This window comes from Sphingopyxis witflariensis (assembly GCF_002205635.1).
Lineage (GTDB): Bacteria > Pseudomonadota > Alphaproteobacteria > Sphingomonadales > Sphingomonadaceae > Sphingopyxis > Sphingopyxis witflariensis.
Genome location: NZ_NISJ01000002.1, coordinates 228075 through 342030, shown reverse-complemented (window position 1 = coordinate 342030; position 113956 = coordinate 228075). Strand labels below are relative to the sequence as shown.

Annotated in this window: 104 protein-coding genes, 3 tRNA genes and 2 pseudogenes (2 of these 109 only partly in view); 60 read left to right on the top strand and 49 right to left on the bottom strand. The window is 62.5% G+C overall.

What is annotated here, in order from left to right:
* The 3 genes from CDQ91_RS05610 to CDQ91_RS05600 all read left to right on the top strand — a co-directional run.
* Positions 1-466: the end of a M16 family metallopeptidase gene (locus tag CDQ91_RS05610; RefSeq protein ID WP_088471724.1), read on the top strand. The gene continues 2414 nt to the left of window position 1, outside the view; the window shows 466 of its 2880 coding nt (coding positions 2415-2880); its start codon lies beyond the left edge, outside the window; it ends in the stop codon at positions 464-466.
* 25 nt (positions 467-491) lie between these two features.
* Positions 492-794, top strand: a complete 303-nt coding sequence (locus tag CDQ91_RS05605; protein ID WP_088471723.1) for a hypothetical protein — start codon at positions 492-494, stop codon at positions 792-794.
* 197 nt (positions 795-991) lie between these two features.
* Positions 992-2185 (top strand): multidrug effflux MFS transporter, encoded by a 1194-nt coding sequence (locus CDQ91_RS05600; RefSeq protein WP_237245832.1) that lies wholly within the window; start codon positions 992-994, stop codon positions 2183-2185.
* A gap of 39 nt (positions 2186-2224) precedes the next feature.
* Here CDQ91_RS05600 and CDQ91_RS05595 read toward each other — a convergent pair whose 3' ends face one another.
* From CDQ91_RS05595 to CDQ91_RS05575, 5 genes are all read right to left on the bottom strand, one after another.
* Entirely contained in the window at positions 2225-3760 is a 1536-nt protein-coding gene (locus CDQ91_RS05595; protein WP_088471721.1) for an amino acid permease, read from the bottom strand.
* Positions 3761-3866: 106 nt separating this feature from the next.
* A complete protein-coding gene (pbpC, locus tag CDQ91_RS05590) occupies positions 3867-6002 on the bottom strand; it encodes a penicillin-binding protein 1C (RefSeq protein ID WP_088471720.1) in 2136 nt (711 codons plus the stop codon).
* 176 nt (positions 6003-6178) lie between these two features.
* Entirely contained in the window at positions 6179-12019 is a 5841-nt protein-coding gene (locus CDQ91_RS05585; RefSeq protein WP_419722544.1) for an alpha-2-macroglobulin family protein, read from the bottom strand.
* Positions 12020-12196: 177 nt separating this feature from the next.
* Positions 12197-12574, bottom strand: coding sequence for a histidine triad nucleotide-binding protein (locus CDQ91_RS05580; RefSeq protein WP_088471719.1), 378 nt, complete (start codon positions 12572-12574; stop codon positions 12197-12199).
* Between the two features lie 26 nt (positions 12575-12600).
* On the bottom strand, positions 12601-12918 hold the full coding sequence (locus tag CDQ91_RS05575; protein WP_473825197.1) for a phosphoribosyl-ATP diphosphatase: 318 nt from the start codon (positions 12916-12918) through the stop codon (positions 12601-12603).
* A 105-nt stretch (positions 12919-13023) separates the two neighbouring features.
* On the opposite strand from CDQ91_RS05575, the gene ung reads away from it, so the two are divergent.
* The 7 genes and pseudogenes from ung (at position 13024) to CDQ91_RS05540 (ending at position 19150) form a co-directional block, all read left to right on the top strand.
* Complete coding sequence (gene ung / locus CDQ91_RS05570; RefSeq protein ID WP_088471718.1) at positions 13024-13740, top strand: uracil-DNA glycosylase; 717 nt, start codon at positions 13024-13026, stop codon at positions 13738-13740.
* The gene (locus CDQ91_RS05565; RefSeq protein WP_088471717.1) at positions 13737-14495 is read left to right on the top strand and encodes a sulfite exporter TauE/SafE family protein; all 759 of its coding nucleotides are present in this window, start codon (positions 13737-13739) and stop codon (positions 14493-14495) included. Before ung ends, CDQ91_RS05565 begins: the two co-directional genes overlap by 4 nt.
* 87 nt (positions 14496-14582) lie before the next feature.
* Positions 14583-14714, top strand: coding sequence for a hypothetical protein (locus CDQ91_RS21855; RefSeq protein ID WP_272897606.1), 132 nt, complete (start codon positions 14583-14585; stop codon positions 14712-14714).
* 16 nt (positions 14715-14730) lie between these two features.
* Positions 14731-15186: a YaiI/YqxD family protein gene (locus tag CDQ91_RS05560; protein ID WP_088471716.1), complete on the top strand. Its 456-nt coding sequence runs from the start codon at positions 14731-14733 to the stop codon at positions 15184-15186.
* A 762-nt stretch (positions 15187-15948) separates the two neighbouring features.
* Positions 15949-16854 (top strand): tyrosine-type recombinase/integrase, encoded by a 906-nt coding sequence (locus tag CDQ91_RS05555; protein WP_088471715.1) that lies wholly within the window; start codon positions 15949-15951, stop codon positions 16852-16854.
* 4 nt (positions 16855-16858) lie between these two features.
* Positions 16859-18033 (top strand): annotated as a pseudogene (locus tag CDQ91_RS05550) (IS91 family transposase).
* Between the two features lie 778 nt (positions 18034-18811).
* Entirely contained in the window at positions 18812-19150 is a 339-nt protein-coding gene (locus CDQ91_RS05540; protein ID WP_144036697.1) for an MFS transporter, read from the top strand.
* 162 nt (positions 19151-19312) lie between these two features.
* Here the strand turns inward: CDQ91_RS05540 and CDQ91_RS05535 are convergent, their stop codons facing one another.
* Positions 19313-20203 carry a LysR family transcriptional regulator gene (locus CDQ91_RS05535; protein ID WP_088471712.1) on the bottom strand — a complete coding sequence of 297 codons (891 nt, stop codon included), beginning with the start codon at positions 20201-20203 and terminating at the stop codon, positions 19313-19315.
* A 187-nt stretch (positions 20204-20390) separates the two neighbouring features.
* On the opposite strand from CDQ91_RS05535, the gene CDQ91_RS05530 reads away from it, so the two are divergent.
* Positions 20391-22016: an AMP-binding protein gene (locus tag CDQ91_RS05530; protein ID WP_088471711.1), complete on the top strand. Its 1626-nt coding sequence runs from the start codon at positions 20391-20393 to the stop codon at positions 22014-22016.
* Positions 22017-22412: 396 nt separating this feature from the next.
* Here CDQ91_RS05530 and CDQ91_RS05525 read toward each other — a convergent pair.
* Positions 22413-23173 (bottom strand): IS5 family transposase gene (locus CDQ91_RS05525; protein WP_088471710.1). Its coding sequence is split into 2 segments (ribosomal slippage): positions 22413-22849 and positions 22849-23173, totalling 762 coding nucleotides; the frame shifts between segments, so codons are not numbered across the junction.
* A 104-nt stretch (positions 23174-23277) separates the two neighbouring features.
* On the opposite strand from CDQ91_RS05525, the gene CDQ91_RS05520 reads away from it, so the two are divergent.
* The 5 genes and pseudogenes from CDQ91_RS05520 (at position 23278) to CDQ91_RS05505 (ending at position 28875) form a co-directional block, all read left to right on the top strand.
* The gene (locus CDQ91_RS05520) at positions 23278-25620 is read left to right on the top strand and encodes a TonB-dependent receptor plug domain-containing protein (protein WP_158213622.1); all 2343 of its coding nucleotides are present in this window, start codon (positions 23278-23280) and stop codon (positions 25618-25620) included.
* 223 nt (positions 25621-25843) lie between these two features.
* On the top strand, positions 25844-25993 hold the full coding sequence (locus CDQ91_RS21390) for a hypothetical protein (protein WP_162290832.1): 150 nt from the start codon (positions 25844-25846) through the stop codon (positions 25991-25993).
* Positions 25977-26111 (top strand): annotated as a pseudogene (locus tag CDQ91_RS22120) (IS66 family transposase); the annotation flags it as partial. The gene CDQ91_RS21390 and the pseudogene CDQ91_RS22120, both read left to right, overlap by 17 nt.
* 145 nt (positions 26112-26256) lie before the next feature.
* On the top strand, positions 26257-26949 hold the full coding sequence (locus CDQ91_RS05510; RefSeq protein WP_088471708.1) for a TetR/AcrR family transcriptional regulator: 693 nt from the start codon (positions 26257-26259) through the stop codon (positions 26947-26949).
* Between the two features lie 246 nt (positions 26950-27195).
* A complete protein-coding gene (locus CDQ91_RS05505) occupies positions 27196-28875 on the top strand; it encodes an AMP-binding protein (protein WP_088471707.1) in 1680 nt (559 codons plus the stop codon).
* Positions 28876-29102: 227 nt separating this feature from the next.
* Here CDQ91_RS05505 and CDQ91_RS05500 read toward each other — a convergent pair whose 3' ends face one another.
* On the bottom strand, positions 29103-29801 hold the full coding sequence (locus tag CDQ91_RS05500; protein ID WP_088471706.1) for a DUF6118 family protein: 699 nt from the start codon (positions 29799-29801) through the stop codon (positions 29103-29105).
* A 10-nt stretch (positions 29802-29811) separates the two neighbouring features.
* Positions 29812-32727, bottom strand: coding sequence for a Ti-type conjugative transfer relaxase TraA (traA, locus tag CDQ91_RS05495; protein WP_088471705.1), 2916 nt, complete (start codon positions 32725-32727; stop codon positions 29812-29814).
* A 172-nt stretch (positions 32728-32899) separates the two neighbouring features.
* Here traA and CDQ91_RS05490 point away from each other — a divergent pair, with 172 nt between their 5' ends.
* Both CDQ91_RS05490 and CDQ91_RS05485 read left to right on the top strand, forming a co-directional pair.
* Positions 32900-33205, top strand: coding sequence for a conjugal transfer protein TraD (locus CDQ91_RS05490; RefSeq protein WP_088471704.1), 306 nt, complete (start codon positions 32900-32902; stop codon positions 33203-33205).
* Positions 33206-33227: 22 nt separating this feature from the next.
* Complete coding sequence (locus CDQ91_RS05485) at positions 33228-33485, top strand: conjugal transfer protein TraD (RefSeq protein WP_088471924.1); 258 nt, start codon at positions 33228-33230, stop codon at positions 33483-33485.
* Positions 33486-33651: 166 nt separating this feature from the next.
* Here the strand turns inward: CDQ91_RS05485 and CDQ91_RS05480 are convergent, their stop codons facing one another.
* The 6 genes from CDQ91_RS05480 to CDQ91_RS05455 all read right to left on the bottom strand — a co-directional run bounded on the left by CDQ91_RS05480 (position 33652) and on the right by CDQ91_RS05455 (position 38213).
* The gene (locus CDQ91_RS05480) at positions 33652-34092 is read right to left on the bottom strand and encodes a Ros/MucR family transcriptional regulator (RefSeq protein WP_164499230.1); all 441 of its coding nucleotides are present in this window, start codon (positions 34090-34092) and stop codon (positions 33652-33654) included.
* A 75-nt stretch (positions 34093-34167) separates the two neighbouring features.
* Positions 34168-34740 carry an RNA polymerase sigma factor gene (locus tag CDQ91_RS05475; RefSeq protein WP_088471702.1) on the bottom strand — a complete coding sequence of 191 codons (573 nt, stop codon included), beginning with the start codon at positions 34738-34740 and terminating at the stop codon, positions 34168-34170.
* Entirely contained in the window at positions 34734-35246 is a 513-nt protein-coding gene (locus CDQ91_RS05470; protein ID WP_158213621.1) for a sigma-70 family RNA polymerase sigma factor, read from the bottom strand. The genes CDQ91_RS05475 and CDQ91_RS05470 overlap by 7 nt, the downstream gene beginning before the upstream one ends.
* Positions 35243-35602, bottom strand: coding sequence for a hypothetical protein (locus tag CDQ91_RS05465; RefSeq protein WP_088471700.1), 360 nt, complete (start codon positions 35600-35602; stop codon positions 35243-35245). Before CDQ91_RS05465 ends, CDQ91_RS05470 begins: the two co-directional genes overlap by 4 nt.
* 379 nt (positions 35603-35981) lie before the next feature.
* On the bottom strand, positions 35982-37256 hold the full coding sequence (locus tag CDQ91_RS21530; RefSeq protein ID WP_174688468.1) for a hypothetical protein: 1275 nt from the start codon (positions 37254-37256) through the stop codon (positions 35982-35984).
* Between the two features lie 36 nt (positions 37257-37292).
* Positions 37293-38213 carry a nucleotidyltransferase and HEPN domain-containing protein gene (locus tag CDQ91_RS05455; protein ID WP_088471699.1) on the bottom strand — a complete coding sequence of 307 codons (921 nt, stop codon included), beginning with the start codon at positions 38211-38213 and terminating at the stop codon, positions 37293-37295.
* Between the two features lie 410 nt (positions 38214-38623).
* Between CDQ91_RS05455 and CDQ91_RS05450 the strand changes: the two genes are divergently transcribed.
* Positions 38624-38827 carry a helix-turn-helix transcriptional regulator gene (locus tag CDQ91_RS05450; protein WP_088471698.1) on the top strand — a complete coding sequence of 68 codons (204 nt, stop codon included), beginning with the start codon at positions 38624-38626 and terminating at the stop codon, positions 38825-38827.
* Positions 38828-38839: 12 nt separating this feature from the next.
* Here CDQ91_RS05450 and CDQ91_RS05445 read toward each other — a convergent pair whose 3' ends face one another.
* The 5 genes from CDQ91_RS05445 to CDQ91_RS05425 all read right to left on the bottom strand — a co-directional run bounded on the left by CDQ91_RS05445 (position 38840) and on the right by CDQ91_RS05425 (position 43314).
* Entirely contained in the window at positions 38840-40072 is a 1233-nt protein-coding gene (locus CDQ91_RS05445) for a tyrosine-type recombinase/integrase (protein ID WP_088471697.1), read from the bottom strand.
* 163 nt (positions 40073-40235) lie between these two features.
* Positions 40236-40310: transfer RNA gene (locus CDQ91_RS05440), tRNA-Glu, on the bottom strand.
* A 193-nt stretch (positions 40311-40503) separates the two neighbouring features.
* The gene (locus CDQ91_RS05435) at positions 40504-41145 is read right to left on the bottom strand and encodes a type II CBASS E2 protein (protein ID WP_144036696.1); all 642 of its coding nucleotides are present in this window, start codon (positions 41143-41145) and stop codon (positions 40504-40506) included.
* Between the two features lie 2 nt (positions 41146-41147).
* On the bottom strand, positions 41148-42281 hold the full coding sequence (locus CDQ91_RS05430; RefSeq protein WP_088471695.1) for a nucleotidyltransferase domain-containing protein: 1134 nt from the start codon (positions 42279-42281) through the stop codon (positions 41148-41150).
* Between the two features lies 1 nt (position 42282).
* Positions 42283-43314 (bottom strand): CBASS cGAMP-activated phospholipase, encoded by a 1032-nt coding sequence (locus CDQ91_RS05425; protein WP_088471694.1) that lies wholly within the window; start codon positions 43312-43314, stop codon positions 42283-42285.
* Between the two features lie 119 nt (positions 43315-43433).
* On the opposite strand from CDQ91_RS05425, the gene CDQ91_RS05420 reads away from it, so the two are divergent.
* Together CDQ91_RS05420 and CDQ91_RS05415 are read left to right on the top strand one after the other, a co-directional pair.
* Positions 43434-43748 (top strand): helix-turn-helix domain-containing protein, encoded by a 315-nt coding sequence (locus CDQ91_RS05420; RefSeq protein WP_088471693.1) that lies wholly within the window; start codon positions 43434-43436, stop codon positions 43746-43748.
* The gene (locus tag CDQ91_RS05415) at positions 43745-44587 is read left to right on the top strand and encodes an ImmA/IrrE family metallo-endopeptidase (protein ID WP_088471692.1); all 843 of its coding nucleotides are present in this window, start codon (positions 43745-43747) and stop codon (positions 44585-44587) included. The genes CDQ91_RS05420 and CDQ91_RS05415 overlap by 4 nt, the downstream gene beginning before the upstream one ends.
* Positions 44588-44610: 23 nt before the next feature.
* Here CDQ91_RS05415 and CDQ91_RS05410 read toward each other — a convergent pair whose 3' ends face one another.
* On the bottom strand, positions 44611-47199 hold the full coding sequence (locus CDQ91_RS05410) for a DEAD/DEAH box helicase (protein WP_088471691.1): 2589 nt from the start codon (positions 47197-47199) through the stop codon (positions 44611-44613).
* On the bottom strand, positions 47199-48734 hold the full coding sequence (locus tag CDQ91_RS05405) for a site-specific DNA-methyltransferase (RefSeq protein ID WP_088471690.1): 1536 nt from the start codon (positions 48732-48734) through the stop codon (positions 47199-47201). The genes CDQ91_RS05410 and CDQ91_RS05405 overlap by 1 nt, the downstream gene beginning before the upstream one ends.
* A gap of 170 nt (positions 48735-48904) precedes the next feature.
* On the opposite strand from CDQ91_RS05405, the gene CDQ91_RS05400 reads away from it, so the two are divergent.
* The 3 genes from CDQ91_RS05400 to CDQ91_RS05390 all read left to right on the top strand — a co-directional run bounded on the left by CDQ91_RS05400 (position 48905) and on the right by CDQ91_RS05390 (position 51343).
* Positions 48905-49786 carry a 3'-5' exonuclease gene (locus CDQ91_RS05400; RefSeq protein WP_088471689.1) on the top strand — a complete coding sequence of 294 codons (882 nt, stop codon included), beginning with the start codon at positions 48905-48907 and terminating at the stop codon, positions 49784-49786.
* Between the two features lie 114 nt (positions 49787-49900).
* Positions 49901-50437 carry a hypothetical protein gene (locus tag CDQ91_RS05395; RefSeq protein ID WP_088471688.1) on the top strand — a complete coding sequence of 179 codons (537 nt, stop codon included), beginning with the start codon at positions 49901-49903 and terminating at the stop codon, positions 50435-50437.
* A gap of 30 nt (positions 50438-50467) precedes the next feature.
* Complete coding sequence (locus CDQ91_RS05390; protein WP_088471687.1) at positions 50468-51343, top strand: hypothetical protein; 876 nt, start codon at positions 50468-50470, stop codon at positions 51341-51343.
* A 47-nt stretch (positions 51344-51390) separates the two neighbouring features.
* Here CDQ91_RS05390 and CDQ91_RS05385 read toward each other — a convergent pair whose 3' ends face one another.
* On the bottom strand, positions 51391-53265 hold the full coding sequence (locus CDQ91_RS05385; protein ID WP_088471686.1) for a hypothetical protein: 1875 nt from the start codon (positions 53263-53265) through the stop codon (positions 51391-51393).
* A 231-nt stretch (positions 53266-53496) separates the two neighbouring features.
* Positions 53497-54414: a hypothetical protein gene (locus CDQ91_RS05380; protein ID WP_088471685.1), complete on the bottom strand. Its 918-nt coding sequence runs from the start codon at positions 54412-54414 to the stop codon at positions 53497-53499.
* Between the two features lie 536 nt (positions 54415-54950).
* Between CDQ91_RS05380 and CDQ91_RS05375 the strand changes: the two genes are divergently transcribed.
* The gene (locus CDQ91_RS05375; protein WP_088471684.1) at positions 54951-55481 is read left to right on the top strand and encodes a hypothetical protein; all 531 of its coding nucleotides are present in this window, start codon (positions 54951-54953) and stop codon (positions 55479-55481) included.
* Positions 55482-55571: 90 nt separating this feature from the next.
* Here CDQ91_RS05375 and CDQ91_RS05370 read toward each other — a convergent pair whose 3' ends face one another.
* From CDQ91_RS05370 to CDQ91_RS05340, 7 genes are all read right to left on the bottom strand, one after another.
* Positions 55572-55976, bottom strand: a complete 405-nt coding sequence (locus CDQ91_RS05370) for a site-specific integrase (RefSeq protein WP_144036695.1) — start codon at positions 55974-55976, stop codon at positions 55572-55574.
* A 5-nt stretch (positions 55977-55981) separates the two neighbouring features.
* Positions 55982-57928: a DUF6538 domain-containing protein gene (locus CDQ91_RS05365; protein ID WP_144036694.1), complete on the bottom strand. Its 1947-nt coding sequence runs from the start codon at positions 57926-57928 to the stop codon at positions 55982-55984.
* Between the two features lie 87 nt (positions 57929-58015).
* A tRNA-Glu gene (locus CDQ91_RS05360) sits at positions 58016-58091 on the bottom strand.
* Positions 58092-58239: 148 nt separating this feature from the next.
* Positions 58240-60009, bottom strand: coding sequence for a single-stranded-DNA-specific exonuclease RecJ (recJ, locus tag CDQ91_RS05355; protein WP_088471681.1), 1770 nt, complete (start codon positions 60007-60009; stop codon positions 58240-58242).
* Complete coding sequence (locus CDQ91_RS05350; RefSeq protein ID WP_088471680.1) at positions 60006-61511, bottom strand: PH domain-containing protein; 1506 nt, start codon at positions 61509-61511, stop codon at positions 60006-60008. The genes recJ and CDQ91_RS05350 overlap by 4 nt, the downstream gene beginning before the upstream one ends.
* Positions 61508-62035 carry a PH domain-containing protein gene (locus CDQ91_RS05345; RefSeq protein WP_088471679.1) on the bottom strand — a complete coding sequence of 176 codons (528 nt, stop codon included), beginning with the start codon at positions 62033-62035 and terminating at the stop codon, positions 61508-61510. Before CDQ91_RS05345 ends, CDQ91_RS05350 begins: the two co-directional genes overlap by 4 nt.
* 25 nt (positions 62036-62060) lie before the next feature.
* Complete coding sequence (locus CDQ91_RS05340) at positions 62061-64034, bottom strand: alkyl/aryl-sulfatase (protein ID WP_088471678.1); 1974 nt, start codon at positions 64032-64034, stop codon at positions 62061-62063.
* Positions 64035-64097: 63 nt separating this feature from the next.
* Between CDQ91_RS05340 and CDQ91_RS05335 the strand changes: the two genes are divergently transcribed.
* On the top strand, positions 64098-64589 hold the full coding sequence (locus CDQ91_RS05335) for a flavodoxin family protein (protein WP_088471677.1): 492 nt from the start codon (positions 64098-64100) through the stop codon (positions 64587-64589).
* 416 nt (positions 64590-65005) lie between these two features.
* On the opposite strand, the gene glpX is transcribed toward CDQ91_RS05335, so the two are convergent.
* Positions 65006-65974: a class II fructose-bisphosphatase gene (gene glpX, locus CDQ91_RS05330; RefSeq protein WP_088471676.1), complete on the bottom strand. Its 969-nt coding sequence runs from the start codon at positions 65972-65974 to the stop codon at positions 65006-65008.
* A gap of 128 nt (positions 65975-66102) precedes the next feature.
* Here glpX and CDQ91_RS05325 point away from each other — a divergent pair, with 128 nt between their 5' ends.
* A complete protein-coding gene (locus tag CDQ91_RS05325; RefSeq protein WP_237245831.1) occupies positions 66103-66501 on the top strand; it encodes a hypothetical protein in 399 nt (132 codons plus the stop codon).
* Here the strand turns inward: CDQ91_RS05325 and CDQ91_RS05320 are convergent.
* Complete coding sequence (locus tag CDQ91_RS05320) at positions 66498-67817, bottom strand: homoserine dehydrogenase (protein ID WP_088471674.1); 1320 nt, start codon at positions 67815-67817, stop codon at positions 66498-66500. The genes CDQ91_RS05325 and CDQ91_RS05320 overlap by 4 nt on opposite strands.
* Positions 67818-67926: 109 nt before the next feature.
* The gene (locus tag CDQ91_RS05315) at positions 67927-68811 is read right to left on the bottom strand and encodes a hypothetical protein (RefSeq protein ID WP_088471923.1); all 885 of its coding nucleotides are present in this window, start codon (positions 68809-68811) and stop codon (positions 67927-67929) included.
* 268 nt (positions 68812-69079) lie between these two features.
* On the opposite strand from CDQ91_RS05315, the gene CDQ91_RS05310 reads away from it, so the two are divergent.
* From CDQ91_RS05310 to CDQ91_RS05290, 5 genes are all read left to right on the top strand, one after another.
* Positions 69080-69736, top strand: coding sequence for an energy transducer TonB (locus CDQ91_RS05310; protein WP_088471673.1), 657 nt, complete (start codon positions 69080-69082; stop codon positions 69734-69736).
* Positions 69737-69810: 74 nt separating this feature from the next.
* Positions 69811-70626: a MotA/TolQ/ExbB proton channel family protein gene (locus CDQ91_RS05305; RefSeq protein WP_237245830.1), complete on the top strand. Its 816-nt coding sequence runs from the start codon at positions 69811-69813 to the stop codon at positions 70624-70626.
* 105 nt (positions 70627-70731) lie between these two features.
* Positions 70732-71250: an ExbD/TolR family protein gene (locus tag CDQ91_RS05300; protein ID WP_174688467.1), complete on the top strand. Its 519-nt coding sequence runs from the start codon at positions 70732-70734 to the stop codon at positions 71248-71250.
* A 35-nt stretch (positions 71251-71285) separates the two neighbouring features.
* Complete coding sequence (locus CDQ91_RS05295; RefSeq protein ID WP_088471672.1) at positions 71286-71711, top strand: ExbD/TolR family protein; 426 nt, start codon at positions 71286-71288, stop codon at positions 71709-71711.
* 362 nt (positions 71712-72073) lie between these two features.
* A complete protein-coding gene (locus tag CDQ91_RS05290) occupies positions 72074-72649 on the top strand; it encodes a superoxide dismutase family protein (protein ID WP_237245829.1) in 576 nt (191 codons plus the stop codon).
* Positions 72650-72756: 107 nt separating this feature from the next.
* On the opposite strand, the gene CDQ91_RS05285 is transcribed toward CDQ91_RS05290, so the two are convergent.
* Positions 72757-74349, bottom strand: coding sequence for a spinster family MFS transporter (locus tag CDQ91_RS05285; protein ID WP_088471671.1), 1593 nt, complete (start codon positions 74347-74349; stop codon positions 72757-72759).
* Positions 74350-74452: 103 nt separating this feature from the next.
* Between CDQ91_RS05285 and CDQ91_RS05280 the strand changes: the two genes are divergently transcribed.
* Positions 74453-74953: a low molecular weight protein-tyrosine-phosphatase gene (locus CDQ91_RS05280; protein WP_237245828.1), complete on the top strand. Its 501-nt coding sequence runs from the start codon at positions 74453-74455 to the stop codon at positions 74951-74953.
* On the opposite strand, the gene thpR is transcribed toward CDQ91_RS05280, so the two are convergent.
* Positions 74860-75477 carry an RNA 2',3'-cyclic phosphodiesterase gene (thpR, locus tag CDQ91_RS05275; protein ID WP_088471670.1) on the bottom strand — a complete coding sequence of 206 codons (618 nt, stop codon included), beginning with the start codon at positions 75475-75477 and terminating at the stop codon, positions 74860-74862. The two genes, CDQ91_RS05280 and thpR, sit on opposite strands and share 94 nt — an antisense overlap.
* A 142-nt stretch (positions 75478-75619) precedes the next feature.
* On the opposite strand from thpR, the gene CDQ91_RS05270 reads away from it, so the two are divergent.
* Positions 75620-76348 carry a Bax inhibitor-1/YccA family protein gene (locus CDQ91_RS05270; protein ID WP_088471669.1) on the top strand — a complete coding sequence of 243 codons (729 nt, stop codon included), beginning with the start codon at positions 75620-75622 and terminating at the stop codon, positions 76346-76348.
* A 151-nt stretch (positions 76349-76499) separates the two neighbouring features.
* Here the strand turns inward: CDQ91_RS05270 and CDQ91_RS05265 are convergent, their stop codons facing one another.
* Entirely contained in the window at positions 76500-77135 is a 636-nt protein-coding gene (locus CDQ91_RS05265) for a glutathione S-transferase family protein (RefSeq protein ID WP_088471668.1), read from the bottom strand.
* Between the two features lie 107 nt (positions 77136-77242).
* Here CDQ91_RS05265 and CDQ91_RS05260 point away from each other — a divergent pair, with 107 nt between their 5' ends.
* Positions 77243-78004: a competence/damage-inducible protein A gene (locus CDQ91_RS05260; RefSeq protein WP_088471667.1), complete on the top strand. Its 762-nt coding sequence runs from the start codon at positions 77243-77245 to the stop codon at positions 78002-78004.
* On the opposite strand, the gene CDQ91_RS05255 is transcribed toward CDQ91_RS05260, so the two are convergent.
* Positions 77977-79224 carry an MFS transporter gene (locus CDQ91_RS05255; protein ID WP_237245827.1) on the bottom strand — a complete coding sequence of 416 codons (1248 nt, stop codon included), beginning with the start codon at positions 79222-79224 and terminating at the stop codon, positions 77977-77979. The two genes, CDQ91_RS05260 and CDQ91_RS05255, sit on opposite strands and share 28 nt — an antisense overlap.
* Before the next feature lie 120 nt (positions 79225-79344).
* Here CDQ91_RS05255 and CDQ91_RS05250 point away from each other — a divergent pair, with 120 nt between their 5' ends.
* A complete protein-coding gene (locus CDQ91_RS05250) occupies positions 79345-80118 on the top strand; it encodes a transglutaminase-like domain-containing protein (RefSeq protein ID WP_088471666.1) in 774 nt (257 codons plus the stop codon).
* Here the strand turns inward: CDQ91_RS05250 and CDQ91_RS21210 are convergent.
* Positions 80108-80263, bottom strand: a tRNA-Ser gene (locus CDQ91_RS21210). The two genes, CDQ91_RS05250 and CDQ91_RS21210, sit on opposite strands and share 11 nt — an antisense overlap.
* Positions 80264-80455: 192 nt before the next feature.
* Between CDQ91_RS21210 and CDQ91_RS05245 the strand changes: the two genes are divergently transcribed.
* The 7 genes from CDQ91_RS05245 (at position 80456) to CDQ91_RS05215 (ending at position 84005) form a co-directional block, all read left to right on the top strand.
* Entirely contained in the window at positions 80456-80725 is a 270-nt protein-coding gene (locus CDQ91_RS05245; RefSeq protein ID WP_237245826.1) for a type II toxin-antitoxin system Phd/YefM family antitoxin, read from the top strand.
* Positions 80715-80999, top strand: a complete 285-nt coding sequence (locus CDQ91_RS05240) for a type II toxin-antitoxin system RelE family toxin (protein WP_088471664.1) — start codon at positions 80715-80717, stop codon at positions 80997-80999. Before CDQ91_RS05245 ends, CDQ91_RS05240 begins: the two co-directional genes overlap by 11 nt.
* 503 nt (positions 81000-81502) lie before the next feature.
* Positions 81503-82048: a hypothetical protein gene (locus tag CDQ91_RS05235; protein WP_088471663.1), complete on the top strand. Its 546-nt coding sequence runs from the start codon at positions 81503-81505 to the stop codon at positions 82046-82048.
* On the top strand, positions 82039-82629 hold the full coding sequence (locus CDQ91_RS05230) for a hypothetical protein (RefSeq protein WP_088471662.1): 591 nt from the start codon (positions 82039-82041) through the stop codon (positions 82627-82629). Before CDQ91_RS05235 ends, CDQ91_RS05230 begins: the two co-directional genes overlap by 10 nt.
* A gap of 161 nt (positions 82630-82790) precedes the next feature.
* On the top strand, positions 82791-83258 hold the full coding sequence (locus tag CDQ91_RS05225) for a hypothetical protein (RefSeq protein ID WP_088471661.1): 468 nt from the start codon (positions 82791-82793) through the stop codon (positions 83256-83258).
* Positions 83248-83625 (top strand): MbcA/ParS/Xre antitoxin family protein, encoded by a 378-nt coding sequence (locus CDQ91_RS05220; RefSeq protein ID WP_201791862.1) that lies wholly within the window; start codon positions 83248-83250, stop codon positions 83623-83625. Before CDQ91_RS05225 ends, CDQ91_RS05220 begins: the two co-directional genes overlap by 11 nt.
* Before the next feature lie 92 nt (positions 83626-83717).
* A complete protein-coding gene (locus CDQ91_RS05215; RefSeq protein WP_088471660.1) occupies positions 83718-84005 on the top strand; it encodes a hypothetical protein in 288 nt (95 codons plus the stop codon).
* Positions 84006-84642: 637 nt separating this feature from the next.
* Here CDQ91_RS05215 and CDQ91_RS05210 read toward each other — a convergent pair.
* On the bottom strand, positions 84643-85545 hold the full coding sequence (locus CDQ91_RS05210; RefSeq protein WP_088471659.1) for a hypothetical protein: 903 nt from the start codon (positions 85543-85545) through the stop codon (positions 84643-84645).
* Positions 85546-85548: 3 nt separating this feature from the next.
* Positions 85549-86301 (bottom strand): hypothetical protein, encoded by a 753-nt coding sequence (locus tag CDQ91_RS05205; RefSeq protein ID WP_088471658.1) that lies wholly within the window; start codon positions 86299-86301, stop codon positions 85549-85551.
* A 551-nt stretch (positions 86302-86852) separates the two neighbouring features.
* Here CDQ91_RS05205 and CDQ91_RS05200 point away from each other — a divergent pair.
* The 3 genes from CDQ91_RS05200 to CDQ91_RS05190 all read left to right on the top strand — a co-directional run bounded on the left by CDQ91_RS05200 (position 86853) and on the right by CDQ91_RS05190 (position 90390).
* A complete protein-coding gene (locus CDQ91_RS05200; RefSeq protein ID WP_237245825.1) occupies positions 86853-87443 on the top strand; it encodes an RNA polymerase sigma factor in 591 nt (196 codons plus the stop codon).
* Entirely contained in the window at positions 87440-88384 is a 945-nt protein-coding gene (locus tag CDQ91_RS05195) for a FecR family protein (protein ID WP_088471657.1), read from the top strand. The genes CDQ91_RS05200 and CDQ91_RS05195 overlap by 4 nt, the downstream gene beginning before the upstream one ends.
* Before the next feature lie 92 nt (positions 88385-88476).
* Positions 88477-90390, top strand: coding sequence for a TonB-dependent receptor (locus CDQ91_RS05190; protein WP_088471656.1), 1914 nt, complete (start codon positions 88477-88479; stop codon positions 90388-90390).
* 31 nt (positions 90391-90421) lie between these two features.
* Here the strand turns inward: CDQ91_RS05190 and CDQ91_RS05185 are convergent.
* Positions 90422-91593 (bottom strand): IS3 family transposase gene (locus CDQ91_RS05185; protein WP_088471655.1). Its coding sequence is split into 2 segments (ribosomal slippage): positions 90422-91329 and positions 91329-91593, totalling 1173 coding nucleotides; the frame shifts between segments, so codons are not numbered across the junction.
* Between CDQ91_RS05185 and CDQ91_RS05180 the strand changes: the two genes are divergently transcribed.
* The 13 genes from CDQ91_RS05180 to CDQ91_RS05120 all read left to right on the top strand — a co-directional run bounded on the left by CDQ91_RS05180 (position 91583) and on the right by CDQ91_RS05120 (position 106149).
* Positions 91583-92167 carry a porin family protein gene (locus CDQ91_RS05180; RefSeq protein ID WP_158213620.1) on the top strand — a complete coding sequence of 195 codons (585 nt, stop codon included), beginning with the start codon at positions 91583-91585 and terminating at the stop codon, positions 92165-92167. The two genes, CDQ91_RS05185 and CDQ91_RS05180, sit on opposite strands and share 11 nt — an antisense overlap.
* A 168-nt stretch (positions 92168-92335) precedes the next feature.
* Complete coding sequence (locus CDQ91_RS05175; RefSeq protein ID WP_158213619.1) at positions 92336-94753, top strand: S9 family peptidase; 2418 nt, start codon at positions 92336-92338, stop codon at positions 94751-94753.
* A 62-nt stretch (positions 94754-94815) separates the two neighbouring features.
* Positions 94816-95400, top strand: a complete 585-nt coding sequence (locus tag CDQ91_RS05170; protein WP_088471915.1) for a peptidylprolyl isomerase — start codon at positions 94816-94818, stop codon at positions 95398-95400.
* A 101-nt stretch (positions 95401-95501) separates the two neighbouring features.
* The gene (locus CDQ91_RS05165; RefSeq protein ID WP_088471652.1) at positions 95502-96251 is read left to right on the top strand and encodes a DUF885 family protein; all 750 of its coding nucleotides are present in this window, start codon (positions 95502-95504) and stop codon (positions 96249-96251) included.
* A gap of 80 nt (positions 96252-96331) precedes the next feature.
* Positions 96332-97846 carry an IS21 family transposase gene (istA, locus tag CDQ91_RS05160; protein WP_088471093.1) on the top strand — a complete coding sequence of 505 codons (1515 nt, stop codon included), beginning with the start codon at positions 96332-96334 and terminating at the stop codon, positions 97844-97846.
* Complete coding sequence (istB, locus tag CDQ91_RS05155) at positions 97833-98561, top strand: IS21-like element helper ATPase IstB (protein WP_088471092.1); 729 nt, start codon at positions 97833-97835, stop codon at positions 98559-98561. Before istA ends, istB begins: the two co-directional genes overlap by 14 nt.
* 225 nt (positions 98562-98786) lie before the next feature.
* Entirely contained in the window at positions 98787-99296 is a 510-nt protein-coding gene (locus tag CDQ91_RS05150; protein ID WP_088471651.1) for a DUF3617 domain-containing protein, read from the top strand.
* A gap of 151 nt (positions 99297-99447) precedes the next feature.
* The gene (locus CDQ91_RS05145) at positions 99448-99858 is read left to right on the top strand and encodes a hypothetical protein (RefSeq protein WP_144036690.1); all 411 of its coding nucleotides are present in this window, start codon (positions 99448-99450) and stop codon (positions 99856-99858) included.
* A 39-nt stretch (positions 99859-99897) separates the two neighbouring features.
* Positions 99898-101526: an alkaline phosphatase D family protein gene (locus CDQ91_RS05140; RefSeq protein WP_088471649.1), complete on the top strand. Its 1629-nt coding sequence runs from the start codon at positions 99898-99900 to the stop codon at positions 101524-101526.
* Positions 101523-103064 (top strand): amidase family protein, encoded by a 1542-nt coding sequence (locus CDQ91_RS05135; protein ID WP_158213618.1) that lies wholly within the window; start codon positions 101523-101525, stop codon positions 103062-103064. The genes CDQ91_RS05140 and CDQ91_RS05135 overlap by 4 nt, the downstream gene beginning before the upstream one ends.
* 54 nt (positions 103065-103118) lie before the next feature.
* Positions 103119-103796 carry an amidase family protein gene (locus CDQ91_RS05130; RefSeq protein WP_088471647.1) on the top strand — a complete coding sequence of 226 codons (678 nt, stop codon included), beginning with the start codon at positions 103119-103121 and terminating at the stop codon, positions 103794-103796.
* A complete protein-coding gene (locus CDQ91_RS05125; RefSeq protein WP_158213617.1) occupies positions 103727-104671 on the top strand; it encodes an amidase family protein in 945 nt (314 codons plus the stop codon). The genes CDQ91_RS05130 and CDQ91_RS05125 overlap by 70 nt, the downstream gene beginning before the upstream one ends.
* A 122-nt stretch (positions 104672-104793) precedes the next feature.
* The gene (locus tag CDQ91_RS05120; RefSeq protein ID WP_088471645.1) at positions 104794-106149 is read left to right on the top strand and encodes a serine hydrolase domain-containing protein; all 1356 of its coding nucleotides are present in this window, start codon (positions 104794-104796) and stop codon (positions 106147-106149) included.
* Between the two features lie 12 nt (positions 106150-106161).
* Here the strand turns inward: CDQ91_RS05120 and CDQ91_RS05115 are convergent, their stop codons facing one another.
* From CDQ91_RS05115 to CDQ91_RS05105, 3 genes are all read right to left on the bottom strand, one after another.
* Positions 106162-107358, bottom strand: coding sequence for a diaminopimelate decarboxylase (locus CDQ91_RS05115; RefSeq protein ID WP_088471644.1), 1197 nt, complete (start codon positions 107356-107358; stop codon positions 106162-106164).
* A 10-nt stretch (positions 107359-107368) separates the two neighbouring features.
* Positions 107369-107845, bottom strand: a complete 477-nt coding sequence (locus CDQ91_RS05110; protein WP_237245848.1) for an SET domain-containing protein-lysine N-methyltransferase — start codon at positions 107843-107845, stop codon at positions 107369-107371.
* Between the two features lie 67 nt (positions 107846-107912).
* Complete coding sequence (locus CDQ91_RS05105) at positions 107913-108329, bottom strand: ATP-binding protein (RefSeq protein WP_144036689.1); 417 nt, start codon at positions 108327-108329, stop codon at positions 107913-107915.
* A 133-nt stretch (positions 108330-108462) separates the two neighbouring features.
* Here CDQ91_RS05105 and CDQ91_RS05100 point away from each other — a divergent pair, with 133 nt between their 5' ends.
* On the top strand, positions 108463-108795 hold the full coding sequence (locus tag CDQ91_RS05100; RefSeq protein WP_088471641.1) for an STAS domain-containing protein: 333 nt from the start codon (positions 108463-108465) through the stop codon (positions 108793-108795).
* Positions 108796-108799: 4 nt separating this feature from the next.
* On the opposite strand, the gene CDQ91_RS05095 is transcribed toward CDQ91_RS05100, so the two are convergent.
* The 4 genes in view from CDQ91_RS05095 to CDQ91_RS05080 are tightly spaced (each overlapping or abutting the next) and all read right to left on the bottom strand, a layout consistent with a single transcriptional unit that may run on beyond the window.
* Positions 108800-110029, bottom strand: a complete 1230-nt coding sequence (locus CDQ91_RS05095; RefSeq protein WP_088471640.1) for a hypothetical protein — start codon at positions 110027-110029, stop codon at positions 108800-108802.
* Positions 110026-110412 carry a cyclic nucleotide-binding domain-containing protein gene (locus CDQ91_RS05090; RefSeq protein WP_088471639.1) on the bottom strand — a complete coding sequence of 129 codons (387 nt, stop codon included), beginning with the start codon at positions 110410-110412 and terminating at the stop codon, positions 110026-110028. Before CDQ91_RS05090 ends, CDQ91_RS05095 begins: the two co-directional genes overlap by 4 nt.
* The gene (locus CDQ91_RS05085) at positions 110409-111683 is read right to left on the bottom strand and encodes a HAMP domain-containing protein (protein WP_088471638.1); all 1275 of its coding nucleotides are present in this window, start codon (positions 111681-111683) and stop codon (positions 110409-110411) included. Before CDQ91_RS05085 ends, CDQ91_RS05090 begins: the two co-directional genes overlap by 4 nt.
* Positions 111673-113956, bottom strand: the 3' portion of a protein-coding gene (locus CDQ91_RS05080) for an MFS transporter (protein ID WP_088471637.1). 296 nt of this gene lie beyond the right edge of the window; only the last 2284 of its 2580 coding nucleotides appear in the window; its start codon lies beyond the right edge, outside the window — the gene reads right to left on this strand; it ends in the stop codon at positions 111673-111675. The genes CDQ91_RS05085 and CDQ91_RS05080 overlap by 11 nt, the downstream gene beginning before the upstream one ends.

The window sequence follows — 113956 nt, the reverse complement described above, 5'->3', positions numbered from 1 at the left end:
GCGTGAGACCAAGGGCTGGTCCTATGGTGTGCGTGCGCGCATTTCGAGCGAGAAAGACCGGCTGAGCTGGGTCATCGCGGCGCCGGTTCAGGCCGACCGCACCGGCGATTCGATCAGGGAATTGCAAAGCGACCTCAAGGCTTTCCTCGGCGACAAGGGCGTGACGGCCGACGAATTGCAGCGCACGGTCAACGGCAGCGTGCGCGAATTGCCGGGCAGCTTCGAAACCTCGGGCGACGTGCTCGGAGGGCTGCGCTCGATTGTTAAATTCGGCCGCCCTGACAATTATTATGAAACGCTCGCCGCGACTTATGAAGCGATGACCGCGCCTGAAATCGATGCGGCAGCACGCAAAGCCTTTAGCGCCGACGATCTTGTCTATGTCATTGTCGGCGACGCTGCGGTGGTAAAACCGCAGCTTGACGGATTGGGATTGGCAGTGGAAACAGCGTCACCCGCTAACTAACATCAGTTTCAGTAGGAGAGTTTATATGTCTCAAGTCGATGGTAGCTATGATTGCATCACCAAGTCGCCGATGGGCGACCAGAAGTCGGTTTTCACCGTCAGCAGCGACGGCGGCAGCTTCACCGGCCAGAATGCCGGCGGCATGGGATCGCTCGACGTTGAAAATGGCAAGGTCGACGGCAACAAGCTGACCTGGACCATGAACATGAAGGTCCCGATGCCAATGACGCTCGAATGCGAAGCGACGGTCGACGGCGACGTTCTGACCGGTACCATCAAGGCCGGCGCTTTCGGTTCGATGGCGATGAACGGCACGCGTCAGGCTTAATCGCCCGCACCAGCCGCGCAATAGGTAGGGCCGTCCCGCACCCGCGGGGCGGCCCTTTTGCTTGGATTGCATAGCATTGCACCGCCGCTTTTGGCCCTTGGGGGCTATCCAAAACGGCGCTGGCGGCGCATAGTCTCGCTGCAATGCACAAATTATCCAAAGCTTCACAGCGGTCGGGCCTTCCGGGCGATCGCGAAATGGTGTTCATGATGGCGATGGTGATGGCGCTCAACGCGCTCGCCATCGACTCGATGCTGCCCGCGCTGCCGGCGATTGCGAAGGGCTTGGGCGTGGTTGTCGCCAACCAGCGCCAGCATGTCATCTCGGTCTATCTGCTCGGCGTCGCCTTTGGCTCGCTCGTCTATGGCCCGCTCGCGGATCGCTTCGGGCGCAAGCGCGTGCTCGTCGCGGCGCTATGGGCCTATGCCGTGTTCGCGATCGGCTGCGCGCTCGCCACGAGTTTCCCGATGCTGCTCGCGCTGCGTTTCGGCCACGGCCTCGTCAGCGCGGCGCTGGGTGTTATCGTCGTCGCGGTGATCCGCGACCTGTTCGTCGGCGACGCCATGGCGAAACGCATGTCGCTGATCTTCCTCGTCTTCATGATCGTGCCGATCATCGCCCCGGCGATCGGCGCCGGGGTTGCTGCGGTGGCCGGCTGGCGCGCAATTTTCATGCTGTTCGCGGTGATGAGCCTGCTCATGCTCATCTGGCTGCGCCGCCTGCCCGAAACGCTCGATCCGGCCGACGCGCGGCCGCTGGACCTCGGAACGGTGGTGTCGGGCTGGTTGACGGTGACGCGGCACCGCCGCGCTGCGGGTTATATGATCGCATCGGGCCTGATGCAGGGCGCGCTGTTCGGCTATCTCAACAGCAGCGAACAGATCATCGCCGAAATTTTCGATGCGCAGCCGCTGTTTCCGCTCGTCTTCGCCTGCGTGGCCGTCGGCATCGCGATCGCCAATTTCTCCAACGCACATATCGTCGAGCGCTTCGGCGCGCGGCGCGTGTCGCAGACCGCGGTCTTCGCGTTCATGGCGACCTCGATCGCGCAGATTGCGGCGGCGTCGAGCGGCACCGAAACGCTGACGATGTTCACCCTGTTGATGATGGTCAATGTCGGGCTGATCGGCTTCATCAGCAGCAATTTCGGGTCGATCGCGATGGAGGATTTCGGGCATATGGCCGGGGTCGCATCGTCGTACCAAGGCTTTGCCAAGATGCTGCTCGCGGCGTCGGCGGGGGCGTTTATCGGCCAGCAATATGACGGCACGACCTTGCCGCTGGCCTATGCCTTCCTCGGCTGTGCGGTTGCGGGCCTGCTGCTCGTGCTATGGGCCGAGCGCGGCAAGCTGTTCACCCGGCCGCGCACCGCGCCCAAAAGCCCATATTAATCGACGGCAAAAGAAAGGGGGCCGAAGCCCCCTTTCCATTTAGCTCTTGAACGACGGCACCGGGGGTACCGGCGGCGGCGGTGCATCGCTGTCATCCTCATGCACTTCGATATGGCCCAGGCCGACATGACTGCGGCGGCGGCTGTAACCGAAGTAGACGATAAGGCCGACCACGGCCCAGCCGACGAACATCAGCTTGGTATCGACCGACAGGCTCCAGAACAGATAGGCGCAACCTGCGACCGAGACCGGTGCGATCACATTGACCAGCGGCGTACGGAAGGGACGCACGCGGTTGGGATCGGTGCGGCGAAGCACCAGCACGGCGATCGACACCATCAGGAAGGCGAAAAGCGTCCCCGAGTTGGAGATGTCGGCCAGCTTGCCGACCGGGAAGAAAGCGGCGAACAGCGCGACGAACACGCCCGTGATCATCGTGATCACATGCGGCGTGTGGTAGCGCGCGTGGGTGCGCGAGAAGATCGCCGGAAGCAGGCCGTCGCGGCTCATCACGAAGAAAATGCGGGTCTGACCGAACATCATCATCAGGATGACCGAAGGAAGGGCGATAGTGGCGGCAAGACCGACAAGGTTGCCAACTTGCGTCCAGCCGATGTTGCGGAGCGTCCAGGCCAAAGCTTCTTTGGAGCAAACCACCGCATTGTCGCCCATCGCGGCGCAGGCCTGGCTCAGTTCGAGGCTGCCCGCTGCAAAGGCGTTGCCCGCCGCGTCGGTGATGGGCTGCGCGCCGACGCTGCCGATGACGCCCGCCGCGACGAGGATGTAGAAGATCGTGCAGATGGCGAGCGAGCCGATCAGGCCGATCGGCATGTTGCGTTGCGGATTCTTGGTTTCCTCGGCCGCAGTGGAGACCGCATCGAAGCCGACATAGGCAAAGAAAATCGATGCCGCTGCTGCTGAGATGCCGGCCATGCCGAGCGGTGCGAAAGGTTCGAAATTCTGCATCTGCATGACGGGCAGTGCGAGCACGACGAACAAGGTGAGCGCGGCAATTTTGATCATCACGAGGATGGCGTTGATCATCGCGCTTTCTTTGGTCCCGATAACGAGCAGCCAGGTAACCAGACCGGCGATGACCATCGCGGGCAGGTTGATGATCCCGCCGTCATAGGGCCCAAGCACCAGCGCATCGGGTATGTTTATGTGCAGGGCATTTTCCAGAATACCGATCATATAGCCGGACCATCCGACCGAAACGGCGCCCGCAGCGACGGCATATTCGAGGATTAGCGCCCAGCCGACCATCCAGGCCAGCAGTTCGCCCATCACAGCATAGCTATAGGTATAGGCGGAACCCGAAACAGGTACCATCGACGCCATTTCGGCATAACAGAGCGCGGCAACGGCGCAGACGAAGCCCGCGATGATAAAGCTGATCATCATGCCGGGCCCGGCTTTCTGCGCGGCCTCTGCCGTCAGGACGAAGATGCCGGTCCCGATGACCGCACCAACGCCGAGCATCGTCAGCTGGAAAGCGCCGAGCGTTCGCGTCAGTGGTTTTTTTTCTGCTGTCGCCAAAATGGCATCTAACGGTTTTACCCGGTCAAATATCATAGAGAAATTTCCCCTTGTGGGGCGACCGTCGACGGCGCCCTCTCCTGGCAGCGCAGACTAGCTTCTCCATCCGTCAGCGCAACTTAATTTCGTGGGGCGGCTATGCTTACCGTACCGTAAAGCGGACCCGGTCGATCATCCGCCCGCCGGGATCGACGAGCGTCAGCATATGGATTCCCGGGCGCGGCAGGATTTGCTGGCCCGTATCGGCATCGCCGAGCGCAGTCTTGTCGAGGATCAGGCGGTGACCGGCGACCGATCCGCTGACGCTCACCGCCAGCCGCTGGCGATCGATCGGGATATCGGGATCGAGTGCATAAACGCTGCCGCTGACCGGGCTGGTGATGCGCGGGCGGCGTGAGACGGCGGGGGCGGTCGCCATTTCGCTCTGCGCGGTGCCGCGCAGGAAATATTCGCGGCGCGGTGGTTCGCGCGTGCCGGGAAGCGCGATCTGGCGCGCCTCGACGCCTTCGGGCCTCGCGGGCGGCTTGCCAGGGCTCCCGGCGTGGAGCGCGAGCATCACGTCGCGCCACACCGGCGCCGCGCCCGAGGTGCCCGAGACCGCCCGCATCGAATCGCCCTCGAGATTGCCGACCCACACCGCGACGGTGAAGCGGTCGGACCAGCCGATGCACCAATTGTCGCGCATCCCCTTCGACGTGCCGGTCTTGGCGGCGGCCCAGAAGGGGAGGCGCAGCGCGCTGTCGGACCCGAAGGCATCGGCGCGGGCGGAGGCGTCGGCGAGGATGTCGCCGACGATGAAGGCGGCGGCGGGCGCCACGATCTGGCGCGTTTCGCCCGCAGGTTCGTTCAGTCCGAAATGCACCGGTGACCAGCGGCCGTGGTTGGCGAAGCTGCGAAAGGCGTTGGCCTGTTCGACCAGCGACACTTCGGCCGAACCGAGTGCAAGGCTAAAGCCGTAAAAATCGCCATCCTCGACAAGGCCGTGATAGCCGAGTGCCCAGAGGCGATCGCGAAACGCCTGAACATCGTCGATGATGAGCGCGCGGACGGCGGGGACGTTCAGCGAGCTTGCCAGCGCGTTGCGGACGCTGACCGGACCCTTGAAGCTGTGGTCGTAGTTTTTGGGGACATAGAGGCCCGAGGCGGTGTCAAGCTGGACCGGGCTGTCGTCGAGGATCGACGCGGCGGTCAGCCAGCCGCGTTCGATCACCTGCGCGTAAAGATGCGGCTTGAGCGTCGAGCCCGCCTGCCGCCGCGCATTGGCGCCGTCGACCGCGGCGGCGGTCGATTTCAGGCCGACCCCGCCGACATAGGCGAGCACCTCGCCGGTGGCATTATCGAGGACGACGACCGCGCCGTCGCGGACACGGTCCGATCCGAGTCCGGCGAGCTGGCGGCGCAGCGCGACGATCGCGGCGGCCTGAACGCGGCGATCGATCGTCGTCGTCACGCGCTTTCCCGGCTTGTCGAGCAGGCGCACGGCAAGGTGAGGGGCAAGCGCTGGATCGAGTTCGGCGATGCGCTCGCCCGATACGAGCGTCGCGGCGGCGGCACGGATCGTGCCGCAATCCTTCGCCTGCGCGACCCGGCACGCGCGGCGGCCGAGCGCTTCGGCGCCCGCGGTCGGATTGGGGAGGAGGCCCGCGAACAACGCCGCGTCGGTGCGGGTCATTTCGGCGGGGCGTTTCCCGAACAGCGCGCGCGATCCTGCGCCGATCCCCTGCGCTTCGCCGCGCAGGGGCACGAGATTGAAATAGGCCTCGAGTATCTCTTCGTGCGACCAGCTTGACGCGAGCGCCTGTCCGGCGCGCATCTGGCGGATCTTGTTCAACCAGTCGCGCTTGCCCGGTTGCGCGAGTTCCGGCGCGAGGAAGCCCGCAAGCTGCATCGGGAGGGTCGAGGCGCCGCGCGAGCGCCCGCCGGTCCTACCCCACGTCAGGCGGGTGCGTGCGGCGCTGGCGATTGCCAGCCAGTCAACCCCGCCATGCGACCAGAAACGCCGGTCCTCGGCCTGCACCACCATATCGCGGACCGCGGGGCTGATGTCGCCGAGCGGGACCCATGCGAGGCGGCGACGCTCGAAATTGACGCGCTCGCTATCGAGCAGGCGGCCGTTGCGGTCATAGAGCCAGGCTTCGCTGGGCTTCCAGTCGGCGCGGACGGCGGCGTAATCGGGCATCGCAGGCGGGCGCGTGAGGAGGTGCGCGATGGTGGTGAGGATGAGCAGCGCGAGCGCTGCCCATGCGAGCCAGCGTTGCCAACGGGGTCGGGCGGTCATTGATCGCGAGGCCTAAATGATCCTCCCCGTGCCGAAGGCATGGGGAGGGGCACCGCCGCCGCAGGCGGTGGTGGAGGGGCTGCGACGCCGCGTCATGGCCCCTCCGTCAGCGCTTCGCGCTGCCACCTCCCCATCGCTTCGCGACAGGGAGGATCTTATGCTGCCGTAGCCAAGCATCACTGCCCGACGCTCACCACCGTCAGCGGGGCGTTCGGCCATTGGCCGCGGATCGCGGGCGAATACATCGCCTCGACCCGCGTCGGCGGCAGGGTGAAGCGGCCCGAGCCGTTCAAGCGCACGACATATTCGACCGCGTGGGTGCCCGCGGGCATCCAGCCGAAATAGCCACGCCAGCTGTCCTTGCCGCGCTCGACATAGCTTGGCTGCGCGCCCGATCCGCTCGCCTGTTGGCCAAGCATTTCGGACTGGCCGCCCAGATTTCCGACGATCGTTGCGCCCGGCGCGACGGGATCGTTGATCACGACCCACGTCCGGCCCGCAGCCGCGACGACCTCGATCCGCACCTTGATCACATCGCCGCGCGTCAGCCGGTCCTTGTCGGTCGCCTTGACGATGCTCACCGACCGCTTGATCCGGTAGCCCGCGTTGAGCGGTTCCTTGAGCGGCACGGCGGCCTTGACGCTGACCGTCGCCCATGGCGCGCCGGTGCCATCATGCTTCAGGCTCATCGTTACCGCAGCCAGCGCGACGCGCAGCGGGGAGATCGGTTCGGCGGGTAGCGGCCAGCTTTGCGAGGCGGTGCCGCCGGCGAGGCCGATATTGGTGACGCCGGTGATCGCACTCGCCGGATAGAGCTCGGCGAAGCGACGGACGGTGGTCGCCCCCCACGCATTGGCGGGGGTGGTGTCCCAATGCCCCTTGCGCTGGCGCTGCGCGACGCCGACCATCAGCTTGCCTGCGTCATCTTCCCAGCCTTTGCGGCCCAGCACGGCTTCCAGTGCCTTGATCGCCATTTCGTCGCCGCTGGTCATCATCCACCAGGGCGCCTTGGCATCGTCGACAAGGTCGAGACGCGTGCCTTCGTAGACGAGCCGCTTGCGCAGTTCGGCCTCGGCTGCGGTGCGCAGCGCGACGGCGTTGCGCACGCCGGGCGTGCGTTCGATCGCGACCAGCCAGTCGGCGAGGGTGCCGGTGGCCATGTCGACCGGCGCGACGTCGATCGCTGCGACAAGGCTCGCGCTCGACGCATTGTTGCGCGCGAGCGCCGCCAGCGCCGCGATGCGGACCGGGCGGATGTCATAGGGGCCGTAACCCTTGCGGCTGAGGCGTCCTTCGACGACCGCCTGCAACGCCTTGACCATCTTGGCCTTCGACGTTTCGGGGATCGCAAAGCCATTGGCGGCGGTGATCGCGAGGACATAGGCGGTGAGTTCGGGCGAGCCCGTCATCTGGTTGTTCGGCCAGTAACGCAGCAGGCCGTCGTCATCGAGATAGGTCGGCATCGCCTCCGCCAGCGCCTGCCAGCGCCCGACGTCGCCGAGCGCGATCGCGCGCGAAGTCGACTGTTCGAAGCAATTATACGGATAGATCGCCATATAATCGCGCACCCCGGCGAGCGGCGGCGCGAGCGTTCCTGCGAGCGCGACATCGACATAGCCGCCGGGCAGGGCACCCTTAGGGATGGCGATCGGCAGGGTCGTGCCGGGGCCGACGCGGAACAGGCTGGCGGCCCAGGTTTCGACCGGCACCGCGGGCTCGACCATCTGTTCGAAGACCAGCCGGTCACGCTGCTTGCCGCCCTTGGCGACCGCCTCGACCGTCCACTGGATCGGCCCGGTCGCATCGGGGGCGACCATCGACCAGCTGACCGGCACTGCGCCGCCCGCCGGAATGGTGACGGTCAGCGGCGGCGCGGTCGCGACCGCGGGCGCCAGCGTCGGCGTAGCGGTGACCGTCATCGCCTGATCGGTGCCGTTGCGCAGCGTGAAGCGCGCATCATAAGTGTCGCCGGTACGGACGAGTTCGGGGAGCCCGGCAAAAACCGCGAGATCCTGTATGGTGCGGACGCTGGTTTCGCCGGTGCCGAAATATTGCGCGCCGTCGCTCGCGATCGCGACGAGGCGGAAGCTCGACAAATTATCGGACAAGGGCACTTCGACGATCGCGCGGCCCTTGCTGTCGAGCGGTACATTTCCCTTCCACAGCAGGACGGGGCGGAAATCTTCGCGGGTCAGCCCCGACAGGTCGCCACCGCCACCGCCGCCGGGTTCGAGCGCTTTGCGGCCATAATGCCTCTTCCCGACGACCTGCATCTGCGCGGTCGAGGTCAGCACGTCGAGGGTGCGCTCGCCCATCATCGCGTCGATCAGCTGCCAGCTCTCGTTCGGAGCGAGCTGAAGCAGTGCTTCGTCCACTGCGGCAAAGGCGACATCGGCGCTTTTGGGCGCCTTGCCATCGGGGGTCTTGACCTCGATCGCGACCTTCGCGGTTTCGCGAACAGCATATTTTTCCTTATCGGCCTTCACCTTGACGCCGAGCTGATGGCCTTCCCAGCCAACCTTGATCCGCGCAATGCCCATGCGGTAGCTCGGCTTGGCGAGGTCGACCAAGGCGGTCGGCGGCGCGCCCTCGCTATTCTCGATCTGGAAACCGACCGCGCGCTTCATCTGGCGGAACCAGCTTTCCTGGCCCGTGACGCGCCCGCGTACCGCCATCACCGAGACATAGACGTCGGGAGCGTAAGTCGCGGGAAGCTTGACCTGAACGACAGGGTTGGTGCCCTTGAGCGGCACGACGAAGCTCGAAAGCACGCCTTCGCGTTCGACGGTGACGAGCGCGGTCGCTTCGCGGAAGGGCATGCGAACCTGGAAGCGTGCGGTGTCGCCGGCAGCATAGCGCGGCTTTTCGGCGATCACGTCCATGCGGTCGCCATTGTCGCCGCCGAACCACCAGTCGTCGTCGCCGGCGAGCCAGACCGAGCGTACCGCGCGCGCCTCATTGCCGTCGGCGTCGGTGGTCGTCGCGACGACGGTGATTTCGCCCGAGACGCCCGGCGCCATCGCGCAGCTCGCGCGGCCGAGCTTGTCGGTCGTGGCCGAACAAGTGGTCGCAAGCCGGGTGGTGCGCATCTGGTTGTCATAGGCATAGAAGCCGCCGATCAGGCGGCGGCGTGCGGTGATGATCTCGCGATTATAGAGCGCGACCGAAACGCGCTGCCCCGACAGCGGTTTGCCGTCGAGATCGAGCGCGACAAATTTCAGGCGCAGATCATTGTCGCGCATCATCCAGCCGTCGGTCTTGAGCCCGAGGCGGACCGCCGACGGATAGAGCGTGATCCGGCGGCTGCTGGTCAGCGTTTCGCCATTGGCGTCGGCATAATCCATTTCGACCGCCATCAGCGTCGGCTCGGTGATCGGCTGGTCGACCGTCACGCTGGTCGCCGCGGTGCCGTCGGCGCCCAATGTCAGCGGCATCGACCGCGCGAGCGGCATTTCGGCGGCGGGCTCGTCGCCGCTGTCGTCGAGCTGGACGACGCCTTCCTTGACCGGCTGGCCGTCGAAGTCCCAGTCGCGATAATCTTCGGGCGGCGACCAGCTCGGGCGGAAGTTGGTGCGGAGTTCCACCGGCAGGTTCGGCGCGGGGCCGCCCGAGAGGTATCCGACGAACAGCGACAGCGGCACTGCGGTCGGCCGCACCGGCGATATTTTGGGCCCGGTAACGGTCGCCTTCATCGTCGGCAGGCGATACTCGTCGACACGAACCGACTGCCCCGACCAGATGGTTTTATCTTCGCCATCCTTATCCTTGGTGACGAAGACGAGTTCATAATCGCCCATCGGCGCCGACGCGGGGACGTTCCAGACGGTTTCGCCGCTGCCATTCGCGGTGACGGCAAAGGGCATTTCAAATTCGGTGTCCGAGCCGCGGTGGACGAGGCGCAGCTTGCCCGCCATTGCCTTGGGAATCTGGAAGCCAAGGCCGATCGGACGGCGCAGGAGATGCTTCATATTGACCGTCTCGCCCGCCTTGACGAGCGCGCGGTCGAAGATGGTGTGGAGGATGTCGCTGCGCTCCGACCAGCCATAGGGAAGGTCGAAGTCATAGGGGCGGATGCCGTTGCCCCAGTCGGTGAGGGTGAAGCTGAAATCATCGCCGGCACGCGCGCTGACCATCAGCGCATGGCCTTCGCTGTTCGCGAGATCAGGCTTCTCCTCGCAGCTTGCATATGTTTCGGGCTGGGGCAGTCCCGACGGAAAGGCGAGGCGACCCGCCTTGTCGGCAACCCCGCGCGCGATCAGGCGGCCGGTGCAGCTGTCGGTGACGCGGATTTCGGCGCCCGCGACGGGCAGGCCCTTGTCGAGCGAGGTCACCCACGCGAGCGAGCCTTCGCGGCCCCATTTGAAATGGACCGCCATATTGGTGACAAGCGCGGCGGTCGCGACATAGCGCGTCGTCTTGCGGCCGAGCAATGTCGCGCCGAGTTCGGGGCTGGCGATCTCGACGACATGGAATCCCTTTTCGGTGAGCGGGATGCCGATGACTTCAAATTCCTTGCCGCCGCCGGGAGGCGTCAGTTGCAGGTCGCGGCGTTCGCCGCTCGCAGGCGCGCCCGCAAACACCGATTTGGTGCCGGTGTAATTGACCGTGACCTCTTTGCCGGTGCGGTCCTTTTCTTCGCGATAGTCGGTGTCGTCGGCGTCATCGACGCGCTTCAGCCAGCGCGCGATCGCGGCATCATCGTCGCCGACCTTGAGTGCGGTCGCGGGCATTTTGAGGTTCGACTGGACCATCGTCCCTTCGACCCCGCGCACGGTGACGGGCAGGATGCCGCCCTCGCTTGCCTCGAGGATGCCGAATTCGGCGGCGAACTTGACCAGCGGCGGGGCGCGGTCGATGTGGAATTTCAGCGGAAAGTTCGACTGGTTGGCGAGCCTGCGGCCGCTCTGGTCGGTGACGTCGGCGGGCAGAACCAGCGTCGCGTCGACATTTTGCGGCAGCGGGCCGGTGAAGCGGACCTGGGTCAGAAACGCGTCATTCTTGTCGCCGTCGGAAACCTTGGGCGTCAGCTTTTTGCCGTCAGTGGTGTTGAGCGTCGCGGCAAGCGCGGCGTCGCGTGCGATCGGCGCGGCGAAGGTCAGGATGACATCCTTGATCGGGTTGCACCCCGCCTGCGGATTGACGCGGTTGCACGACATTTTCGCAGTGAAGGCGGCGCGCACGTCATAGTCGAAACGCTGGTCGCGTCCGGCGGTGCGGGTGGGAACGCCGGCCTGCGAAATGCGCGCGTCCCAGACGAGCGCCATGTCGCGGCCGGGGGGCAGCGGGCGGCGGCATTTGACGGGGACGATACGGTCGAGCGCGGCTTCGCGGTCGGCGCCCGCCGCGGGGAGGCGCTGCGGTAGCCCTGCGTCTTCGGTGAAGGATTGGCGCGACCAATTGTCATTGCCGAGCCCGGTGAGGATCTGCGTCGCGGTCTCGCGCGGCAGGACGTCGAGCGGAATCTTCTCGCCGATGCCGTCGACGGCGCAATAGCCATAGCGACCAACCGAAGCGCGGTCGGCGGCGACATTGGTGGCGACGAGGAAAATCTGGTCCTCCTCGATTCCGTCGTGGGTGCCGCCGGCAAGAATAGCGCGTGCCGAGGGGCCGCCGGTGTCGAGCGCGAAGCGGCTGTTGCCGACGACATTGACCCCGCGTGCGGTGGTCAGCCCATCGCGCAGTTCGACATGGCAGCGCAGGCCGCCGGGGAGCGGCTTTTCAAATTCGAGCACCCAGGTCCGGGTGTCGACCCAACGACCGTCGGCGGGGAGTTTGCAGTCGTTGGTCGCAGGGGCTTTGGCGCGGGGGTCGCCGAGCGGCACCATGTCTTCGGAAAAGCGCAGGGTGAAGCGACTGATCGTGCCTTCACCGGTGCCGGTGCTGCCCGGGGTGGCGAGCGTGACCTGCGGCACCGTGTCGCCGCCCGCGGCGGCAAGCGCCATGGCGAGTGGGACGAGCAAAGCCAGCCTTACCTTGTTGGTCAGCTGACCACCGAGTCCGCGCCACATCGATGCCATTAATCGTCTCCCCGCTTTTTGAGCGTTGGGTTATCCTGCTGGAAACAGGGGTGTGAGTCCACCGCGCATCGTGCACGACTAGCCGCAATGGGCCGACAGGCTGTGATTGCGATTACAGACATAGGTAAAATCCGGACCGTCGCCCCCGCTGAGGCGACGCGGAGCTTCGACGTATTTTCAGCGCGTCAGCATCGGTCCGAGCGGCCCACCGGCGAACAGATGGACATGGAGGTGCGGGACTTCCTGGTGGCTGTCGGGGCCGACATTGGCTAGCAGGCGATAGCCGGGAACGACAAGGCCGTTGTCGCGCGCGACCTGCCCGACCGCGCGGACGAAACCCGCAATTTCGGTATCGCTTCCGCGCTCCGAAAAATCGTCCCAGCTGACATAGGCGCCCTTGGGGATCACCAAAATGTGCAGCGGTGCCTGCGGGTTGATGTCGTGGAAGGCGAGGGCGTGGTCGTCCTCATAAACCTTCTTGCACGGCAGTTCGCCGCGCAGGATGCGCGCGAAGATATTGCTGTCGTCATAGGGGAGGGTCGCGTCGATCGCCATGATGGCTCCTGTGGCTGACGGCTGGATTAAGAACGGCTGGCTTTTTCGGCATGGCCCGAGGTGCCGTGGCGCCGGTCGATTTCGGCGGCGACGTCGGCCCAGGCGATGCCGCGTTCGGCGAGCAGTACGGTGAGGTGGAAGATCAGGTCGCTGGCTTCGCCGATCAGCGCGGGATCGTCTTCGCTCATTGCGGCGATGAGGGTTTCGACCGCTTCTTCGCCGAATTTCTGTGCGATCTTGCCGCGGCCCTTGGCGGCGAGGCTCGCGACATAGGACGCCTCGACCGTGCCCGCCGCGAGCCGGTCGTGGACGACGGCCTCGAGCCGTCCCAATGCTTCGCCGATCGCCATGCTCATTCCGCCTGTCCCTTCGCCCGCGTGCCTAGCGTCGGTAAGCGGCGGCGACAAGAGCACTGGACAAGCGCAGGATGCTCTGGTCGAAGGACGCGCATGCCCGACGTCAAACTCCATCCCGACTGGCTCGCACGCATTGGCGGCGAGTTTGAACAGCCCTATATGGCGGCATTGAAGCAGTTTCTCGGCGACGAGCGCGCGAAGGGCAAGGCGATTTATCCGCGTCCGCGCGACTGGTTCTCCGCGCTCGATGCGACGCCGCCGCAGGGCGTGCGCGTCGTCATTTTGGGGCAGGATCCCTATCATGGGCCGGGGCAGGCGCATGGCCTGTGCTTTTCGGTACAGCCAGGGATCCGCGTGCCGCCGAGCCTCGTCAACATCTACAAGGAAATGCAGAGCGACCTTGGCATATCGCGGGCGTCGCACGGCTATCTCGCGCACTGGGCCGAACAGGGCGTGTTGCTGCTCAACAATGTGCTGACCGTCGAGGCGGGGCAGGCGGCATCGCATAAGGGCAAGGGGTGGGAGACGTTCACCGACGCAGTGGTGGCGTCGGTTGCCGCCGATCCGGCGCCCAAGGTGTTCATTCTGTGGGGCAGCCACGCCCAGAAGAAGGCGGCGCGCGTTGCGGCCTTGGGGGCGGGCAGCCCGCACCTGATCCTGCGCGCGCCGCACCCGTCGCCCCTGTCGGCGCACAACGGCTTTTTCGGGTCGCGGCCGTTCAGCCAGGCCAATGATTTCCTCGAGGCGCATGGCCGCGGCGCCATCGACTGGCGATTGCCCGACGCGCCCGGCCCGCTTTCAGCCGAATGAGTCTGCTCGCCGACCCGGTGACGCTCGCCGTCGTTGCGCTCGCGGTCGTCCTGCTCGGGCTGGCGAAGGGCGGATTGTCGGGGGTGGGCGCGCTCGCAACCCCGCTCGTCGCGCTGGTATTGCCGCCGACGATCGCCGCGGCGCTGCTGCTGCCGATATTGATCGTGCAGGATGTCGTCAGCGTCTGGTCGTTCCGCAAGACATGGGATGGCTGGGTCGTCGCATGGATGCTTCCCGGCGCTGCGGTCGGTATCGCCGCGGGCTATTTTTACGCCGAGCAGGTCGACGAGGCGAAGCTTATGGCGGCCTTGGGCGCGATCACGCTGGCGTTCGGCGTCTACCGGCTGTGGGTCGAACGCGGCGGACGCATCGTGGCGGCGTCGACATCGCCCGGCTGGATCGGCACCTTGTTTGGCGCGCTCACCGGCTTTACCAGCCAGATTGCCCACGCCGGCGGCCCACCGTTCCAGATGTGGGTGACGCCGCGCCGCTTGCCGCATCTGGTGTTCGTCGGCACCAGCTCGATCCTGTTCGCGATGATCAACTGGATGAAGGTGCCTGCCTATCTCGCGCTCGGCGCCTTTCCGCACGAGGTGATCGTCGCCGCGCTGTTGCTGATGCCGCTCGCGATTGGTTCGACCTTGCTGACGGTGCGCCTGCTCAAGCGGATGGATGGCGCGCGTTTCTATGTCGTGATCTATATCCTGATGGTGCTGCTCGGCGCCAAGCTGCTTTGGGACGGGCTCGCTGGATGAGCGCGGGAAGTGGGCGACGCGGGCGGGTAAAGCGCCTAGGCTGGCCCGTGACGGGCACAGGCGTCCGTCGCTTCCAAGGTATTGATCATGGCCAAGGGCCAAAAGAAAACCAGTCGCGAAATCCGAAAACCCAAGGCGGAAAAGCCCAAAAAGCCCAACGCCAGCAACCCGTCGACCAAGGCGGGCGTGGTCTCTGGCCTCGACAATATGAAGAAATAATCCGGCCGGTGCTGCGATGACCGCGCCCACCATATTGGTCGACGCCGACGCCTGCCCCGTAAAGGACGAGATTTATCGCGTCGCATGGCGGCACGAAGTCACGGTGAAGGTGGTCAGCAACAGCCGGCTGCGCGTCCCCGACCACCCGCTGATCGAGCGGGTGGTCGTGTCGGACGGCTTTGACGCTGCCGACGACTGGATCGCGGAAGCCGCCGACGCGCGCAGCATCGTCATTACCTCTGACATATTGCTTGCCGACCGCGCGTTGAAGGCGGGAGCGACGGTGCTGGGTCCCAATGGCAAGCCCTTCACCATGGCATCGATCGGCCCGGCGATCGCGACGCGCGCGATCATGGCCGACCTGCGCGCCGGAGGCGACCAGATCGGCGGGCCGCCGCCTTTTGCAAAGGCCGATCGCTCGCAATTTTTGCAGGCGCTCGACGGCGCACTGGTCCGAATCAAGCGCGGATAGCGATTTTCTCTCTTCTTCTTTTAAATATTTGTGCGTTTTTTCCGGCCGAGTGATCATGATCACCGCCGCGTTCGGCTGTGCCCGGCATAGGCAGTGCAGCGGACATGGCCGGAATGGTGAAAAACAAATCCGGTGCAGGTCCTGATCGGCCTGTTGGCAATCGCGGTGCAGAAGGCCCGCGAAGCCGCTGTGCGCTTCTGATCGGCGCAAGGCGATTTTGAAACCCGGACCGGCCCACGAAACCGGTTCGGAGCCAGCCCTTCCGCCCCGGCGACCCTGGCGGGAGGGCTGGTTTTTTTTTGAAGCTGCGGCCGCTCTTTCGGCGCAACGCTGGATGATCGCCCACGCGATGTCTGTCAAACGCCACGATGGGATTGTCCGAAGCGGGCGCGGCGCCATGTCAGAAAATCTAATAGCGGGTCTTGGTGTGAGGCGATGTTCGACCGCTGAAATCTGCTTGGCGCGGATTTTGGTGACCCCTACGGGCACCCGACCTCTGTAGCAAGGTATTGATTATAGCTTGGTATTTTTACCAAGCCGGAATGGCATACCATCAGAAATGCCATTCGTCCACCGGGATGACTTGGGCTGAAATGACATCGGGAGTGGGCGGAGAAGTGGCAGCTTTGCGCCTCATGCACGAACTTGCTCCGCGTCCGCGGGACTGGCGCCTCGACTGAGACGACGGATGATTACACGGCCGTTGAGTAAGGCCGCGCAGTAGGCCGATCATGGAGCTCCTTCAACGAAGAGGAGCATGTCATGTCTACCGTTACGACCGACGTCTCGATCACCCCGCTTCGCCAGCGTATGCAGCACGATATGATGATGCGCGGTCTGGGTCAGCACACCCAGCAGGACTATATCCGCCACGCCCGACGCTTCGCCGCATTCCTTGAACGCCCGCCCGATACGGCAACGGCGGAGGATATTCGGCGCTTTCAGTTGTACCAGCACGAGCGCGGCGTGAGCGCAACGACCATCAACGGTGCCGTATCGGCATTGCGTTTCCTGTTCGCCGCGACGCTCGGGCGGCGGGATCTGGCGCGATCGCTGGTGATCATCCGCTATCGACGCAAGCTGCCCGACGTGCTCAGCGTCGAGGAAGCGGCACGGCTTCTCGAAGCGGCGGCGGGGATCAAGTACAAAGCCGCACTCGGCGTTGCCTATGGCGCGGGCCTGCGCGTGTCGGAGGTCGCTCACCTCAAGGTCGACGATATCGACAGCACCCGCATGCTGATCCGCGTCGAACAGGGCAAGGGACGCAAGGATCGCAATGCCATGCTCTCGCCGCAGCTTCTGGAGCTGCTTCGGATGTGGTGGCGCGAAGGCAAGCGGCGTAGCGTCATGCTACCCCATGGCTGGCTGTTCCCTGGGCGCAGCTATACCGACCCGATCTCGACACGGCAGTTGCATCGCGCGGTCCAGGAGGCCGCCGAGGTCGCCGGCATCCGCAAGCGCGTCAGCCCGCACACTTTGCGCCACAGCTTCGCGACGCACCTGCTCGAGCAGGACGTCGATATCTGCGTGATCCAGGTCCTGCTCGGCCACAGCAAGCTCGATACGACTGCGCTCTACACCAAGGTGTCGACCCGCACGATCCACGCGGTTACAGGCCCGCTCGACAGACTGATGGCCTTGATGGCGGCCAAGGCGCCGCCCAGCTGAGCCGGTGCGCACCTCGCTCGAGGTCGCCGATATCTTCCGCAGCGCTGGTCCCGCCTATCGACGGGATCATGCCGGGCACCTCCGCCTCCAGCAGCTCAAGGTCATGTCGGCGATCGAGCATTGCCGCACGGCGGCGCTCGGCGGTCACGTCGAGGCCTGCGGACATGGCGCATCGCCTATAACAGTTGCCGCAACCGACATTGCCCCAAGTGCCAGGGTGCGGCCGCACGGACCTGGCTCGAAGCGCGCGAGGCCGACCTTCTCCCGGTTGGCTATTTCCATGTCGTGTTCACGCTGCCCGCCGAGGTCGCGTTCCACAACGAGGCCGCGGTCTATGATCTCCTGTTCCGGGCGGCATCGGCGACGATGCTGACCATAGCCGCTGACCCCAGGCATCTCGGCGCCCGGATCGGTATCACCGCCGTGCTGCACACATGGGGATCCGCGATGATGCATCATCCGCATGTGCATATGATCGTGCCCGGCGGCGGCATCGGCCCCGGTGGGAAGCGCTGGATATCTTCACGACCCGCGTTCTTGCTGCCGGTGCGCGTACTGGGACGGCTGTTCCGTCGCCTGTTCCTGACCCGGTTGCTGGCGCTATACGATGCCCGGCGTCTCAGCTTTTTTGGGACGATGGCTCCGCTCGCCGAACGACGGACATTCCTTCGCCACCTGTCGCCGGCCCGGAAGAAGAACTGGGTCGTCTATGCCAAGCCCCCGTTCGCAGGGCCCGAGGCCGTACTCGCCTATCTGTCGCGCTACACCCACCGGGTCGCCATCTCGAACCGGCGGCTGCTCGCGTTCGACGATGCCGGCGTGACTTTGCGCTACAAGGATTACCGCCGTGACGGCGCCGACCGCCAACGCGTCATGACGCTTAGCGCCGACGAGTTTATCCGCCGCTTCCTGCTCCACGTCCTGCCGTGCGGGTTCCACCGCATACGCCATTAAGGCCTGCTCGCCGGCTCCGCCCGCAAGGCCAGTCTCGCACTCGCCCGCGAGCTACTCGATGTCGCGCCAGATCCCGAGGATGCGCCGATCGATGAGCCGACCGATCCGGCTACACCATGCCCGTGCTGCGGCGGCAACATGATCGTTATCGAGGTGTTCGCACGATGGCGCCAGTCTCGCGCTCCACCGAGCGCCGCCGCTCCGATCCGGAAGATCGCGCCATGATCCGGCATGGCTCATCCGCAAGAATGACCGCGCGACGCCAGCGCTGGCCAACGGGCCGTCCTGCGCCAGTCACATCAGCGGGATGCGGCTCGCGCGTTAGAACCGGCAAAATCATCGTTTCACATCCCAAAGAATATGCCCGAACCTGCCAGTGTTATCATCGCTGCGCCGGTCTCGGAAACGCGGGCAGCAGGTTCCCGACCACACCAAAGTACAAATCCCCATAGCTTGGTTCTGAAGCCCACGCGGGTTCCTGCATGAGAGGCTTTCGTACGCTCACGCGCCCGAAACCCTTCACCATACTGGCCATCCATGGGGGCTCGTGATGCACCGAAAAGCAGACCTTCGATGATCAGCACGGGTTTGCGAATTTTTGCGGCATTCCGGGATAGCTATGGACGAGGATGGAATCAGGACCGAACTTAGCGATGGGCTTAGGACGACTTCTAACCAGGCACCCTGGGTTTATCCGCACTTACGTCTCCCCGCCTCCATAACCAGCGATCGCGGAATCCGGTGCCCTCCTGCTCGTAATAAGCGCAGATGGCGTCGAGGTTCTTGTTCGTTTCCGGGTTTCCTTTCTGGCCGCGCCTCTTGGCTTCCCACTCCGCTCGCGCTGAGGTGAGGAGCTTCAGGAGTCGCAGCGGAACGGCTTCCTGTGTCGCCCGGAGCTTCTGCGCGTAGACGCCGGTTACAACGTAGGGGCGCCGTCGTTCTTGCCGTAAACTGTGCACTGTGAATTCCACAGCGCGTGCGGGAGCCACTTTCCGAACTCCTTGTGATGGTGGTCTATGCCGGGCCCACATACGCCGGAATCCAGGCGGTGGTCGACGACCGTATGCGGGCCTTTGCGTCCGCGATAACGCTCTTTTGCCTCGCGAGCGTTGGGATAGCGACCGGCACCTTCCTCGCTGGCCTGCTGTCGGACCAACTTGCTGCCACGCATGGCGCCAATTCGCTTCGTATTGCGCTGATAATCCTTACACCCTATCATCCGCATGGTTGGCCGTTCACTATTTCATCGCTGCGCATCATCTGGGTAAGCAGGATGATGGGTCGGGGCACACGCCAATTCTCTGAAGCGCCGGTCCTCTGCGAAAGCTTCGTCTTGCTCTGAGGTCGAACGATTCGTTTCAGCTGCGTTCAAACTGCCCCGGCCGCACAAAAGATGTAAATCAGCTGAGGGCTACGTCGCATCGCCGCTTGCGAGATGCGGCTGTCTGGCGCATTCGCCACCGCGGCCAGACCCAGTCGCGACAGACATGGAGTCCGCTGATCCCTATCCGGGCTGCATCGAGCCTTCCACCATGTCCCAGAATGCCCGCCCTTCACGGCTCAGGTCGCTACGTCGCCGCAAGAGGGAAAACGGGACGGCCTGCGGCGCAGCAAACGGAATCCGGACGATCTGATCCGACGATTTGCTCTCATTGCCGAAATCGAAGAAGGCTGCGACGGTAGCATCGCACGCCATCTCGTCGGGCGGCCCCTCCGCCATTTCCGGCATCTCCGCGAAGCGCTCAGCATGTGCGACGATGGGACGGTACAAATCATCCCAAAGACGCGGGTTGAGACGCCTCGTGAAGACCTGAATCGTAAGTGTGCCGAGATCCGCCGCATTGAGCGTACGGCGCTGCGCCAGAGGATTTTCGGCGGACATCGTTAGCGCCAGCCCAAAGCGGCGCAGTTCCAGTGCTTCAAAGATGTTTTCGTCAAAGCGACCCATCATGAAACTGAGATCGATATCGCGCTCCCTTAGCCTGTCGATCAGCGCCAGACTCCAGCCCGTTTCAAGTTCCACGCTTGTCCCAGGATGATGCGCGGTGAACCGCTCGATCGTCTCCCGGCGCTCGGCGATCATTTTCGTATAGGGTGCTGCGCCTAGGCGCAGCACGTCGCCGCCTTCCCGCCGAAGCCGAACCGCGAGGGAATTGGCCGCCGATGTTGCCGCGGCGACCGATTGCGCCGCCGCGAACAACGCACTGCCGCGGGGAGTAAGCGCCACGCTTCGCGTTGTTCGGTCAAAAACTGCAAAGCCGAGCAGCGCCTCCAGCCGACGGATGCGCGTCGAAAGCCACGGTTGCGCTATCCGCAGGCGCTGTGCGGCACGCGCGAAGGACTCCTCCTCCGCAACAGCGGCAAATTCTATGATGAGGCGGGGGTCGATGGGCATGATGCTCTCTGATAAAGACGATTTTCGGCATAGTCTCGTTCTAATTCGGATTGGATTTTTCTCTCGATCAGGCCGAAGCTGATTACGCTAGAAGCTACAGTAGCGAGCCAAAAATCAAAGCTTGGGAGACTTCAATGGATGCGTCAAAGCCCTGCAATTTCCACGAACCTCACGAAGCCGTAAACGGATGAGTGATATCGCCGCCCGCGTCGCCGCATTCGACCTTGATCGCGAACTCGCCATACTCGGCGATGTTTTCGGGCCGCTCAATGCAGCAGTGATCTGCTGCGATCGTCATTCGCAGGATGGCGAGCGCTTGGCGCTCAGGTACCGCGATGCCCGCGGCGGAACGGCTTATTGGACCTTTGCTGCGCTCAGGGATGAATCCGTCCGCCTGGCAAGCTTGCTTCAGTCAATTGGTGTGAGAAAGGGAGACCGCGTTGCTGGCCTGCTTCCCCGAACACCGGCATTGCTAATCACTGTGCTCGCCGTCTGGCGACTTGGTGCGGTGTACCAGCCGCTGTTCACCGCGTTCGGGCCAAAGGCAATCGAATATCGACTCGTCGAGGCGAATACCAAGGTCGTGGTCACGAACGGAGCGAACCGGTCAAAGATCGAGGGTCCGACCGGCATTGCGATAGTCAATACCGAACCGTCACCGGGCGACTTTGATTTCTGGAGCGCGTCTGGGTCGGCTGTGGCGGTGGAACCAGCCCAGTGCGGGCTGGACGATCCTTTTCTGATCATGTTCACATCGGGTACAACCGGCGCGCCCAAGCCCTTGCTTGTACCGATTAAGGCAATTGCCGCGTTCGTCGGCTACATGCGCGACGGCATTGGCTTGGAAGCGTCGGACCGCTTTTGGAACGTAGCCGATCCAGGCTGGGCCTATGGCCTCTACTATGCCATTGTCGGCCCTCTGGCGCTCGGAATCGCGACGACATTTTATGACGGGCCATTCACCGCCGCCAGCACCTACGAGACTGTCGAGGCGTTCGATATCAACAATTTGGCAGGAGCTCCGACAGCGTATCGTCTTCTGATGGGGGAGGGCGCCGCTGCTGCGTCCGCAGTCAAGGGACGGTTGCGCGCTGTGAGCAGCGCCGGCGAACCTCTTAACCCGGAGATCATCCGATGGTTCGACGCCCACCTAGCCGCGCCTATATTCGATCATTATGGGCAGACGGAGCTCGGCATGGTGTTATGCAACCATCACGGGATCGGCCATCCCGTGCATGTCGGTGCGGCCGGATTCGCGTCACCCGGTCACCGGCTCGCCATTCTCTCGGACGAGCAGGTTGAGTTGGGTGTTGGTGTCCCCGGGATGCTTGCGTTGGATCGATCGCAGTCCCCGCTCGCCTGGTTTGCCGGTTATCACGGACGCGAGACCTCGGCTTTCGTCGGCAAATGGTACCTCACGGGCGACACATGTGAGATCAATGAGGACGGCAGCATTTCATTCGTGGGCCGGTCCGACGACGTCATCACTACTTCGGGATATCGAGTTGGGCCCTTCGATGTTGAAAGCGCTCTGATTGAGCATGAAGCCGTGCTGGAGTCCGCTGTTATCGGCAAGCCAGACCCGAACCGTACAGAGATTATTAAGGCATTTGTCGTGCTTGGCGAAGGTCATGCGTCCAGCGACGCGCTGGCAGCGGAACTGCAGGCTCACGTGAAGGCGCGGCTGTCAGCGCATGCCTTTCCGCGCGAGATCGAATTCGTTGCCGCACTGCCCAAGACGCCAAGCGGCAAGGTTCAGCGCTTCCTTCTCCGCAATCAGGAGATGGCGGCCCAAGCTGAGCGGGCTGGTTGAGCTGGCTGTCGGGGGGATCGGAGCCGTTCACCGGGTTTGTCGATCCTCGGTTGGCGGCTGTCAGCACCCACGCGCTCCCTATTCGGTTGACTTCTCTTATATTCGTTGCGCAGGTGCCGCTTTTAGAGCGTCCCCGTGGCGTGGCGACGGCGCGTCCTTGTCGAGGTCGACAATGCTGCCTGCATCAAGCGGCAGCATGCGTATCGCCTCGCGGGCAGCCGCTTCAGTGCGAGGCGTGCGGCCCATACTCGACGGTGGGGCCGCGGACAGCAATGCTCGTTCGATGCCGCTAGTCCAGCGGAACGTCGGATTGCGCTTATCGCTAGCGTTCCGCTGTTTATATCAACCTTCCGTATTGTTCCGCCTCATGTGGTCGCTAGGGTCAGGACTCATTGATCAGAGCCAGAAGATGATGGTGGCGGCGAGGGCGACGGCGGAGAAGAAGGCCTTCGGGCACCGATCGTAGCGTGTGGCGACGCGCCGCCAGTCTTTGAGGCGACCGAACATGATCTCGATGCGGTTGCGGCGTTTGTAGCGGCGCTTGTCGTATTTGACGGTTTTGTTCCGTATTTTCCGGCCCGGGATGCAGGGGGTGATGCCCTTTTCCTGCAAGGCGTCGCGGAACCAGTCGGCGTCATAGCCCCGGTCGGCGAGCATCCATTGCGCTTTGGGCAGACTGTCGAGCAAAGCGGCCGCGCCCGTGTAATCGCTGACCTGCCCGGCGGTCATGAAGAAGCTGATCGGGCGGCCATTTGCATCGGTTACGGCATGAAGCTTGGTGTTCATACCGCCCTTCGTGCGGCCGATCAGGCGTCCCGGACCCCCTTTTTTACCCCAAGGCTGGACGCCGTGCGGTGAGCCTTGAGATAGGTCGCGTCAATCATGATCGTCTTGCGATCGGCAGCCTGAGGTGTCGCCAGGCCTTCCATCATGCGGACAAAGATGCCCTTGTCGCTCCACCGCTTCCAGCGATTGTAGAGCGTCTTTGCCGGGCCATACTCTCTCGGCGCATCGCGCCACCTCAGCCCATTGCGGTTGACGAAGATGATGCCGCTCAAAACCCGCCGGTCATCAACCCGCTTGCGGCCGTGGCTCTTCGGAAAATAGGGCTGAAGCCGAGCCATCTGCTCGTCCGTCAGCCAATACAAATCACTCATCCTTCAGGCTCCTCAACGCGAGCCTGAATCACAGCCGTCACATCAAATCAATGGGTCCTGACCCTAGCCTATTAAACGGCGCTCTGGCCCTTCGCGCCACGAGATTGCCGATTCCGGCAATTGAGTCAAAATCCATCGTCGCCGAGAAACCGCCCAACGAATTGGAGGATGCGATGGGTTTTTGGGGAGGGGGTTGCGGCACGGGGCTCGTCGGCGCAATGTTGTGCGCGGTGGGGTCCGGGGACGCGGCGGCGCAAGAGACGCTCCCCGCTCAGGACGGAGTCGCGCAAACTACACCAATAACCAAGGGAGGTTCTTCCGACCTCGGCAGCGGTGGTGGCACGCTTGAAGCAGCCGCGCCGACTGCAACCGGCGGCGAAGGGCAAGTGCAGATATATCCGCGCAGCTTCTTCGATCCTTACAAGCCGCAGAATGCGGAGGATATGTTGCGCCGCGTCCCGGGTGTGGCCGCGATTCTTGATACCGCGACGGCAGGGGCGACAACCCAGGCGCGAGGTCTGGGGTCGGGCGGCGATCAGATATTGATCGGCGGCCGGCGGCTCGCGGCCAAGAACCAGATCGTTCAGATGCTGCGGCGCCTATCTGCTGCCAGCGTCGAACGGGTCGAACTCATACGAGGGACTTCGGAAGGGATCGAGGTGCTCAGCGAGGGCCTGATCGTCAACATCGTGATGGTGCCCGGAAAGTCAAATTCGGGCGGGTCGGGTAATCTTGAGGCTAATTTTCGGTTCGGCGATCAGGGATATGCGGCACTCGATGGACTATTGTCTTATTCGGGGTCATTTGGACAATTTAGCTACACATTTGGTGCCGAGCGGAACGCGTGGACGCCTATTGGGCTGACCCCCACGGGCGGGACGAATGATTGGTCGCGACGTTTTCGTGACGAGATCTATTATTATCCGGACGGAAGCGTGCAGGAAAAGCGACCACAGCGTTGGTCTCGTTCGCATAACAAGGCCATCTATACCACCAATCTGGGCTATGACTGGGGAGGGGGAGACCAGATAAAGTTTAACGCGCTGTACCAACCTCTTCGCGTGCTGGAGATCGACGAGACTCCGTTCATTCGCTACGCGAGCAACGGATCGACGGGCGCGATGGGTGATGAACTCCATCAAAGGGACAACCGCGCTAAGCTGCTCGACCTCGGGGCGGATTTTCAGAAGCGCCTTCTCGGGGGTTCGCTCAACGTCATCCTGATCCGGACGCGCACGGAGCAAGACCTGACCGATGTCCGGAATCGTCAAATCGGGGCGCGCTATGTTGAGGTAGGCAAGAGCGTCAGTAGCCAGAACAAGGGCGAGGACATCATTCGCGCTAGCTATAGCCGTGCACTTAACTCTGGCATGGATTTGACGGTCGGCGTCGAGGGCGCCAAAAATTTCCTCGACCAGCAACTCGACACTTTTTTCGATACTGACGGTGACGACCGGCTGGAGTTAATCCCGTTTCCTGAAAGTTTTGCCGACATCCGCGAGAAGCGCGGGGAAATCTTCGCCATCCATAGCTGGAAATTAACATCAGAGCTGTCGATGGAAACATCGCTGAATTACGAAGTGTCCTCGATATCGACGAACTTCAGCTTCGTTCCGCAGCATACTTATCGATTCTTCAAGCCCCGTCTGGACGTAAGATACAACCTTACTCCCCAGGATTTGTTCCGGTTCAAGGTTGAAAGGACGATCAGCCAGCTGGATTTCCAGAACTTCATCCCGATCTACAATCCGGTCGACAACCGGGTCGATGCCGGCAACGCCGAGATTCAGCCTGAGAAGACCTGGATATTCGAAGCGGCTTATGAACGGCGGCTGTTGGGCGACAACGGCTCGATTGAGGTCAGGCTTTTTTATCGCGATATCAGCGATCATATCAGCCGCGGGCCATTCGCCATATCGTCCGGCGGGCGCATCACCTCGGCCCCTATCAACATCGACAAGGCACGGCATTACGGAGGTGAGATCAAAGGCGCCATTCGCCTTGATATGATTGGGCTACGGGATGCGCAGATCAACGCGCGATATGTTCGTCAGTTTTCGAACGTGATCGACCCCTTCACAAGCCTCAACCGGAAAATGAAAGATCCGTACGATTCGGAATTCAACATCGGCTACCGTCAGGACCTGACACGCCTGGGTATGGCTTTCGGTGCGAACTATATCGACACGTCTGGCGATCAGATTACGAGCGATGTCCGCAACGTCGAATATTTCTCGCGCGGCCCTCGGGTCGATGCCTTTGTCGAAAAAAGTTTGCCGGCAGGCTTCACCGTGCGGTTCGAGGCCCACAATATAAATCGGTCGCCAGAATATAAGAGCCGCGATCTCTTCGTCGATTCTCAATCAGAGGGGACCCTGCTGCGCCGCGAATATTATCGTGAACGTCGGGAAAGGCGCTATGCTCTGAAACTGCGCAAGTCGTTTTGATGGTCTTTGCGCCGACGACCTTCAGCGATGTCTGAGCTTTTGCGCGGGACAGTGTCCTGCAGGCAGTCGCGATGTTGCGGCTGGCATGTCGGAGTATTTGTCGGAAACCATGCATAATGGGCGCCTTTTGCCATAAAGTTGCGACAAAGTCGTGATGATCAGCTGCATTGGGAATCGCGTTTGCGACAGCAAACACCGGTGTTTCAAGCACAGGGGACATTTCATGCGCTACGTCTCCACATTGCTCGTGATGCTGCTCCTTGCCATCGCCGGGGCAAGCCCGAGTTCGGCCCAAACGATGTATTCGGAAAATGTCGAGGTTGCGCTCGTCCCGATGCACCAATGGGCCGCCCCCGGGCCTCCTCCAGGCTGACGGCTATGCTGGATATGAGAAGCTCTATCAGGGCAGCCACATCCCCGAGGTCGCCTGCTGGGCCCACTTCCGCCGCAAGATTTTCGAGAACCACCAAACGATCCCGACGATGCTCACACCGACCTGCTGGATCGACCGAGCGCTCCGGCAAGCTTCGGTGGAGGGTCACAAATGTACTCCGCGGTTCGTTGGGTGTCCCTGCGACGGTTCAGGCAAAAGGCGCAGCGGCAAGGCGTACCCCAGGCAAGTGGAAACCGGCTCCGATGGAAAAAGCGAAAATTAGGGCAGGCGTCACGACGAAGGTTCGTATCTTGGACGCCGCCGAGAGCCTTTTTTCGCAATTTGGCTATGCTGCGGTCACTACGCGTCAGATAGCACAAAAAGCCAAAGTTGTTCTCAGCGCGCTCCCGTATTACTTCGGCTCGAAACGTGAAATATTGAGGCAGATTCTTGATCGGTACATGCGGCCGATGCAGATCGAGCGCGCTCGTCTTTACGAGGTCGTCACTGCAGAACGTCTCGAAGGTCAGGCGCTCGTGCGCCGCATTTTGGAAGCGTTGCTGGTCCCCGCTTTCGGGGCAACACAACAGCATCGCGTCTATTTCTGTCTAATGGGGATCATGTCAACAGACCCTAACCCCGAAGTACGAGAACTTCTCAATGAAGTGATGGGGATGTACCCTACCGGGATTCCGGCCGGGTTCAGAGAAGCTGTGCCCGGCCTCACGGATGTTGAATTCTACCGGCGCTTTTACTGCGTTATCGGCGCGATGATCTACGTGCAGCTCGATACCGGACGCATGGCATATGTAACTGGCAACGCGTTGGATTTTTCAGCACCACAGGAGAATTTAGATCTCATGGTCAATTTTTTCCTTGCTGGCTTGTGTGCGCCAGCTTCGAAGCAGGTAATCTTTTTTGTTTGCGTCGATTGCGACCCTGCCGCGCAACGTTAGCTTAAATATTGATCCTGATGTGCCCATGGGCCGACTGTAGCGCGGCAAGATCTCCGGGGCGATTGTCTTGCTAGCGATAGGAGATGAGGCTCCCGACGAGTTGGCGAAGCCGCTGTCGGGTCGTTTGAAGAGGGCAGCCGATCTCGCCAATCTCCGCGCCGATTTCGTCGACAGACTGCCCAAATTTTCGAGCGGAATGATCGGGCGCACGGAGTTGCGCGGCAATGTGTAAAGGAACGCAATCTTATGACTGACAGTATTGTGTGTGGTGATAAGGACACTGCGCTGATTGAAATGACGATCGGCGGTTTCTTCGATCAGACCGTCGCACGCGATCCCGAGGGTGAGGCGCTCGTAGTTCAGCACCAGTCAGTGCGTTGGACATGGAGCGAGCTCAAGGCACGCGTCGATGCGGTCGCAGCAGGTCTGCTGGAGCGCGGACTCGAGCCCGGCGACCGGGTCGGCATCTGGGCTCCCAATTGTGCCGAATGGGTAATTGTCCAATTCGCAACGGCCAAGGCGGGGCTGATCCTCGTCAACATCAATCCCGCATATCGCATCACCGAACTCGATTATGCGCTGAACAAGGTTGGCTGCTCGGCGCTGATCCTCGCTCCGGCGCACAAGGGCAGCGATTATGTCGCGATGGTCGGCGAGCTGGCGCCCGAGCTTGCAGCGTCAACGCCGGGTAGACTCAATTCAGCGCGCTTGCCCGATCTCCGCCTCGTCGTAGTGCTAGGCGAGGCGGAGCATGCAGGCTGCCTGCCCTTTGCGGCGCTTGCCAGCGACGACATATCGACACTTTTGAGCATTGAGATCGATCCCCACATGGCGGCGAATATCCAGTTCACTAGTGGAACGACGGGCTTTCCAAAAGGCGCGACACTGTCGCATCGAAGCATCCTCAACAACGGCACGTTAGTCGGCGCAGGGATCGGACTTTCGAATGTCGACCGCGTGTGCATTCCGGTGCCCCTGTATCATTGCTTTGGGATGGTGATGGGCAATTTGGCGTGCATGGTTCACGGCGCGACGATGGTGTATCCGGCCGCAGCCTTTGAGCCGCTGGCTGTGCTTGAGGCGGTCGAAGCCGAGCACTGTACTGCGCTCTACGGCGTGCCCACTATGTTCATCGCGATCCTCCAGTACCCCGAGTTCGACCGTTTTAACCTGTCATCGTTGCGAACTGGTATTATGGCGGGGTCACCTTGCCCGATGGCAGTGATGCGCGAGGTGATTGAGCGAATGCACATGGAGGCGGTCACTATCGCCTATGGGATGACCGAAACCAGCCCGGTCAGTTTCCAAAGCGCGACCGATGACCCGCTCGACCTGCGTGTTTCTACGGTCGGCCGCGTCCAGCCGCATCTGGAAGTCAAGTTGATCGACGGTGCCGGCAATACCGTTCCGCGCGGAGAGACAGGCGAGCTTTGCACGCGCGGCTATTCTGTAATGCTGGGTTATTGGGACGATGCCGAACGAACCGCCGAGGCGATCGACGCCGAAGGCTGGATGCACACCGGCGATCTGGCTACGATTGATGCGGACGGCTACTGCCGTATTGTCGGCCGCATAAAGGATATGATTATTCGTGGCGGAGAGAATATTTACCCGCGCGAGATCGAGGAATTTCTACTGACTCATCCGGGTATTGCTGATGTTCAGGGGGTGGGCATTCCTGACGCGAAATACGGGGAGGAATTATGTGTATGGATCATCCCGCGGTCCGATGTGGAGCTTAGCGAAGACGAGATCCGCACGCATTGTCGTGGCCGCATCTCCCATTACAAAATTCCGAGGCATATTCTGTTCGTTGACGGCTTTCCGATGACCGTGACGGGAAAGGTCCAAAAGTTTGCGATGCGCGAGCGTATGTTGGAACTTTTGGGATCGGCGTCGGCCGTTGAACAAGCGATTGGCGGATGATGCCACAGATGGAGCTTCGACGAGGAATGGGGGCACCCATGGCCTAAACTATAATGCGCTCGGCCGCTGACCGCTCATTGTGCAATATATTCGTCGCGTCGGCCCCGTAATAACATGGGTTATCGAATTTTCATTTCCGGAGCTGACGCCCGACGGAGCAGCGCGCGCTGTTATCGGCCGAGACGGTGCCATTGGGCAGCTCGGGGAAGGCTAAGCGACCGGGGGATTCACTGATCCGTGACGGATGCGCTATGCTCGATCTCGATCGTGCACCGCACTGCCTTTTTCCTCCTCGCCGCGCTCTTTTCGCAGGCGGCGATTACATCACGATTTTGATGTCGCATTTCGGCGGCAGCGGCGATGGCCCGATACGCTTCGGGGCTGCCCGCACGCATTATCCGGACGCCCGCCTCCCAGACTGTGGGTCCGCCAGCGACATGGGCCGCCATTCTCTCCGGGACATGCCAACTCTCGGGCAGCGCCCGTGCGAAGGCGCCAGGCAGAATGGCCCACAGTAGGCATCCGGCGAGCAGCCCACCGCCTCCCGCCCAAATGATGTAGCCGCGCTGCTTAGCGATGGTGGTGGCTGTTCCGAGCAAGACCTCCAACCGATATGCCGCCTGATCGTGTTTCTGCTGAGCATCGGTTAGCGTTGTCCGGTCCGTCCGCCGTGCCTCCGTTGCCGCGGCTGCCATACGTGTCGCCATATCCTCCGGCGTGATCAGCATCGCGGGCTTCTCCTCAATCGCGCCAAGTCGCTTACTCATTTCCCCAAGCGTGAGGGTGTAATCGGGAGCATCGTTCTTCACTTTCCCGGTGGTAAGCTGCCCGACTGCGCGCCGCATCAGCGCGATTTCGCCTTCGAGGCGTGAGAACGCTGCGGCTGCGGGATCCTGATCGTCGCTGGTCCGGACATCTTTACCCATGATTTCTCTCCTACATGCCGATACCGATGCCGCGCGACCGGTCGAGGCCGAGCTTTGCGATGTCGGCGAGGTCCTGCCGGATCGATCGAACAGAACGGGCGTCGATGCCGAGCGCGGACTTGCGAGCGCTGAGGATCGATTCCACCTGCGCATCGCGTTCGAGGCTCTTCGCCATCGCCCCCATCTGACCGCCGATCCGCCGTGCGGCGTCATGGTCGCCTTTCCGGTTGAGCGCTGCGCGCTGCTCATGAAGCTGCTGCCAGTCCCCGGTGAACCGGTCGGCGCGGCGCGCTGGATCGATGCGGATCTCCGCTTCGAGCTGCATCGCGCGAACTGCGGTCTGCGTGTTTCCTTGCGCAGCTGGACGGACAAGCTCGGGCTGGCGCTCGAACGCCGCCGCCAGATCGGTTCGCCCATGCGGCCGACACGCGTCGAGCGCGGCTCCGGCCTTGTCCAACGCCTCGCGTTGGTGGGGGAGCACGGGTAACTGCTTCTCCCGCATGCCGTCGATCTCGGCCTGGGCGCGCGCATAGCGCTCGACCGCGCGCTGCGTGTTGTCTGTTCGCGGCGTGTCCCGTGGTTCGATGCTGGATCTGTTCACGGTCGGCTTGAACCCCGCGAAGATGCTGCGCGCCTTCTCGGGCGTCTTGCGCACGATCTCGGCGACACGCTCGCGGACGCTGATACCCCTCCGCTCGGCGAACGCCCGCGCGGGATCGGTCTTTCCATAATCCTGCGCCATGTCCTTTGCCCGCTCGCGCGATAGCGTCTGGACAAGCTTGTTCTGGTCACGGAACTCGTCGCGGCCATAATGAAGTGTCACACCATCGCGGTGTCGCGACATCGCGACATAGGCGGAGTGACTGTCCATGCCGGGGGTCGCGAGCACATGCGTGCGATCGACCGTCATGCCCTGCGCCTTGTGGATCGTCGCCGCATAGCCATGATCGAGGTCGCGATAATCTTTGACGTCGAACGCGACGCTGCGACCGTCATCGGTGCGCACGGCCATATGCTGTCCGCTGACGCGTTCGATGGTGCCAAGCGTGCCGTTCTTCACACCAAGGCTGCGCTCGTTGCGCAGGAACATGATACGATCGCCTGATGCAAAACTCCGATCGCCGCGCTCGGTCTTGATCGCGACATCTTCGCCAAGATCGCCCGCCGCGCCCATGCGTTCGCGCGCCGCCTCGTTGAGCATGCGCACCTCGTCATTGGTGTGGGTCAGGATGATACGGCTGGCATCGGGAGCGGCCTGCCGGTCGCGGTCCCAGCGCTCGATCAGCTCGTCGCGTGCACCCGCGCGCGTATCGGCGCCATGCACCATGCCTGCCTCGTCATAGGCGCGGATCGCACCGCCGGTGCGGCCCGTGGCGAGATCGCGCGTCGCCTCGCGCTGCCAGCCCTCATGCTGCCGCCGTACCTCGCCGATTTCGACGCCGCCGTGCCGTTCATGAAGCGAGCGGAACGCCGCGCCAGCTTCGATCGATTGGAGCTGCTGCGGGTCGCCAACGAGCACGACCTTGGCGCCGGCCTCGGCCGCATGGCTCAACACGCGCTCCATCTGCCGCGTCCCGACCATGCCGGCTTCGTCGATGACAAGCACGTCGCGCGCGGTGAGCAGGTCGCGGCCCTGCGCCCAGCCATGTTCGAGACTAGCGATCGTGCGTGACGCGATGCCTGAGCCGTGCTCCAGGCCTTCGGCGGCAATTCCAGAGAGCGCGGCGCCGCGGACGTTCAACCCGCCGCTCTCCCAGGCCTCGCGCGCGGCACCGAGCATCGCGCTCTTGCCAGTCCCGGCATAGCCGACAACGACGCCGAGATCGCGGCCATCGGTGACACGATCGAACGCTGCGCGCTGCTCGCCCGACAAGACCAACCCGCGCTCCGCCGCGCGCGCCAGCGCGCCCTTCCGGTCGGCATTCGCCACGCGATGGCGCTCACGCTGTTCCATGACTTCGGCTGCGCGGTGTAGCCGCTGTTCGGTCTCGATCATATCGCGCGATGTGAAGCGGTCCTCGCCGCGACCGTCTTTGCCAAGTTCGACGAGGTCGGGCGAAGACCGCACTGCGCCCATGACGGCATCAAACTGTTCGCGCCCGTCACTGTGGCGGTGAGCGAACAAGGCAAGGTCGCGGTTCGTGAACGTCGCTTGATGGTGGGTGATCGCGTCGAGCGCGATGCGAGGCTCCGCAATGATGCGCTCACCATTGCGCAGCGCGATCTCGCGATGTTCTGCAATGCGCTCTGCCTCGAGGCCGCGGTCGTCCATGCGCGATGCGGCTGGGCCGATCTTGTCTTGAGGCTGGAGTGCGATGCCCTGCGCTGCAAGGCTGCGATGATCGACGCGTGCATCGATGTCGAGTACGGCCAGGCGTTCGTTCACATGCTCGGCCCAGCGTTCGCGCCATTGCTCGACAAGTTCGGTGCGATTCCACTCGCGGACCTTTGCGCCGAAGCCTGCTTTGCCGTCCGCGTCGATGACGATCTCGCGCATCGTCAGCATGACATGCGCGTGCGGCTTGGCGAGCCCATCGGCACCGATGTCCCAATGGACATTGAGGTCGGCGATCATGCCGGCTTCGACAAACTCGCGCTGCACGAAGTCGCGAACGAGTTCGACGCCCTGTTGCTGATTCATCTCACGCGGGATCGCGAACTCGGCCTCGCGCGATAGCTGCGCGTCCTTGCGCTTCTCGAACGCCTCGACATCGTTCCAAAGCCGTTCTCGATTGTGCCACGCATCGGGCGCGTTGTCGGGGAGCAGGACTTCGCTGTGGACGACGCCCGACTTGTTCGTGAAATCGTGCGCCCGGTCGAGGCGCTCGTCATGCAGGCGATCGGCAGACCGATAGGCGGCGGCGGCCACGGCGCTGCGTCCGGCAGCGCGGCTGATGACTTTGACCGAGAGATGGAAGATTGCCATGTCGGCAATCCATCTACACTTCAAAAGCCACGTCGGCACGACGTATAAGCGCGCCCTCACACGGAAAAATCCGCGGAGGGACTAGGCTGTGCCAGACTGTCCCGACGACCTTGCTGCGCATCGGGAGGCGCGTCTTTATGATGGGGGCGTCATACCATCATGGAGATGCGACATGCGCAAACCTCGCGATATCGATTCGGAACTGAAGGCGCTCGAAGTGAAAGCGAAGACCCTCAAGGAACGCCGCGTTCGTCAGCTTGGCGAACTCGTCATTGCCGCTGGTGCCGACGCGCTCGACGCCGAGATGCTCGCGGGGGCATTGCTTGGCGCCGTGACAACGAAGGACGCAAACGCGAAGGAGGGCTGGCGCAAGGCGGGAGCGGGCTTCTTTCAGCGCGGCGCACGCAAAGCTGCGACGGGACCTGATCGCGGCGCAGCGAATGACGCGGCGCCTAACGGCAATGCGGCATCGGCTTGAGGCGGTGCAGGCGAGGACCGGCATGCGCGATTGGCAGATCAAGCGCCGCGCACGCACGCGTCTGCTGATCGAACTCGGCGGCCTCGTCGTGAAGGCGGGGCTCGTCGATCTCACCGACGATGATCGGGCGATGCTCTACGGCGCGTTCCTATGGATGGCCGACAAGCTGCGGAGCGAGGATGGCCCGCATGCATCGGCTCTCTGGAAGCGCAAGGGGCGACGGGCGTTTGATGCTGACGCGTTGCCCGATACCGAAGCGCCTGCGATAGGCGCGGGATGACACAAGAACTGACCGATGCCATTCTTCGCGTGGTGGAACGCGCGCCGCAATGGATACGGCGAGACCTTGATGCGAAAATCCGCCAGCGCGAATTCGCGCCGAGGAGGTACTCGCGGCGATGATCGCTGACGCACTCGGCCAGCAGGCCGACGGCGAGGCCTGAGAGCTATTTCGCGGTCGGGCGGCGCGTGACAGTCTTCTTACGACCGCCGCCGCGCCCCTTGGTGCCGAGCCCGATCTGCAATGCAAGTGCGCGGCGCTTCTCGGCATAGTTCGGCGACACCATCGGATAATCCTTCGGCAAATTCCACTTGGCGCGATAATCGTCGGGCGTCATGCCGTAGTGTGTCATCAGGTGACGGCGCAGCATCTTGAGCTTCTTGCCGTCTTCGAGACAGACGATGTAATCGGGCTTCACCGACGAGCGGACCGACACGGCGGGCTGCTGAGGTTCGGGCACCGGCTCGGCCGTCGTGCTAAGCCCGGAAAGCGCCTCGTGCACCGATCGGATGACGAGCGGAATATCCGATATGGCGACGCTGTTGTTGCTCAAATGCGCGGCGACGATGTCAGCCGTCAGCGTGACAAGCGTTTCCTGATCTTCCATTTTCATCTCCGTCGATGCTGTTTCAGCGCGGAAGGCAATTATCGGTCCGCGACATGCACCGATGTCGCGAGCGCATCAAGCAAATCGCGCGGCAACTTTACGGCATCGCTTCAACGCGCGCCCGATATGTTTTTCGACAGCCTTGATGCTGAGCCCGAGTTGCTCCGCGATTTGTGCATAGGTGAGACCGCGCAGCCGGTGCATCAGGAAGATGCGCCGGGTCCGGCGTGGCATGGCGAGCAGCGCCGTGCGAAACGCCCGCCGCAGTTCCATCGCTTCAAACTGGCGTTCCTGGTCTGGCACCACGGCAGCATCGCGCGCTTCATCGAGCGGAAATAGCATGCGTTCTTTCCGGTGCCATCTCCGCGCCCGTTCGATGAGCAGATTATGGGCGGTCCGCATCAGATAGGCTTGGGGATGCTCGACTCTCCCATAGGCTCCGCTGCGGAACATTCGCGTGAACGCTTCCTGCACAAGATCGGGCGCGGCCTCGCGGCCGACCTTCCTCCGAAAATAATGGAACAACCGTCCCTGCTCGGCGCGATAGAAGGCCGCGAAGGCGGTGATCGAACCGCGCGAGACCGGACCGCTCTCAAATTCGCTGGCGCCGGTGTCGGGCTCGTGCCCGGCGCATGTCCCCGTCACCATTGTGCTGCAACTGCAGCACGGCACAGTGCGAGCGCCTGCACCATATGGTAATCGACGGTCGCGACACTGACGCCGAGCGACGCGGCGATCTCTTTGTAGCTCATGCGCCTCACGCGGCGCATCAGGAACACGCGCCGGGTTTTGGGTGGCATGGCGCGCACCGTTCGCCGGTAGAGGTGGGACAGGTCCGCCGCTTCGATGCGCCATGTCTGATCGGCGCACGACACTGCGTCGCGCTCCTCGTCGAAAGAGTAGAACGCCGTCGGCCTTGATCTCTTGCACCGCGCGTTGTCGATCAGCAGATTACGCGCGATCCGGGTCAGATAGGCCTCGGGACATTCGGCGCGTTCGAGGGCACCGCTGCGCAGCAGCCGCGCGAAGACCTCCTGTGCGAGATCGGGAGCGGCGTCGCGCCCGGCCTTGCGCCGAAAATAGCCCAGCACCCGCGCGTGCTGGGCGCGGTAGAAGGCGTCGAAGGAGACCCTGGTCGAACCGGGCGCGGTCACGATCGTATTCCCCGGCTGTCGTGATCACCCAAAGGGGCATCGCGCGACGACCGATAGAGGGTGATGCCTGCTTCGATCCGGTCGAGGATGAAGGTGTCACGCTCGGCCTTGGCGACACGGATGTCGGACTTGGCGTAGATGCCGAGATCGACTGCGCAGCGTTTGCCAAGCTCGCTGCGGATGACGTCGCGGGCGCGCAGCCAGCACCGTTCGTCGGTGAACAGTGGATGATTGACGACGATCCAAAACTCGTAATCGGAAAAGTCGATCGTGTACTTGTCTTCGTACCAATTCCTCCGCGCATAGGGGCCGATCAGAATGATGCGTTTGATCTGACCCGGCTCGGGTGCTTGCAAGGGAGATGGATCGAAGAAGCCGCAGGATACGCGTGATCCGTTCGATCTCGCGCTGCTTGCGACGGATGAGATGGCCGACGCGCGCCATCACGACTTCGCGCGCGTAAACGTCGTTCAAATTTGGGGTAATCATTTGCAGCTCGCACAGCGGCGGTCCGCGCGTTGGCGCGCGGATGTGCAAGCGATGTCTGCTGGGCCGCTATTGTGGCGATCAGCAACTGCCCGACCGTGATGGCCGAACCTGGATGATGCCTGGCAGGGTTATCCTCGGGATGACCGCCAGTTACTCCATCCCGTAGGCGGAATCATGCCAGAATCGGGGAATTCTGCAAGGTAAGTTGTGAGCGCAAATCTGCTGCTCTATGCCGTCCAACGGGCGTCAGCTCTCTCGCTGGCGCCTGTTCAGGTTGAGGCGCCGATTTATGATCTTCCTCATCGCCTTCAAGGCATTGTCGTCCCGAGGCAAATCGACATAGGCCAACAGAGCTTCATGTTTGTCGAAGTCGCGACCATGAAAAATCCAATGCAGGAGATGTCGGGTGAGGAGAGCGCGAAGCATCTGGGCCTGTTGCATGAATGCATCTTCGTGTCCGCGCGCATGAACATGCTCATTTCGTAGACGCGCAACGTGGCTTAGCTGCCATCTCGTGAGCAGGTGCTCGTCGTCCGCGAATGTTGCTCGATCAATCACCTTCTGATTTGAACGGTCAGGAGCCCAGTCTTCGACGTATAGCTTCTCGAGCGCGGTCCAAAATCGTAGCAATCGGTGATTGCCATCGCGTGCCTCAAAAGCGTCCTGTACAAGCTGAAGAGCGGACACCAGCACTCTTTTGAGCGGATGATTTGTTAGAGCAGCAAGCGCCTGCCTTGTGAAGGGAGCGACCTCAAGATATTTGCTAAAATCCGGCAGATGTTCGTTCCATGCTCTTTCACTGTAATTTGGATCATACCAAATTCGATTCTTGCCAAGAGATTTTCGCTCTTGGAATACGAACTGAAAAGGCCCCATGCGGAGCTGCCCCGCCGTCCAATTGTTGCCCGACATAATTGTCCAATTTCCTCGGGTTTCATAGATATTCATCAGCGCCATCAATAATTGAAATGCATCTAACATCCTATCTACCGCATCCTCTTCTAATCGTTCCCGACAGCTTAGAATGGCATATCCAGAAAGGGCGGGTTCGCTTGGGTCAACTGGGCCGATGCTGGCATGTTGGAATGGATCAAGTCGAAGCCATTTTGGCAACTGCGCCGTAATACGGATTGAGACATCGCCCCACTTGAACTTGAGATTCTGAGCGTCATCCATCCCCGTGACTCTGATCTTCGTCCAGAGGGTAAAGTTTTTCAGGCGGACTGCTCGGTCACTGCGGTGAATTTCATCTGCTCGTTTGCGAATGGATTCCGCTGTCAGCGGCCCGTCCCGACGGGATTGGTAAAGAGCCCTGCGGAAAAGCCTAATGGCGGCGGAACGTCGTAGTGCTGGCTTGACGATAAAGGCATCCGGGAGAATTTCGTTCCAATAACCGTTTGCTTGAAGGCTTGGAAAACTGAGGCCGCCACCCTCTAAAACAGTTGAACTGCTTTCAAAGTCATCGAAGAATGCCTGTAGCTGTTCGTTCGATACGACCTTATCATTACGATTTATCGGCATCGCCTACCCATAGCAGCGTGCCGCAGAAAAAGTCACCTATCCACGCGCTGCTTTTTCAAGTTCATCGATCTTGTCGATGCAGACCTGATGGATAACGCGACCGAGCTCCTCGACGCGTGCGCCGAGCCAAGTCAGCTCGTCCTCGCTGATCTTGTAATGCTTTGAGTAGCGGGCTTTGGTGTAGGCTTCCTTCAACTTCTGGAACATCGCGCGCTCGCTACGATTTGACTCAGGCCAGATGCCATGGAGACGTCGATCTAGCCCCTCTGCGAGCGAGCGCAAAAATGCGATATTGTGATTGTAGGGCGTGTAGTAGGTCAAAGTGAGCAGGAGGCCGGCGTACAGGCGCTCTGTGGCCTGATGGAGCAGGAAAGCCGCCTCTTTGGGACGCTTCTGCCTCGCCAAATCCCGAGATGTATTGAGCCAAACAACCGCGCCCGGATAGTGATCCTCGAAATATTCTCGCGCTGTAGCAAGTGCCTGCGCGGCAGTTTTCGGCTTCGGCGTTGCCAATTCCCGGCTGTCTGCCTCATAGAGCGCTATGCCATCCTTGGCGACTTCCATGAAAAAGACGCGGCCATGCGCGAGCCCATCGTTCACCTCGTGCAGTGAATGCACGATGAAGTTGACCGGAGTGCGGAGCGTCTTTTCGATCGTATAGGCGCGGATCAGTCGCTCTTCGGCTTTCGCCCAATAGGCGGCGCGGTCGGTCAGCTCCTTCTGGCTGACGATGACGAGAATGTCATAGTCGGATTTATACTGGTTCGCCGAGAGCGGCGAATCGACCCAATCGCCGCGCGCATGCGATCCGAAAAGGACGATCTTCAAGATCCGGGCGCCCTTGCGGCGCCCGGTCGCATTTTCGGTGGCCTGGCCGAACTCGTCGAACAATATCTCGACGATGCGCTCAAGCTCGCGCTGCTTCGCGGCTGGAAGATGATCGATGTCGGTGCGCATGTGTCCGAGAATCTTCGGGAAGTTCGCCCACTTTGGCAAGGACAGAATTCCCGGCAATTTCGCGCTGGCGTGACCCGGCGAGGCGTCGCGCAGCGGCGGCTCGGTGGAGCGCAGCGGAATAGAGCGCGGCCGCCGCAGGCGGGAGGCCCTCCGAATCACCTTACGCACCGATTTGCGCGATCCGAGCGCTCACAACCTCATCATTGGACGTCATTCGCCTAGATTGGGACGGCATGGGAAAAAAAGATCAGCCACGCCACGGGACGCCAGCAAACGACAGGGGACGACAGGACCCGACAGAGTCCGCCGCGGTAGCGAAGAGACAGTGAAGCGACAGTTGTGCCGCGCATAAAGATCGCCAAATCTGCACCTCGGGGCATCGTTCAACGCTAGTTTTTGAAAGGATCCCGATGTCCAATCCCGAACGGATTATTCGCCTTAAAACCGTCCTCGACCGCACCGGGCTTTCTCGTTCGACGATGTATCGAAAGATCGCGGAAGGCACCTTTCCAGGGCAGGTTCCGATCAGCCTCCACGGCGCCGGCTGGTATGAGTCTGCCATCAACCGATGGATCGCCGATCCGAGGCGTTACCGCGAAGATCGCGCCGAATGACGCAAGGCCGGGCTACTCCTCGGCCTTCGCATTGCGGAACGTGCCCTCGATGACCTTCGCGCCGTCGCGCAGGAAATCGAGATGATCGGACCAGTACTGCATCATACGGACGCGCTCATCCCAATATTCGCCGCGCGCGTAGGCACGGCGCACGGCGTTGTTGTCCTGGTGGGCAAGCTGCCGCTCGATCGCGTCCGGATGCCACAAGCGCATTTCGTTGAGTAGCGTTGCCGCCATCGCGCGGAAGCCATGGCCGGTCATCTCATCCTGGGCAAAGCCCATGCGGCGTAATGCCGCATTGATGGTGTTCTCCGACATGGGTCGATCGACCGACCTTAGCGATGGGAACAGATAGCTGCTGTAGTCCGCGTCATGTTCGATTGTTTCGAGGATCGCCAGCGCCTGTCGCGAGAGGGGAATGCTGTGGATGCGGCGCATCTTGGTTTTATGCTTAGGGATGACCCAGAGCGCTTTGCCAAAATCGAAGTCGGCCCATTCGGCAAAGCGCAGCTCGCCGGGACGGACAAACACATGAGGTAGGAGCCGCAGCGCCGCCTTGGTGTTGGAATGACCCTCGAACGCCTCGATGGCGCGGAGCAGTCCGCCCGCGCCATTGGCGCTGGTGATCGCCGCGCGGTGGACGGGCTGGGGGGCGATGAGCGCACCACGCAGATCGCTGGCGACGTCGCGCTCTGCGCGGGCCGTGGCGATGGCATAGCGGAATATCTGGCTGCATGTGCTGCGAAGCCGCTTCGCCGTCTCGTAGCGGCCTTTGCTCTCCATTTTGCGGAGCATGACCAATAGCTCCTGCGCGGAGATCGAAGCGATGGGGCGCTTGCCGATCGACTCGTTGATGAAGTCCAGCAGCCACCGCAGTTTCTTCATGGTGACGGCAGAGCGACCTTCGCGCTCGACCTTCACCAGCCATTCGTCGGCCACCGCCTTGAAGCTGTTGGACGCAGCGACGGTCGCTGCGACCTTTTCGAGCTTGATCTGCTCCGCCGGATCGTGGCCGCGCGCCAGAATCTTCCGCGCCGCGTCGCGCTGCTCGCGCGCTTCGGCCAGGCCGGTATCCGGATAGACGCCGAACGCCAGCGTCTTCTGCTTGCTCAGGTGGCGGTAGTTCATGCGCCAGTAGCGCCCACCATTTGGTGTCACATAGAGGAACAGCCCCTCCGAATCGGTAATTTTGTAGGGTTTTTCGCGGCCCTTTGCGTTTTTTATAGCAACAGCGGTAAGCGCCATGATGGTATCTCCGGCAAGGGGAGGACCGCGCTACCATCAAATATACCATCAAGATGGTGGTATCCGGTGGCACGAAGCCGCTCCATATGGGATACCTATACCACAAAAAACCGCAGAAATCAGCCAGTTATGGCACATTCTGGAACCCTCTGGGAAAGAGAGTTGGTGACCCCTACGGGAATCGAACCCGTGTTTCAGCCGTGAGAGGGCCGCGTCCTAACCGCTAGACGAAGGGGCCTTGAAGGTCGGAGTTTTGCGGGATGGGCAGGCCGACCGCCTGCTCCACCGATGGTGACCCCTACGGGAGGGGACTAAATCCGCGCAACGCGCGCTCTTTCAATACCTTAGCATGCCACCAATTTGGCCCTTTGTGCCACCTCTGTATCAAGTTTGAAGTGGCCCTGCAATGATGCTCTAGCGCCGAATTATGGTCATTTGGCAACTTGGGCAAGCAGATAGCCCATGCTCCCCATCAGCGGCGCGTGGATCGGTCTCAACACGCTAGCGGGCCGGGTTTCACCGCCGGTTCCATTGGTTACTGGCGGCTCACCTACCTTGTGCGGCGCCTCAGGACCGGACCAAACCCCTGTCACCAGCCAAATCTCGTAGTAGTGCAACCATTCAAAGGCCCAGGGCAGAAGCTGCTGGGCGACCTGCTGCCCGAGGAGCATAGTCTCGTCTGGCGGATAGTATAGACAGAGTTCCGCGCCACGCGGATCGTCCCATGCGCCGTAGAGATGGGGCACCGGAAACCCGTCGGAGGTCGGCCTGACTGCGCCGTCCAGCACACGCACCGATGCTGCGCGCCATGGATAGGATAGCTTCGAATCAGCGCATCTCGCGGCCATGTCCACGCGGATGTCGTATGTTTTCGCAATCGGCCGGAGTTGGCCCAGCCACACCCCGCAGCCGTGCAGCGCCGGCAGACGCCTGAAGCTAGGGAAGTCGCGACGGATGCCCTCATCCTCCATGGCGACCACCGTGTCCGCAAAGCCGGTGCGGTAGGTGCGGCCATCCATTCCGGCGGCATGGATCGGTCGCGACCATTCACGCAGGCCGGGATCAGCGATCACTGCTAGTCGCCATAGAACCGGTGCGTGGGAGCGACCACCTGTTTGGCAGACGCTGAGGTGCCTGCGACACCCCCACCGGCGGCAATCGCGAAGGTGCCCTCTCGGCTCTTGGCGGAGGCCCGCTCACCGGCGCGCCTGTAGCCTTCGGCGGCGGCGTTTTCGCCGAACAGGCTCCGGATGATCTGCTTCTTCTCGACCTGCGTCCCTTCCTGGAGCAGCTCGTCTAACTTCGAGACGAGGTCGTTCAGATCCTCGTAGAGCATTAGCTGCGAACTAACCTTCTTCGGCCAACGATCGGACAGCAGATCCTCGGGGCAGGCCGGGTTCGGAACGTCGAGTGAACGGGCGACGATTGGCGCCATGTAGCTGGCCGCCGCCCGCAGATCGGCTAGCAATCCATGCCCCTGCGGCGCCTCGGCCGCGATCTTTGAAAGCAGAACCGACGGCATCCGATCATAGTCACGTGCATCGCATCGGATGTCGCGGAACCGCTTGAGTAGCTGCACGGTCAGCAACCGGGTGGTCTTAAGTTCGGCTGGCTTCTGCTGCGGAACGGGGACCGTTGAAGCCTGCACCTCGCGCGTGTCCATGACGACCTGCGGCCGGACCATCTTATCAAACCACTGTGCGAAGCCCTCCGGGTTAGCCAGCGCGTGATCGGGGCGATCGGGATGGGTGTCGAAAATGCCGATCACGCGCGCCTGCCGACCCGGAATAAGCACGGCCGGGGTCACGTCCAGGTGCATGTTCGCATACCAAAGCGTAACGCAGCGCTTCTTGACCTCGAGGCTCTGGAACTGCAGCCGCCCCTGACCCTTCCTCAGGGCCTTGGCGACTGTCTCGAGAACCGCCTCGGGAGATGCGAACTGGTTTATGTGCAGCTCGAGCAACAGATCGATGTCGTAGTCCTCACGATCGTCATACGCCGAGATCGTCGACGCCATGCGGAAGGAGCCCTGCGGGTAGATCACAGGATCTAGATGGGCGAGGCCACTCAGCTCCTCATGAATGTAGGCGGCGACGACGTCGAAGTGTCGGACCGCCTCCTTGTAAGCGGTCGGGCTGATCTGGATCTTCCGGGCGACGTCGCTCAGAAGGTCATCGTAGAACCGGCGCAGGACATCGCCGTGGATCATGTTACTTCTCCTTGTCGGGGGCGGGATGGCACGGCACGAATGGTTCCCGCCCGCCGAGCAGAAAGCATTCCTTGATTTTTGGCATGGCGGCCCGCGCGTTCGAGCGGCCCATACGAACGAGGTCGTCCATCCGGCGCGCATCGTCCATGGCATAGTGGCCCGCCGGCACCTCAGGGCAGATGCGCATGAGGTGATGATTTGTGTGAGGGTGCCCCAGCAGCAGCTTGGCCGTTGCGTGGCTCAGTCTGTCCTGCCCGTCGAAGAGCGTTTGGATAAGCCACTTCACGTTCTTGAACCCGACCACACGGCGTGCAGGGTTGATGGACGAGGTGCAGCCGAGCGACAGGAGGCGCGCTTGGCGCATGTCCCAGCCCAGCACCGTCGCACCCTCGAGCGCTGCGACGCCCATTGGGTTGTTGGCCCAAACGCCCCCGTCCAGCAGATGGGCGGCTCCGTCAAAGCTGTGTGCGGGCAAGTAGGTCGGTGCCGCCGCAGTCGCGAGCGCCGCGTCAACCATCGAGACCCGCCAATCTGCGGCGAACCGTTCGTGATGGGCAGTCTTAAAAACGTATAGGCCGCCGTTCGCCGAATCGTAGGCAGGAATGACGATCCTCGTTAAGGAATCACCTATCCGGCGTTCGCCGAACACGGCCGCGAGTTCCGAGCGAAGGGCCGACGCCTCGTATTTGGCGGTGCGCAACTGCCGGGTAGACCGGACGAAGCGGCGCATCGCCGCTTTCGTTGTCGCTAAGAAACCGTCGCCCGGCTCTTGGTCGAAGATCCGTGGCCCGCGCGTAAGATAGAAGTCGAGGATTTCCGTGGCGCTCAGACCCGCGGCCAGGCCGAGCGCGATGATGCCGCCGGTGGACGTGCCGGCGATCAGATCGAAGTTGTCGACGATGCGTTGGCCCGAAATTTGCTCTACCTCGGCAAGAAAGGCGGCTGGCATGGCTCCCTTCAGTCCGCCGCCATCAATGGTCAGTATCCGGCGAGGGAAGGTAGAGCCCTCCTCATTGGTGCTGGGTGCCCTCATATTGCCATCCTGAACATGTCGGCAGATATAGTGAACGAAATTGAACTTGTAAATACCTGCGGCCGTGTCGTAAGCTAAATCTTACGCTGCAAGCCTAGGCATCGCGAGGAGAAACGAAGTTGCCCCTGTCCACGAAGCTCAAGGAGCTGCGTGCCCGTAACCGCGAGTCCCTGCAGCAGGTTGCGGATGCCGTTGGCGTGTCGAAAGCGCACATCTGGGAGCTGGAACGCGGGAGCAGCAACAATCCTGGCTTGGAGTTGCTTCGAAAGCTGGCGGAACACTTCAAGGTTAGCATCGCTTTTCTGTCGGACGATGACACGGAGGAAGATCCCGCCGCCCAGCAATTCTTCCGTGAGTTCGGCGGCGAACTCTCGACACGGGATTGGGACACACTGCGCACCGTGGCAGCCAGCCTCAAGGGAAAGAATGGATGAATGAAGAGCTCCTCATGGAGCTCGCGGACTGCGGTTCTCCGGAGAAGTTGCTGGCGGTGATCTTCCAACACCATCCGCATTGGACGCCACCGATAAAGGTCGAGGAGTTCGCCCTCTCCGTTGGCATCCGCGAGTTCCGTGATCTGGAGGTCGACGGATTCGTCGGGGCGCTGATGACGAACCTCGAGAAGACGATGGGGGTCATCCTCTGCGCGAAAGGCATGGGACATCGTCGCCGACGATTCACGATCGGACACGAGCTCGGGCATTACATCATCCCGGCGCATCGAGGCGACAAAAGCTGCACCTCGTCCGATCTCGCAGAGACGAGGCGGGACTCGCTCCATCGCCAGGAGGAGGCGCAGGCGAACCGTTTCTCAGCCGGTCTGCTAATGCCGAAACCCGCGTTCAAGGCGCATTTGGATGGGTTCGGGCCGCCGGACGTCTCGCACATCGAGGTGCTAGCGAACACCTTCGACGTGAGCCGGGAGGCGGTGGCGAACCGCTATGTCGATCTGACAGTGGAGATGTGCGCGGTCGTGTTCGTCAGAGCCGGAAGAATCAGATACGCAAGGACATCGCGCGACTTTCCGGCGCTTTCCGTTCGGCAAGGAGATGCAGTGCCTTCGGATATGCCTCGCGACTCTCTGGGCCCGGTGCCCCCCGGCGAGTGGCTTCAGCCCAACTGGCGCGGCCGTGCCCCCGCGCTTAATGCGCAGCGGTTCGATCAGGCTGAGGGGCACGCGACGATCCTGCTGCACATCGACACACACACCTTCGAAGCCGACGAGGAAGAGCATGACCTGATCGAGTCATACACCCCAAGATTTCGGAGGTAGCTGGAGCGTTTATTTGAGAAGGTCTATCCAATCGCCGCGTCGAGTTGCCGCGCCACGCCGCCCCCGCGATCCAGCTCTGCCCACAGGAAGACCACCCTGCCGTCACTCACTTCCTGAAGCCGCGCGCCGATATTCTTCTTTTCTCGGCTGTCCGCATTATCGGTGCGATCGGCACCCTTATATTCAATGATCAGCTTGCGGCCGTCCACCAGCTCCGCGACGAAATCCGGGTAGAACAGGTCGGTCGAGGTTGGCAGTGAATAGGACCATGCCGTGCGATCCACGTTCCGGACCCAGTGTTTGACAGCATCGTGATCGTCTATTTGGACCGCGGCCATCCATTCTTCACCGCCGTGCCTCAGATCGCCCACCTGCGAGAACAGGTGCTTCCGTGGTCGCCACGGCCCAGAATATGGCGTGCGCGGATCATAGCCCGCCTTTGAGAAGCTGAAGCCGTTGTCACCCAACGCGAGAACAGGTGCGATATCGGTCATCAACAGCTGCACGCCCCGCATGCCGGCTTCGCGGCGTTGCTGTACGATTTTTGCGATAATGGCCCTTCGCAGCGCAAATTTCCCGCGCACGAGCTGCGCCAACGGCACGCGCTCCATGACACCTTCCACAACGCGCCGGCAATATTCGAGGAATATAGGCTGGGAGACGTCGCGCTGGCGCGTCGTGCGATCAAGCCACCGAGACAGTGCAGCCACGTCCCAATCGGTCGCGTCATCGAGCGCCAATTCGGCGGCGGCGTCGATGCGATTGTAGACCACCTGATCGCCATCGACATCCATCTCGAATGTGTCGGGGCGCTCGGTCAACGCAAAGCCGGACAGGCTTGTGTCGACCTGTCGCAGATCCCAGCCTCCCACGTCGACCAGCGTCTCGGGGAAGACGATTTCGAGCTGGCCGTCCCGCTCAATCGCCAACCGGGGTAATGTCAGCACCTCGCCCTGCTCGGCAGGCGATAACGACTCGGCACGGCGGGCAATAAAAGCCTCCACCGCCGTCGTCGGCGTGGCCTCGGCGCTTGTAACCGCTGCGGCTACTTCGCGGAGCACGTCGTCCGGTGCAGACGTGTCAAAAGTGATCGCAACTCCGCCTGCTCCGTCGTCGGCCATCCGGGTCGCAGCGACCATCTCGGGGGTCCAATTGCTCTGATCGGGCCGGTCCCGGACGTGCAGCACGGGCAACTCCGGCTGGGTGAACAGCGACTGGTCCTCACGCCACTCGAAAGTCTCGGGCTGTTCGACGATCGCCTCCAGTGCGGTGCGCTCATCGAAGCCCATTTCGGTAAGCCGATCTTTCAGGCCCTCGGCTGCATCAAAGAAATTGCGCTCGGATACGTGGGCATAGGCGCGGTTCAGTTCCTCTGACGAGCGTCGCGTTGCGAACGGCATGCGCAGCACGCGGCCGAGCAACTGCTCCACAGCGCCGCCGCTGCGAATGCTGGCAAGCGAACAGAAAACATAGGCGAAGGAGCAGTCCCAGCCCTCTTTCAGGGCGTCGACGGTGATGACGTGCTCAATCGTGCAGGCCGGATCGAATAGGTCGATACCGTCTAGCTCACGCTGGTTGCCCGTCGCCACCGCGATCCGGTCCTCTGGGATACGGCAATCTTCGATCAGGTGGCGTTTGACGACATCCACGGTCGCCTCGGCGCCTTCGCGCGCAGGCTGAGCCTGATAGAGCGCGATGGGCCGAATACCGCCGCCGTCACGGACGGCGATGCCTTCGAGCCATGCACGATTGTCAACAGCGTGTGCGATCGCCTGCTGCCAGCTACCATGCTGCGAAAGGTGGATCGGCAGCTTGATCATGTCCGCCGCCTTCAGCTCGGCGGCAGTGGCGGACACGATGACGTTCGAGCGCACAGGTGTCGCAGTAAACTCCACGACCGCTGCAGGCGCGATGCGCCCCATCGTCTCACCTGAAAGAGTGGAGGTGAAGTTGTGCGCCTCATCGACGATCACCAGCGGACGATGCAACTTCATCAGATTGGCAAAGCTGGCGATCGGCTTGCCCCGACGCGGGCCTTCCTCGTGCCGGGTAACATCGGCACTGCTGGGCAGCGCGGCGAAGTGCGGTTCCAGTTCCTCGTCGTCGAGATAGACGTTGCGATCTTCGGCGTTGCGCACGCGGAACGCCTGCACGGTCGAAACGATCACGGTTGTCGCATCCGCCATATCTTGCGGGCGAAGCTGCCTTCGCTCATCGATGCCATAGACGCGCACAGCACCACCAAAGGCCGCTTCCAATGCTTGCCGATAGGGGTGACTTACCTTCTTGAGCGCGCCCAGAGTTTGCTCGGCAATGGTGGTTGAAGTGACGAGCCATAGCACGACCGGGAATCGCCGGGCGAGATAGGTGTCCCGCGCCACGCCGATTGCATGGGCGGCGAGCAAGGTTTTGCCGCCGCCGGTCGGCAGGCGAAGGCAGCAATAGGGAACGTCCGACAGCCCAGCTAACGGGGAATAGGTCGCAGCATAGGCGCCCGGTTGGCCCACTGCGCAGGCGGCCGTATAAGCGTGGGCATGATCGCGTATTGCCGCTTGGTCGAGGAAGGTCCTCAATGCGTCTAGCGCGCGGAGCTGATAATCCTTCAGCTCCATCAGCGCGCCCTCACATCATAAGGCGTCTGCTTGAACGTCACGTCCGCGTCAGCCAGTCGGGCCGCGCCCAGCTTGCTCCATTCACCATAGACCGTCATCAGGCCATTCCAGCGGCTCTCCTCGCGTAGCCGTGCAAGCAAGGTAGCCGTCAAAACATTGCCGCCGCTGACCGACCGGTCGCCCAAGATGCCGTTATAAAGCAACGCATAAGCCATGCCTTTATGCACACCTAGCAAGGGTGTATCGGCTCCCCCGGTCAGCGGGGTGCCGGTCTCGCTGAACCAAATGTGTGCGGCGAGCGTCGCGAAGGCGATATCATCCGTGATGTGGCCGTCGGCGTCGAAGACCGGCAGGCCGAGGCGGTAGAAGCGATAGCCGCCGCCGCCTGTCCAGCCCACGGATTTGGACACGCCGCCCTGTTCGCCCGCGATCACCTTGTCGAGCCGCGGCTTGCAGTGCGTCTCGGCGTGGTCTCCCATCTCAATACCGATCCAACGCCGCCCCATCTTGTGCGCAACCGCAGCCGTAGTGCCGGAACCGAGGAAGCTGTCGAGCACGAGGTCGCCGGGATTGCTGGCGATGTGGAGTATACGCTGCACCAAACGTTCCGGCTTCGGAGTGCCAAAACTTACATCCGCACCAAACAGCGCATTGGCTTCCTTCTTGCTCTCATCGGTGTGACCAACCTCTTCGTGGGGCCACCATGTCCATGGAACGAGGCCTTCAACCTCTGATAAATATCGAATGACGCTCGGCTGGGCGGTCCCATCTCGACCCCAATAAATGCGATCGGCCGCTTTCAGCTTTCTGAATTCACTTTCAATCATCGACCAGCAGCGTCCCTCTGGAGGTCGATGCGTCTGCCCGTTTGGGGCGACAATCTCATACATTTGGTTCGGTCGAAAACCCTGAGCAGTCATGGGTAGGCCGCGCCAACGCTTGGAAGGATCGGTTTCCCTCGGGTTTTCTGGGTTTTTGTAGATCTTGGCTTGCTTCTCATCGAGCGGAATTAGGTTTCGCTCTAATTTGAAGCGCTCCGGTGATTTGGCATACACAGCGATATATTCATGCACGTCGCCGATCGCACCGCGGTTCTCGCGGGAATATCGCTTCTGCCATACTGCGTTGGCGACGAAATTGGCACGTCCGAAAACCTCGTCCATGATCACTTTGAGATAATGGCCCTCGTTGTCGTCAATCGACACCCAGATGCTACCACCTTCCGCGAGCAGCTCGCGCAGCAGCACCAGGCGCGGATAGATCATCGCGAGCCACTGGCTGTGCTCAAGATTGTCATCGTATTGGTCGAAGGCCGACCGCGTGTTGTAGGGCGGATCGATATATATGCACTTCACCGCACCCTTGTAATAGGGAAGCAGCGCCTTCAGCGCGTCAAGGTTGTCACCCTTAATAAGCATGTTTTCGGAGGCCGCGTTGCCGCCATCCAACGCGGGCACTGCGTCCAACAGCCGATACGGAACCCCCGCAGCCGCGCGAACATCATCACCGCGCGTCATCCAATCGAGTATCGGCACCTAACCCCCAAATCCACACAGCAACTTGGCTTTTAGCTGTAGCCGCTCAGATCCTAAACGAACAGGCTTTGTGGGATGTCGGGAAAATCTTGGACACGCGCCACGCTCCTTGACCGAAGATGCAGAGGGGAAAATCCTCGCTGTCGCTCGGTCCTTCAAGGAGAACGAGCATGCACGACATTGGCCACCAAGAAGCGGAGACGCTGAGCCTTTGCGATGCCGAAAACCCGGACATCCGTATTTTGCGCCGGGTATCGAGACTGGACAAATTCCCATTCCACGTGCGCGGAGACGGACCCGTCCGGCGTATTGCGATCGTCGATACCGAAACGACCGGCACCGATCCGCTGACTGACGAAGTCATCGACATCGCCGTCGTCATGCTGGAGGTGGACGACGCCGGCGAGATCGTCGGCATCGCGAGCGCCGGGCAGGCGCTGCGCGACCCGCATATGCCGATACCACCACAAATCACGGTCTTGACCGGCATCACCGACAACGATGTTCGCGGCAAGACGATCGACCTAGACAGGCTCGAACGGCTGTTGGCCAGTGCGGACGTGCGGGTTGCGCATTCGGCGGCGTTCGACATCGCCTTCATCGATAACCTCATGCCGGGCCTCGCGGGTGCGGCGTGGGCATGCTCCATGGCTGATTTCGATTGGCTGGCCGCCGGGTTCGATGGCCGAAAGCTAGGCCATCTTTTGATGCAGGTCGGCCGCTTCTCCGAAGCGCATCGCGCGATGGCCGACGTCATCGCGCTGGTGCACCTGCTCGCGCACCGTCTGCCCCACGGCGGCACCATTTTGCGCGATGTGCTCGCCAACGCTGAACGGCAAACGGTCCGGTTCGAGGCGACGAACGCGCGATACGAAAAGCGAGGCCTGCTCAAGGCGCGCGGATATCGATGGGACGCGCGCTACCGCGTGTGGTGGATGGAGATCGATGAGTGCGCATGCGCCAGAGAAGAGCGCTGGTTCCGCGAGCATATCTCGCCGTCCGGCCCTGTGCCGCGGATGCTGCCGATCACCTGGCATCAGCGCCACCGCTGAGCGCTGAGTGGAGCGCGACCATGCGCTCCGCCCCATTCCGAAACTGAAGATTTGAGTGACCCAACAGTGGGGAAAAGCTCCGGTTTTAGGCCGTATCATGAAAGGAACTAACAAATGGAAATGATTGTGCATCACCAGAATATTATGATTGCCCTCCGCCAAGAAATGGGGTGGCCGGCGTTCACGCCTGCGAATGACGCCATCGCATGGTCGTCCGGCATGCCGATGGACGCCGAGGTGGGCATGGAAGTGGCGCGCGTCGCACAGGCGCTCGGCAAGGACATCGTTTACGGCAGCTGGGCAAATACGAAGGCACGCGAAATGGCGGGTCTGAGCGTCGCATATCGCGAGATGCTGACTGTGGACATTATCGACGGGCTCGTGCCCTGGGCAGCCAACGACACCGCTCCGATCTTACTGGTCAGCATGCGTCGGGACGAGATGTTCGGCATCGACCAGCGCGGCACGCTGATGCGGATGTATCGAAAACCCAGTGCCATCGGTGCCGGCCGAAAGCTCGCCAAGAAGCGTATCCGCGCCGCCGCCGCTCAAATGGGCGACGCGCTGCTCGCCAACAATCGTCACGTCCCGTGGGGCGACACGTCGATCGCACGCGCCGTGCCGACCGAAACCATCGTCCGCTTCGGCTGACCACTGCGACCTGAACAGGAGAACATTGCTATGACAACCGAAACCAAGAATCGCGGCCCGCGATCGTGGATCGTGCTCGACCTCGAGTCCGCCGTGCTTGATGGCACCGCCCATAAGCGGTATCAGGCCATGGAGCGCTGGGTGCCCGCCGAGGGCAAGCCGAGTCGACGCGGATACCGGCGCAGCGAGGATCCGCTCAGTTGCCCGCGCTGGGTTTTTCAGACCATCACCACGGCGTCGCTGATGCTGCTGGTGGAGGATGCGCAGGGCGGCGTCGATGTGACTCGCTTTGTCACCTTGTCGGCGCCGGATCACGACGAGCGGGACGTCATCGCCGGCATCCTGCGCGTGCTGGCAGACGCACCGGACGACGCCGAGATCGTCACGTGGATGGGCCTGGCGCATGATCTGCCCATCCTGATCAATGGCTGCATGCGGTATGGGCTGACTTTGCCGCGAGGCTGGGGCTGGCTGGCGCATGGCGGGTTCCACCACACCCGCCACCTGGACCTTGCTCGCGCTTACACCGCTGGGATGCGCATGAAGCCGATCCACTTGGCCGAAGTCTTGGCCGTGCTGGACATCCCCGGCAAGATCACGTGCCCACCCTTTGCTGTCACCAATCTGATATATGCTGGCGGATGGGAAGAAGTGCAGAGCGCATGCGAAGTCGATGTCATATCCACGGCATTACTGCTTGCGCGCTGGCGGCGTCTGACCGACCCGCGCGCCGAAGCGGATTCTGTCGAGGACCGCATCCTTCGTCGCGTCATCGAACTCCGGGCCGGGCGCGGATATATCGCGTCGCTCGAGGCGCATCGCGATCGGCGATTTGCAGCTAAGCGTGAGGCGGCCGCGAATGATGCCCACTGGCTTGCGCCTTGGCTCGATCGCGACGCGGCCTGAAGGACGACGGGGCACCGCTACAGAGCGGCGCCCCGTCATTCACTCGGCTACATGTCGCGAACTTGGCGGTTCGAAAGCGCAGCTGCTTTTTCCACGGCGTGTCGAACCTCCTCAGCGACAAGCTGTTGGCGAGGCGTGAGGACGGAACCAGCCTTCTCAAGCAAAGCTGCGAGCTGCTGGACTTGCTTCGATGCCTGACGGTATCTCTCGGCCAGCACGTGGCGTTGCTCGGCGATTTCGAGTTCCCGCGTGAGCCCCTTCTCGGCCCACTCGGGCGGGTTTGATGGCATGGTGTCGGCAAACTCCTCACCGAAAGTCTTCGCAATCTGCTTATCGAACGAGGCCACCCCGTCCTCGTTAATAGTAATTACGTTCGGCGTGTCCGCAATTGCCACCAAGGCGCGACCCCAACGAGCGTTGAAGGCTGCCTTTGCCGAGGCTGTCTTTTCGCGCATGGTTGCTCTTTCGATCCGCGCTTCCGCATCTGCCCTCGAGCGGACTGCGTCAGCATGTGCGGCATCGACAGCTGCCTGACGCACTTCCAAAGCCTCCATCGCCAGTCGGTGTTCATGCATCTGGGCGGCGCGGCGTTCCTCCAACCGCCGATTAGCCTCCGCTTGTTCCGTTGCCATGAGGGTTTCGCGATTCGCGATGGCGCGTTCTCGCTCGAACACCTTGGCCGCCGCGTCGCGGATGATTGCGAGAGCGCGGGCGAGAGCTCGAGCCACCGCCGCAATCGCCGGCGGCCAAGGCTTTCTATAAGCATCCCGTTCCATGGCCGACATATGCTGCTCATCCATGGCGAAGCCCGCATCAGACACAGGATGCCGCCCAATTTGAAGATGCAAGCCTTCCTTGTCGTCAGCGGAGCGTGACAGAAGGGTAATCTGCTCTTGGTGGAGGGTGCGGTCGTTTGCGAGCTGTCGGGATTGGTCCGTTGCAGCCTGGATCATAGCGGCCGCTTTCGCACGGTCGCGTTCGGCGGCTTGGTTTTCAACTCTCCAGCGTTCAGCCTGCAGTTCGGCCTCCGCCTCCTTCACTTTTGCGGCCGCGAGTTTTTCCTGCAGCTCGGCATTAAGGCGGGCATTCGCCGCTTCCATTTTGGCCAATGCAACTGTCATCCTTTCGGCAGATTGCTGTTGCGCCAATCGGCGGTCATGCGCCGCCTCAGCCTCCTCGATACGCATGGCCTGAGCTCGAGCTACTTCTGCTAAAGCTACCGCCCGAGCTTCTGCAGCTTCGGCGAGCGCGTTCTCGGTCTCCGCCTTCAACTTCTCCAGCTCTTCTTCGCGCAACTGCTCGCGGCTTTTCCAATCGGGGTCGAGGGACCATTTTTGCTCACCGCGCTCAACGCCGTCCAACTGCATCTCATCGCGCAGATACTCGAAGAATGCCGTTTGCAAGGCGCGCCCTTCATTCCGCAAGGTGGTCTTATTAAAACCATGTTTCGCCGCCAGCGCCTTCAAATGCTTGGTGGTCGAGATGGCGACTTTGTCTTGGCGTTTCGTTTTCTTCAAATAGATTGGTGCAACGAACAGGTCGACAACTTGCTGCCCTTGCTCATCCCGATCGATGCGATCTGCGAATATGGCACGATTACCGAATACCCGCTCTGCAAACTGGCGAGCATGGCGAAGCATGCCACTGGCATCATCTCCATCTACCAAGTCGGTCGGGAATTGCACGAGCACGTGAAGCGCTCGACACTCTGCCTTGGGAACGAACGCGCCTTCGATGTGCTCTTCATAAAGGGCGTACAAGTCTAAACCTGTGGTGGTTACAGCGGGAGCGTCTTTTATCACCCGGCGCTTGCTGCTTTCGTCCAGCCGCTTGCCATGGTTTTCTGCTTTGGTGATGCCCTGCAGAGTGAGCCGGTCAATTCTCACGGCGCCGGCAAGACCGGAGACGGGGCTCTTTTTCATTGCGCCCTCCAAGTATTGAAGAGCGGCCGATGGCCAAAAAAGGATAACACGCTCATCTTTTTTCGCTGCGCAAAAAAAGGCGTGTCAGGGGAGTGCCCCTGAACCCCCGTTACGCCCCACCGCTCATCGCTATGGGGCGTGTCTTTCCCCGCCACGGGAAAGACGAAGAAGAAAGGGGTGAAACGGAAAAGCGTGCCGCCACCATGACGGTGGCGGCACTGAAAAATCCGATCATTCCGCATCGCGATCACCGTCGGTCGCGTGCTCGCCGCCGGTGCGGTCGGCGAAGGGCATCTCGACCCGATCACCTTGGCAGCGATCAACCGGATTGGTCGAAGCCATCTCGGCTTCGTCCCTCTCGGACACTGTGCTTAGAGAAGGGGCTTCGTCCGCCACCCTGGTCGGGTCAGCGGAGACTCCCGCCATCACGTCGGGCTCCGCTCCGTCGTGCTTGGAACGCGTAGTGGACGGGTCGACAACCATGGCATCGCCGGGATAGCTTTCGTGGTTGTCATCGATGCTACCGACCGGCGGCGCTTCATCCGCGATGACCGTTGCCGCAGCGTCGGCCGTCGTCAGCTTCACCATCCTGAGCAACGCATCGCGCTCCTCCAGTCGGACAATGAGTGCTTCCTCGCGACGTTGCGCGTCGGCGAGTGCGTGCACAAGTTCAGCTGCCCGAATCTGCGCGGCATCGCGTTCGGCTTCCGCAGCCGTCCACTGATCGAGCAGGCTGTCGGCCTCTGCCCGCGCATCCTCGGCACGGCGCTCAGCAGCGGCCACGCGGAGCATTGTCGTTCGATTGAAATCTCCACCGATGAGGCGCACCGCATGGACGAAGCTGTTCATCGCGTCGTCCGTGAAGCGATCGACCGTCTTGCGGAACTCCGCCTGCACATGCGGCGGGACCTCCATGACCGGCGTATCGCACTCTGCGGCGCGGCGCTGTTTCCAGTCGCGCACCTTCTTGTAAAATTCGCCGCTGGGCTCGATGTCGAGCGCCTTGGCTGCGTCGTAGGGGATCAGTTCAGCGGGCGTGCAGCCGCGCTCCTCGACCAGCTGGTCGAGCATTTTGTCGAGGCCCGGCTGACGGACCCAGTCACTACTCTTTTTCATAATACCGAACTCGCTTTCCGCGAGCCGGGCCATCTTGCGAGACCTTCGATACCCGCGATATCGCAGGTGTCGAAGGTTCATGGTTATCGGGATGGTGGCCGGCCGCGCATCATCGTCAGCGCGCGGTCGCCACGCGGCGGCCGGGCGCGGTTAGTCGACGAGAACGGTTACGGTGCTGCCCAGCATTGCGGTGGGCAGCGAAGATGCCGAAGCGCTCGCGATGCCGTGACAGTCGCCCAGCTTTGCGTTGCAATCGCGTTTTTCCGCACGATCAACGAGACAACGAACGCGACAAACAAGGCAATTATCGACGTGATTCGACGGGCCATTCCTGGACCACCTCGCCTGCGCATTGCCTCGCCATCGAGGATATACCCAACGGCAGCAAGGACCGTGCCGAGCGCCTCAAACACAGCATCCGATATCGAAACGCGAGAGTCGACTTTCTGGTCTGGAAATGTATCGGCGGCGTCCATACATACTATTATAGGCGTCGGAATGAATATCGCCAATGCTATTATTTAAAATCAGTATGTCCGACGTCGTGATATGGACAGAAAGGCCCCTGCATGGACGAATCAGCACTTCGTAGGTGGGGCAATGCCTCACAGTCCGCCGGCATCGACGCATTCGCTACGGACGTTACGGGCTTCCCTATTATTCTCGAACCAGCTCTTGTGGGTCGGATCGGTCATGACGACGCGCGGCTGGTCTCATCGCTTGGCGCAAATGCCGCATGGCTCGCCGACACCTCCGTCCAGACGCGGCTCGCTGCTATCTTGGCATATCAGCGTGCGTCGCGACACCCGGTGCGGATACTAGCGCGCACCGGTCGGCCCGTGGAGATCACCAATCCGCTGTTCGGAGCGACGCTGGTCGCTGATACCGAGGGGGCGGGCGACGCCGTCACGCGTATTCTGGCGGATGCTGCCCGGCGGCAGGACAATTACCTAGCGCTTGCTGCCGCCATCCCTGAATGGTGCGAATTCCGCATCTACCAGTTGAGCAGTGCGCCTTCCAACCAGATCGCTTGGTTGCCGCGGAACCGGCGCCAACGCCGCCGCCGCGTTTCTGCAATGTTGGCATCGCGGCGTCGTTGAAACCGGTCAGCTGACCCGCCTCAGACAGGATCTTCAAGCCGGCGCCGCGTGCATATTTCCGGCCGACGCCGACAGAAAACGAATGCCCGGTCAGCAGGTCGGAAAATTCCTCCTGGTCTCGGGGTCGTCCCGCAGCTTGCCTTTCAGCGAGTGCCGAAACGAGTGATAGACATATTCAATGTCGGTGATGTCAGCTCCCCGGATGGCGGCCATTAACTTGCGCGAGATATTCTTGCCGCGATCGTTATACTTTTTATAGGTTCGCAGCGTTTCGAATATCCACTCGGCACCGACGGCACGGTTCCGTTCGACCAGGTTTAGGAAGCCAGCCTCCACCGCCAGCCGGTGGACGGGGATGTTTCGAAGGCTGGTTCTGGTCTTGACCCGCTTGGTCGTCCTACCCTCCGCTTCCTCCTCGAGGCGCTGGCGCTTCGGATCGCGCTCGATGGCGATATACCAGATGCCGTCTTCCTCCCGCACATTCGTCGGTCGCAAGTTGGCTAAACATCTCCGGGCACTGGCAGAGTATTACGAGCAAGCCTTATTAGACGCTGGTGAGCACAGGCGACCACCGCGTCCCACGGCACGCTACGAAATTCGAAGCGGTCGATGCTTTCCTTGAGAGTATCGATTGGCGACCCTTGGCCATATTTGCGGCCAACATTGGTGGAGGCATGGCCGGCCATCTGGTCGAGATCGTGCTCCGGCACGCGCCTGCGACGACCCTCGCGCCTCCAGCTGTGCCTCGTCGAGTAAAATGCCTTGTCAGGATCATCGATACCAACAGCGCGAATGGCGTCGTTGATCTCGCTCGACAGGTATTTGTAGCGGTCGCCATATTTGTCCGCCTCAAGGTCGCCAAAAACCCAATGCTCGCCACGCTGTATTTGGAGCGCGACCCAGTCGAGGAAACCGGCCTCGATGACAATCCAGTGTAGTGGCACGTCGCGCACCGACTGCAGGGTCTTCTGCCGACGCGGGCGCGTCTCAAGAGCGTCCGATACGCGCCGCTGTCTCGAGTCGGTGCGGAAGCGCATGACCCATTCTTCTCCCTCGCGGACAATTTCGTGCGGCTTAAGCTTGCAATGTTCGCCTGGCCGCGAACCGTGGAAAGGCGCAAGCAGGAGAATCCAGAACATTGTATCGCTGCAGGCTTCGGGGTTGGTCATCAACGGCGCCGTGTAAATCTTTCGCAGGTCTTCATCGGAGAAGTGGTCGCGCTCGGTTCCAGTGTGCTTTGCTCCAGCGACGGCCAGCCCAGCCGCGGGATTGTTGCCGATCCATTCCTTGTCGAAGGCGACCTCCAGCACAGAGCGGATTGCGGCGAGGTGTTTCCCAACCGTAGGCGGGCTCAGCGTCGGAAGCTTCGCGGCGCGAGCGGCGGAGATCTGTTCGCGCAACGGCAGCTCTCCAACCGCTTTTTTGGGGCGCGATGGCAATTGAGCCACGTCCTCAAGGAAGGATTTAACCATCTTGCGCGAAATGGCGCTGATGTCATCGGTGCCGGTCAACTCTCGGAATCGGTCGAGTGCAACCTGCCATTCGTCGCTGGTCTTGTCAGGAAGCTCTGGGTTGATGCCCTTGCGCTGCTGCCACGCCGCAAAAGCGTCATTAAGGGTTTGCGCTGGCGCGGACGCCCCGGCGCTCGCTGGAGTGGGCAGATGATTCGCCATTGCCGTCATCATCGGCAGCAAAACCTTCTCCACGCCCGTCGGCCAGTGGCTGAAGCGGTGCTCCGCTAAACGGCGCAGGATGCGTTCTGCCACCGCCTCGAACAAAGGCCCTCGCGGCTTTAACACAATGCCAGCGGCCTGCGCCACGATCTTCGCCTCGATCTCCACTGCTTTCCAGTCGCGTGTCAACAGATGAGCTCGGGCTACTTCGCGAAACGCAGCGCCCTTGAACACGGAATTGCTTTCGAACAGCTCGATATTCATGGTCACGGCGTCGCGGTGCGCGAACGTGGGGAAGGCTCCCACCGGGTCGGGCTGCTCAACCGGCCAGAGATCCTCGTCCACCTCACCGAGCGCTTCTTCTTGCGCCTTAGCTGCGTAGCTTCCGCCCCAGTCCAGCCGAGCGCGGAAGCTCATCATCTTCAGCATGGTGAAGCAAACGTGATCAAGCCCGCGCGTCAGATCATAATCGGCAGCGATCTCGTGTGCCTTGACGTTCGAGCGGGCTAATGCATCGAAACCGGCGGAGACGATTTTGTCCGCCTCGTCGACGACGGCCACAGTATCAGTAGCGTCGAGCCTTCGCATGAGGTCGTGGACTTCGACGAGCTTTTGCGCATGCAGCGCCCGCGCCTCCGCCTCGACACTGGTGCCGAGACTCTCTTTCCATTCGCGCTTGCCGACGCGCGCGCGGTATCTCTCCGGCACGCTCATGCGGAACCAGAGCATTTTCGACTTAGGATGACGCCATAATCCAGCCACGCGCAATCTCATCTTTGTGCCACCTTTTTGTATCACCAGGCGGCTGTTAAGTCGATGAAATGCGTTATTTTGGCAGAAATCCAACCTTCATTGAGAAGTTGGTGACCCCTACGGGACTCGAACCCGTGTTTTCGCCGTGAAAGGGCGACGTCCTAGACCGCTAGACGAAGGGGCCGTCTGATCGGTGAAGCGGCGCATTAGACGGGCATGTCGGTGCGGTCAAGGCTTCTCTCGACACTCTTTTCAAGAAGCTTGCATATGTCAAAGCGCTTGCCCTTTCCGGCCCCCGGAAACGCGGGCGACGGGGCGGTTTTCGTGCCTTTCTAATCGGCCCAGGCGGCGTCCTCCAGATGAAGCTCGGCGGCGGGGCGGCTGCCCCAGTCGTCGCGCTTGGCGCGTCCGGCGAGCCATAGCTTGCGATTCCCGCGCGTGTTGAGCAGCGTCTGGCCCAATTCTGTTTCCGCAGCGCGAAAGGCGATCGCCTTGAACCGCCCGCCGTCGTCACCCGATACGATCAGGCGGACATGATCGGTGCCGACCAGCCCCGCTTCAACGATTCGCACCGGCCCGGTCGCGACGCGCGGCGCGGGCCAGCCGGCGCCATAGGGCCCCGCGCTCTCGATTGCTTCGCACCACAGCGGCGAAATCCCGCGCGGCGCGAGCACCGCGTCGATCAGCAGCGCCTTGTCGCCGCTCGCGCGCTCGACGTCGGCCGCCAGCCGGTCGTTGAGCCACGCGCCGAGCGCGTCGATCTTGTCCGCCGCGACGGTCAGTCCCGCCGCCATCGCATGGCCGCCGCCCGCGACGAGCAGGCCGCTTTCCTTCGCCGCGAGGATTGCGGCGCCCAGATCGACGCCGCTGATCGAGCGGCCCGACCCCTTGCCCACGCCATCCTCATCGACCGCGATGACGATCGCGGGACGGTGGAGCCGTTCCTTGAGGCGCCCGGCGACGATGCCGATCACCCCGGGGTGCCAGCCCTGTCCCGACACGATCGCGACCGGGGCATTGCCGCATCGCTCGCTCGCCTCGATCGCCTGTTCGAGCACCGCCGCCTCGATCGCGCGCCTTTCCTCGTTCAACCGGTTGAGTTCCTGCGAAATGTCTGCCGCTTCCTGCGAGTCGGTGGTGGTGAGCAGGCGGACGCCGAGGTCCGATTTGCCGACGCGCCCGCCCGCGTTGATCCGCGGGCCGAGCGCGAAGCCCATGTCGCTTGCGCTCGGTGGCTTGGTCAGCCGCGCCGCGTCCATCAGCGCCGCCATCCCGATATTGCCGCGCCGCGCCATCACCTTCAGCCCCTGCGTCACCAGAGCGCGGTTGAAGCCGGTGAGCCGTGCGACATCGGCGACGGTGCCCAGCGCGACAAGGTCGAGCAGTTCGATCAGCGCGGGTTCGCTGCGGCTCGCGAAATGGCCGCGGGCGCGTAAAGTGCGCAGCAGCGCCGCGCCGAGCAGGAAGGCGACGCCAACCGCCGCCAGATTGCCGTGCGCCGCCGCATCAGGCACTTCGTCGAGCCTGTTGGGGTTCACCACAGCAAAGGCCGCCGGAAGCGTCGTGGCGCACTGGTGATGATCGACGATGATCACCTCGACCCCCGCGGCGTTCGCCTCGGCGATTGCCTCAAAGGCTTGCGCACCGCAATCGACGGTGACGACGAGTTTCGACCCGGCCTCGCCGATCTTGACCAGCGCGGCGCCCGACGGGCCATAGCCCTCCATCAACCGGTCGGGGATATAGGCGCCCGCAGGCAGCCCCAGCCCGCGCAGCAGCAGGACGAGCAAAGCCGCCGAGGTCGCGCCGTCGACGTCATAATCGCCAAAGATCGTTACCGCCTCACCGCGCTCGACCGCATCGGCGAGCCGCGCCGCGGCGGCATCCATGTCGCGGAACAGCGACGGGTCGGGCATGAAACCGCGCAAGGTCGGGTTGCGCTGGCGCTCAAGGTCGTCGCGCGTCACGCCGCGCGCGAGCAATAATTGGGTGACCAGATCGTCGGGGGCCAGATTCTCGGACGCCATGTCGGCGCTCGCGCGGCGCCAATGCCACGGCTGGCCAAGGATCGACCGGGTGATGCCGAGTGCCGCGCCGCTCATCGCCGCGCTCCGGCGGCGAGGATGCGGTCGCGCAAGTCTTGCGCGACGCTGATCGGAATTGCAGGAATTTCATGCGCCGCGAGCGCGCTGCCGCCGGGAACCCCGAACACAAGCGTTCCGAGCCCGAGCGGCCGGAGGATGAAGTCGGTCTTGAGGTCGACGCTTTGCACCGATGCATGGGGGAGGAGGGTCATTTTGGGTTTCCAGAAGCCGCGGCGGATCGCGACACTATCGCCCAGATCGGTCCAGCGGTGAAAGCGTGCGCCGAAGAACGCCGCGATCGCGATGGGTAGCGCGGCGATGAGCCCGAGCCAACCCGCGCGTTCGCCGAGCGATAGTGCGATCAGCCCGCCGGTCGCGGCGAAAGTCGCACCGATCAATCCGCCGAGCGCGATGATGCCGTGGCTGCGCTGCCACGGTTGCGCATCGTCCGGCCGCGCAATCGCCACCTCGGCGAGCACCTGGTCGATTGCGTCCAACCGCGCGAAGGGCACGACCTGATGGTCGCGCTCCTTCCCGCCGTCGCTGGCGAGGCTTTGCAGGCGCAGCTCGTGCCAGCCGAAACGCTTGCGGAACCAGCCGGTGACGAGGATCGCCGCCTGCACCCGGCGGACCGGCACCGCGACGTCGGTACGCGTCGTCAGCCCGCGCGTCCGGCGTAGCGCGCGCGGTTCGCGGGTCAGGCGGAAGTTCCAGTTGGCGAAGAGCATCAGGATGATCCCGCTCGCAAAGCCGATGAAGAGCAGCGAGACGGCCGCGCCGACCCCCGCGACCCAGCGATGTGCTAGCACCCATTGGTCGAGGCCATAATCCTCGGCGATGTCGATCCAGTCGGCTGGGTTGAAGGTGTTGAAATCGAAGGGCAGGAAATTGTCGAACAGCTGCATGCCCGCGCCGACCACCGCGAGCGCGGCAAGCGAGAAATTGAACAGCCCCGCGACGAGCAACTGGTGCGGGGTCATCGCAAAGAGCAGCCGGTCTTCGGCAACCGATGTTTCGGTCTCCGCCACCGGAGCAACCGCCTCGCTGCGGTGGGCGCGGATCGTCGTGCGCAGCGCCTGCGCCGCGTCGAGCCCGATCGCGTCGAGGTCGGCGTCATTCTCCTGCCCGCCCGCGCCAGTTTCGAACCCGACCTTGGCGATGCCGAGCGCGCGCGCGACGAGCCCCTGTTCGATGCCGACGTCCTGGATGCGGTCGAAGGGGATGGTGCGGTGCTGGCGCGACAGCACGCCGCTTTCGATCACCACTTCATTCGCGCTTACTGCAAAGCGGAAGCGCAGCCATTGGAGCCATGCGGTGACCAGCGAGAAGAGCAGAAAGGCGAGCAGCGCCGGGACGACATAGGCCCATTTGCCCGCAAAGCCGATGGCGGCGAGCGCGGGCACGAAGTTGAGCGAGCGCGGGCCGAGCCTGACGATCGCCAGCGCGAGCGTTGCGGGGTGCAGCCGCTGCCACTCGGGCTCGACGGCCGCGGGCACGGCAGACATGTCGGCTTCGCTCATGCGAAGTCGGTCTGGATATGGCGGCGGATCGTCTCGCGCATTGCGGCCGCCAGATCGGCGTGGAGGCCGGGCAATGTCACCATGCTGTTGTGCGTCCCCGACGTGTGGACGATCAGGTGCGACAGGCCGAACCAGCGCTCGATCGGTCCCTGACCGACATCGATATGCTGGACGCGCACAAAGGGGACGATGGTGTCGGTGCGGAACAGCCAGCCGCGCGCGACGCGCAGCTGGCCTTCGCCGATCTTGTACCCCCAACGCTGCATGCGCCGCGCCGGGAAGCTGACGATCGCGAAAATCGCGAGCGCCCAGGCCAGCGCGGTGATCAGCCCATAGGGACCCTCGATATGGCGGATCAGCATATAGTCGAAAACGCTCGCCGCGATCCCGAACGGCACCATGTTGAGCGCCGTCGCGGCGCGCAGCACATGGGTATAGGCCGGGTTAACCGGATCGAGCCCGTCGGCGGCGTTGATCGCGTCATGAGCCAAGGGATCGGTCGGCGCGGGGGCGGTGTCGGTCATGACCCTCTGTTAGTCGGTTGCCCCCCTAGGGGACAACCACATTGAAACGCGGGTTGGCGGGCGGGTGGAGAGCGAACCATGACAGGAACGCCATGCGATCGCCATCGATCTTGATCGCCCCCGACTGCATCAGCGCGGGGAATTGCGCCTGCCCCAGCATCACATCGTCGAGGGTCGCGCGGTTGAGCGTGATCGTCGCGGTTGGCGCGGCGTCGGTCACGCCGTAACGCGGCACCTCGACCCCGCCGCCGACGACCACCGCGACGCTCTCCTTGCTGTCGGGCAGCACGAACTGGAAAGTCCCCGCGACCGCCGCGCCCTTTGCCGCATCGAAGCGCGTCGCGAGCGCATCGAAAAACACCCCGGTCGGGATCGCGCTGACGAATGATCGGCTCTGGCCATTGCCCGATATGTTCTCGACCGCATTGCCACGCAGGCTGGCGGCGGCGGCGAGATAATAATTTCGCCACGCGCCGGACTCGGCCTGATAACCAAGCTGGTCATAGGCCGAGGCAAGCGCCGCGCGGCCATCCTGATTGTCGGGCTGCGCGAAGACCAGCTTGTTCAGCAGTTCAGCCGCCCAGCGATACTCGCCCGCCGCAATCGCCGCTTTGCCCGCCGCGAGCAATTTGTCGGCCCCGCCCGCAAGCGCGACATATTTGGGCGCGCTGGCTTCGGGCGGCAGCGGGTTGAAATTGGCGGGATTGCCGTCCCACCAGCCGAAATAGCGCTGATAGGTCGCCTTCATGTCGTGATTGACCGTGCCATAATAGCCGCGGGTCGAGAAATCGCGTCCCTGCACCGGCGCTTCGGGCGTCTGGTCGGCAAGTTCGTGCAGGGTCGCGCCGCGATTTGCGAGAAACAGGGTGCGGTCGTGGACATAGCGATAGGCGTCGCGCTGGTTGGCCAGCAGGGTGCTGACCTCCCCCGCCCCCCAAGTCGGCCAGTGATGCGACGCCATGACGACATCGGCCTTGCCGCCCCATTTCATCAGCGTCGCGTCGATCACCTTCGACCAGCGCAGCGCATCGCGCACCTGCGCCCCGCGCAAGGTCAGCACATTGTGCAGATTATGGGTGACGACCTCGGTCGAGTGGAGCGCCTTATAGGCCGGGATGTAAAAGACGAACTCCGACGGCGCCTCGGTCCCGCCGGCGTCGAGAAATTCGAACGCCAGCCCGTCGATCGTCAGCGTGCCGCCGCCTTCGCCCACCGTCTCGGTCGGTTCCATATAACCGATGGTGCCTGATGACAGCTTCGGCCCCAGCCCGGTGTCGACCTGTCCGGTCGGCCCGGGCGCGAGGATCGACCCGAACATATAGAGCGCACGGCGGCCCATCGCTGCGCCCGCGAGGACATTTTCCGACGTCGCTTCTTCGGAAAAGCCGTGCGGCGCGATGATGCGGATTTTTTCGCGCTTCACCCGTTCGGGGGTCACGATGCCGCCGACGCCACCGAAATGGTCGCTGTGGCTGTGGCTGAAGATCACCGCCTTGATCGGCAGCTTGCCCGACTTTGCCTCGACCGTGTCGGCGAACAGCTTCCATCCCGCCGCCGCAGCCTCTTCGGACAGCAGGGGATCGACGACGATCCATCCCGCCTTGCCACGGATGATCGTCATCACCGAAATATCATAGCCGCGGATTTGCCAGATTTTCCCCGGCACCACCTCGAACAATCCGTGCACCGCATTCAGCCGCGCCTGCCGCCACAGCGACGGATTGACCGTATCGGGCGCACGCTCGGCGGCGAGGAAGGCATAGGGCCGCCGGTCCCACACCGTCTTGCCGTCCTTGGTCAGGATCACCCCGTCGGCGATCTCGGCGATCTTGCCGCGCATGACATTCGCCATGTCGCGCGGATCGTCCAGCGGCAGGCGCGCCGCCAGTTCGGCCTGCGCCGCGCGGGTCGCCGCGCTCGCGGCATCCTGCGCGCTGGCGGGAAGGGGGGCAGTGAGCGGCAGGCAGGTCGCCAGCAACAGGACGGTCAAACGGCGCATATCATTCTCCCCCAAATTTCGGGGTAGCTTGCGCCGGACGTCCCTGCTTGGCAAGCATCAGCTATGGACGAAACCCCACCCACGCTGCTGATCATATGGCACAGCCGCACCGGCGGCAGCCGTGCGCTCGCCGAAGTCGCCGCGGCGGGCGGCGGCGATTCGGCGCGGCTCGCCGCCGCCGACGATGTCACTCCAGAAATGTTGCTGGCGGCAGGCGCCTATCTCTTCGTCGGCCCCGAAAATCTCGCTGCCCTGTCGGGCGCGATGAAGGAGATGTTCGACCGCTGCTATTATCCCTGCCTCGGCCGGATCGAGGGGCGCCCCTATGCGACGATTATCTGCGCCGGATCCGACGGCGAAAATGCCCAACGCCAACTCGACCGCATCGCCACCGGCTGGCGGCTGAAACGCGTAGCGGACCATATGATCGTCAACACCGACGCACAGACCCCCGAAGCGATCCTCGCGCTGAAAAGGATCGCGCAAGACCGCCTGACCGAAGCGCGCGATCTGGGCGCCGCGCTGGTTGAGGGGCTGGCTGCCGGAATTTTCTGACTCCTATTTCTCGTCACCCCGGACTTGATCCGGGGGCCAGAAGGCGAGGACTGCCATGGATCCCGGATCAAGTCCGGGGTGACGAAGAGTGGAGTGTCTGAATTGGGGTGGGAAGCGGACATAAAGATCCTCCCTGTCGCGCAGCGATGGGGAGGGGGACCGCCGCCGCAGGCGGTGGTGGAGGGGCAGCGACGTCAGCGCCCATAGCCCCTCCGTCAGCCCTTCGGGCTGCCACCTCCCCATGCCTGCGGCACAGGGAGGATCGAATGGCCGCAACTGGTCGCTTACGGCCATTCCCGTTCCCCGGCGAAAGCCGGGGCCCAGAGCATTACAGAGCAGGCGTCAGTTGGTGGCGCTCTGCCCCCGGCTTTCGCTGGGGAACAGCTGATTTCGACCGCCACCCGCCCGAACGCGCCTTACGCCGCCCGATGCTCGCCCTTCACCCAGCGCACCGTGCCCGACGAAGCGCGCATCACGACCGTCTCGGTGGTCATCACGCCGTCGCGGCGGTGCTTGACCCCGCGCAGCAGCGATCCGTCGGTGACGCCGGTTGCGGCGAAGATCACGTCACCCTTGGCGAGGTCTTCGAGGTCATAGACGCGGTCGAGATCCTCGACCCCCCATTTGGCTGCGCGCTTGCGTTCGTCGTCGTTGCGGAACAGCAAGCGGCCCTTGAACTGGCCGCCGACGCAGCGCAGCGCCGCAGCAGCCAGCACGCCCTCGGGGGCGCCGCCGCTGCCCATATAAATATCGACATTGGTTTCGGGATTGGTCGTCGCGATCACCCCGGCGACGTCGCCGTCGGGGATCAGCGCGACGCCGCAGCCGATGCGGCGCAATTCGGTGATGATCGCTTCGTGACGCGGGCGGTCGAGCACGCACACCATGATGTCTTCGGGGCCGCAGCCCTTTTCTTTCGCCACCGCTGCGACATTCTGCGCGACGCTATTGTCGAAATTGACGATGTTCGGCGAATAGCCGGGGCCGACCGCGAGCTTGTCCATATAGACGTCGGGGGCGTTGAGCAGGCAACCTTCTTCGGCGATCGCGAGTACGGCGAGCGCGTTGGGGCCGGCCTTGGCGGTGATCGTCGTGCCTTCCAGCGGATCGACCGCGATGTCGATCTTCGGGCCCTTGCCCGGCGCGTTGCCGACCTTTTCGCCAATATAGAGCATCGGCGCCTCGTCGCGCTCGCCTTCGCCGATGACGATGGTGCCGTCCATATAAAGCGTGTTGAACGCGGTGCGCATCGCTTCGACCGCGGCCGCATCGGCGGCCTTTTCATTGCCGCGCCCGATCAGCTTGGCAGCGGCGATCGCCGCCGCTTCGGTGACGCGCACCATTTCGAGCACGAGCACGCGGTCGAGGTTGCTGCTGTTCGTCATCCGATGATCTCCGTCTTTCTTCTTGCCTTGTCGCCCGGGTCGGGCATTGTGCGCGCCATATGGCCGGTCGCACCGCTTGTCGAGGATGCTTCGCCCGTTACGGTGCTGCCTTTGCTCTCGCCTGTGTCATGACCGTGACAGCCGGAGCGCAGGTTCAGGGGCCGCCGGCGCCTCCGCCGCCGCGCAACGCCGAAACCGCCGCCGCCAACGCAAAAGAGATGGTCGACCCGATCCGCCGCTGCAAACCCGCCGAGGATGGATCGATCACGGTGTGCGGCAGCGATACCGAACGCCACCGCCTGTCACCCGAATTGCGCGCGATTGCGGGCGTCGGACGATCGACCAAGCCTCAGATTCCGCGCGCCGAGGCGCAGGGAGTTATCGGGGACAAGCTGCCCTATAATTGGGTCTCGTTCGGCGGGAGGGCAAAGCCCGGCCCCGAATATAATGCATTATACGAAATGGCGAAGCGTGCGACCGACCCCGAAACCGGCGAACCCGCCGCGCCTGATGAGCCTGAGCCCTAGAGCGCCAGGATCGGCATGTGCATCGGGGTGCCGATAACATGGTCCGACGCCGCGAGGATCGCCAGCGCGGCGTGAATCGCGCGCGCCGGACCTTCGTGAGTGACCAGCGCGATGACCACACCGCCTTCGGTTCCGTTGCCGCGCTGGATGAAGCTTTCGATCGACACGTCGGCATCGCGCATTGCGGTCGCGATTTCGGCCAGCACGCCGATCCGGTCCTCGACGATCAGGCGGACATAATGTTTGCCGACGCGCGCGCCGGCATCGGCAACCGGCGCCTGATCGAGGGCATCGACCGGCATCGCAAAGGCGGGGCCATATTCGTCGCGCGCGATGTCGATGATGTCGGCGACGATGGCAGAGGCTGTCGGCCCCGCGCCCGCGCCCGCGCCCTCGAAGAACAGACGGCCGACGAAATTGCCCTCGGCAACGACGGCGTTGAGTGCGCCGGGGACATAAGCGAGCGGATGGTCGGCGGGGACGAGGCACGGCTGGACATGCTGCGACAGGCCGGCTTCGTCGCGTTCGGCCATGCCGATCAGGCGGACGCGGTGGCCCAGCGCCTCGGCCTCGCGAATGTCGGCGGCGATGATGTTGCGAATGCCGTTCGCGGTGACCGCGCCGATGTCGAGCTTGGTTCCGAAACAGAGCGAGGCGAGGATCGACAATTTATGCGCGGCGTCGATGCCGTCGACATCGAAGGTCGGGTCGGCTTCGGCATAGCCTTCGGCCTGCGCGGCGGCGAGTGCCTCGGCAAAGCCCGCGCCTTCACGCTCCATCAGCGTCAGGATATAATTGCAGGTGCCGTTGAGAATGCCATAGACGCGCGCGATCTCGTTCGCCGACGCGCCTTCGCGGATCGCCTTGATCACCGGGATGCCGCCCGCGACCGCGGCTTCATATTTCAGCGGGGTGTCGGTGCTTTCGGCGAGCCGCGCGAGGTCGAGGCCGTGGTGCGCGATCATCGCCTTGTTGGCGGTCACGAGCGCCTTGCCCGCGCCGAGCGTCTGGCGCGCGAGGGTGAGCGCGGGGCCGTCGGCGCCGCCGATCATCTCGACGACGACATCGACGTCATCGGCTGCGACGAGCGCCGCCATGTCATCTTCCCAGCGATAGGCCGACAGGTCGATGCCGCGATCCTTGTGGCGGTCGCGCGCCGACAGTGCGACGATCTCGATCGCCCGCCCGGCGCGGCGCGCGATCAGGTCGCGGTTCGCCTCGAGCAAGCGCACCACGCCGCCGCCGACGACGCCAATTCCGGCAAGCGCCACGCGCAGGGGCGGCCGGGGGGCGGTGGGGGCGGGGTGGGGAGACATGCGGACACTCCATATATATAGACGCGGGCCGATCCCCGCCGGTGGCAGCGCCCTATCGGCTTTTGGGCCGGAAACAAGCCCGCAGTGCGCGTATCGCTAGTTCACCTCGTTAGTTCACCGGTGGCTTGCGGGTCCGCGTGCAATCGCCGAGTGCGCCCAGCACGACGCCATAGTCCGACGCCGCCTTGCGCCGGTCCTCGGGCGCGGTGCCCGCCAGTTTGTTGAGCGGCAGCTGGCGCGGCAGGCCGCAGGCGAGGCGATACCAGGCGAGCGTATTCCGCGCCGGAACCGCGGCCGATCCGTCGACGATTTCGCCGAACGCCGCGGCCCAGCGGCGCGACCCATCGGCAGCGGTCAGGATGGTCAGCGACACCGGTTCGCCGGTTTTGGTATCGAGGAACAATTGCGTCTCGCCCTCACCGGGCAAGGTGCCGGGGACGTGAAAGCCGTTGGCGATGCCGGTGATCGCCGGCGGAGCGCCCGGCTTGACCAGTTCGGTCAGGATCGCGCGTAGCTGCGCGTCGGTTGCCGGATCCCAGGGAAGCTGGGCATCGGGGGCGACCAGGCGGACGCTGCTGGTGCTGTTGTTTCCCGCGCTCGTCCCCGCGACCGGACGGGCAAAGAGCAGGACCGGCTGCTTCTTTTTGAGCTTCACCGGCTTGCCCCTGGCGTCGAGCGGCAGGTCGACGAGATAGGAGATGCGCGCGGCGAGCGGTCCGGCTCCGCGAATCAGGCTGATGACGTCTGCTTCGATGTAGAATCGTGCCCGACCGGCCGCCACGCCGGGGGCCTGTTCCGGCTTGAGCGGCGCGGCCTTATAGATGCTGGCGTGTAATACCATGGGTGCGCTGGTGGCCAGATCGGCGATGTCGGCATAGCTGAAAGGGTTGGTTGCGGCGGCTGCAGGCGGGGGCGCCTGCATCGCCGAAACTTGGGGAATCCCGTAGCTTAGCGTAACCAGGCCGGCGAGCGCGGCCGGCAAAAATGCGCGCATGATCGTTTCGCTTTCCAACATATGTGACACCGGTAGCGGTGCCTAAAGCCCCATCATGAGGCACTGCACATTAACCGCTGATAAAGGGTTTGCGAACTTGCCGCCACCGCGATAGGACGTCAGGCGAAGCGACCGGCAAGAACAGATATGGCCGGTTGCTGCGCCGTCGGGTCTGCGGAACGCATCGGAAATCATCCGGGCTTATTGCAACTCCCCCCGACGGTATGGATTGGTGTCAGGATGATCTAGCAAGGAGCGTCGTTCCTGAATGGCTTATGGTGATAATGTCGACCCTAAAAATAGGGTAGTGGCAATTGTCTTGGTCGGTTTGTTCACAGCGGTTCTGGGCTATGGCCTGGTTAACGGCTTGAACATCAGTATCGTCAAGAAAATTGCCGAAAAATTGGATGTGGTGGACGTAGAAGAACCGCCGCCGCCGGAAGAGCCGCCGCCGCCGCCGCCGCCGGACAATGTCCTGCCGCCGCCGCCGCCGGTGGTGACGCCGCCGTCGGTGATTCCGCCGCCGGTGACGACGAACACGATGCAGTCGCAGCGCGAAATCCCCCCCGCGCCGCCGCCGCCGGTCTATACGCCGCCGGCTCCCCCTGCGCCGCCGCCGTCGCCGGATCTCAGCGCCGCTGGTACGCCGAAGGGCAACCCGGGTCGCTGGGCGACGAACGACGATTATCCGGCGCGCGCCATGCGCGAAGAGCGTGAAGGGACGACCGGTTTCCGTGTCACCTATGGCGCCGATGGCCGGATTACGTCGTGCGACGTGACGTCGTCGAGTGGTCATGGCGATCTGGACGCCGAAACCTGTAAGCTCATTACGCGCCGCGGCCGGTTCAATCCGGGCAAGGATCGTGCGGGCAACCCCACGGGCGGGTCTTACAGCAATCGTATCCGTTGGCAGATTCCGCGCTGATTTTCGGCACGGATATCGGTTTCAAGGGCATCCAAATTTCTTGATTTACGAATATTTGAGAGGGAATTTCCACAATGTTTAATCTGATCGCAAATGCCGCCGCTGCGGCGCCGGCAGCCGCTCACGACGCAGGCCTCAGCTTGATGCCCGCAGCGATGTGCGTAAAGGAAGAGGGCCAGAGCCCCTATGGCCTCGTCCCCGCACTGTGCGAAGGCGGCGTCGTTTCGCAGCTGACCTTCCTCATCCTGCTGATCATGTTCATCGGCACGCTCTACATCCTGTTCACCAAGCTGTTCGAACAGAATAAGGTCATGAGCCAGGGCAAGGCGGTTGACGCCAATTTCTGGCGCGCGCCGACGCTCGCCGAAGGTGCGGCGAAGCTCGAAAAGAACAGCGCGTATCGCCAGGTCGTCGAAGACGGTCTCCGCGCCAACGAAGAGCATAACAAGCTGACCGATCCCGTCGAAGCACATGACTGGATGCACGGCACGCTCGAGCGTTCGCAGAACCACATCAACTCGAAGCTCAACGGCGGCCTCGCCTTCCTCGCGACCGTCGGCTCGACCGCACCGTTCATCGGTCTGTTCGGTACCGTTATCGGTATTCTTCGCGCGCTCGTGAAAATCGGTGCGTCGGGCCAGGCCTCGATCGATACCGTCGCGGGTCCGGTCGGTGAAGCTCTGATCATGACCGCCATCGGTCTGATCGTGGCCGTTCCCGCGGTGCTCGCGTTCAACTGGCTGCAGAGCCGCAACAAGGCGATCGCTCGTCGCCTCTCGACCTTCTCGAACGACGTTCTCGGTTCGATCATGTCGGGTGGCCAGGTGAAGCCGATCACGACCGCTGCACCGGCGAAGGCCGCTGCTCCGGCCGCGCCGAAGAAGGCCTGATCTTTCTTCCCGTCCTTTGGGATGGGAAGGGAAGGACTGGGCGGTCGCCGCTTGCGGCGGCCGCCCAGGTCCATGATAGAAATTTTGTGACAGGATGCTAATCCTATGGCGATGAGTGCAGGCAACAAGGGCGAAGACGCCCCTATGTCGGAAATCAACACGACGCCGCTCGTGGACATCATGCTGGTGTTGCTCATCATCTTCCTCATCACGGTCCCCGTGGTGCTGGAGACGGTGAACCTCAAGCTGCCCGACGTGCAGTTTGAGGTGACAACGACCAAGCCTGAAAATGTTCTGCTGTCGGTTCGTTCGGCTGACACCGACGGCGATGGCGAACCCAATCCCGAAAGCCCGTCGTGCGAAGTCTATTGGGGCCAGACCCCGGTCGATTCGAAGCAATTGCTCGAACGCGGACAGGAAAAGCTCAAGCAGCTGCTTGAGGATATCGGCGGACCGCAGAATATCACCGAGGAAAATTTCCCCGAAGTGCATATCCGCGGCGACATCAACACGCCGTACCAGTGCATCGGCGGGGTGATCTACACCATGCAGTTCGCTGGTTTCCAGAAGATCGGGTTCATTTCCGAACCGGCACCTGGTGCGGTCTCGGTGAGCCGCCTGTAAGGGCGGTTCCGGTATAAACGAAAAGGAATAGACCCATGTCCATGGCAGTTGGAGATCGGGACGACAATGAACCGATGATGGATATGAACACGACGCCGTTGATCGACGTCATGCTCGTGCTCCTCATCATGTTCATCATCACCATCCCGGTCCAGACTCACGCGGTGAAGATCGACCTTCCGGTACCAAATGAAAATCCGAGCAACGTCGATCCCCAGAAGAACAAGGTGATGATCGACCCCGCAGGGACGATCACCTGGAACGGGACGCCGGTCGATCTGGCGCAGCTGGCGACCTATCTGGAACAGACCAAGGCGTTGCCGGTCGAACCGGAACTGCAGGTCCAGCCGGACCCCTATGCGCGTTACTATATCGTCGACAATGTCATGGCGGTGGTGAAGCGTAGCGGCGTCGGCAAGCTTGGCTTTGTCGGTAACGAACAATATGCGCGCGTTTTCTGATCGCTGATCGGAAAATCCGTTTGATGGAAGGGGCCGCGAAGCGATTCGCGGCCCCTTCTCTTTGTGCCATTTGTGCCTGAGGACGTGCCGCATTCTGCCCGCCTGATTGCCGCGATGTCGGGCGGGGGCTCCATCCGAAACGATTAAAGCCTATCCCCATGAAAGAGGGTCGCACTCCGCGACTTCGCTGGGAGGCGCCTCCTAATCGATCTACGCAACATCTATCGTAGCGACGAAGCGCTGCGACATGTTTTTCGTCACATCGCTATTGGAACCGGCGCCGAATCGGCGCATCCTGACTGGGCGGGATCGAAATTCGCCGCTACGGCGTTGTGATATCAATTGGATTATCGGGGAGCAGAATGATGAAAGCGATGTCGAGCAAAGGCTTTATGGTTCGGGGCGTCGTTGCGCTAGGCGCGCTTGCGTTGGCTGGCTGCGCGTCCACGGGTGGCGACAAGGACCCTGCCGCCAATCTGCCCATTCCCGACGCCTATGCCCAGCTCGTCGATGCACGTGGCGCCGACCGCGGCCGCGTCGATATCTTCAAGGACAGCAGCGGCCTGCGTCTCGAGGTCGTCGCGCGCGGTTTTGCCGCCGGAACCTATGGCATGCATGTCCACGCCGTTGGCCAGTGCGACGCGCCCGCCTTCACCAGCGCTGGCCCGCACTGGAACCCGACCGGTGCGCAGCATGGCCGCGACAACCCGCTGGGCGCGCACCATGGAGACCTGCCCAATCTGGTGGTCGAAACCGACACAATCGGCCGCGCGACGCTGCGCCTCGTTGGCACCCGGCTGACGGGTGAGGGCGGGGTGATCGACGCCGACGGCGCCGCCTTTGTCATCCATGCCGGTCCTGACGATATGAGGACTGACCCCAGCGGCAACAGCGGCGGCCGCGTCGCGTGCGGCGTGGTTGTGGCGGGCGGGGCCTAAGCACCGTCGACGCGCTCGACCGAATGAGGCCCCTCCCGATCGGGGGAGGGGCCCATATAGTTCAACTTAAGCAGACTCGAGTGCCGGGCCGCCATCAGCGGCCCGGCTCAGGCTCCGGCGCGCTCGACGATCGTTGCTTCGGCGCGCGGAACGGCGCGATAGGCGTAGAGCAGCAGGGCGAGCGCGATCGGCGCAACGCCAATCAGCGACAGGATGCCGGTGCGCAGATCGCCGACCGGTTTGCCGCCCACCATCGTTCCGGCCAGATCCGAAATCTGCCCGACCATATAGGGGCCGAACGACAGCCCGACCAACGTCGTGCCGAGGAAGAAGGCGGCGGTCGCCGTCCCGCGCATCCGCGGAAGCACCAGATCCTGCGTCGTTGCGGCTGCGGCGCCGAGCGCGGTCGCGCCGAACATTCCCGCGAGGAAGTTCATCGTGTAGAATAGGGTCGAATTCTCGGTGGTGTAACCGATCCAGATCGGGATGATCGGCGCGACGACGCCGAATATGATCATCACGATGCGCCCCGCCGGATGCCGCGTGCGCAGGGCATCGGCCATCCGGCCGCCGATGATCACCCCGATAAAGCCGCTCGCGGCGCCATTCGCGCCCAATATGAACGCCAGTTCCTGCTTGGGCAGCCCCAGCACGATTTCGGCATAGGGCGCCGACCAGAAGGCGAGCCCATAGGCGGCGAGTGCGACCAGCCCATAGCCCAGCGTCGTGCAGATGAACGCCGGGGTTCCCCAGATCAGCCGAAAGGTCGCCGGATCGTGGGCGCGCAGCGTGCAGGCCCAAGAAAATACTGCATAATAGCCGATGCCGACCGCGACCCATTGCGGGAAATTTCCGGTCAGGCTGATCATCCACCAGGCAAAGATAGCGATGGCGACGGCGAAGCCGATGTTGAGGGCGAGCGCGGTCGGCCCGCGCTGCCACGCGCCGATCAGCGTCAGCGGCGGCACGATCATCGTCAGATCTTTGCCAAAAGCCCGGAAGGGCGTCGGCGAGCCGTGGGTCGGGACACCATCCATTACGCCGCGTGCCGGCTCGCGCAACGAAGCTACCCACAGCGCGAGGAGCAGGCCAGGGATGCCGACCGCCAGGAACGCTGCCTGCCATCCAACCAGTCCCATTGGGCCGCCCGTCGGATAGCCGCGATTCCACGCCTCGACGATCAATGCGCCGATGAACAGCGAGACGCCGCCGCCCAGATAGAGTCCCGACGAATAAATGGCGAGCGCGGTGGCCCGCTGTTTCTTCGGAAAATAGTCGGAGATGAGCGAATAGGCGGTCGGGCTCGCCGTCGCCTCGCCTACCCCCACCCCCATGCGGGCCATCGTCAAGGTGAACTGGTTGTACGCGAAGCCCGACAGCGCGGTCATGACAGACCAGAGCGTGAGGCCGATCGACAATAGTTTCACCCGGCTCCAATTGTCGGCCAGCCGACCGAGCGGGATGCCGAACAAGGCATAAAAGACCGCGAAGGCGGCGCCGCCGAGAAAGCCCATATCGGCATCGGTCAGCCCGAGGTCGGCCTTGATGTCGACCGCGAGAATGCTCAGGATCTGCCGGTCGATGAAATTGAGGATATAGACGACGACGAGGACGCCCAGCACATACCAGCTATAGCCGCTGGCGCTCGTGACCGGCGCCTGTTCGTGCGCAGCATCATTCTCATGGACCGTTTCAGCCATCTGGCAACTCTCTCCCTGACCCGTTATCGCTTTATCCGTCATGGCTAGCAGAGCGCGATGGGCGCGCAAGTTGAATGTTGGTTCAACTTTGTATGAAGATGGTATGATCGGCGATATGCGCAACGATAGAAAAACCAGACCCGCGATCCTCTTTCTTTGCCTCGGCAATATCTGCCGCTCGCCGCTGGCCGAAGGTGCGGCGCGAGCGGCCTTCGCCGACGCCGGGATCGACGCGACGCTCGATTCGGCGGGGACCGGCGACTGGCATGTGGGTCGTCCACCCGATGCCCGCGCACAGGCAGAAGCGCGGCGGCGCGGCGCGGACATTGGCGACCTGCGCGCGCGCCAGCTGACCCGCGACGATTTCTATCGCTTCGACCTGATCCTCGCCGCCGACGACACCAATTTGCGCGACGCGCGCGCGATCGCGCCCGCCGATGCGACCGCGCGGCTGCGGTTGATGCTCGATCTGGTGCGCGGCCGCGAAGGCGACAGTGTGGCCGATCCCTATTATGGCGACGAAGGCGGTTTTGGTGTGACGTGGGACGATGTATCGGCGGTCGCGGCGGCGCTGGTTACCGACGCGTCGGCATCGAGCGGATAGCGCGCCACCGGATGATAGCGCGCGCCGCCATGCGCAAGCTCGCTTTCATAGAGAAGGACATGGTCGAAGACGAAGGGCGGACTGGCCAGATCGCCGCTCTGCGCGAGGAAAGGCGCGACCGGTCCGGCGGCACGATTCAGCCGCGCGAGTGTGATATGCGGCATGAAGGCCCGGGTTTCGGGGGCGATCCCGACGCGCGCGAGTAATTGATCGACCTTGCGGTGGAGCGCCGCGAGCGGGGCCAGCGGCTCAACTCCGGCCCAGACCATGTGCGGTTGGCCGCGGTGTTCGAACAGGCTGGTCCCGGCGATGCGCGCGGTGATCGCAGGGGCATGGATCACGCCAAGCGTGGCGGCGATATCTTCTGCGCGGTGATGATCGACCTCACCGATGAAGCGCAAGGTCAGGTGGAGCTGGTCGTCGTCCTGCCACCGTGCCCCCGAAATACCGTGCATGGCGGCGATCAGAAGTGAGCGAATGGGCGGCGGCGGGCGCAGCGCGACGAACAGGCGATGGGTCGACATGGCGCGTCCAGCATAAGCCCTTCTGGCCATGCGAAAACCTCAAAGATGGGGGCTTGTCGGGTTTCGCTTGAAAGCGAGGAGGAAAATCACGATATTGCTTCTCTACGGCCGGTATGGACTGGCCGATGATGGAGTAATGACAATGGCTAATTGGAACGACCCCAATGTGGCGGCTTCCGGTTTCGGAGCCAACGCGAACGCGATGGACCAGGCCGTCGATGCCGGCCTGCGGTCGTACATGCTGTCGGTTTACAACTATATGGGTTCGGGCGTGCTGCTCACCGGCATCGTTGCGATGTTGGCGTTCAACAGCGGTTTTACTGCCTCGATGATCGGCACCCCCTTGATGTGGGTCGTGATGCTGGCGCCGCTGGCGTTCGTGCTGGTGCTGAGCTTTGGTATCAACAAGCTGTCGACCACGGCGGCTCAGGTGCTGTTCTGGGTTTATGCCGGCGTGATGGGTTTGTCGATGTCGACGATCTTCATCAACTTCACGGGCACCTCGATCGCCACGACCTTCTTCGCGACCGCCGCAGCCTTTCTGGGCCTTAGCCTCTATGGCTACACGACCAAGAAGGATCTGTCGGGTTTCGGCACCTTCCTGATCATGGGCGTTGTCGGCATCCTGGTCGCGATGGTGATCAACATGTTCGTGCAGTCGAGCGCGCTCAGCCTCGCGATCAGCGTGATCGGCGTGCTGCTGTTTGCAGGCCTCACCGCCTATGACACGCAGAAGATCAAGAGCATGTATTTCTATGTCCGCGGGACCGACTTTGTCGGCAAGTCGGTGATCATGGGCGCGCTGACGCTCTATCTCGACTTCGTCAACATGTTCACCTTCCTGCTCAACCTTCTGGGCAGCCGCGAATAAGCGGACGGACATTCAGACACGGGAAAGCCCGGCGAAGCGATTCGCCGGGCTTTTTCTTTGGGCATGGGTGGGGTTGCAAATCTGCGAGAGGGTGTCCGCTAGCGACTGAAAAGCGACCCCTCCCTCAACTCCCCCCAAAGCCGATGCACGGTCAGCCTGGATTTGCTGCCTGCATCTCCGCAATCAAACCATTGTCGACTTCCTTGGCGCGCTTGTATGCCGCGCGCTCGCGCAACGGCGCAGCATAGGCCTCGAACGCCGGGCGGAACGGGATGGTGCCGAATTGCAGGCCCCAGTCGATCTGGCTGCCGACATAGACATCGGCGGCGGTAAAGCTGTCGCCTGCGACGAACGCCTTGCCTGCGACCGCGCCTTCGAGTGCATCCAGCGTCGCCCCAAGCGAACCGAAACCCGCCGAACGTTGTTGCTCGCCGTTGGGCTCGAACCCGAGATGCTTCGATGTGATCGCCTGTTCGACCGGCCCTGCGGTAAAGAACAGCCAGCGATAGTAATCGGCGCGGGCGGCGGGGGCGGGCGCAAGATTTGCATCGGGAAAGGCATCGGCCAGATAGGCGCAGATCGCGGCGCATTCGGTGACGACATGGCCATTATGGACGATCGCCGGAACCTTGCCCATGGGATTGACCGCCAGATAGGCGGGGGCTTTCATCGTCGTGTCATAGTCGAGCAGGCGCTGTTCATAGGGCGCGCCGACCTCTTCGAGCATCCAGCGGACAATCTGTCCGCGCGACGTGGGATTGGTGTAAAAAATCAGCTCATCGGCCATTGGACTTCTCCCTCGTAAATATGATTCGCGTTGGAACATAACATGAACATTGATGGGATGCCATTGCAGGTGCTTGTTTTGTCACGGCGCCGGGGTAAGGCAAGGGGATGAGCGACGAACGCATCTGGACAGCCGCCGTGTTGGTGATCGGTGACGAGATTCTCTCGGGCCGCACGCAGGACAAGAATGTCGCGCAGATCGCGACCTGGCTCGACGTGCAGGGGATTCGCCTGCGCGAAGTGCGGATCGTCCCCGATATCGAGGATGAGATTGTCGATGCGGTGAACGCGCTGCGCGCGCGCTATGACTATGTGTTCACCACCGGCGGGATCGGCCCGACCCACGACGATATCACCGTCGATGCGATCGCTAAGGCGCTTGGGGTCGATGTCATCATCCATCCCGACGCGCGCGCGATCCTCGAACGCTATTATACCGCGCGCGGTGGCGAGCTGACCGAGGCGCGGCTGCGCATGGCACGCACTCCGGCGGGCGCCGAGCTGATCCCGAACCGCATGTCGGGCGCGCCGGGCATCCGCATCGGCAGCCTGTTCGTGATGGCGGGCGTGCCGCATATCACCGCCGGCATGCTCGACGCGCTGACCGGGACACTCGAGGGCGGCGCGCCGCTCGTCGCGCATACGATCGGCGCCTGGGCACCCGAAAGCGAGATCGCCGACATTTTGAGCGCCGCCGAGCGCGACCATGATGGCGTCGCGATCGGCAGCTATCCCTTTTTCCGCGAGGGGCGCACAGGCGCCAATTTCGTGATCCGCGCGACCGATGGCGACCGCGTCACGGCGTGCGTCGCCGCGCTGACCATGGGGATCGAGGGCGCGGGCTATGCGGTGACCGACGGCGGGATCTGATCGGCCGATACGTCGGTGCCGGTAATGCGTGGCAGACGGCGCAGCATCGCGATCGCGAGCAAACCAAACACCGCTGCGACGATGAAGGCGGCGCCGGGGAAATGGACCGGCGCGTTCGCCGAAGTGAACCAGGCCATCGTCCCGGTGAGCAGCAGCGGCGCAACGAGTTGCCCCAGCCCCATCGCCATCGCCGAAATGCCCTGCACCTCGCCCTGCGTCTCTGCGGTCGCGCGGCGCGACATCAGCGCCATCAGTGATGGCTGAACGGGCGCCTGCAGGGCGACGGGGATCAGCAGCAGGAAGGCGCCCCAGGTCGTGGTGGTGAAGGCATAGCCGATATAGACCGCGACCGCGACGAGGATACCCATCGTCGCGGCGTCGCGTTCGCCGAACCGCGCGACCGCCGGGCCGACGACGAAGACCTGCCCCAGCGTGATCGCCACCCCGACCGCGGCGAGGCTCGCGCCGATCATCCCCGGCGTCCAGCCAAGCTGCGCGATGCCGTAAAAGCTCCACGTCATCGGATAGACGAGGCTGGCAATCTGCCACAGCACCAGCACGCCCGCGACACCGCTCATGCCAGGGAGGCTGCGCATCGTGCGGAACGCGCCGAGCGGATTGGCGCGCCGCCAGTCGAAGGCGCGGCGGCGCTCGGGCGACAGCGTTTCGGGGAAGATGAAGAGGCCATAGAGCATGTTGGCGGCGGCGAGCACTGCCGCGGCGACGAAGGGCGCGCGCGGTCCGATCTCTCCGAGCAAGCCCCCGATCGCCGGCCCGGCGACGAAGCCGACGCCGAAGGCCGCGCCGACGAAGCCGAAATTGCGCGCACGTTCTTCGGGCTTGGTGATGTCGGCGATCGCCGCCTGCGCTGCGGCATAGCTGCCGCCGAATATCCCCGACAGCGCGCGGGCGATGAACAGCCAGGGCAACGTCTCGACGATCGTCAGCAGCGCATAGTCGATCGCGAGCCCGCCGAGCGCGAGCAGCAGCACGCGCCGCCGCCCGAAATGATCCGACAAATTGCCGAGCAGGGGCGACGCGACGAAGGTCGCGACCGCCATCACCAGCCCGATCCACGCGCCGACCTCGATCGCGTGCGGCAGGTCAAGCTCGCCGACCTCCATCACCAGTTGCGGCAGCACGGGCATGATGATGCCAAAGCCGACCGCGTCCATGAAGATGGTGGCGACGATGAAGGGGATGGTGCGCGATGGGGTCACTGAGGTTTCCGGTGGTTGATGTGCGTGCGGGCCATACAGCGGCCCGGTGAAATCATGCTATGGCTTTTCGGTCGTTCCGTCTCTGCGGACACCGATTCCGTTTTGGAGCGTTAGCAGTCCATGAAGCTTAATATCACCGCTACGCTCGACTATCGCCTCGGTGATCCGGTCGATCTGATGCTCCATATCGAGGCGGCGGCGATCCCCGGACAGGCGATCGTCGCGGCGACGCTCGACGTCGGCGCGACTGAATTTTTCGCGCGCGTCGCGGCGCAGGACATGATCGGCGACCGCATTTGGTTGCGCAGCGGCGGAGAGCTCAACGTGCGCTATGCGGCGACGGTCGAGATCGAGCGCGTCGTGACCGATTACCGGGCGCTGGCGAAGGTTCCGATGCACCGGCTGCCCGCCGAGGCGGTCCAGTATCTCAACGAATCGCGCTACTGCGCGTCGAACAAGTTCATGCATTTCGTCCATGATGAGTTTGGCGGAGTCGAGGGCGGCGCGAAAATCGGCTTGATGCGCGACTGGATTGAGCAACATTTCACCTATGTTGCGGGATCGAGCGACGCCGAAACCAACGCGCTCGACAGCTTCGTCGAACGCCGCGGTGTGTGCCGCGACTATGCGCATGTGATGGTCAGTCTCGCGCGCGCCGCCGCCATTCCGGCGCGGGTCGTCAGCGTCTATGCGCTTGGCGTCGAGCCACAGGATTTCCACGCCGTTGCCGAGGTGTATCTGGGCGGAGAATGGCATCTGGTCGATGCGACCGGCATGGCGAAGGAGGCCGAAATGGCCAAAATCGCCGTCGGCCGCGACGCCGCCGACATCAGCTTCCTGACCGCCTATGGCGACATCCAGATGTTGAACCAGCAGGTGACGGTGGAGCGGTGAAGGGAATCGAACCCTCGTCGTAAGCTTGGGAAGCATACGCTGTGGGTGAAAAATGGCAGAATTCTGTCGATTCGTGCAAGTCTGAAATGAGAACTTAACATGAACAAAGCAGAATTATGCCATGCCTTTACCGCAACTTTACCGCACGAGTTTTGTAGGCCTCGAGCCTTGGTTGTGTCGTGTTCTCCGCCAGTTCCGGATTGGCCTGCGCAAGCCAGCTTGGGCCATGCGGCATATCGGGTGGATGGATGAGGTAGCGATGACGCTCACAGCAATGCAAATGCGCCTGTGATATCTTGAATGGTGCTTTTAATAGCTCTATATAAAGCGCTCATAAATGCTCTTATTGGAAAATGAAATGGCTCATTCCATCCATGCCAATGTGACGGCCAGTGTCACAGAACTCAAACGCAACCCGATGGGCACCATGGCGGCCGGGAATGGCGCTGCCGTCGCGATCCTGAACCGCAATGAACCCGCCTTCTATTGTGTTCCGGCAGGAGAATATGAGGCGATGCTGAATTTGATTGAGGATGCCGAGCTCAACGCCATCGCTGACGCGCGGACCCGCAGTCCTGAAATCGCGGTGTCGCTGGATGACCTATAATCTCCGCTTCCGGGCGGAGGCAAAGAAGGAATGGGATGCGCTGGGCGCGACAATCCGCGCCCAGTTCAAAAAGAAGCTCGCAGAGAGGCTCGAAAACCCGCACGTTCCTGCGGACAAGCTCCATGGGTCTACAAACCGATACAAGATCAAGCTGCGATCAGTCGGCTATCGCTTGGTCTATGAGGTCAGAGACGCCGAGCTTGTTGTCAGTGTGGTTGCGGTAGGAAAACGTGAGCGGAACGCGGTCTATCGGGATGCCGCTAAGAGGCAGTAGAATCCAACTGTGTTCATCTGGGCCGCCAGCAACCCCATTCGCCGGATTACCAATTCTTGCCCCGGTGTTCCTTATGTGTGCTCTGATGGGCCGATATAATGGCCGCCGAGTCGCCGAGACGATGCAGCCCACAAGCTTGCGCGCGCCATGCTCGCGAGTCTGGAAGGCGATCAGGTCGCCCGAGCAGCCGGAACGGGCGTTGTGAGAAACGTGGTCAAGCCGGCGACAGGCCGAATCGCCGAGGTTATTCTGGTGAGGTGAAGAGATCGGCGCCAACGGCCGCCGATTTTCTAATGGAAGAGAAACGGAAAAGAAGATGCAGGTTGGCCCTGCAAGAAGGATGAAAAGCATCTGACGACGGGCTCATGAAAGTGAGCGTCTCCAATGAAATTGACGAAGATATCCATGCCGCATTGCGCGGCTGACGGCATAAATGCGCTTCCCCCGATAATAGCGACCGAAGCTGTCGGAACCGACTGCGCGCTCGCAGAGGGATTCAGCGCATGACGATGCTCGGACTTGTCATCAAGGGAAGCGTGCCGCTCCCGGCCTCCTCGCGAACCGACCTCAAGGTCATGCGATATGTCGCAGCGCTCATGCACAGCCGAGCCAGGCATGACCTCCTGAATACGGTGGGCCTGCTTGGCAACAGCCTGTACCTTGAGACGCCCGGCATCCTCGTCCGGGCGACAGCCTGCGCAGCACCACTGTTTCTGGGCGAGATGGAGGTTGAAGCCGTCGCGACCGGTCATCCGGTTCTGTTACTCCGGCATTCGTCCGACCGGCTGGCTTCCGATCTGAAGGTCGATATCGTCCTGCCGGGTGACGGCGACCTCGCATGGTTTCTCGATTACCGCCTCTTTCGGGGCCTCTCGGGAGATAGCTGGCTCGTGCCGTCGGATCATGGGCCGTCGATCCAGCTGATGCGCCACGGTCTGTTCCTGTCTGAACAGGCTCCTTATTCCGACGAATGGGACAGGAATGCCGGGCTGGAGCGGGCGAGTGCGCATTTGGGCGCTCATCTTAGCGGAGGCTGGTCATGGCGATGAAGAAGTGCCCGGCCCTCGGGGATCTCGACTATGTCCCGGTGCCCGGCGGCAACCCCGGTCTGGTCTTCGGTGTCGTGCGCCGGCAGATCAAGGGCGGTCCCATTCACACCGTCCCGATCTCGGTGCTCAGGCGCCTTTGTCCCGGACGCAAGACCGATATCACTGCCCCTTGGGTGCCGTCCTGTTATCGTTGGGATGTTCTGTTGCCGCCACAGGCCAATGACGACTGTCTCGATCCCAAACACCTGTGCGAAAAGTATGAGGAGCAGGCCTTCGACGGGCTCAAGGATCTGCTCGTGATGACGACGATCCGCTTTCCCGACGCGGATCGCTTGCACCAAATCTGGGAGGATGTTCGCAGCTTTACGCGCGAGCATCTGTGCCGCAATCGCAACCTCGCGGTGATCGCCGCGATGCATCTGCCGATCCAGGTTGGTTCAACCAATCCGCCGCATGTGCATTTGATGGCGATGGCCAGGGAGCTCAAATCCTATGGTTTCGGCGACTTGGTCCGGCCCTTCGCCGCGGACGCGGGCAAAGCCATGATGACTGAAGAGTGGGCCGATTGGCAGGCGCGGTGAGGTAGCAGCGCCGACGGCGCATGAATGATGTCGCCGGCGCCGGCGCTCCGAACGGCAACGCCGGAGATGACCCCGTTCAAGGCGGAAGCCCAGCTTCTGGCTGGAGCGAAGAGATGAAAGCAGCGGCCCCAGCCGAAGCCGCGGCAAAGAATGGACTAACGATGAAAAAATATCTGACCGACAAAGATAGGGCTGAAGAGGCCGACGCTTTGCGGATTGCGCTCGCGATCATCCGCAAAGTGGGCCTGGAGCTTGATACCAAGCTGCCGGTCCTGCCGCCCGATTTTGCCCAATTTCTGATAGCGCCCCAGGCGTATCTGCTGATCGTACCATCCACGACGGCGACCCGAGCCGATCGCCGGAAGGTCGAGGCGGCCATGTGCATGGCGCGGTGCGACGCGATCATCATCAGCCTTGTTCCGCAAATCAGCGGGCCGCGGAAGATCTTGTTCGAAATCGGGATCGATGGCCTGACGCCTGTGTGGCATTCAGAATATGTTTCTCGCGGCGTCGACGGCGGGCTCTATTTCGTGCCCGGCCACGATCCCAGCGGGCCGCTGTTCAAGCTGACGAAGCAAGGTCTCAAATCGTCGGCAGATTTCGGCGGGATACGTTTCAGTGGATACTGACAAGACCGATCTTGGGCTGCTGGCCGCCGGCCTCCGAGCATTCTTCCGGTTGGCGGACGAATGGGACCTGAGCGAGGCCGAGCAGATCATCTTGCTCGGCTCGCCCGCGGAGTTCGAATTGGCGAGATGGCGGCGCGGCGATGTCGCTTCGGGATCCGGCGAAACCTTGAAGCGGATTTCGCTGATGCTCGGAATATACAAGGCCATCCAGACGCTTCTTCCAGATCGCGCGCGGGCCAACCGTTGGATGCGCGCGCCCAATTTTGCTCCGATTTTCTCCGGCGGGAGTGCGCTCGATCAGATGCTCCGCGGAGACATCGCAGATTTGCGCCGCGTACGGACCTATCTCGACGCCCAACTCGGATGAGTTTTCGCTGCAGCGCGCAAATTCAGTTCGGTCGGCGCGGGAAGTTTGATTGATGCAGTGACATTGATTTTAGAGATGAAAAGGAAAAACATATGCTGGTCGCAACGATCGAGATTTGGCCCTGGGGCGCTGAGAAGCTGAAATACAAAATCGGCGAGATCACACTCGGAAATATCACTGCCGCGGGGGCGGTCAGCACATACGAAGTGCGCGTACAACAGGATGCATATCATGAAGCCGGTGTCGCCGAGATTTGCGAAGAGTTTCTACTGCGCGATCAGGATCGCAGCGCTGGCCCCCTCACACTGATCCGAGATGCCTTAGCGATGGCCGTACCCAAACTCGGAGACCCCGTCGGCAAGGCGGACGATGAAAGTTAGCGGACCGTGAGACTGATAGGCGAATTTGGCGGCAGCTAGCAATGGCCGACATCGGGACGCAGAGCTGATCTGCAGGTGCCCTCTGGGGATGCAATTTCAGCGCGACGGAGTTGCTCGTCGCCGATTTCCTGTTTGCCAGGGCCGGTGCGGTTTTGGGGATGGCCTGTCACCGCGATCTCCTCACTCGCAAGGGCCAAGCGAGTGGGGCTGGATTCCGTCCATGTAAGGCCGCAAACGTCCGCTCACGACCAACGATGCTTATTTGACGGTTATTTGATAAGAAAGACGGATTTCAAGCTAAGTGCTTGAAAACCATGGTGACCCCTACGGGAGGGGTCGGATGGGCTGGAAGCCCACGGTTTTCCGCCATTTTCCGCGACGTGAAACGACGCATGTGTACTCAGTAGGTGTACTCACGATTGCGAGCACGCTGCCGCGATAGCCGTTGGTGAGGTGATCTGTAAAGGCTGCTTTGCGCCTCATTTCGGCCGTTGCGGCCTTGATTGTCGTCTGCCCGAAAGCGGTCGTTGAGTTGACGCTCGAACGACAGTGCTGTGCGCCTGATTGCGGTGTCGGAAAGCACGGCGCACGATCCTAAAAGCAGTCTTCTGACCGTTATGCTGCATTAAGAAGTCACTTAACTCGCGGGTTTTAGGGGGCCGATGGCAAATTCATCCTCGCCAATGTCGACCCCGAATTCGCAGCCTAGCCCGAGGGCGATGGCCTCAGCCTTCGGTCGCGCCATGGGGTTGTGCAGGGCGGCACACTCCTTGACTGGCGAAATCGGCTCACCGAAATGCAGCGGCGTGTATGCGACCGCATGGATATGTTGAAATTCGGGTCGTAAGAAAAAATCTCGATCGACCGGATTCTTGCCCTCTTGGTCGATAGTCGCCTTAAATTGCCAACCGCCGCCTATCGGTATATCGGCATCGGCGCCCAGCCGCACCGTCACATAGCGCGAACCGATGGGTAGGAATGCCTTTGCAAAGTCTGGGACGGGCCCGCCAATTTCTGGCGCTACAGGAGATTCCTGGGTTATCCGAAAGCCCGAGATAGCCACGACAATGTAATCGGCCCCTGAAACTTCGCCTGCGTCGCAGTGCTTGCGGATTGTTTCGGCCTTGGTGGCAAAGCCGCCTGTCAGTCTCCGCAACGCCGCATCCTCTGTCTTGGCGTCGGTTGACCATGAAGTGTAGCCGTCGCCCTTTGTCTCGGTCCATGTGTCCGGCGAATGCGGCTCGGGAGTAGTAATCTCGACTAGCAGGCGACCCTCTCCCAGCTTGAAGGCGAGATCGAAACCCGGCACCCGTCCTAGCGGCTCCCAGCCTGCATCGAGGAAAGCCGCGGCGAAAAGCAGCTCGGATATGCGCTGAGGTGTCTCACGGCGAAATCGCGCTGGGAAATCGTCATCAAGCAGCATCTGCGAGCGCTCAAATGTGGCCTCGCACCATGCCGCTATGTCGGGCCGAAAATCCGTCTTGCCTAGATTTTGGAAATAGCGGTGATCTGTCTCAAGCTCGTTGCCATCAAAGAGCATAGCTTACTCCCCCCCTGCGGATTGATCGAACGTATCATCCGGAGGGGAGAATAGTTTGTCATCCTCATCGCACAGCGGCACTTCGCGGCGATGGCGGACCCAATCGTCACCCTTTGCGTGGATCGTCTGCATGGCCAGCTCAGGAAGCCGGTCCCGCAGCATTATTAGACCTGCGGTGTCACCAAAAAAGCCGACGATCCGATAACTCTCATTCCACTCTACCGCAAACGACCAAAGCAGCTCGTCGATGTGCTTTTTGATCGCCAGCTTGAAATAGCCATCGGCAGTGACGGCATGGACTCTCCAGTCCCAATGTTTTGTTTCCGCCATGAAGAATAGGAGCTGTTCATTGCCCCAGTCAGCCCGTCGAACGGGTTGGAGGGGAAAGAAGCTGCCCTGCCAGAAGCGCCCGTTGACCTCTCCTGGCTGGATCGTGATCCAGTAGAAGAATGCCATAACCTGCATTCGCACCAGCTCAATGATGCGGGCCTCATCTGCCTGTGGAGCTGATGTGAAGCTGAATTTGAGTTCCGCGCCACCGAAGGTGTGAGAGATCGAGAATTGCTCCTGACTATCCTTGACGGGCTTTCCGCTGCGACGACTCTTGGTTTTGGCCTTGCGCTCGGCCTCATTGCGCAGACGAACGTCATTGCGCGCGTGAGCGCCCCAAGGATCGGGCTGCATCGAGATCGCTGAAAGGTCATCCTCTAACTCGGCCTTGCGACGATTGCAGGGCTCGCAGGCCCAGACGATCAAATTCCAATGCTGATGAAGTGACCCTCGCGGCACGAATCGTCTACCCACCACATGCTCTTTGGTTCGCGTGTCTCGGGTGAGAGATGTGCCGCAGTAGGGGCAAGTTTCGTTGTGAAGTCTGATCGCCCGATCTGGCGGTTTCCTGATACTCTATGTTCATCGTTCGACTCCTCAGTTGAAGGAGTCGAAAGGGTCTGCCTGTGGCCGCCGGCGTTCAATCAGGCGCGGCGCTCGCGGGGCCGCTTTACATCGAGGCTAGCACCAATCCGCGGAGCGGTTCGTGCAACGGCCAGCTTCGGCGGTGCCTTGAGCAGGCCCTCAGAACAAGGTCTGTATCTCACGCCGCTTGCGGGCGTGGCGGCAAACCGCCGCTTATTATCCGACGGCTTCCCCGGAAACGATTGCATGCCGCATCGAAACTGCTTGTTGCTGAGCAAAGGGGGCACGTTTTCCTGGGAGCATTCGGGTGATCGTCGTCGCCGGCAAATGATAAGTGAAGGAAACTTTTCTCGGCAGGCTCTTAGCTTGTGATGTCATGATATAGGATGGGTATGGACCCGCAAGAATCGCTGCTTGAGATCCGCCGACGGCGCGCCACATGGGTTGCCCTGAGGGTGATGCCGCACGAAGCGCAGTCGCGCGCCTGGCTTCGGCGTGCGCGCGTGCAGTCCGAAGAGGCGGACGACTTGGTGCAGGAAGCATATTGCCGCCTGGCGACGATTGACGAAGTAGATCATATTGACAGGCCAGGGGCCTATTTTTTCTCTATTATCCGCAATCTTCTGGTCAGGCGGCGGCGAGAAGCCTCCGTCGTTTCACTAGAAAGTATCGCGGAGATCGAGGCAATACCTGATCCCGACACCGGACCCGAGATGGAGGTAGCGAGGCGTATGGATGCCGAGCGTGTTCGCTCGTTAATTGCCGAGTTGCCTGAACGGTGTCGCCGCATCGTGGAAATGCAAAAGATTGAAGGCTATTCGCAAATCGAAATCGCACGCTTGCTGGGTGTCACGGAGAGCGTCGTCGAGAACAATATCTATAGAGGCGTGCAAGCGGTGCGGAAAAACTGGTTGAAGAAGCAGGACGATCTGTCCGAGCGGCTCAAATTATTCGGGAATGATGTGGAGGGGCGGTCGCGATGAATTCCAAAGACACGCTCCTGCAGGATGAGGCGTCACGCTGGGTAGCGCGCATGGGCCGATCCGACTGGGGCGATGCGCACGAAGCAGACCTCGCGAACTGGTTAGCCCAAAACCCGCGTGGCCAAGGCGAACTTCTCATGGCGCAGGCCGCTTGGATCTCGTGCGATCCCGAGACGATTGCGCTGGGCCAGCCTCCTGTGACGACGCCGTCTTGGTCTCGGCGCCGGATCATGCTCGCTGGCAGCGCGGCAGCAATGGCAGCGTCGATATTTGGTTTGGTCTTCTACAACGCTTCCGTGTCCGGATACGCCACCGAAGTGGGCGAAGTTCGCCGTGTTGCGCTTGCAGACGGTTCGACGGCAGCCATAAATACAGATAGCCGAATCGCGGTAAACTTCGACAAGGGCCATCGGAACGTTCGGCTGGATCGGGGCGAGGTCTGGTTCCAGGTCAAGCATGACCGGGCGCGCCCGTTCGTGGTGGAGGCAGGACCTGTGCGCGTCCGAGCCGTAGGCACTGCCTTTTCCGTGCGCCGACGCGGCAATGGCGCGGACATCATCGTCACCGAAGGGGTCGTTGCTGCCTGGACCGACGCAAATGCGAATGAGCCGGTCAGCGCGCGAGCGGGCACACAGCTCTTCATGCCGGACACGCCGGGTCGTCAGCGGCCCGTCGCCATTGAAGCTTCTGCTGCGAGTTCGCTATCTTGGCGAAGTGGCCAAATCGAACTTGTCGCGCGGCCGCTTGCTGACGCTGCTGCCGAGTTCAACAGATATAATCGCCGGAAGATCGTGATCCATGATCCGACGATCGCGAACGAGGAAGTCGACGGCATATTTCGAACTGACGATCCGGAGGGCTTCGCGACCGCAGTGCACGATATTCTGGGTGTGCCGGTCCGCACTTCGGGGGACGGCGAGATCACGCTCGGCCGGAAATGAAATAAATATGACGCTTTGGTGAAGGAAAGTCTTTCTAGGGCGCTCAGGCACTCAGATGGCGTTGATCACGACGTCGACCTGAGGGGGGCATCATGCAAAGTAAGAACAGCTGTTATCTCGTGGGCGCAATCGCCGCATCGATTTCACTGACATCACCGGCAGCTGCGCAGTCTAAATCGTTCAATATCCCGCCCCAGGCCGCCAGCTCGGGCATTCAGGTCTTCGCACGGCAGGCCGGCGTCCAGGTATTATCAACTCGAAATGACATCCGCGACAAGCGGACCAACGGCGTGCGCGGGACGATGGACGTTGACGCAGCCCTTCGGCAACTGCTGGACGATACTGGCCTGGTTGCGCTGAATACCGGCGCGAGCACGTACACAATCAAGGTGGCGCGAACGGCTACCCAGGCGTCTTTCTATCAGGGTGCAACGACTGTGGGGTCAGGCGCGTCCAGCCCGAACGCTGCGCCTGCGACTTCGGGCGACGGCGATATCGTCGTGACGGCGCAGAAGCGTGCCGAGACTGCATTTGAAATTCCGATCTCCGTCAGCGTGAAGGGAGAGGAGGAAATCCAGAACCGAAACGCAGAGACGATCACTGACCTGCAATATTCCGTTCCGGGACTTTCCATATCCGAATTCGGACCAGGCCAGCAGCGCATCCAGTTCCGCGGCGTATCGTCTTTCAGCGGCCTCGCCCAGATCGGCCAATATATCGATGAGATTCCGCTCAACACGGAATTTCCCGATCAAGGTCCGGACATCCGGCTCGTCGATATGGCGCGCGTCGAGTTGCTGCGGGGGCCGCAGGGCACGCTCTACGGCCAAGGCGCGATGGGCGGCACGATCCGCTACATCACGAACGATCCCGAGTTGACCACAGTCAGCGGCTCGGCATTGGGTGAAATCAGCCAGATCGACGGCGGGCAGATGGCATGGCGCGGCGAGGGCGTTCTGAACCTGCCGCTCGCGCAGGATCAGCTCGGCTTTCGTGTTGCTGGCGGCTATACCCGTATTGGCGGCTGGATCGACAACACGCGTACGGGCGAAGACAATGTCAATCGTGGCCGGTCCTATTTCGTTCGCGGAAAGCTGCTGGCCAAGCTCGGAGATAGGCTGACGGCGACCTTCATGGGTTCGCATCAGAATATCGAAACCGGCGGCAACAATGTCGCCGACGACAATCGCGAAATCCAGTATGCCGCTCCCACTCCAATCAAGAACCATATCAACCTGTTCAGCGGCGTTCTGCACTATGACTTGGGATCGGTATCGCTGGTCAGTGCGACGAGCTGGCAGGAGCGCAAGGGCAGTTCCGTCATCGATCTCACCGACGTCCTCGCGCCGCTCGTCGAACTCCTGCAGGGTCTTCCCGCAGGCACGGTAGACTCGTACGTGTTCGCCGGCGATTCTGATTTTGCCGCGTTTTCGCAGGAAGTGCGGCTGCAATATGATAGCGGGTCTGGGCTTCGAGGAGTGATCGGCGGATTTTATCGCAACTCGCGCTCCAGCAGTGTAACACTCGGCGTAATCGATCCTGTGACGGCAGCGCCTGTAGACTATTACTCAGCAGGGGGCCGCGACACATCAAAATCCTGGGCCATCTTTGGCGACGTCACCTATGAAATCGCCGCGGGACTAGATCTCAATCTGGGCGGACGTTATTTCGAAGACAAGCGGACACAAAACTCGGCTAGCAGCATCTTCGGCAGCGCGTCGGTGGATATCGGATCCGATACGTTCCGAGCCTTCACGCCGAAGGTGAATCTCTCATTCCGGGCGAGCGACGCGCTCAATTTCTATGCCACAGCATCAAAGGGTTTCCGTAGCGGCGGATTTAACGCGACGTCTGTCGGCGGCGGAGTCGTCGTCATCCCGCCGTCCTACGATCCGGATTCAGTTTGGACCTATGAGGCAGGCGCTAAATTCCAGACTACCGATCGGCGCCTTTCGGGTGAAGTCGCGGTATTCCGCAACATCTGGAGCGACATCCAGTCGGTGTGACCGGCCCCCACCGAGTGGTCCGCGTGGACTGTTAGTGCATTGACGCCTCCATCGCCAGTGTTGGCCGTAGGTGGAGCGAAGCGGAACCGGAGGGCGACACTGGCGATGGAACGGCCTCCGGCGCGGGTGGCCGATATCCCAGCGAGCTGTGCGGCCGGACGGTGTTGTAATGGCGCCGCCAAGCTTCGATCAGGATCTGGGCCTCGGTTAGTGAGTAGAAGATCTCGCCATTGAGCAGTTCATCGCGCAGCGACCCGTTGAAGCTCTCGCAGTATCCATTCTCCCATGGCGATCCGGGGGCGATGTAGAGCGTCTTCACGCCGACCTTCGCCAGCCATTCCTGCACCGCCGTCGCGATAAATTCCGGGCCATTGTCGGACCGGATATGCGCGGGCGGACCGCGCGTGACGAACAGTTCGGCCAGCACCGCCAGCACATCGTCGCTCTTCAGCTTACGCGCCACGGGCAACGCCATGCACTCCCGGCTCGCCTCGTCGATGATCGACAGGATGCGGTATTTGCGACCATCGTGGGTGCGACCCTCGACGAAGTCATAGGACCAGACGTGCCCGGGATATTCCGGCCGAAGCCGGATGCACGATCCGTCGTTCAACCAGAGCCGCCCGCGCTTCGGCTGCCTTTGCGGCACCTTGAGCCCCTCGCGTCGCCAGATGCGCTCGACCCGCTTGCGGTTCACATGCCAACCGGCATCGCGCAGCAATGCCGTCACCCGGCGATAGCCATAACGACCATATTGCCGCGCCAGCGCAATGATATCCTCGGTGAGAGCCGCTTCGTCATCCGCCCCGCAAGGCGCCTTGCGCTGTGTCGATCGATGTTGCCCGAGCACGCGGCAGAGCCGTCGCTCGGACACCGGCATCATCGTTCTGATGTGATCGATACAGCGCCTTCGGCGCGCGGGGCTCAGAAGTTTCCCCGGGCGGCCTCCTGCAATATCAGCTTGTCTAGCGTCAGGTCCGAGATCGCACGGCGAAGCCGCACATTCTCCTTCTCCAGATCCTTCATCCGGCGCGCCTGGTCGGTCTTCAGGCCGCCATATTCCTTGCGCCACCGATAATAGGTCTGCTCGCTGACAGCGATCCGGCGACACGCCTCCGCGGTCGTCGCGCCCTGCGCCAGCACAACCTCCGCTTCACGCAGCTTGCCGATAATCTCTTCCGGGCGATGCTTCTTGCTCGGCATTCCATGTCTCCTTCGTAATCCAAAATATCATCAATTTTGGACCACTCAGAAGGGGGCAGATCAGGTGGCTACGGCGCCCAACGGGGTCAATTCCTATACCGTCAACGGTGCCAAAATGGCCGGCAACGGTATCGATCTGCAGCTGACCTATCGTCCGATCCCGGCGCTGACGCTGTCTTTCACCGGCGGCTGGAATGACATGAAGTATAAGACGACGACGCTGGAACATTTCGCCGGCGATCGGGCTGATTATGCTCCGCGCTACTCTGGGTCCGTATCCGCCGAATATCGTTTCGACGTGGGCGATGCACCGTCCTTCGCGCGCGTGGATTATCAGCGGGCCGATGGCATCCAGGTCTGGTTCCGAAGCTTTCAGGCGGTTCCAGCACTGTCTGAGAAGCAGGAATATTTGAACGTCAATATCGGGACCGAACTGTCAGGGGTGTCGTTGCAACTCTTCGCCAAGAATATCCTGAACGAATATGGCGTCACCTACCCGGCTTACGGCTCACTGCCCTATCCGGGCCGTCCGATCCCGCGCTCGTTCGGTGCTCAGGTGCGCGTCGGCTTCTGAAGGAATGGCCAATGGCGGGCACGGCGACGCAACGCGCGTGCGCTGTCGCCGGCCTTAGACTGCGGCGTTCTCCGCGCGGTCACAACCAATCATTAGACAGGAAATCGCATGCTTAATGTCCCCATCCGGCTCTGCCGAATTCTGCTGCTCGGTTCTGCAGCGTGCCTCATGACATCGGTGCCCGCATCGGCGCAAACCGACGCGGTCGCAGCATCCTCCGCTACGCTAGCAGAAACTGCCGATCCGCAGGCGCTCCGTGGCAAATATGAGAGAGCGTCGTTCTTCAACAATGCGCTCACCAATCATTTTATGCTCAATGCGGCCGTGGCGCCGACCTGGATCGGAACTGAGGACAGCTTCTGGTATTGCCGTGAAACCGAGACCGGCTGTACCTACACCGAGGTGAACGCTCAGACGGGTGCCAAAAGCGCGCTATTCGATCACGAGCGTTTGTCGCGAGACCTCGAAGCGCTGACCAAGAAGAAATTCCCTGCGGCGGACTTGCGGCTCGGTAACGTGGTGGTGACGGCCGACCGGACCGTGACATTCGCCGCCTTCGGAAAGACATACTCCTACACGCGCGCCGGCGAGCTCAAGGAGCTCGGCGCGGCGGAGCAATTGGTCCCGGTAGCCTCGCCCGACGGGACGATGCTTGCGTTCGTTCGCGATTCGAACATTTGGACACGTAACGTCAAGACCGGGAAAGAGCGGCAGCTGACCGAGGACGGCGAAAAGCTTTTTGCCTATGCCATCTTGCCGGACGCGTTCCGCCAATTCTCAACGTCGACCGAATTGAAGTGGTCGCCCGATTCCAAGAAGATCCTGACTGTCCAGACCGATGATCGGCAAGTGAAGGTCATGCCGCTGGTGGACTTCGTGCCTGACAAAGGCGTTCGCCCGGTTGCTGTTGAGCAGCGACAGGCATTCCCGGGCGATGCGCATGTCCCGACGTACCGCATTGTTGTGATCGACGTGGGGTCGAAACGCCAGACCGACATGCGCTATCCCCGACTTCCCGCGGTGCGTATGCTCGACACGCCGATCGGCGGCGAGCGGGCATGGTGGAGCGGCGATGCGAAACGCGTCTTTTTCGTTGATATCGAACGCGGCGAGAAGACCGTTCATCTCATCAGCGCCGATGCCGAAACCGGCATTGCGCGCGAGCTCTTCCAGGAGAGCGATTCAAAAGGATATGTCGAACTTTCGGAAGAAGTCTACAGCCCGACGTTGCTACGCATCCTGCCCAGGCGCAACCAGATCCTGTGGTATTCGGAGCGCTCGGGCGCGGGCCAACTTTACCTCTACGATCTCGCCACGGGACGCCTGATCCGACAGTTGACCAAAGGTACGGCGCGGATCCGCGGCGTGCTCGCGGTGGACGAAGCGCGAGGCACGGCGTGGGTGGCAACCTCCGGCGGCGAGGCAGGGAAAAATCCCTATTATCGCAGGGTCGCGCGGGTCGATCTGGACAGCGGCGCGATGCGGATCGTCAGCTCGGGCGACGACGACCGCGTGATCGCCGACGGCACGCTCCTCACTGGCGCGCCAGGAACGCGTGGCTTTTCGCCTTCGGGCAATTACTGGGTCGAAACGCAAACCCGCGTCGACAAGCCCGGTCGTTCGGTCCTCAAGCGGGCGGAGGGCACCGAGGTCGCGGTGGTGGAGCAGGCGGAACTGCGCGGCACGCCGGCCGGCTTCCGCTTGCCCGAGCCGGTCATGCTCACCGCCGCCGACGGCGTTACGCCCATCCAGGCGATCGTCGTGCGGCCGAGCGATTTCGACCCGAACAAGCGCTATCCTGTGATCGACCATATATATGGCGGGCCGCAGGTCGCAAATGTCCCGAGCGCATTCGCCATGTCTGCGGTGTGGGCACAAAGTCTGGCGGAACTTGGTTTCGTCGTCGTGGTGATCGATGGACGCGGGACAACGGGGCGCGGGCGCGCCTTCCACACCGCATCCTATGGTGCCGTGGAAACGGCGAGCAACGTGGAAGACCATATCGCGGGCATCCGTCAACTCGCGGCGCGCTATCCCTACATGGATATTAGCCGCGTCGGCATCAACGGTTTTTCCGGCGGCGGCTACATGACCGCCTCGGCGATGTTCCGCTTTCCTGATTTCTACAAGGTCGGCGTCGCAGAATCGGGAAATCATGATCAGCGCGGCTTCTGGCATAGCTGGGGCGAACGCTATCAAGGCTTGAACACGGGCAAGAACTACGACGCGCAGGCGAATGTCACATACGCGTCGCAGTTGAAGGGCAAATTGCTTCTGATGCACGGCCTCTTGGACTTCGGCGTCCAACCCGGCGTGCTGTTCCAGCTTACGCAAAAGCTGATGGACGAGAACAAGAATTTCGACCTCGTGGTCCTGCCAAAGCTCGGGCATCAGCCGAGTGGCTATTCCATTCGCCGCCGGTGGGACTATTTCGTGCAGAATCTGGCAGGGTTGCAGCCGCCTCAAAACTTCAAGGTGGTCAGTGATTCCGAGATTATGAAGGATGAAATGATCGAGCGCGGCGGCAAGCCCGAAGACGAGGACAGCGACGAGATGCGTCCCGAGCCAGCGGCAACCGCGAAGTGAGGGTGCGCCGCACCCTAGCGACGCTCACACTCGCGTCTGCCGTGCTGCTGTCGCCAAGCGTTATGGCGCGCAAGATCAGCACGCCGAAAACCGCCGTCGAGTTACAGACGGACCTCGGCGTCGTGACAATCGCAATCTATGAGAAGGAGGCGCCCGCTTCGAGCGGTGCCTTCCTTAGCCAGGTTCGCGGTGAACGCTATGACGGCGGGAGCTTCTTCCGCACGGTGCGGCCTGATAATGACAGGTCAGAGCATCCCATAGAGGTGACCCAGGCACTCGTCCGCGAGGATGGCCAGCCGATCGCTGAAAGGCCGATCACGCATGAAGACACGAGCCGCACGGGGCTTCGCCATGTTGACGGCGCGGTTTCCCTGCCGCGAGCAGGGCTCGGCACCACGTCGGCCACGTCGTTCTTCATATCCATCGGAGCTCAGCCGGCGCTCGATCACGGCGGCCAGCGCAATCCCGACGGACAAGGGTTCGCAGTATTCGGCCGGGTCATCTGCGGAATGGATGTCGTCCGCCGGATACAAGCATTACCAATCACCGCCGACAGTCCGGCACCTGCAATGAACGGTCAGATACTGGAAAAGCCGGTGCGAATCCTGAGCGCGCGCGTGACGCAGGCACGCTGCGCCAAGGGCTGAGGACTAGAGCGGTCCTCCAGAGACAATCATGATAAGGGCGCAGCATTGTGGCGCTGCAAAAATACGGCAGCCCCTCAGCCGGACGCGCGAAGGAAAAGTATATGATGAGCCGCAAGCTCGTATCGACGTTGATCACCGCAAGCCTGTTGTTCGCGAGCCCGGTCGCGGCAGCCTCGGCGCCGGAGGATTTTCAACAGCTTCTGAGCGACTATTACGCTTGGCTATTGCGGACGAACCCGGTGTCTGCAACGGCCTTGGGCGTTCACGATTATGATACCGAGCTCGGCGACGTTTCCGTGACTGGCATGGACCGCGATGCTGCGCAGGCGCAGGCCTTTCTCGTACGCCTCCGCTCCATTGATGCCTCAAAACTCAATGCAGCCGATGGGGTTAGCTACGATATTCTCGAGCGCTCGCTCGCGCAGAAGGTCGAGGCGAACGCGTTCGGCCAGCGCCTAATGCTCTTCAGTACCTACTCGGGCTGGCACCAGTCGTTCGCTGGCCTTGCACGTAACATCGCGTTCGCAAAGCCCGCCGATTACGAAAATTATCTTCGCCGGCTCGAACGTTACCCTGCGCTCAATGATGCTGCTTTGGTGGTGACTGAAGAAGGTATCCGTAAAGGCCATGTCCTGCCTTGCTCCGTCTTGGACAATGTCGAGCGCTCGATCACCGAGGTCATCACTGACCAACCCGAACAGTCGCGCTTCTATGAGCCGTTTGCCGGCGACCGCCCAGCGGCGTTCAGTGCGGCGCAGTGGAGCGAGATTCAAAGCCGCGCCCGACAGGCCATCACGCAGCTCATCAATCCCGCTTATGTGTGGATCGGCGTGCAAAAAGGACCCCGTTAGCGGGGTGATCGGCGTCTAAAAGGGACCCCTCATTTCGATGGTTTAAGCAGCCGGCTGGATTTTCAGGCGGCGAGATCGGGATGTTGGTTTTGGAGACAGTGGTTCGGATCCGGCGCGAGTATGCTGGAGGCAAGGCGATCAAGGCGATCGCGCGGGATTTGCATGTGTCGCGGAAGGTGATCCGCAAGGCGATCCGGGCGCCGGAAGGCGCATTCGACTATCAGCGCAAGGTTCAGCCACTGCCTAGAATCGGGCCGTTCCAGGCTCGGCTCGATACGTTGCTGGAAGAGAACGAGCTGCGCGGCAGGCGCGAGCGGCTGCGGATGACGCGGATCCATGATCTGCTGGTGCGCGAAGGCTTTGAGGGTTCTTACGATGCCGTGCGGCGCTACGCGGCGCGATGGAAGATCGAACGGCGCAAGGATGCCGGCGACGGCGTCACGGCCTTCATCCCGCTAATGTTCAGGCCAGGAGAGGCTTACCAGTTCGACTGGAGCCATGAGGATGTGGAGATCGCCGGGGCGCCGATGCGGGTGAAGGTCGCGCATATGCGTCTGTGCGCGTCACGCGGGGTCTATGTCCGGGCTTATCCTCGCGAGAGCCAGGAGATGCTGTTCGACGCGCATGCGCGTGGTTTTGCCTTCTTCGGCGGGGTGCCAGGGCGCGGCATCTACGATAATATGAAGACGGCGGTGACGAGCGTGTTCACCGGCAAGGAACGGGTCTTCAACCGGCGGTTCCTGATCATGACCGACCATTATATGGTCGAGCCGACCGCCTGCTCGCCTGCGGCGGGATGGGAGAAGGGTCAGGTCGAGAACCAGGTGCAGACGATCCGGGGGCGCTTCTTCCAGCCCCGGTTGCGGTTCGCCAGCCTCGAAGAGCTTAATGGCTGGCTGGAGGCCGAGTGTCGGCGCTGGGCGGAACGTCAGGCCCATCCCGAACAGGGCGAGCTGACCGTGGCGCAGGTGCTGGAGATCGAACGATCGGCACTGCAACCGATGCTGGGGCCGTTCGACGGCTTCAATGAGAGCGAGCATGCCGTGACCGGCACCTGCCTGATCAGCTTTGACCGCAACCGCTACTCGGTCCTCTCGACGGTGGCGCGGCGGACGGTGCAGGTCCGGGCCTATGCCGACCGCATTGTCGTGCGCTGCGGCGAGGAGGTTGTCGCCGAGCACCCTCGCTACTTCGGGCGCAACCGCACGATCTATGACCCCTGGCATTATCTGCCGGTGCTGGCCCGCAAGCCCGGAGCGCTGCGGAACGGCGCGCCCTTCCAGGACTGGGATCTGCCGCCGGCGCTGGCGCGCCTGCGCCGCAAGCTTGGCCATGGCGACGATGCCGACCGCCGGTTCGTCCGTGTGCTGTCGGCCGTGCTGACCGATGGCCTGGAGCCGGTCGAAGCGGCCGTGCGCGAGGCACTGGCGACCGGCACGGCGAGCGATGATCTGATCCTCAACATTCTGGCGCGGCGCCGGGAACCGCCGCGACCGCTCACCATCATCACCTCCGAGGACAGCGCCTTGCGCCATCCGCCGATCGCCGACTGCGCCCGTTACGACCAGCTGAGGACCTTCGATGCAGCGGCATGACATGATCGAGGCGATGCGCGGGCTTGGGCTCAAGGGCATGGCGGGCGCGTTCGACGATGCGGTCACCACCGGCCTTCAGCGCCAGCGCACCACGATGGAGATACTGACCGACCTTCTGCGGGCGGAAGCAACACATCGCCATGCCGCTTCGATCCGATACCGGATGGCGGCCGCCCGGCTGCCGGTTGTGAAGGACATCGACGCGTTCCGGTTCGAGGGCACGCCGATCAATGAAGGGCTGGTGCGTTCGCTGCACAGTGGCGCGTTCCTGCCCGCACAGCGCAATATCGTCCTGGTCGGCGGCACGGGCACCGGCAAGACCCACCTGGCCATCGCCATCGCCGCCAATGTCGTTCGCTCGGGTGCGCGAGGCCGCTACTTCAACACCGTCGATCTGGTGACCCGCCTCGAAGAGGAGGCCAGGATCGGCAAGAGCGGCGCTCTCGCCGCCCAGCTATCCCGCCTCGACCTGATCGTGCTCGACGAACTGGGATATCTGCCGTTCGCCCGCTCGGGCGGCCAGTTGCTGTTCCACCTGATCAGCAAGCTCTACGAGCAGACCAGCGTCATCATCACCACCAACCTCGCGTTCGGCGAATGGCCCACCGTGTTCGGCGATCCCAAGATGACCACCGCGCTCCTTGATCGCGTCACCCACCATTGCGACATCGTCGAGACCGGCAATGACAGCTGGCGCTTCAAAAACCGCAGCTGATCGCCCCCGCCGACCTCCGATTAAAAGATGCTTTGCGCTGCGCGCGCCTCCGGTCGGGCTCCGCCCTCCCTACGCCGCGCGCAGCGCAAAGGCGCGTGTCCGATCAACCTTGCGCCATCGTGAAAGGGGGTCCCTTTTGCGCGCCGATAGGGGGTCCCGTTTGCACGCCGATTGACACCACTGACAGGCCGCACGCGGCTGCAATTGGATTTGGGGTTTGTGCATATGAGGAAGGCGAAGAAGCTCACGCAAATCGCAGCGCTCGGCGTCGCGCTGGTGGCGGCAGGCTGCACTCCCGAAGGTCCGGTGGTGCGCGAAGCGGGCAATTGGAAAAACGATCGGAAGCTGGTGGAGTTTGAATTCCCCGGTATGCCGTCCAAAGAACGTGACCATATGGTCGGTATGATGTCGAACAATCCCAGCATAAACCAGTGCGTCACGCAGGAGCAGATCGACAAGGAAGGTCCCTTGCCAGAGCTGATCGGCAGGACCTCTGCCAACGCGGCCCAATGCACCTGGTCGAAAATGAGCATCGTCAAGGGCAAGGTTGATATCGCCGGCGCCTGTACCGCTGGGGCTCAGGCTTTCGATCTGACTGTCACAGGTACGGCGGCTGCTGACAAGACCGATGTTATCGTAACGATGAACGGCAAATCTCCCGTCGGAAAAGTTGTATTGTCTGTGACGGACGTTCGAACCGGGCCGTGCATCGCCGACGCGGTTAAGGGCACTTAAGGTCGAGCCATGGATATGCTGGAAGAATAGTCTGGATATATTGTTTCTATCTTTCGCTTGTTCATCTTAGGGAAAGCTAGTTCAAACTAGCGTAATGGCATATTTTGAAAAACGGCAGGGACGTCGGTTTCTAAAAATTTGGAGTGGTTGCATGCGGAAATTGACTTTCGTTCACGGCGTGATCGCCTCATTGGCCCTGATGATTGCGACCCCCGGTCTTGCCAGGGATGACAAGCCGGTGTTCAGCATCAAGACGCCGATTGAAAAGATCGCTGCGAGCCCCGCCGCACGGGCGGTGATCGATGCCGAACTGCCCGGTTTCACCAGCCACCCGATGTACGAACAGTTCAAGACGATGAGCCTTGATGCGCTAGACGCGATGTTCCCGGGTGCGGTGCCGCGTGAACGGATAGATGCGGTCGATAAGGCGCTGCGCGCCATTCCGGCCGACGCCGCTGCGGATGCCGCCAAGCCCGCCGAGGCGGCCGCCGCGAGCCCGCCCGTCGCCGACGCGGCGTCGGCGGCTACGGCCACGACGGCCGGAGCCAATCCGCAACCTTAGGCGCTGATATGCGCCTGCGGGCGCAGCTGGGATACCGACATGGCAATGGACATTAATCGGCGCGATTTGATCCTGACCGGCGGGCTGGGGCTTGCCGCGCTGACGCTCGCCGGGCCGAGCGCCGCGGCGCTGCTCATCGCGACAGGCTTCACCCATAATGTCGCGAGCGGCGAACCGGGACCCGATTCCATTCTGTTGTGGACACGTTATGTCCCGGGCAAGCGCGGTGACGCGCGGCTGACGGTCGAACTATCGACCAGTCAGGACTTTAGCGCCCCGAAGGCGGGCGGAACCGCCGTCGCAAAGCGCACCGATGATCATACTGCACGGGTCGTGGTGAAGGGGCTCGAGCCCGGCCGCACCTATTATTACCGCTTCATTGCCCCCGATGGTGCCGTGTCGCCGGTCGGGCGCACCCGCACGCTGCCGGTCGGGCCGGTCGCGCGCTTCGGGCTCGGTGTTTTCTCCTGCGCCAACATGCCCTCGGGATGGTTCAACGCCTATGGCCACGCCGCGATGCGCGACGACATCGACCTGATGGTCCACACCGGCGACTATTTCTATGAATTCAAGCGTGGCTATTATCCGGACGCCGACAAGGCGGCCGCCGGGCGTCTGGTCGAACCCGCAGGCGAAGCGATAACGCTTGCCGATTATCGGCTGCGGCTCGCCTGCTATCGCGCCGATCCCGATCTCCAGCGGCTGCACCAGATGTTCCCTATGATCGCGCAGCGCGACGATCATGAACTGGCGAATGACAGCTGGTCGGGCGGCGCCGAAAATCATTCGACCGACGAAGGCGATTTCAAGGCGCGCAAGCGGGCGTCGATCAAGGCCTATAATGAATGGCTGCCGGTGTCGGGCCAGGCGTGGTCGAGCTATGACATCGGCGATCTGGCGACGATCTTCCGCCCCGAAACCCGCCTGACCGCGCGCAGTGAGCCGCTCGATATGCGCGTCATCGTTGCGGGTGAGGGCGATCCGGTTGAAAAGCTCAAAGCATTGCGCGACGGGCCGCTCGCCGATCCGAAGCGGACCCTGATGGGCAGCGCGCAGGAAAAATGGCTCTACGAGGGGTTCGCCCAGTCGAAAAAGCGCGGGGCCACATGGCAGATTTTGGCGCAGCAGGTGCTGGTGGGGCAGTGGAGCGCCCCGCCGCTCCCGCCCGAGATGATGAAAAGCCTTCGGCTTCCGCCCGAAGGGGCGGCCTATGTGAAGGCGATTGACGCCGCGACGAAGGCGGGACTGCCGCCTGATCTCGATACCTGGGCCGGATTTCCTGCCGCGCGCGCGCGGCTGCTCGGTGCGGCACAGGCGGTCGACGCGGACCTCGTTGTCCTGTCGGGCGATAGTCACAATGCCTGGGCCTTCGATTTGAAGGAAGGCGGCAAACCCGCCGGGGTCGAGTTCAGTGGACAGAGCGTGACCTCGCCCGGCCTCGAAGCCTATCTGGCACTGCCCCCGGCGATGACTGCGCAGGTTATCAAGGGCGCAAGTCCCGAGCTGAAATGGGCCGACACCAGCAACCGCGGCTATATGGCGGTCGAAGTGACGCCCGAGAGGGTGAGCAGCGAATGGGTGTTCCTCGACACCATCGCGACACGCTCGCTCGCGACCAAGCCAAGCCACAAAATGCATGTCGAACGCGGCCGAAAGGCAATCGCATGACACGCAAACCGGGCTGGCTCTCCCCTTCCGGCGCAGCTCCGGCGCGGCGCAATTTCATGAAAGTGGCCGGCATGCTGAGCGTGGCCACTTTGCTCCCGGCTGCGGCGCTGGCCCGGACCGAACCGGCTCCGGCGGGGACGGCGCTGGGTGAAATGGACGCGACCGAACTCGCGGCGGCGATCAAGGCGCGCAAAATATCTCCGCTCGAGGCGGTCGATGCGGCCATCGCGCGGGCGCAGGCGGTGCAGCCCCATATTAATTGCATCTCCGAAGAATTGTTCGATCATGCGCGTCGGCGTGCGGCCGCTGTCGACCTTTCGACGCCGTTCGCGGGCGTCCCTTATCTGATCAAGGATGAAGCCGATATCGTCGGCAAGGCCAAGCATTTCGGGTCGCGCCTCGACAAGGTCATGCCGATCGCCAAACGGAACGACTTATTGGTCGAGCGGTGCGTGCAGATTGGTCTCAATCCCTTTGGCCGCACGACCATGTCCGAATTCGGGATACTGCCGACCACCGAGACGCTGGCCTACGGGGTGACGCGCAATCCGTGGAACCTCGATCATGTTCCCGGCGGCTCGTCGGGGGGCGCAGCGGCGGCGGTTGCTGCTGGGATCGTGCCCAAGGCGCACGGGTCGGATGGTGCGGGATCTCTGCGTATTCCCGCCAGCAATTGCGGGCTCGTCGGGCTCAAGACATCGCGCGACCGTATCGTTGGGGGGTCCTTCCTCGGGCAACCCTTCTGCTTGTCGCGCACGGTGCGCGACACAGCGAACCAACTGGCCCTCGTTGAAACCAGGGGCGGCAGTGTTGTCTATCCGCCGATCGGCCAGGTGACCGATCCTGTGAAGCAGCGGCTGCGTATCGGGGTCATTACCAACGGGCTGAGCGGAAACCGACCGTCACCCGAAGTCCAGAACAGCATCACATCGACGGTCAAGTTGCTCGAAGCGCTCGGCCATAAGGTCGAAGAGGCGCGTTGGCCGTTCGATGGCAGGCAATTCGTCGAGGATTTCATGCTGGCCTATATGGCGAAAGCGAAGAATACGCGCGCGCGGATGACCAAGGGCGGCCCGGCTCCCGATCCGGCGATTCTGAAAGGGCTGATTGAATCGGTTTCCTTCGACGTCGGCACGCTGGGTTCGGATTTTTCCGACGAACAGGTCGCAGAGGCCTATGTTCGCATGGCGATCAGTTCGTCCGCCTATTTCCATCTATTCGATACGATGGACGTTCTGGTCACGCCAGTGCTGCTCACGCCGCCGGCGAAGATTGGCGAGATCAACGGCTCGATACCCTTTCCTGTTCTGCTCATGCGGCTCAATCATTACGCTGACTATACCATGTTGCAAAACGCCAGTGGTGGCCCTGCGATCAGCCTGCCGTTGCATTGGACGAAGGATGGCTTGCCGGTCGGTGTTCAATTCGCCAGCCCGATGGGCGGTGAGCGCGTCTTGCTCGAACTCGCTTTCGAACTCGAAAAAGCTCAGCCTTGGGCGCAACGCCGTCCGCCGCTGTGGGCGCCTTCGCGTGTCTGATATTTGCTATATATCATTGTTTCAAAACATAATTTAGAGGGAGTGTGCGGCCAGATGACTATTTTTTCTTATGACGCGTCCGGACAGGGACGGCGTGGTTTCCTGAAAACGATGGGAACGGTTAGCGCGGCCGCCTTGATCCCGGTCGGTGGTCTGGCTCGGGCCGCAGTCGGCACCGATTTCGCCGACATGGATGCGACGGCGCTCGCCGCGGCAATCCGCGCGCGCAAGATTTCGCCGCTGGAGGCAATCAATGCGGCGATCGCCCGGGCGCAGGCAGTCCAGCCAAAGGCCAACTTCCTGAGCGAAGAATTGTACGAACGTGCGCGCAAGCGCGCCGCCCTCGTCGACATCAAGGCGCCTTTCGGTGGCGTCCCGATGCTGATCAAGGCCGAAGCCGATGTCGCGGGAACGAAGAAGAATTTCGCGTCGAAGCTCGACAAGATGATGCCGCTGGCGGCCAAAAATGATCAGCTGGTCGAACTGATGGAACAATCGGGATTCAACATTTTCGGGCGCACGACGATGCCCGAGTTCGGAATTCTGCCAACGACCGAGACCCTGGCCTATGGTATCACGCGCAATCCGTGGAACCTCGATCACGTCCCGGGCGGGTCGTCGGGCGGCGCGGCGCGGTGGCGGTCGCGGCGGGGGTTATACCCGTGGCACACGGGTCGGATGGCGCCGGGTCGCTGCGCATTCCCGCCAGCAACTGCGGGCTCGTCGGGCTGAAGCCATCGCGCGACCGGATCATCGGCGATCATGCCTTTATCGACGGCAAGCGCAACGTCGGATCCTTCCTTGGCGAATCCTTCGTCCTGTCGCGCACCGTCCGCGATACCGCCAACATGTTGTCGCTGGTTGAAATCAAGGGAGCGCAAGCGCCCTTCCAGCCGCTGCGTACCGTCACCGGGCCGCCCAAAAAGCGGCTGCGCGTCGGCTATATCATGAACGGGATGGGCGGGCATGTGCCGTCGCCGGAGGTGCAGGAAAGCGTGACCAAGACGATCGCTGCGCTCCAGTCGCTGGGCCACCAGGTCAGCGAGGCGCAATGGCCGTTCCCCGGCGAGCGCTTCATCGAAGACTTCACGCTCATCTATGCCGCGCGTGCACAAGAGGCGAAGAAGATGCTTCCAGCCGGTGCTGAAATCCCCGATTCCGTTCTGAAGGGGCTGGTCGAGCCGGCATCCTTTGCCATGGTCGGGATCAGCGGCGACCTGACCGAGGAAGATGTCGAAAAAGCTTACGGGCGGATCGAGGAGTGTTCGAAGGCCTATTTCTCGCTCTTCGAAAAGATCGACATTCTCATCACCCCGGTCCTGCTCAAGCCGCCGGTCCGGATCGGTGAGATCAACGGTTCGCTGCCGATTTCGGTGCTGATGCAGCGTCTCAATCATTATGGCGATTACACCATGCTGCAGAATGCGAGCGGCGGCCCGGCGATGAGCCTGCCGATGCACTGGACGAAGACCGGCCTGCCGGTCGGCGTGCAGTTCGCAGCCCGAATGGGCGGCGATTACGAGCTGCTCGAACTGGCGTTTGAACTGGAGGCTGCGCGTCCGTGGGCGGCGCGCCGTCCCCCGCTCTGGGCACCCACACTCGTTTGATCGCACAGGCGGCTTGGCCGCCGGTGCGAACGGAAAGGGCCGGTATGGCGGGGTCGGGGGGCCTCGTGTCGATGCCGGCCCTTTTTGCGGGCATGTCCCGCGAAATCATGGGAGACATGTAGATGCGTCGGTTTTTTGGGCCCATTACGGGCGGCCTCATTCTGGCCTTGCTGGCCACCAGTGCCACCGCGCGTCAAGAAACCAGGGCGCCCGGGCCGATTTCCCGGCCGACGTCGGCCGACCCGCTTCCGACGACTGCGGCGCTCTATCAATCCTATGTCGCGTCGAAGAAGATGCCCGGCATCGTCGGCGCCTTCGGTATGGCAAACCGGCCGACCATCTTCATTTCCGAAGGCAAATTATCCTATGAAGCGGGCGCGTCGGCCGCGGGCCCCGACAGCCTGTGGCGCGTCTATTCGATGACCAAGCCGATTGCCGGCATGGCGGCGATGCTGTTGATCGAGGACGGCAAGCTTCAGCTCGACACGCCGATCGGCGACATATTGCCGGCGTTCAAAAATATGACCGTGCAGCTGGGCGAGAATACGCTCGAAGCGCGTCCGGCCGCGCGGCCGATCACGGTACGGCATCTGCTCACTCACACGGCGGGGCTCGGCTATAATATCCTCACCATGGGGCCGTTGCTCGAGCAATATAATAAAAACGGCATCGCGCCTGCTCAAGTCAATCGCGCGATGGAGATCGAGGCGCGCAAGACGCGGCCTACCTCGCTTCAGGAGTTTGCAAACCGCGTGGCGGCGCTGCCGCTCACGGCGGATCCGGGGACCAAATGGAGCTATTCGATGGGGCTCGACGTCCTTGGCGCGGTGGTCGAGAAGGCGAGCGGCATGTCGTTCGACGGGTTTATCCAGACGCGCATCTTCGACCCGTTGAAGATGCGATCGAGCCTGTGGACGGTGCCGCCGGGAGAAGTACGGCGCTTCGCCACTAATTATATGATTTTCGGGGAGAATCATTCGCCGCTCGACGCTGCGGCAACGTCGGTATGGCTCGATCCGCCCAGCTTCCCCTATGGCGGTTCGGGTCTGGTCATGTCGGCGCGCGACTATGACCGCTTCCTGCACATGCTGCAAAATTACGGCGAACTCGATGGTGCGCGGGTGATGAAGGCCGAAACCGCCAAGCTCGCCATGTCCAACCTGCTGCCCGCCGGGGTCGAGTTTACGATGATCCGCCGCGGCGCCGACGGACCGATGGATGCGAAAATGGGCTTTGGTGCGGGCGGCTTTGTCGTGCTGGAAGACAAGAGCAATGCGATGAATGTCGGCGCCTATGGCTGGGGCGGTGCGGCGGGCACTGTGGCGTGGGTCAATCCGGCCAGGAAGGTGCGCGGGACGATCATGGTCAATTATTTCCCGGGCGAGAAATGGCCGATCCGTGAAGAAACGCTCAAGACGCTGTTCACCGATATGGCCGCTTATGGCTTCAAGCCTCAAGCCGGTCGCGGGGGCCGGTGATGCTGCGCGGTGTCAGATCAGCAATTCGGTGAATTCGCCGCGCATGCAATGGTTGCTGCTCATCGCCGCGCCATAGCCGCCGGCGTTGAGGAGCGCAATATGATCGCCTTCCTCGAGCGGCGGCATCGCAATATCCTCAGCCCACAGGTCGAGCGCCTCATTGATATTCCCCGCGATGGTGACGCGGACGGGATCGCCGCGGCGCGGGACACAGGCGGCGGGTTCGCACGGCAAGTCATAAAAGGCGGGTTCGGGGTGGAGGTTGAAGCCGCCATCGACGCTGACGAACAGAGTGTCGCACTTGTGCTCGACATTGGTCACTTCAAGCACCAGCATCCCGGCATCCTTGACCAGATAGTCGCCCGGTTCGACCGCAATTTCAACTGCGTGGCCTGCGAAATGGCGCTTCAGCAGCGCGGCCCAGCGCGCGAGATCGAGCGGCTTGTCGGATGCGCGGTGCGGGACGCCTAATCCACCGCCGATATTGACGATACGGACATCGGGCAGGCCGGCGAGGAAGGAGAGGCCGGCCTTCAGTGCCGCCTCCCAATCATCGAGTTGCGCATCGAGATAGCCGCAGCCGACATGGAAATGCAGGCTGGTGATCCGAAGGTCGCGCGCGCGCGCCGCAGCGAGCGCCTCATCCCATTGCTCACGGTAAATGCCGAACTTGCTCGTCCGTGCACCGGCATAGGTCAGCCGCTCGCTGTCGCCATAGCCGACACCGCGCGCCGGATTGACGCGAATGCCGATCGCGCGGCCGGGCGAGTGTTCGCCGATCCGGCGGATCATGCCGACCGAGTCGCAATTGATCGTCAATTCGGGGTGGGCGAGCAACCGCTCAAGATCGCGGCGCGATACGCCCGTTCCGGTGAAGCTGATCTGTTCCGCCGCGAAACCGCAGGCGAAGGCATGATCGAGCTCGGCCGGCGAGCAAATATCGACCCCGCACCGTCCTGTCGCCGCGAGCATTTGCAGCAAGGGTGCATGGCGATTGGCCTTCATCGCATAATAGACGCGGTGTGCCTTTCCGCTTGTTGCCAAGGCACCGAGAATGCGATTCAGATTGGCGCGCACCCGATCCGCCGAATAGAGATAGAGCGGGCCGTCAAAATCAGCCGCCAGCGCTGCGACATCCTGTCCCGCGAAGATCAGCCGTCCATCGATATGGCCAAGGTCACTGCGGTGCCACCATAAACCGTCTGTCATCGCGGCGGCGTCACAGACCGGCCGGGCAGAGGCCCCGTGCGGTCAGATGCTGGCGCCCCGCTTCGCTGACGGGATCGTTGCGGCCGGTGATCCAGCCGCGGCAAGAGGGCGCGCCGCACGAACAGGCGAACTGGATATGGAGGCGATCTTCGGTCGCAGCATAGTCGATCGTGACGCGTTCGTTCGCGGCGATCGGGCGCAGCGCCACCAGCTCGAAATTCGCCATGTCGAGGCGGCAGTTCGGATCGCAGCCGTGCGAAAGATAGCCGATAAACTGGGTGTTCGAAATATGCTGGCCATCGCGGACCTGCAGGCTGTGCTGCGACACTTGCGGGCCGATCTCGCCGCTGAAGCGGTCGAGCACTGTCCCCTCCGGGCAGTCGCGGAGCGCGCGGACGCACAGGCCGACGAGCGCGTCATGGTCGATCGCGAGCAGTTCCGTTGCCGCGTCGTCGCAGACCAAGGCGTTCAGCGATGGCGAAAACACTGTCAAACTTACCCCCATAGACCGCCGCATGTCCCCACAATCGGCGAGTCCGGTCCCTTGATGCGTCTTATACAGAAAATTTCTTATGGAATTGTAATCGGTTCTGTCTGTGACGGCGATCATAGCTCAGCCCGTCCATCATCTTGCGGACCAGATGGATGCCGAGGCCGCCGATGGGCCGATCTTCGACCGACTGGCGGGTATCGGGTTCGTCATTCTGGAGCGGGTCAAAGGCGATGCCATCGTCCCGGATCTCGCCGGCGACCGCGCCATCGGCGATGCGCAGGTCGACATGGACGACGGGTTCGCCGTCGCGAACGCCATGGCTCAAAATATTGGTGATGATCTCATCGAGCGCGATCATGATCTGACTGGCCGTCGCGTCGGGCACGTTGCGGCGCGCCAGAAAAGCTTCGGCATCGTCCATCAGCGCCTGAAAACCGGCGCGTCCGTTGGACAATGTGCAAGCGAATTCCGTCTCCACGATACCGATCCCTTGAACGGGGGCAAAACCTAAGCTTGCGGAAAGCCAACATAATCGAGTGGAAAAAATTCACAATCTCTACATAATGACGGGAGCATCGGAGCAAGCGCGCGTCCGCAACAGGAATTCGGTAATGGAAATCAGCGAACAGCAGCTCGATGGCGCGTGGCTTGTCGCCGCAGCAGGGCGGATCGACAGCAATAGTGCCGCAGCGTTGGAGGTCGTGCTGCCCGCCCGCGTCCAGGAGCATGACGCGACGATCATGGACCTCAGCGAGGTGGCCTATGTCAGCTCGGCGGGGCTGCGCGTATTCCTGAAAGGCATGAAGACCGCGAAGGCCACGGGGCACAAGCTCGTCCTCACCGGCCTGTCGTCTTCGGTGCATGAAGTATTCGACATTAGCGGCTTCACCGCCATCTTCACGATCGAACCCGACGTCGCGGCGGGGCTCGCGGCGGTCGGCTGACCGATCAGCCGCGCTGGATGACGGCAAATAGTCCGTCCGGTTCCAGCAGCACCGCAATCGCATCCAATATCGCTGACGGCTCTGCGGCCGGATCGATCGCGGCATAGTCTTGCGCGCGCTGCGTAAGCTCCGGTTCGGCCAGCGCGATCAATTTGGCGTCGGTTGGGGGAGCGGTTTCGCTCCAGACCAGATGCTCGATCCGCGCGATGGCATAAGCCGCGCGGCCAAGTTCCAGCGCCGCGTCGGCACCCTGCACAAACAGTTGGCGTTCGAAGAAACCGCGCGCCGCGATTGCGAGCGCCAGCGCATCGGGGGCCGTCGCCGCCTTACATTCGCCGATCACCAGCGCCGCTTCGCCTTGTCCTTGGCACAGGACAAAGAAACAGCCCGGCGGTGCGTCGCCAAGCAGGCGTACCGCGACATTGCCGCCCGCCACCGTCGTCGCGATCGGTGTGAAGCGTGATTGCCGATAAGCGCGCCACGCCTCTGATGGCGTGCGCGCACGATCTTCGTGGCGCAACTGCCGCTCCAACCGGTCGCGTGCGGCGGTCCGGTTGGCGTCGATCAGCCGGAGCGCGGCGGACAGGTCCCTGGCTTCGGCGATCGAAAGCGCATCCTCGGTGCCCGACGCCCCGGCTGCGAGCCCGCGCATGGCCCGGGCGCTGGCCTCCAGTTCGTGCGTGATCCGCTGTGCGACATACCAGCCCGCCGCGAGACCGACGACGGCGGCGAGCGCAATGCCCAGCTCGATCCAGTGCAGCAGACGATCGACCTGGGCGAAAACCGGTTCGGCATCGACCCGCGCCGCGACGAAGCGGCCGGGCGATACCGGCGCCAGCGCGACGACATGGCGGTGCCCGTCGGCCGCACGGGTGATCGGCAAGACGACCGGCTCGGCAGGAGGCGCCCAGGCTGGGATCGTCCATGGTGTTGCCGACGGAACGAGCGCGATCGGCTTCGCGCCGCCGCCCATCAGATAATAGCCGTCGAGCCCGTCGATATGCCGTGCCGCCGCCGCTACAGCGCGCCGGCGTAACGGATCGCTGGCGATCGCTTCGGGCCGCTCCCCGGCCGCGAGGAATTCGGCGCCGGTGATCGCCGCAGCGCGCGCGCGGTCGTTCAGCCCGTGGAGCATTTCGCTCTTGCCCTGAAAATAGAGCAACGCGCCGTTCACCGCCGCGAGCAGGATCAACAGCGGGATGGAGACGAATAGGATGATCGAACGGACACTCATCGTACCAGCGCCTCAATGTCGATCAGCCCGACAATGAAATCGGGGCACTCGCGCGCGATCGTAAAGATATGGGGCTTCGCGAGGCATAGCGCATCAAGCCCGTCGGGGCCTGCGCGATAGTCATAGGCGACGGGCAAGGTGAAGAGCAGCGACGCTGCATCGAATAGGGCCGGGGCACGCGCCGTCTCCGCCATCGCCCAGCCGTCCGTGGCAACATAGAGCATGTCGGCGACATGGCCTTGCTCGATCAGCATCGCGCCGCCTTCGAAATGACGTGGCCGGACATGCTGCGCGACCATCAGCAACTCATGCTCGGTCAATCGGTCGAACGGGGCGACCGCCGCCAGTGCGGCCATACGGTCGATGACATCGACGTCGATCATCGCGGCGCTTCGCGTTCGAGGTCGATCGCGACATGGGCGTGACGCAACCGTTTGACACCGGCGGGGATATGCGCCGTTTCGCCGGGCGAAAGCCTTATCGCACCGCTATCGGTTTCGATGGTCAGCGGCGCGTTCGCGATCAGGCTGAGTTGGCGGGTCGCGGAATCAAAGACCAGGCACGCGCCAAGATCGAGATCGGCGAGCGCTTCGACATGATCGAGCAGGGCGGGTCGCGCAACAAGCCGATCGCGCAGCTCCGCCATCGCGCGCACGGCGAGCGCCGATGCAAGACTGGGCCCACTCGTCGCGATCCATATGAGTCGCCGCGCTGGACTGTCTGCCAGCACCACCACTGCTTCGGGATCCCCCGTCTCGCTCAGCAATAGTCGCTCACTGGCTGCGAGCCGGTGCCTGTCGGCCGAGATGATGGCCTCATCCTGCGCCCCGGCGACATGAGCGTTCAGCCGATCGAGCGCATCGCGCAGTGCGCGGGCTTCGCGCGGACTGCGGATTGCCGCAGGTGGGCTATGATCGCCCGCGGCGATCCTGAGCGCGTCCTGCGTCAGGCGCTCGATCGGCCGGGCAACGCGCCGCACGATCTGCAGCGTCACGAACAGGCAGGCGAGGATCGATGCAAGGCCGATCATTGCGCTCTGGAACAAGGCATTTTGCGTCGCGATCTGGATGACCGAGACGTTGACGTCGGCGCCCGCAGTGCCTGTGATCCGGCCATCCGCTCCATAGACCGGCGCGGCGGCGGTCTTCAGCAATCCCCATTGCTCCTGATATTCGACCGGCGAGATGTGGATGCTGCCGCTCTGCTGGACCCTCCGCAATCCCGCGACGGTTTCGGCGGGCAGGCTGTCGGGTGAGCCGATCAGCGTGTGGTCGTCGCCCTCGGTGCCGTCGAGAACATAGAGTACATCCTCTGGGCCGCCCGCGATCTGGGTATAGATATAGGTCAGGCCCAGCTGGTCGCGGATGCGCTGCATTGGTTCGACATTGCGGCGATAAGGCCGCTCCTGCTCGGCCTTTTCGGCGTCGCTTTTGCTGTCGGTTGCCGCGCGGATCAGCCTGTCATGGTCGGCGGGATCGATCAGCGCGCCGGTAAGGGCACTCGCCGCGATCAGCCGGTCGTCGAACCCCTTCAGCGTGATGGCATAGAGTGCGTTATAAACGATCGCTGCGAGCAGGATCGCCACCACCACGACGAGCGGCAGGAAGGTACGCAGCAAGAGCCCCGGGATGCCAATGGTCTTTTTAGGCGGCATGGGCACGCCCATCTTGCACGCGCAGCATCACCAGCGCGAGATCGGGGTGGCGCGATGCCACTTCCATTATATCGTCGTTCGCGATCCAGAAATCATGGCCCGCCGCATGGCCGTGGATCGCAGGGCGGTCGGGAATGACGGCGCGTGCGGCGGCGGCGAGATCGGCGAGCGCGCGCAGCGTCGCGGCGGAAAAGCCGGGCATGCGCGACAGCGCATCGACCAGCGCCAGCATATCGGGGCCATCGTCGTTTTCGAGGCCGAGGAGGCGGAGTAACTGGCGGCGCAGCACGGCCGGCATGTCGGCTCGCACCAGTCGGCTCGTCTGCCGGGCGAAGCCTGTGGGGGGCAGGCGATCGTGCAGGATCGCCAACGCCGCGGCCGTTTCGATCCACCGACCGCTGTCGAGCGCCGCCTCGGCCAGCGCGACGATATCGACCTCGGTCGCTGACGTTGCTTCGCCGCGCGGGTGCAAAATTGCATCGATCTTTCGGAACAGGGCGTGGCCGACGCCGCTTTCGATCGCCTCCAGCGCATTGCCGCGCACCTTGGGATTGGACGAGTGGAGCGAGACGATCAGCAGGTCGAAATTGGGCAACAGCCCGCCGAGCGCCAATAACTCCAGCGTGAAGTCGATCGATGCCTCGGCGCGTTCGCGCCGCGCGCGGAAGAGCAGCGTGAGCGCGGCCGAACCATCGACGGTGCTCGCGGCGCCCTCGATCAACGCTCGGGCGTCGGTGAGCTCGCGGTCGACCAGCCTCTCGAGCTGGGCGTTAAACTGGGCATAGGAAAGCTCGGCCAACGCATGTGCGGCGATCGACCGTTCGGAATAGTCGCGGCGTCGATCGCGCAGCCCCGCGACGAGGTGCGGAATGGCGGTGTCGCCAAGCCCAGCGAGCATTGCCGCGATCGCCCGCCGATCGCGCGGCGCCAGCGTCCGTGCGGCCGTCAATATGCCGGGGATCGCCTCGACATCGCCGATCCGGCCGATCAGTGCGATCGCCATTTGGCGCTGACTGCGGGGAAAGAGACCCAGCCGGTCGGCGAGCAGGGGGACGAGGTGAATGTCGTCGGCCGTAGCAAGATCGTGCAGCCCGTCGAGTGCGCTATCGTCCCCGTTGCGCAGCGCCATGATCAATGCATCGACGTCGCCTTCGGACGCCGTGGACGCGCTATAGGTCGGCCCCAGCAACGACTGTGCGGCCCTGTCCCCGCTGCGCGCGTCGCTTTGCAACCGCGCCGCCGCATCCGGGGTGAAGGTCGGCGCGGTCAGCGCGGGGTCGCCGAAATTGAGCCAGCCGCGCCGCATATTCGCGGTCATTGCGGCGGGGTAGAGCTGGCGAAGCAGGACGACGACCGCGATCAGCGCCGCGCCCAATATGACCCCGATCCCCGACAGCTCGCGCAGATCGAGGCGCGTCGCCGCGTAGAGCAGAAAGGCGCCGGCAATCAGGCTGGCGAGCGGCTCGCACATCCCCTCGATCACCGTCCGCAGCGGCCGCTTGATCGCCGAAGGGACCGCGTTGAACAGCAGATTCTGATTGTTATACTCGATCGACGTCAGCACCGCATGATAGGCGAAGAAGGCCGCGATCGCCGCCGCATAGCCGCCGCTGAGGAAGAAAAGGCCAAAGGTCGCGAAATAGGTGAGCGGCAGGATGAAGGCGATGTTGCGGACGCCGAAGCGTGACACCAGCCGGTTGAAGACGAACAGGCAGACGATCAGGTTGAAGATGTTCGACGCAGCATAAAGCGCGCCGAACAGCGCCGCGAGTTCGGCCTCGCTCCGCCCCACCTGCAACACCGTCGAATATTGAAATTCGGCGAGGTTGGTCATCAGCAGCGTGACGAACAGCGTCGCCGTCAACGCGACGGTGTAGCGCGAGGTGCGAAAGCTGTTCGCGAGCAGTGCCAGCTGTGCGCCTACGCCCTGCGGTTCGTCGCCGGCATCGGCATCACTTTCGGCAATTTGCTGCCAGCGTCGCCCGAGCATCCGCGCGAGCGGGATGGTTGCGAGCGCGATGGCGGCCCACAGCGCCATGAAGCCATGGATGGGGATTGCGGCGGCGGTGAGGTTGACGATCATCGCCCCGGCCGCGGTGCCGAGCGCGCAAAAGGCTGCGAACAGCGGGAACAGCCGCTTGGCGTCCTGAATGTCGAAATAGGCGTCTGTATAATTCCAGAACAGGCTGTAGAGCCCGATATACCACATCGCGAGATAGAGCTTCAGCGCGTAATAGAGCGTCGGATTGCCACCTGTGCTGCCGAGCAAGGCC

Excerpts from the sequence above, each read along its gene's own strand:
- traA (WP_088471705.1), bottom strand. The coding sequence starts at position 32,727 with ATGGCAATCTTCCATCTCTCGGTCAAAGTCATCAGCCGCGCTGCCGGA.
- CDQ91_RS05600 (WP_237245832.1), top strand. The coding sequence starts at position 992 with ATGGTGTTCATGATGGCGATGGTGATGGCGCTCAACGCGCTCGCCATC.
- istA (WP_088471093.1), top strand. The coding sequence starts at position 96,332 with ATGTTGGTTTTGGAGACAGTGGTTCGGATCCGGCGCGAGTATGCTGGA.
- CDQ91_RS05085 (WP_088471638.1), bottom strand. The coding sequence starts at position 111,683 with ATGCCGCCTAAAAAGACCATTGGCATCCCGGGGCTCTTGCTGCGTACC.
- CDQ91_RS05335 (WP_088471677.1), top strand. The coding sequence starts at position 64,098 with ATGGACGAAACCCCACCCACGCTGCTGATCATATGGCACAGCCGCACC.
- CDQ91_RS05530 (WP_088471711.1), top strand. The coding sequence starts at position 20,391 with ATGAGTGATATCGCCGCCCGCGTCGCCGCATTCGACCTTGATCGCGAA.
- CDQ91_RS05215 (WP_088471660.1), top strand. The coding sequence starts at position 83,718 with ATGCTGGTCGCAACGATCGAGATTTGGCCCTGGGGCGCTGAGAAGCTG.
- thpR (WP_088471670.1), bottom strand. The coding sequence starts at position 75,477 with ATGTCGACCCATCGCCTGTTCGTCGCGCTGCGCCCGCCGCCGCCCATT.
- CDQ91_RS05340 (WP_088471678.1), bottom strand. The coding sequence starts at position 64,034 with ATGCGCCGTTTGACCGTCCTGTTGCTGGCGACCTGCCTGCCGCTCACT.
- CDQ91_RS05235 (WP_088471663.1), top strand. The coding sequence starts at position 81,503 with ATGACGATGCTCGGACTTGTCATCAAGGGAAGCGTGCCGCTCCCGGCC.
- CDQ91_RS05425 (WP_088471694.1), bottom strand. The coding sequence starts at position 43,314 with ATGAGGGCACCCAGCACCAATGAGGAGGGCTCTACCTTCCCTCGCCGG.
- CDQ91_RS05150 (WP_088471651.1), top strand. The coding sequence starts at position 98,787 with ATGAGGAAGGCGAAGAAGCTCACGCAAATCGCAGCGCTCGGCGTCGCG.
- glpX (WP_088471676.1), bottom strand. The coding sequence starts at position 65,974 with ATGACGAACAGCAGCAACCTCGACCGCGTGCTCGTGCTCGAAATGGTG.
- CDQ91_RS05480 (WP_164499230.1), bottom strand. The coding sequence starts at position 34,092 with ATGGAAGATCAGGAAACGCTTGTCACGCTGACGGCTGACATCGTCGCC.
- recJ (WP_088471681.1), bottom strand. The coding sequence starts at position 60,009 with ATGAGCGGCGCGGCACTCGGCATCACCCGGTCGATCCTTGGCCAGCCG.
- CDQ91_RS05500 (WP_088471706.1), bottom strand. The coding sequence starts at position 29,801 with ATGGGTAAAGATGTCCGGACCAGCGACGATCAGGATCCCGCAGCCGCA.
- CDQ91_RS05385 (WP_088471686.1), bottom strand. The coding sequence starts at position 53,265 with ATGAAAAAGAGCCCCGTCTCCGGTCTTGCCGGCGCCGTGAGAATTGAC.
- CDQ91_RS05555 (WP_088471715.1), top strand. The coding sequence starts at position 15,949 with ATGTCTACCGTTACGACCGACGTCTCGATCACCCCGCTTCGCCAGCGT.
- CDQ91_RS05580 (WP_088471719.1), bottom strand. The coding sequence starts at position 12,574 with ATGGCGATCGACGCGACCCTCCCCTATGACGACAGCAATATCTTCGCG.
- CDQ91_RS21855 (WP_272897606.1), top strand. The coding sequence starts at position 14,583 with ATGGCCAAGGGCCAAAAGAAAACCAGTCGCGAAATCCGAAAACCCAAG.
- CDQ91_RS05415 (WP_088471692.1), top strand. The coding sequence starts at position 43,745 with ATGAATGAAGAGCTCCTCATGGAGCTCGCGGACTGCGGTTCTCCGGAG.
- CDQ91_RS05210 (WP_088471659.1), bottom strand. The coding sequence starts at position 85,545 with ATGCTCTTTGATGGCAACGAGCTTGAGACAGATCACCGCTATTTCCAA.
- CDQ91_RS05585 (WP_419722544.1), bottom strand. The coding sequence starts at position 12,019 with ATGGCATCGATGTGGCGCGGACTCGGTGGTCAGCTGACCAACAAGGTA.
- CDQ91_RS05320 (WP_088471674.1), bottom strand. The coding sequence starts at position 67,817 with ATGTCTCCCCACCCCGCCCCCACCGCCCCCCGGCCGCCCCTGCGCGTG.
- CDQ91_RS05475 (WP_088471702.1), bottom strand. The coding sequence starts at position 34,740 with ATGGTGACGGGGACATGCGCCGGGCACGAGCCCGACACCGGCGCCAGC.
- CDQ91_RS05395 (WP_088471688.1), top strand. The coding sequence starts at position 49,901 with ATGGAAATGATTGTGCATCACCAGAATATTATGATTGCCCTCCGCCAA.
- CDQ91_RS05605 (WP_088471723.1), top strand. The coding sequence starts at position 492 with ATGTCTCAAGTCGATGGTAGCTATGATTGCATCACCAAGTCGCCGATG.
- CDQ91_RS05245 (WP_237245826.1), top strand. The coding sequence starts at position 80,456 with ATGCTCTTATTGGAAAATGAAATGGCTCATTCCATCCATGCCAATGTG.
- CDQ91_RS05140 (WP_088471649.1), top strand. The coding sequence starts at position 99,898 with ATGGCAATGGACATTAATCGGCGCGATTTGATCCTGACCGGCGGGCTG.
- ung (WP_088471718.1), top strand. The coding sequence starts at position 13,024 with ATGCCCGACGTCAAACTCCATCCCGACTGGCTCGCACGCATTGGCGGC.
- CDQ91_RS05305 (WP_237245830.1), top strand. The coding sequence starts at position 69,811 with ATGTTTAATCTGATCGCAAATGCCGCCGCTGCGGCGCCGGCAGCCGCT.
- CDQ91_RS05285 (WP_088471671.1), bottom strand. The coding sequence starts at position 74,349 with ATGGCTGAAACGGTCCATGAGAATGATGCTGCGCACGAACAGGCGCCG.
- CDQ91_RS05345 (WP_088471679.1), bottom strand. The coding sequence starts at position 62,035 with ATGACCGACACCGCCCCCGCGCCGACCGATCCCTTGGCTCATGACGCG.
- CDQ91_RS05400 (WP_088471689.1), top strand. The coding sequence starts at position 48,905 with ATGCACGACATTGGCCACCAAGAAGCGGAGACGCTGAGCCTTTGCGAT.
- CDQ91_RS05240 (WP_088471664.1), top strand. The coding sequence starts at position 80,715 with ATGACCTATAATCTCCGCTTCCGGGCGGAGGCAAAGAAGGAATGGGAT.
- CDQ91_RS05375 (WP_088471684.1), top strand. The coding sequence starts at position 54,951 with ATGGACGAATCAGCACTTCGTAGGTGGGGCAATGCCTCACAGTCCGCC.
- CDQ91_RS05090 (WP_088471639.1), bottom strand. The coding sequence starts at position 110,412 with ATGATCGACGTCGATGTCATCGACCGTATGGCCGCACTGGCGGCGGTC.
- CDQ91_RS05135 (WP_158213618.1), top strand. The coding sequence starts at position 101,523 with ATGACACGCAAACCGGGCTGGCTCTCCCCTTCCGGCGCAGCTCCGGCG.
- CDQ91_RS05560 (WP_088471716.1), top strand. The coding sequence starts at position 14,731 with ATGACCGCGCCCACCATATTGGTCGACGCCGACGCCTGCCCCGTAAAG.
- istB (WP_088471092.1), top strand. The coding sequence starts at position 97,833 with ATGCAGCGGCATGACATGATCGAGGCGATGCGCGGGCTTGGGCTCAAG.
- CDQ91_RS05145 (WP_144036690.1), top strand. The coding sequence starts at position 99,448 with ATGCGGAAATTGACTTTCGTTCACGGCGTGATCGCCTCATTGGCCCTG.
- CDQ91_RS05315 (WP_088471923.1), bottom strand. The coding sequence starts at position 68,811 with ATGCGCGCATTTTTGCCGGCCGCGCTCGCCGGCCTGGTTACGCTAAGC.
- CDQ91_RS05225 (WP_088471661.1), top strand. The coding sequence starts at position 82,791 with ATGAAAAAATATCTGACCGACAAAGATAGGGCTGAAGAGGCCGACGCT.
- CDQ91_RS05230 (WP_088471662.1), top strand. The coding sequence starts at position 82,039 with ATGGCGATGAAGAAGTGCCCGGCCCTCGGGGATCTCGACTATGTCCCG.
- CDQ91_RS05195 (WP_088471657.1), top strand. The coding sequence starts at position 87,440 with ATGAATTCCAAAGACACGCTCCTGCAGGATGAGGCGTCACGCTGGGTA.
- CDQ91_RS05260 (WP_088471667.1), top strand. The coding sequence starts at position 77,243 with ATGAGCGACGAACGCATCTGGACAGCCGCCGTGTTGGTGATCGGTGAC.
- CDQ91_RS05450 (WP_088471698.1), top strand. The coding sequence starts at position 38,624 with ATGTCCAATCCCGAACGGATTATTCGCCTTAAAACCGTCCTCGACCGC.
- CDQ91_RS05445 (WP_088471697.1), bottom strand. The coding sequence starts at position 40,072 with ATGGCGCTTACCGCTGTTGCTATAAAAAACGCAAAGGGCCGCGAAAAA.
- CDQ91_RS05430 (WP_088471695.1), bottom strand. The coding sequence starts at position 42,281 with ATGATCCACGGCGATGTCCTGCGCCGGTTCTACGATGACCTTCTGAGC.
- CDQ91_RS05265 (WP_088471668.1), bottom strand. The coding sequence starts at position 77,135 with ATGGCCGATGAGCTGATTTTTTACACCAATCCCACGTCGCGCGGACAG.
- CDQ91_RS05365 (WP_144036694.1), bottom strand. The coding sequence starts at position 57,928 with ATGAGATTGCGCGTGGCTGGATTATGGCGTCATCCTAAGTCGAAAATG.
- CDQ91_RS05270 (WP_088471669.1), top strand. The coding sequence starts at position 75,620 with ATGGCTAATTGGAACGACCCCAATGTGGCGGCTTCCGGTTTCGGAGCC.
- CDQ91_RS05455 (WP_088471699.1), bottom strand. The coding sequence starts at position 38,213 with ATGCGCACCGACATCGATCATCTTCCAGCCGCGAAGCAGCGCGAGCTT.
- CDQ91_RS05310 (WP_088471673.1), top strand. The coding sequence starts at position 69,080 with ATGGCTTATGGTGATAATGTCGACCCTAAAAATAGGGTAGTGGCAATT.
- CDQ91_RS05390 (WP_088471687.1), top strand. The coding sequence starts at position 50,468 with ATGACAACCGAAACCAAGAATCGCGGCCCGCGATCGTGGATCGTGCTC.
- CDQ91_RS05380 (WP_088471685.1), bottom strand. The coding sequence starts at position 54,414 with ATGGCCCGGCTCGCGGAAAGCGAGTTCGGTATTATGAAAAAGAGTAGT.
- CDQ91_RS05250 (WP_088471666.1), top strand. The coding sequence starts at position 79,345 with ATGAAGCTTAATATCACCGCTACGCTCGACTATCGCCTCGGTGATCCG.
- CDQ91_RS05595 (WP_088471721.1), bottom strand. The coding sequence starts at position 3,760 with ATGATATTTGACCGGGTAAAACCGTTAGATGCCATTTTGGCGACAGCA.
- CDQ91_RS05120 (WP_088471645.1), top strand. The coding sequence starts at position 104,794 with ATGCGTCGGTTTTTTGGGCCCATTACGGGCGGCCTCATTCTGGCCTTG.
- CDQ91_RS21530 (WP_174688468.1), bottom strand. The coding sequence starts at position 37,256 with ATGCCGATAAATCGTAATGATAAGGTCGTATCGAACGAACAGCTACAG.
- CDQ91_RS05350 (WP_088471680.1), bottom strand. The coding sequence starts at position 61,511 with ATGAGCGAAGCCGACATGTCTGCCGTGCCCGCGGCCGTCGAGCCCGAG.
- CDQ91_RS05190 (WP_088471656.1), top strand. The coding sequence starts at position 88,477 with ATGCAAAGTAAGAACAGCTGTTATCTCGTGGGCGCAATCGCCGCATCG.
- CDQ91_RS05295 (WP_088471672.1), top strand. The coding sequence starts at position 71,286 with ATGTCCATGGCAGTTGGAGATCGGGACGACAATGAACCGATGATGGAT.
- CDQ91_RS05510 (WP_088471708.1), top strand. The coding sequence starts at position 26,257 with ATGGAAAAAGCGAAAATTAGGGCAGGCGTCACGACGAAGGTTCGTATC.
- CDQ91_RS05535 (WP_088471712.1), bottom strand. The coding sequence starts at position 20,203 with ATGCCCATCGACCCCCGCCTCATCATAGAATTTGCCGCTGTTGCGGAG.
- CDQ91_RS05280 (WP_237245828.1), top strand. The coding sequence starts at position 74,453 with ATGATCGGCGATATGCGCAACGATAGAAAAACCAGACCCGCGATCCTC.
- CDQ91_RS05300 (WP_174688467.1), top strand. The coding sequence starts at position 70,732 with ATGGCGATGAGTGCAGGCAACAAGGGCGAAGACGCCCCTATGTCGGAA.
- CDQ91_RS05100 (WP_088471641.1), top strand. The coding sequence starts at position 108,463 with ATGGAAATCAGCGAACAGCAGCTCGATGGCGCGTGGCTTGTCGCCGCA.
- CDQ91_RS05170 (WP_088471915.1), top strand. The coding sequence starts at position 94,816 with ATGGCGCGCAAGATCAGCACGCCGAAAACCGCCGTCGAGTTACAGACG.
- CDQ91_RS05095 (WP_088471640.1), bottom strand. The coding sequence starts at position 110,029 with ATGAGTGTCCGTTCGATCATCCTATTCGTCTCCATCCCGCTGTTGATC.
- CDQ91_RS05115 (WP_088471644.1), bottom strand. The coding sequence starts at position 107,358 with ATGACAGACGGTTTATGGTGGCACCGCAGTGACCTTGGCCATATCGAT.
- CDQ91_RS05485 (WP_088471924.1), top strand. The coding sequence starts at position 33,228 with ATGCGCGATTGGCAGATCAAGCGCCGCGCACGCACGCGTCTGCTGATC.
- CDQ91_RS05325 (WP_237245831.1), top strand. The coding sequence starts at position 66,103 with ATGACCGTGACAGCCGGAGCGCAGGTTCAGGGGCCGCCGGCGCCTCCG.
- CDQ91_RS05505 (WP_088471707.1), top strand. The coding sequence starts at position 27,196 with ATGACTGACAGTATTGTGTGTGGTGATAAGGACACTGCGCTGATTGAA.
- CDQ91_RS05490 (WP_088471704.1), top strand. The coding sequence starts at position 32,900 with ATGCGCAAACCTCGCGATATCGATTCGGAACTGAAGGCGCTCGAAGTG.
- CDQ91_RS21390 (WP_162290832.1), top strand. The coding sequence starts at position 25,844 with ATGCGCTACGTCTCCACATTGCTCGTGATGCTGCTCCTTGCCATCGCC.
- CDQ91_RS05175 (WP_158213619.1), top strand. The coding sequence starts at position 92,336 with ATGACATCGGTGCCCGCATCGGCGCAAACCGACGCGGTCGCAGCATCC.
- CDQ91_RS05565 (WP_088471717.1), top strand. The coding sequence starts at position 13,737 with ATGAGTCTGCTCGCCGACCCGGTGACGCTCGCCGTCGTTGCGCTCGCG.
- CDQ91_RS05200 (WP_237245825.1), top strand. The coding sequence starts at position 86,853 with ATGGACCCGCAAGAATCGCTGCTTGAGATCCGCCGACGGCGCGCCACA.
- pbpC (WP_088471720.1), bottom strand. The coding sequence starts at position 6,002 with ATGACCGCCCGACCCCGTTGGCAACGCTGGCTCGCATGGGCAGCGCTC.
- CDQ91_RS05165 (WP_088471652.1), top strand. The coding sequence starts at position 95,502 with ATGATGAGCCGCAAGCTCGTATCGACGTTGATCACCGCAAGCCTGTTG.
- CDQ91_RS05410 (WP_088471691.1), bottom strand. The coding sequence starts at position 47,199 with ATGGAGCTGAAGGATTATCAGCTCCGCGCGCTAGACGCATTGAGGACC.
- CDQ91_RS05290 (WP_237245829.1), top strand. The coding sequence starts at position 72,074 with ATGATGAAAGCGATGTCGAGCAAAGGCTTTATGGTTCGGGGCGTCGTT.
- CDQ91_RS05130 (WP_088471647.1), top strand. The coding sequence starts at position 103,119 with ATGACTATTTTTTCTTATGACGCGTCCGGACAGGGACGGCGTGGTTTC.